The organism is Microbacterium hibisci (genome assembly GCF_015278255.1).
GTDB lineage: Bacteria > Actinomycetota > Actinomycetes > Actinomycetales > Microbacteriaceae > Microbacterium > Microbacterium hibisci.
The window spans coordinates 314,184-429,526 of the sequence record NZ_JADIJC010000002.1; the positions used below are offsets into that span (position 1 = coordinate 314,184).

A 115,343-nucleotide genomic window follows, 5' to 3' on the forward strand; every position below is an offset into this window, starting at 1 on the left:
GTAGTCGGCGCGGATCCGGTCACGCAGCTGGTGACTGCAGGCGGTCACGGCCGCGTGCCAGTCGGTGATCGCACCGTCCTGCGCGCGATCAGACACAGCCTTCAGCACGCGGATCGGCACGCCGAACTGCTGCGCCACCCAGATGTACGCGTAGGTCTCCATGTCGACGAGCCCCGCGCCGAGCGGTCGGATCACGGCGACGGCCTCGGCGTCGTCGACGAAGTGGTCGCCGGTCGCGATGACGACGCCCTCGGCCCCGAGCTCGACGCGCGGCGGCAACGAGACGTGCTGGCCGACGATGCCGTCGATGTCGGTGACGTCGTGCTGGAGGGCGCCCGAGATCTCGTAGACGGATGCCTCGAGCAGCGTGTCGATGGCCCCCGCGGTGCCGACCACCACGACCTCGTCGTAGGCGGTCGCGTCCAGCGCGCGCGTCAGCGCGTAGGTGGCCTGGAGCTTGCCCGGCCCGGTGACGAGACGTTCGAAGCCGGGCAGCGGGTCGGGGAAGGCGACGAGCTCGGAGGCGAGGGCGGCGACGAGGAGTCTCACCCCTCCATCATGTCCCGCTTCCCCTCCTGCATGTCCCGATTTCGTCCACTCCGGGCGGCGCGAACGGGCCAAAGTGGGACATTCGCCGGCCCGGGGCGAGGCCTTCCCCGAGTGCGCCGGCCCGGGACGGGCCCTGCCCCGAGAGGACGGCAGTAGCCTGGACGGGATGCCTGAGCCCGCGCCGAGACCGACGAAGACCTCGAGCACGGCCCGTGCCGTGCCGGCGACGACCGCGGTCATACCGATCTCCTCCGGCGCACGCTGGCGGGCGTTCTGGGTGTGCGTCTCGGTCGCGGCGATCACGATCCTCGACATGACCAAGGTCAACGTCGCGCTGCCGTCAATCGGCGAGGTGCTCGATGCCGGGTCCACCGAGCTGCAGCTGATCGTGTCGGGCTTCGTGCTGACCTTCGGCCTGGTGCTGGTGCCGATGGGGCGGCTCGGCGACCAGCGCTCGCGACGCACGCTGTTCGTCGTCGGCCTGTCGCTTTACACGGTGACGAGCGTCATCTGCGCGCTGGCGCCGACCGCAGAGGTGCTGCTCGTCGGGCGACTGCTGCAGGGCGTGGCGGCCGGCATCCAGATGCCGCAGGTGCTGGGCATGGCGCAGGAGCTCTTCCAGGGCAAGGAGCGCGCCCGCGCCTTCGGGCTCTTCGGCGCGACGATCGGCATCGCCACGGCCTTCGGCCCCACGCTCGGCGGGCTGCTCATCGCTCTCGGCGGCCCCACCGACGGCTGGCGCCTGATCTTCTGGATGAACGTGCCGCTGTGCCTCGCCGCCATCGGCCTCGCGCTGTGGCTGCTGCCAGACACCCGCACGCGATCGCAGCGACCGGTGCAGCTCGACCCGGTCGGCGTGCTGCTGTTCGGGGCGAGCATCGTCTCGCTGATGTGGCCCTTCCTCTTCACCACCGGCGCGCCGACCGACAACCCCGCGCGATGGTGGCTGCTCGTGGCCTTCGCGCTGTTCGTCTCGGCGTTCATCGCCTGGGAGCGCCGGTACGCCGCGCGCGGCCGCAACCCGCTCATCCCGCTCGGACTCTTCCGCATCTCGTCGTACCGCAACGGCACGCTGCTGCAGACGGCGTACTTCACCGCGGCGCCTGCGATGTTCCTCACGACGACCCTGTTCCTGCAGATCGGCCTGGGGCTCGAGCCGGTGTACGCGGGCATGGTGTCGATCGGATTCGCGCTGGCCAGCGCCGTCACCTCGTGGGTCGGGGGCAACCTCGTGAGCACGCACGGCCGTGCGGTCGTGGTGTGGGGCCTGGCGGGCGTCCTCGCCTGCGTGATCGGTCTCGTGCTCACGGCGCTGTACACCGACCCGGCGTGGACGCCCTACATCGCCGCCGCTTTCATGACGCTCGGAGGGGCCGGCGGCGGGCTGGTGATCGCGCCGAACCAGGCTCTGACGCTGGGCGACATCCCGGTCAAGCAGGGCGGTCTCGCGGGCTCGGTGGGCCAGCTCGGCCAGCGCATCGGCGCCGCGGTGGGCACCGCCGTCGCCCTCTCGCTCTTCTACGCGACCATCTACCGCGAGTCCGGCTCGCACGACAGTCTCGTCGTCTACCACGACGCGTACGCGTTCGGGATGCTGTCGGTCGGCGTCTTCCTCGCCCTCGCGTTCGTGGTGGGCATCGTCGATCTCACGGCCCGCCGCAGCAAGGCGACCCGCGAGGACGCCGGCGACCCCGTGCCCTGACCCCCACCCATGCCGGCTCCCGCCCGTTCACCTGGCGCAACACGCGGAATCGTTTCGTCGATTCCGCGTGTCGCGCCAAGTGAAGGGGGGTAGGGGAGGGAGCGCGGTCCGCCCGGGTCGCGCCGGCTGAAGGCGCCGGCGACTCAGCGGCGCAGCGCGACGGGGCCCATGACGGGCCGGCGGCGGTCGCGGACCCACCGCGCGCGCGAGGTGCGGAACTCCTCGCGGGTGCTAAAGCGGTAGCGGTACGACACCGCCCGCACCCAGCGCGGCCGCTGGCCGTCAAAGGGATCGTCGGCGAGCAGGCCCAGGGTCGGGGCATCCGCTTCCAGCAGCCTCACGAGGAATGCCGAGAACCAGTCCTCGAGCGACCGGCCCAGCGGCAGGAACCACATCAGCCAGTCGAGCCGCAGATGGTACGGCGCGAATTGGCGGGGCACTCGCCGCACGTCGCCCGGCTTGCCTTTGAAGGAGTACTCGCGCCAGGTCGCGGCATCCGGATCCTCGTCCATCGTGCCCTCGACGACGATCTCGATCCGCTCCTTCGTCACGGTGCCGAACGCGCCGTACGCGTTGGCGAGCTGCCACCGGTTGAACGCGGCGTTCATGAGCTGCCGGCGCGCGAAGAGGTTCTGCAGCGGCCACCAGCTCAGCACGAGGAAGAGCACACCGACGGCGCCCGTGACGACGGCCCAGTACAACGGGATCCCGTCGACGGTCCACGGGACATCGGATGCCGCAGCCCGCGGCTCTGCGCCGACACCCGGCACGCCGATCGCGGAGAACGCCAGGACGATCGTCATCCAGTTGAGCCACGCGAAGTTGCCGGTGACGACGAGCCAGGTCTGCGTCGCGATGACGATCACCGCGGCGACCGCGCCGACGATCGCCGGCATCGGACCCGGGACGAACAGCCCGAGCAGTGGGGCGAACAGGAACCAGGGCACCACGAGCTGGGCGAAGTGGTTGCCGATGACCTCGCCACGGTGGAACCAGCGGGGGAGCAGGTGCGCCTGGCGGCTCAGGGGGCCCGGCATCGGCTGCGTCTCGTGGTGGTACATCAGGGCGGTGAGGTGGCGCCACTCCCGGCCGCCGCGGATCTTGATCATCCCCGCGCCGAACTCGAGGCGGAAGACGAGCCACCAGAACAGCACGATCACGACGGTCGGCGGCGGCTGGTCGTCCGAGCCGAGGAACGCCGCGAGGAACCCGGCCTCGAGGAGCAGCATCTCCCAGCCGAAGCCGTAGAACGTCTGGCCGATGCTGGTGATCGACATGTAGCCGAGCCACAGCGCGAGGAAGCACAGCATCGGCACCCACGGGGGCGCCAGCTGCGGGATGCCGGCGACCAGCGCGGCACCCACCACGATGCCCCCCGCGCACAGCGCCACGAGCCGCCCGTCGGTGTACCGCACGTGGCGGAACACCGTCGGCCGGAGGAGTCGCCGCCCGCGCTTCGAGGAGCGCGCCCAGTCCAGGAGCTCGGGCGCCGGCAGCAGGCCGCGTTCGCCGAGCAGGGGCCGGAACTGGTTCAGCGTCGAGAGGAACGCGATGACGAACAGCGCCGCGATGCCCCGCTGCAGCACCTGCCGCGCGAACTCGAAGTCGACCGCGGCGAAGCCGTCCATCAGCCCGGCTCCCCGCCGTGTTCCGGGACGCGGTGAGCCGCAACGATTGCGTACCGCCGCCGCTCCGGTCTCATCTCGCCGTCCCGACAGCGCGGCACAGGATCCGTGAGGAGTCGCAGCCCGAGGCGCATGTCAGCTCCCGAAGAGGTCCTCGAGCTCCAGGCGCTCGCCGCCGCGGCGGTCGCGCAGCGCCTGGCGCGCGGCGAGCCAGCCTGGCATGCCGCTGACGCCGGGCCCGGGCGGCGTGGCGGCCGACGCGAGGTACACGCCGCGCAGCGGCGTGCGCCACGGGGTGCGCGAGACGACGGGCCGCCGGAACGCCTGCGCGAGCGTGAAGGCGCCGCCCAGGATGTCGCCGCCGATGTCGGCCGGGTTGTCGGCGGCGCGCTGCGCCGCGGTCGTGGCGTGGCTCGCGAGGATGTGACGCCGGAACCCCGGCGCGAAGCGCTCGATCTGCCGCACGATCACCTGGGTCGGATCGAACGTCGAGCCGGCCGGCACGTGGATGTACGTCCACAGCACGTGCTTGCCCTCGGGCGCGCGCGTGCCGTCGAGCACGCTCGGCTGCACGGTGAGCACGTAGGGCCGCTCGGTCATGCCGCCGCGCGCCACCGCGTTCTCGCCGGCCTCGATCTCTTCGCGGGTGCCGCCGACGTGCACGGTGGGGGCCAGGGCGACCTCGGGGTGCGCCCACGGCACGGGGCCGTCCAGCGCGAAGTCGACCTTCGCGACGGCCTGCCCGTACCGGTAGTGCCGGAGCGCCTGCGCGTAGCGCGCCGGCAGGTGCGGGTGCGTCAGCAGCAGCCGCGGCGTGGTGTCGAGCAGCAGCAGGTCTCCGGCATCCGGATCGCCCCACTCCAGCCCGTCCAGCGTCTCCACCCTCACACCGGTCTCGACGACGCCGCCGTGCGCGCGCAGATCGGCCACGAGCGCGTCGGCGATCGTTTGGGCGCCGCCGCGCGGAAAGGCCCAGCCATCGGCCGAGTGCGCGTGCGCGGCGAGGAAGAGCCCCGACGCGGCGGCACCGATCGAGGGCAACGGCGTGTTCGCGTGCGCGAGCACGCCTGCCAGCAGTGCGTTCGCCTCCTCGGTCTCGAAGGTGCCGCGTCCGAGCCGCGTGCCGAGCTGGAGGGTGCGCAGCCCGAAGCGGGCGGCGGTGATCGGATGCCGCGGCCACCGCAGCAGCTGCGATCCGGTGAAGTCGACCACTCCGCCCAGGCGGCTGCTGAGCGGCCGGAGCACCGCCCGCCACGTCCGGCCGTCACGGCCGAGGGCATCGGCCGTGCGCTCGAGGTCGCGCCATGCGATCGCCGCCCGGCCGCCGTCGAGCGGCTGGGCGTACGACGCGAGCGGATGGATCCAGCCCACTCGTTCGTGGATGCCGAACGCGCGGAAGAACGGCGACGAGAGCGCCGCCGGGTGCACCGCCGAACCGACGTCGTGGCGGAAGCCCGGCAGCGTGAGGTTCGCGGTGCGGACGCCGCCGCCGGCGGTCGAGGCGGCCTCGAGCACCCGCACCTCGTACCCGGCGCGCGCCAGCGCGACCGCGGCCGACAGCCCGTTCGGCCCGCTGCCGATCACCGTCGCACGCCTGGCCATGGGCTCATCCTCCCAGCGGGCCGCGCCCGCGGGAGGGGGTTGACGTGCTGGGCGGATTACCGCCCGAACTCGGAGATCTCCCGGAACTCGGATGCTCCGGACTTCGGCGCGCAGCCCGCGGTCGCGGACGGCGGTCAGACCAGCCGATACCCCACGCCGCGCACCGTCTCGATGCGGCCGGGGCCGAGCTTCTGGCGCAGGTAGCCGACATAGACGTCGGCGACGTTGGAGCCGGGGTCGAAGTCGTAGCCCCACACGCGGCTGAGCAGCTGCTCGCGGCTGAGGACCTGTCCGGCGTTGCGCACCAGCTCCTCCGCCAGCGCGAACTCGCGTGCCGACAGCTCGACGGCCATCGTTCCCAGGTGCGCGCGCCGGGTGCGGACGTCGAGGGTGAGATCGCGATGCGTGAGCTGCGTTCCGCCGACGGTCTCGTCGCGGCGCATGCGCAGGCGGATCCGCGCGAGCAGCTCGTCGAACCGGAACGGCTTGCCGAGGTAGTCGTCGGCCCCGCCCTCGAGGCCGGCGACGGTGTCGTGCAGCTCGACGCGAGCGGTGAGCATGATCACCGGCATCCGCGATCCGGATCCTCGGAGGCTCTCGAGCACCGCGAACCCGTCCATCCCGGGAAGGTTCACGTCGAGGACCAGCAGGTCGAACTCGCCGCTCAGTGCCAGGTCGAGCGCGTCCGGACCCGTGGTGGCGACGCGCGTGGCGAAGCCCGCAGAGCGCAGGCCCTTGTCGATGAACCCCGAGATGCGGGCCTCGTCATCGGCGATCAGGATGGATGCCACGTGTTCCCCTCAATCGGCTTCCAGGTCGGCGGTGGGCAACGGCGGACGGGGCGGGACGACGAGCCCCGCCGGCACGGACTGGCGTGCTGCGGTCAGCGGCAGCCACCCCGTGAAGACCGCGCCTCCGCCCGGGGCGTCCTCGACGCGCGCACCGCCCCCGTGCGCGCGAGCGATGACCTGCACGATGTTGAGGCCCAGGCCGCTGCCCGAGCGGCCTTCGGCATCCGCGCCGCGCACGAAGCGATCGAAGACGTGTGCCCGGGCGTCGGGTGGGACGCCCGGGCCGAAGTCGCGCACCGAGATCTCGAGGGCGTCGCCGGCGACGGCGCTGGAGATCACCATGCGCCCGCCGCCGTGCGTCACCGCGTTCTGCGCGAGCTGCAGCACGGCCTGCGTGACACGGCCCGGGTCGAGAGCCGTCACGACCTCGGCGATCGGGCCGGCCTCGATCGCCGCTCCTTCGATGCCGTGCGCCTTGCGCACGATCTGCTGCACGAGGTCGGCGGCGTCGACCGCGACCGGCTTCACCGGCGCGGGGCCGTGCAGCGCCGCCGCCGACGCGAGATCCTGCACCAGCTGTGCCATCCGGGCGAGCTCATCGACCGCGAGGTCGCGGGTCTCGCGCACGTCGCGCGGATCGTCGGGGTCGACGACGTCGAGGTAGCCGCTCACGATGGTGATGGGCGTCTTCAGCTCGTGGCCGACGTCGCTGAGCAGCCGGCGCTGCGAGTCGAGCGCCTCGTCGAGGCGGTCGAGCATGTCGTTCATGGTGGCCGCGAGCTCCGAGACGTCGTCGCGGCCGACGATCGGGAGACGCTCCGACAGCGACTGCGCCGACACCCGCTCGGCGGTCTCGCGCATCTGACGGAGCGGACGCAGCAGCCTGGTGGTCACGAGCGCTGCGACCGCCGCGATGACGACGAGCGTCACCGCCGAGGCGATCGCCCACACACGGGCGGCGGAGTCGATCTCGGCGAGCTCGGCCTCGACGTCGTACGCGATGATGAACAGGCCGGTGTCGTCCGGTTCGGCGCCGACCGAGATGGGGGCGCCGAGATAGCGCCACGTGACGCCTTCCTCCGCAAAGGTGCCGATCACGGGGTCGCCGCTCTCCGTCCCCGCGACGACGTGCGGCACGAAGCCGTCGACGGCGAGCAGGTCGACATCGAGCGGAACCCCGGGCACGAGTGCGGGAGTGCCGTCGATCACCCCGACCGTGCCGGTGTTGTCGTCCGGCGCCGCGCGCTGGACGACGACAGCGAGCGCCTGCGCGGTGGAGTCCCACGTGCCGGTGTCATCGTCGCCCCGCTCCACGAGGTACCCGGCGGACTCGAGGTTCGCCTCGAGCAGGCGATCGACCTGCTGCAGGATCCGTCCGCGCTCTTCGAGATAGACGACGAAGCCCACCGCGAGCATGCCGATCGCCGAGACGATCGTGATGACGGCGATCAGCCGCGTGCGCACCGAGAGCGCCGGAAGACGGCGTTTCGGGGCGTGCGCGGGATCGTCCACCCCTCCAGTATTCCTGCGTGCGGATGCCGCATCCCGCTCCCTAAGAGAGGTCTCATGCCGTGCGGCCCGCGGCCGTGCTGGGATCGAAGGATGCACCCGCACCCCGCCGCGCCCGAGGCCGACCTGCTCCGCGAGGCACTCGAGCTCGCGCCCGTGACCGACATCCGCCTGCTCAGCCGTGAGCCGCTGGGCTCCGGCACCGTGGCCGGATTCCTGGTCACCGAGGCGCCGGCCGGCGCGGACACCGCGGCGCCGGCCGCGGACGCCGAGGCTCCGGCGGCGGACGCCGACGCCCGTGCGACGGACACCGCGGGGGTGGGTGTCACGTACTTCGTCGACACGTCGCGCCGGCCGGTCGAGCGTGAGACCGGGCTCGCGACAGGGCCGGCCGAGGCGCCCGATGCGCGCATCTGGCTGCACCCGGCCGACCCTCATCTCCCGTCCCTGGCCCCGGTCGCCTTCGCCGATGCCGCGGCGGTGCTGCTGACCAGGCTCGGGCTCTCGCCGTCCGGTCCGCCGGTCTTCGTCGCGTACCGCCCGGGACGACGCGGCGTCGTGCGCGTGCCGACGACGACGGGCGACGCCTGGGTCAAGGTTCTCCCTCCCGCCCGCACCCGGCGGATCGTCGACATCCACACCGCGCTGGCGCGCGCGGGCGTCCCGGTGCCCGCCATCCACGGCTGGTCGGAGGAGGGCCTGCTCGTGCTCGCGCCCGCCGCGGGCAGGCCGGTCGCCGACGCCCTCGGCGATGCAGAGTGCCTCCTCGACGAGGTCGACGCCCTCCGGCGGCGCATCGCCGCCGTCCCGGTGACCCACGAGGCCCGCACCGGGCTGGAGCGGCGGCTCGACTGGTACGCGGGTCGGCTGAGGACGTACGACGGCGCGTTCGGCGCCCTGGAGTCCCGCGTCAGGAAGGCGTGGCGCGACGCGGCTCCCACGACGGTCATCCACGGCGATCTGCACTTCGGCCAGCTGTTCCAAGACGACGGCGGCCGGCTCACCGCCGTGATCGATGTCGACACCGCGGGCGTCGGTGTGCCGGCCGATGACAGCGCGGCCTTCCTCGCGCACGCGGTCGCGAGTGCCCTGATCACCCCTGCGCCGCGCGACGAGCTCGTGTGGACGCTGGCCCGCGCGGCTCTGCGCCGGTGGGACGACGACGCCGGCCGGGCGCAGGGCTTCCGCGCCCGCGCCGCGACGCACCTTCTCGGGCACGCCCTCGGTGCGGCCGAGATGCGGGAGGACGCCCGCGCCGCCGCGCTGCTGCGGGCCGCGGCATCCGTCGTCGACCAACCCGCCGACGCCCTCGGCCGAACCTAAGAGCCGTCTCATCCGCGACTTCGAAGCGGCTTAGCCGCCGTCGCCACGATGGAATCACCGCCGGGGCCCTCGTCCCCCCGGAGCCCCGGCGGTTTCGAGAGGAGAAAGACATGCTGAGCAAGAAGAAGTGGATCGGATTCGGGGTCGCCGGTGCCGTCGGGCTGACGCTCGTGGGCGGCGCGGCGGCGGCGACGGCCGCGACGATGAACCTGCAGACCTCGGACGGCACCGTCCTTCCGGGCGGTGCGATCGTGGGGCCGCAGGGCAAGACGATCGACCCCGCGGGCGTCACGCTGCGGGTCACCGACACATCGGCGTCCGTGGTCACCGCGGCCTCGCCCGCACCGTCTCCGGCGGTCCCGTCGCCCGCGACGGCGGCTTCACCGGACTCGCCGCTCAGCGCGGTGAGCGCCGCCACCCCGGTCGCCCCGTCCGCGCCCGCCCCGGCACCCGCGGCGCCGGCCCCCGCTCCGGTTGCGGACTCGCCCGCGGACTCGCCCGCGTCGGCGGGTTCGGTCGCCTCCGCCTGGTCGGACTGAGCCGGACGCGAAGGGCGGGGCCTGCGGGTCCCGCCCTTCGCACTGTCGACGGGACGAAACCGCCTCGTGGCCGAGGTGCCGGACGCCGCGTGCGGGACGCGACACGCCGGGCGGCGGCATCCGTCACCGGCGTGTCGTCGTCACCGGCCCGCCTTCGGTCCGCTGCGTGCAGCGCGGTGAGGGGCGTCGAACAGGCGTGGCGATCTTCCTCACCGTCCATCGCCGGGACAGGATGGAGGGGCGGACGGCCCGCGGAGATGAGGTGGATCATGCAATCGGTGCTTCTCGAGACTCCGGCGGGGATCACGGCACGGCTCGGCTGGGAGCCCAAGCTGTCGGACCACGACCGCAAGCGCGCCCTCGCGAAGGAGATCGTCGCGGGAAAGCTCGGCGTCGACGTCAAGGACGTCCGCGTCGAGCGTGAGGCGCCCCGCACCTTCGGGTTCCACACGCAGCTGATCGCCGAGGTCGCAGGGCAAGAGGTGCCGCTGAAGATCCGCAACGTCAGCTTCCGTGCCGCCACCGTCGTCGCGGTGACCGACCCCGAGATGTCGCTCGGACTCGACCTGCGCGATGCGCACCCGGATGACGCCGAGCTGCACATCATGCAGCGGCACTCGCACCTCTTCGACGAACACGACCTCGGCAAGCTCCTGGCGCACTGGACGCGCGTGCAGGCCATCCGCGACGCCGACGGCCGCGGCGCCCGCGTCGCCGCCGACCACGTGCGACTCGACAGTCCCCTGACCAAGGGCTGGATCCCCGACCGCAAGGTCTACTACCAGCTCGCCGATCTGTCGCGCGACAGCTGGATCATCACGCTGGCGTACACGCAGCCGCCCGCCTGACACGACACGGCGGTGATGACGGATGCCGCGACCCGCGGCATCCGTCTTCCTACTCTTCGATGAGCTCGGGGAGTGCGGCCTTCAGCTCCGCCAGCCACGCCCGCGCGTTGCCGTCGGACGGGGCGCGCCAGTCGCCGCGCGGCGAGAGCGACCCGGCAGGCGAGACCTTCGGGCCGTTCGGGATCGCGGAGCGCTTGAACTGCGCGAAGGCGAAGTACCGCTTGAGGAACACCTGCAGCCACTTCGCCACCGTCGGCAGATCGTAGGCGTAGCGGTCTTCGGCGGGGAACCCGGGAGGCCAGGCTCCGGCATCCGCGTCCTTCCAGGCCTCCGCCGCGAGGTACGCGATCTTCGAAGGCCGGAAGCCGAACCGCAGCACGTGGTAGAGCGCGAAGTCGTGCAGCGCGTACGGGCCGATGCGGTCCTCGGTCGACTGGATCTTGCCGTCCTGCCCGGCCGGCACCAGCTCGGGGGAGATCTCGGTGTCGAGCACGGACTGCAGCACCGCGCGGGCGTCGTCGGTGAGGTCGGTGGAGCCGCCCTCGTCGCCGCGGTGGGAGATCACCCAGCGGATCACGTGCTGGATGAGCGTCTTCGGAACGCCCGCATTGACGGCGTAGTGGCTCATGTGGTCGCCGACGCCGTATGTCGCCCAGCCGAGCGCGAGCTCCGACAGGTCGGAGGTGCCGATGACCATGCCGCCGTGATGATTCGCGAGGCGGAAGAGATAGTCGGTGCGAAGGCCCGCCTGCACGTTCTCGAAGGTGATGTCGTGCACCGGCTCGCCCCCCGCGAACGGGTGGCCCAGGCGCTCGAGCATCTCGATCGCGAGCGGGCGGATGTCGATCGTCTCGATCGAGGCGCCGATCGCCTCGGCGAGGGCGATCGCGTTCGACTTCGTGTGGTCGCTCGTCGCGAACCCCGGCATCGTGTAGGCGAGGATGTCGCTGCGCGGACGCCCCATGAGGTCCATGGCCCGCGCCACCACGAGCAGCGCGTGCGTCGAGTCGAGACCGCCGCTGACGCCGATGACGGGCTTCGGACCGCCGATCGAGCGCATGCGCTGGACGAGTCCCGACACCTGGATGTTGAACGCCTCGTAGCAGTCCTGTGCGAGCCGCTGCGGATCGTCGGGGACGAACGGGAACCGGTCGAGCGTGCGCCGCAGCCCCACGTCGGTCTGCGGCGGGTCGAGCCGGAAGTGCACGGTGCGGAAGGCGGCATCCGCCCCCGTCGCCCGGCGATTGTCGTCGAATGTGCCCTGCCGCAGCCGGTCCTGGCGCAGGCGGTCGAGATCGACGTCGGCGACCGAGCGTCGCGGCCCGTCGGGGAACCGCTCGGTCTCGGCGAGGAGGTTGCCGCCCTCGTAGATCATCGTCTGCCCGTCCCACGACAGGTCGTTCGTGGACTCGCCCTGACCTGCCGCCGCGTAGACGTAGGCGGCGAGGCAGCGCAGCGACTGCGACTTGCAGAGGTCCTTGCGGTCCTCGGCGCGCGCGATCGTGATCGGGCTGCCGCTGAGGTTGAGAAGGACGGTCGCCCCCGCGAGGGCTGCGGACGACGACGGCGGGATGGGCACCCACACGTCTTCGCAGACCTCCGCGTGCACGACGAGCCCCGGGATGTCGAGCGACTCGAAGAGCAGGTCGGGGCCGAACGGGGCCTCGAGCTCGCCGACGCGGATGTCCTGGTCGCCCTGGTCGTCGCCCGGTGCGAACCAGCGGCGCTCGTAGAACTCGCGGTAGTTCGGCAGATACGCCTTGGGCGCGACGCCCAGCAGCTCGCCGCGGTGGATGACGACGGCGCAGTTGTAGAGCCGGTTGCGGTGGCGCAGCGGCGCGCCCACGACGAGCACGGGGAGGAGATCGACGGATGCCTCGACCAGGCGCTCGACGGCCGCCACGACGCCGTCGAGCACGGGGTCCTGCAGGAAGAGGTCGTCGATCGCGTAGCCGGTCAGGCAGAGCTCCGGGAAGACGGCGACGGCGACGGCGTCGGCGTCGCACTCCCGCGCCGCCTCGAGGACGGCGTCGGCGTTCGCGGCCGGGTCGGCGATCGAGACCGGGATGGTGCAGGCCGCGACGCGGGCGAAGCCGTGCCGGTACGCGCTCTCGAAGGGGAGGCTCATGCGCTCCAGTCTGTCAGGTGGGTTGCCCGCCCGGTCGGGGGTTGCGTCGTGGTCGGTGCGCCGCGGGCTTTCGAATCGCGCACTTTGCAGATGTGCGACCCGATCGGCTGCGAAGTGCGCGACTCGAACTCACTGGACGGAGGTGTCGGATGCCGCGGCTATCGTCGATGGGGAAGGGCGGGGCATGCGATACATCGAGGACGAAGGCCGGATCGTCTGGAGCGCGAGCGATCTCAAGACGGCTGCGGAGTGCGAGTTCGCGTGGCTGCGCGCGATCGATGCGCGGCTCGGTCGCATCGCGGCGGTCGAAGAGCCCGAAGACCTCACCCTGGAGCGGGCCGGGCGGCTGGGAACGGTGCACGAGCGCCAGGTGCTCGCCGACTACGTCGCGCGCTTCGGCGACCGGGTGGCCGAGATCCCCGAGACGCGGTCGTCGGACGCCGCGGCCCTCGCCGATGCGGTCGCCCGCACGAACGCGGCCCTCGCCTCCGACGCCGAGGTCGTCTACCAGGCGGCGTTCGCCACGGCGGACTTCGTCGGCTTCGCGGACTTCCTGGTGCGCGACTCGTCGGCCGGCTCGGGCGCTGACCGGCCGTGGATTGTGCAGGACACCAAGCTCGCGCGGCACGCGCGCGTGACGGCGCTCATGCAGCTGGCGGCCTATGTCGATCAGCTCGATCGACTCGGGGTGGCGCGCTCCGGTCGAGTGCAGCTTCTGCTCGGCGACGGGAGCGTCAGCGAGCACGAGGTCGACGACCTGCTGCCGGTGTTCTCGCTGCGCCGCGAACGGCTGGGCGCGCTCATCGCCGACCGGCGGCTCGAGCTCGGCGACGAGGGCGAGCCGATCGCGTGGGGCGACCCGCGCGGTGAGCTCGGAGTCGTGGCGTGCGGACGCTGTGCGACGTGCGACGCCGAGGTCGTGGCATCCCGCGACCTCCTCCTCGTGGCGGGCATGCGTCCGGTGCAGCGCGAGCGGCTGCGCGCCGCCGGCATCGAGACGATCGAGCAGCTCGCCGCGGCCCCGGCAGGGCCGGCCGGAATGAATCCCGACGTCTTCGCCTCGCTGCGCACCCAGGCGCGGCTGCAGCTCGAAAGCCCCGCCGGCACGCCGCCGCTGATCGCGCCGAAGCCGCCGGCCGCCGTTGTCGCGGCGGCGGCCGTCACCGTCGGAGCGGCGGCGGCGGCGGTCGCGGAGTCGGACGCGGCGGAGCTCGGCATCTCGGCGCTCGTCGACGAGCCGGGCGCCGGCCCCGCCGAGGCGCCGCCGGTGCCGGTGTTCGAGGTCGTGGCGCCGAAGGCGCTGGGCGCGCTGCCTCGGCCGGATCACGGCGACCTGTTCTTCGACTTCGAGGGCGACCCGCTGCACACCGAGCCGCCGACACCGGGCGAGGCGACGCAGTGGGGCATCGACTACCTCTTCGGCTGGGTCGACACGCGCGAGCAGTACACCGCGCTGTGGGCGCACTCCTTCGCGGAGGAGAAGCGGGCGCTCGAGACGTTCCTCGACCTCGTGAACCTGCGCCGGCAGCAGTACCCCGGCATGCACATCTACCACTACGCGCCGTACGAGCCGACCCACCTCCTCGCGATGGCCGCGCGCCATGGCGTGCGAGAGGCCGACGTCGACCGACTGCTGCGCGACGGGGTGTTCGTCGACCTGTACCCGATCGTGCGGCGGGCGCTGCGCGTCGGGTCGCGCTCGTATTCGATCAAGAAGCTCGAGCCTCTGTACATGGGCGACGAGGTGCGCACCAGCGACGTGCAGAAGGGCGACGACTCGATCGTCCGCTACGTCGAGGCGCGTGCGCTGCACGCCGACGGCGCCGTCGCCGAGGCGGCGCTCGTGCTCGACGACCTCGCGGACTACAACCGGTACGACTGCGTCTCGACGCGGCGACTGCGCGATTGGCTCGTCGACCGGGCGCGCGAGGCGCGACTGGTGCCGTCGCCGAACCCGGAACCCGACGAGCGTGCCTACGAGCCGTCCGCCCGTGCGACGCTGCTCGACGCCCTCGCCCTGCACCACCCCGAGGAGTCGGTCGCGGGCCGGATGCTGCGGCTCGGCGCCGCCGCGATCGACTACTACCCCCGCGAGGCCAAGTCCTTCTGGGCGACGCACTTCCTGCGCCTGCGCGAGCCGGTGTCGCTGTGGGATGAGACCCGCGACGTCGTCACGATCGATCCCGCGCGCAGCCGTGTGCGCGAGGACTGGCATTTCTCCGAGAGCGGCAAGGGCGGCGAGCGGCGCACGATCGAGCTGCGCGGCGATCTCGCGCCCGGCACACGTCTCAGCGAGGGCATCAGCCCGTTCGCGCTCTACGAGCTGCCGGCGCCGTATCCCTTCGAGGCGTCGCCCCGATGGATCCACTCCTACCGCTCGGTGACCGTGGTCGAGGTCCTCGACGACGGCGCCGTCATCGAGGAGACGGCTGTCGACGGCGTGACGTGGAGCGCGCTCCCGCTCGCCCTGACGCCGGCCGCCCCGCCGCCGGCGGGCAACCAGCAGGCGGCGATCGACGCGTGGGCCGATGGCGTGATCGACGCGGCGCCCGCGCTTCCCGCAGACCCCGCCACCGACATCCTGTGCCGCCGCCCGCCGCGCACTCTGACCGGGGGGCTGCCCGCCGCGGGCGACGACGTCGTCGATGCGATCGCCCGCGCCGTGCGCGACCTCGACCGCAGCTATCTCGCCGTCCAGGGCCCTCCGGGCACCGGCAAGACCTACGTCGGCTCGCATGTCATCGCGCGGCTCGTGCGCGAGCAGGGCTACAAGGTCGGCGTCGTCGCGCAGGGCCACGCGACGATCGAGCAGCTCCTCGAACGCGTCATCGCGGCGGGCGTGCCCGCATCGCAGGTCGGCAAGGCGCCCAAGGATGCCGCCGCCGCACACGGATTCACCGTGCTCACGAAGAACGGCGTGGCCGCTTTCACGGCCGAGCACGAGGCATCCGGGTACGTCATCGGCGGCACCGCGTGGGACTTCAGCCATGAGGGCCGCGTGCCGCGCGGCAGCCTCGACCTGCTCGTCGTCGACGAGGCGGGGCAGTTCTCGCTCGCGTCGACGATCGCGGTGTCGCTCGCCGCGCCGAGACTTCTGCTCCTGGGCGACCCGCAGCAGCTGCCCCAGGTGAGCCAGGGCACCCATCCGGCGCCGGTCGACACGTCGGCGCTCGGCTGGGTCATGGACGGGGCCGACGTCATCCCGCCCGAGTACGGCTACTTCCTCGCGCAGACCCGTCGGATGCGGCCGGAGGTCGCCGCTCCCGTCTCGACGCTGTCCTACCGCGGCGCGCTCGCGGCGCATCCGTCCACGGCGCTGCGCCGCATCGACGGCGTCCGCCCCGGCCTGATCCCGATCGCGCTGCGCCACCACGGCAACGCGACGCAGTCGCTTCCCGAAGCGGCCGAAGTCGCCCGGCTCGTGACCGATCTCATCGGTCGCGAGTGGATCGACGCCGTCACCGACGACGGAGACGGCTCGTCGAAGACCCTGCCGCCCCGGCCGCTCGAGCCGCGCGACCTCATCGTCGTGACGCCGTACAACGCGCAGCAGGTCGCCGTCGAAGCGGCGCTCGCCGCGGCGGGATTCCCCGACGTCCCGGTCGGGACGGTCGACAAGTTCCAGGGCAAGGAGGCCGCCGTCGCGATCGTCTCGCTCGCGGCCTCGAGCGGGCGCGATGCACCGCGCGGCCTGGAGTTCCTGCTGCTGCGCAACCGGCTCAACGTCGCGATCTCGCGCGCAATGCACACTGCCTACCTGGTGTACTCGCCGGGGCTTCTCGACGACCTTCCGTACACCCCCGAGGGAGTGGCGCGGCTGAGCGGTTTCGCGCGGTTGGTCGGCCACGCCTGAGCGCCGCGTAGACTCGCGCTCACGTCGCACACGACCGCCCCGAGCGTCTCGCACCGGTGATCCCGAACGAGGTGCCCGCCCGAACAGGAGCCCGCATGGCCGACGACGCATCGCAGCAGTTCGAGATCGACCTTCCGCCCGAGCTCATCGGCGGCGCCTACGCCGACTTCGCGAACGTCTGGCACACGCCCACGGTGTTCGTGATGGACTTCCTCACTCTCGCGCAGCCGCCGCGCGAGCAGGTGGACGCCGAGACCGGGCAGCGCCACACGGTCGTGCCGGCGCGCGTGGTCAGCCGCATCCGCATTCCCCCCGACCAGGTGTTCGAGCTGGCCAAAGCGCTGACCCAGCAGCTGGAGTTCTGGGAGCGCGAGACGGGCCGCCGCAACCCGCAGGAGCCTCCGCTCGGCGACTAGCCCGCCGTCGCCGGCTGAGCCGCGCAGCGGCCGCGCGTTGCGAACTCGCCGCACGCCGCACGGCGCACGCCGCAGGCCCCACGCCGCGCGGCGGACTGGCGCGAGCGGGGCACGCACCGGCGTGTACGACCCCCATGGCCGATTCCCATCAGCGCGCCCGCGCCCCCGCCGCGCCGGCGCACGTCGAACCGACCGTGCCGGAGCCCGCACGACGGCGCGACGCGCGCTCGTGACTAAACTCCCGCCTCGGGCAATGTCAACCCCGTTGGGGGAGAATTTCGGGCCACGTACGCTGAACCAGCGCCCCCAGAGGCGCGTAGGCGCGGCATCCGTTCGGCGAGGGGCGGATGTCGCGCCGTTGTCTTGCCGGAGTCTCCCGGCGGCGACGCAAGCCGCCGCGCTGCCCCGCCGTACAACCCCGCGTCGCGCCGCCGTGCAACCCAGCGGCGGCCGGTCGTGCCGCCCCGCGGCGCCCCGTTGTCCTGCCCCGCGGCGCCCCGCGGCGCCACGCCGTTCAGCGGCGTCGTGCAACCCCGCGGCGCCCCGCCGTGCCGACGCGCAGGCCCGTCACACAGCGCCCGCCGCGGGTATCACCGCCGGTGGGATCTCCTCTGTCACACGGAGGAGGTCGAGATGACCACGATGGAGCCGTCGCTCGCCGCCCCGCCGACCGCCACGCCCGCTCCGGCCGCGTTCGCGGCGTCGGCGCCGGCCTCGCCCGCACCGACCTCGCCCGGACCGGCGGAGACCGCACCGGCCTCGCCTGCACCTGCGGAGACGGCGCCGGGTGAGGCGGCGGAGACCCGCCGTCGCGGCGTGGCCTTCTGGATCCGCCGCTACCTGCCCGCAGAGGTCGCGGGCACCGTTGCGATGGTGATCGCCGGGCTCCTTGCGACCGTGTGGACCGACGCGGCGCCGCTCATCGCGGTGGCGGCGCTCGTCGGCGAGATCCTCGGCTTCTACGCCGTGCTGGCGGTGACGATCTTCCTCGAGCAGGCGCGAGTGGCGCGCTCTCGGCGACATGCGGCCGCGCGCACGCTCGGGCTGCTCGTGGCGGAGTTCGGTGCCGCCGAGCTGCTCGACACCTTCCTCGTCCGTCCCGCCGCGCTGATGCTGGGCGTCTGGCTCATCCCCGACCCGCTGTGGGGGATGCTCGCGGGCAAGGTCGCCGCCGACATCGTGTTCTACGCGATCGCGGCGGGCGCCTTCACCATCACGATCAAAGCCGGCCTGCGCGACGGGCGTCGCGCCCGCACCCCCGAGGTGGCCCCATGAACCTCGCAGCGCTCCGTCGGGAGCCCCGCAGCACGCCGTCGTACGAGGACCGACGGCGGGCCGAGGCATCCGCTCTCCTGTCGTCCGTGGCGGCACGCGCGGCCGTCGCGCTGCACGGCACGCCGTTGCTGCTGCTCGATCCCGAGCGCGTGCGGCGCCAGTACCGGCACCTGCGCGACGCGCTGCCGTTCGTCGGGTTCCACTACGCCGTCAAAGCGCTCGCCCACGACGCCGTGCTCTACGTCCTCGACGACGCCGGCTGCGGCTTCGACGTGGCCACCGGCGAAGAGCTCGGGATGCTGACGCGTCGCGGCGTCGACGCGACGCGCATCATCCACACCCACCCGATCAAGAAGCCCGCCGAGATCGCCGAGGCGCTCGCCGCAGGTGTGCGCACCTTCGTGGTCGACAACGACGTCGAGATCGAGAAGTTCCGCGGCGCCCCGCCCGACACGCGACTGCTGGTGAGGCTGGCCTATCGCAGCCCGCAGGCGAAGAGCGACCTGTCGAGCAAGTTCGGCGTCGGACCGTTCGAGGCGGCCCACCTCGTCGAGCGCGCGCTCGCGGCCGGTGTGAGAGTGGCGGGTTTCAGCTACCACGTCGGCAGTCAGCTCGACGATCCGAACCGGTTCGCCGCGGCGGCCGCCGACACGCTCGAGCTGATGGGCATCCTGGAGCGCCGGCTGAACGTCCAGTTCGACACGCTCGACATCGGCGGCGGGTTCCCCGCCTCGTACGACGCCGAGTCGGCGGCGATCGACGACGTGGCCGCTGTGCTCCGGCCGGTCCTCGAGCCGCACGCGCGCCGCCTCGACATCATCGCCGAGCCGGGCCGCGTCATGGTCGCCGAGGCGATGGCGCTCGTGACGAGCGTCGTGGGCATCGCCGAGCGCGGCGACGGCCGGTGGTACTACCTCGACGACGGACTGTACGGCTCCTATTCCAACGTCCTCACCGAAGACGTCCACCCGCTGATCTTCGCCGAGCGCGACCTCACCGAGACCGACCCCTGGACCGGACGCGTCTCGGCCCGTGCGCGCACGGCGGACCACCGCTGGGCGACCCTCGCCGGTCCCACGTGCGACTCGTCCGACGTGATCGCGCGCGATGTGCTGCTGCCCGACCTCCACGTGGGCGACCTGCTGGTGAGCCCCACGATGGGCGCCTACACGACGGTCACGGCCACCCGCTTCAACGGGCGGCCCTTCACTCCGATCGCCGTCGTCGGACGCGGGCCGACGACCGCCGAGGGCGCGGTGGCGTCCGACGTCCGTCGCGTCCCGATCGTCTGACGACCGCGGCGGCGCGCGTCAGACCGTGCCGTACAGGCGGTCGCCGGCGTCGCCGAGGCCGGGCACGATGTAGCCCTTCTCGTTCAGCCGCTCGTCGAGTGCGCCCAGCACCAGCGTGACGTCACGACCGTCCACCTGCTTCTCGATCGCGGCGACGCCCTCGGGGGCGCCGAGGATGCAGATCGCGGTGACGTCCTGGGCCCCGCGGGCGAAGAGGAAGTCGATCGCCGCGCCGAGCGATCCGCCCGTCGCGAGCATCGGGTCGAGCACGAAGCACTGGCGGTCGCTCAGGTCGTCGGGAAGGCGCTCGGCATAGGTCGAGGGCGCCAGCGTCTCGTGGTCGCGCACCATTCCGAGGAAGCCGACCTCGGCCGTGGGGATGAGCTTGACCATGCCCTCGAGCATGCCGAGCCCGGCGCGGAGGATGGGCACGACGAGCGGGCGGGGGTCGTCGATCCGCACGCCGGTCGTCGTCGTGACGGGCGTCTGGATCTCGATCGGCGCCACACGCACGTTGCGCGTCGCCTCGTAGGCGAGCAGCGTGACGAGCTCCTCCGTGAGCTGACGGAACACCGGCGACGGCGTGCGCTGATCGCGCAGCACCGTGAGCTTGTGGGTGATGAGGGGGTGGTCGGCGACGTGCAGGCGCATAGAGACAGATTAGTGCCGCCCCCGTCCTTCGCCGTGGCCGAATACCCGGTCGGTCACCGCGACGCGCCGGTGACGGATGCCGCGCCCCGGGGTGTGGGACGACCGGCCCGGTTTTCGGCACCGCGGTAGCCTCGTGCTGTGAACCTCGCCCCCGCCGACCTCGCCGCGATGGACCGCGCGCTGGCGCTGGCTGCGGCAGCGGGGGAGGTGGGCGACGTGCCGGTGGGAGCGGTGGTGACGGATGCCGCGGGCTCGGTGATCGGTGAGGGCCGCAACCTCCGCGAGGTCGAGCACGACCCCACGGCGCACGCCGAGATCGTGGCGCTGCGCGCGGCAGCCGCTGCGACGGGCTCGTGGAACCTCGAGGGATGCACGCTCGTCGTCACGCTCGAGCCCTGCCTGATGTGCGCCGGCGCGGTGCTGCAGTCCCGCATCGGCCGGCTCGTCTTCGGCGCGTGGGACGACAAGGCCGGCGCGGCGGGATCGATGTACGACGTCGTGCGCGACCGGCGCCTGCCGTATCGTGCCGAGGTGGTCGCGGGCGTGCGCGAGGATGAGGCATCCGCTCTCCTGCGCGCGTTCTTCGACGCCCGCCGCTGAGCCGGCCACCGTCGCGCGCGCCGCGTTCGGGGGACAGCCGCGCGGGATCGGGGGGACAGCACCCTCCTGGCGCCTGCCGGCGCGGGCCTAGCGTGACGCTCGTGACCCGCCTCATCGAACCCGTCCGCACCGCTCCGGCCGTCGCGCGCCCCGGCGGGGTCCGCTCCCGCGTCGGCTGGACCTTCGTCCTGCTCACGGCGGTCGCCATCGTGGCGTACTCGGCCGTGCCGTACTTCACCGCGTCGCTCGCCGATCTCGCCGGCCAGGACGTGGGCCTCGCGCCGACCTACGCGGCGGCGTCGCCGTTCGTGCAGGGCGCGCTGTACGTCCACATCGTCGGCGGCGCCGTGGCGCTCGTCGCCGGACCGCTGCAGTTCTGGCGCGGGCTGCGCACGCGCGCGCCGCGCGTGCACCGCTGGATCGGCCGCGTCTACCTCGTCGCCGTCGCGGTGGGCGGAGTCGGCGGCCTTGTCATCGCTCCGTCCAGTCCGGCCGGCTACGTCGGGTTCTTCGGGTTCGGCGCCCTCGGGGTGCTGTGGCTTGTCACGGGCTGGCGGGCGTACCGGGCGATCCGGCGCGGCGACGTGCCGAGCCACCGGGCCTGGATGATCCGCAACTACGCCCTCACGTACTCCGGCGTGATGCTGCGCATCTGGCTGCCGCTGCTGCTGTTCGCGCCGTTCGTCCTCGGGCAGTCCTGGGAGATCGACACGGCCTTCCCGAATGCGTACGCGGCCGTGCCCTTCCTCTGCTGGCTGCCCAACCTCGTTTTCGCGGAGTGGCTGATCCGCCGCCGCGGCCTGCCGTCGTACCGTCTTCCCGTGTGAGGCGCGGAGAGACCGCGGTCTCGCCGAGCGACCCCGTATCCGGCGCAGACGCCGTGGTCGGTCGGCGCGGAACCGCGTTGTCGACGAACGACGAAGCCGCTGAAGCCCGCGGCGTCAGCGCGGCAGGCGGGGGAGCACCTCGGTGCCGAGGTACTCGACGTGCGCGACGTCCTGCAGGTCCATGAGCTGGAAGTACACGCGCTGCGCGCCGAGGGCGACCAGTCGCTCGACCTTGGCGACGATCTCGTCGCGGGCCCCGACGATGTTCACGTCGCCGCGCAGCTCGTCGACGGTGCGGCCGATGTTGGCCGCGCGCTGGTCCAGTTCGGAGACGGATGCCGCAGCCAGCGTCGGCAGCGCCACCGAGAGCTTGAGCGAGTCGGGGTCGCGCCCGATGCGCGCGCACGTCTCCCGCACGACGGCGAACTTCTCCGCCGACTCCTCCTCGGACCGGAAGCCGATGTTGAACTCGGTGGCGAAACGCGCCGCGAGCTCGGGCGTGCGCCGGGGGCCGCCACCGCCGACGATCACGGGGACGCGCTCCTGAACGGGCTTCGGCAGGGCCGGGGCATCCGTCAGCCGGTAGTGCGCGCCCTCGAAGCTGTAGGTCTCGCCCACGGGCGTGGACCAGAGACCGGTCACGAGCTCGAGCTGCTCCTCGAGGAGGTCGAACCGCTTGGCGGGGAACGGGATGCCGTACGCCTCGTGCTCGCGGCCGAACCACCCGGTGCCGAGGCCCAGCTCGGCACGGCCGCCCGACATCGCGTCGACCTGCGCGACCTGGATCGCCAGCAGTCCGGGCACGCGGTAGGTCACCGACGAGACGAGCGTGCCCAGCCGGATGCGCGAGGTCTCGCGTGCGAGCCCGGCGAGCGTCGTCCATGCGTCGGTGGGACCGGGCAGTCCGTCGCCGTCGCCCATGTGGAGGTAGTGGTCCGAGCGGAAAAACCCGTCGAACCCGAGACGCTCGGCCGTCTGAGCGAACGCCAGCTGGTCGTCGTAGCTCGCACCCTGCTGCGGCTCGGTGAAGATGCAGTACTCGATCGCCACGGCGCGCTCAGTCCGTGGACCTGATGACGAACTCCGACGTCGGCGGAGCGGGGTCGACCCCCGGTCGGTAGATGTCGGGCTCGAGATAGATCACCCGGGCCGCCGGCACCGCCGCGCGGATGCGGTCCTCCACCCGGTCGATGGCGCCTGCGATATCGACGAGCGGGGCGTCGGCCGCGAAGCCGAGCTTCGCGGCGACGAGGAACTCGTCGGGGCCGAGGTAGAGCGTCTTGATGTGGATGAGCTTCTCGACCTCGGGACCGTCGGCGATGGCGTCGACGATGCGCTGGCTGTCGGCATCCGTCGCCCCCTCGCCGACGAGGAGGCTCTTGGTCTCGATGCCGAGGATGATCGCGATCAGGATCAGCAGGGTGCCGATCATGAGCGTGCCGATGGCGTCGAAGACGGGATTGCCGGTGATCACCGTGAGGCCGACGCCGAACAGGGCGAACACGAGGCCGATCAGCGCGCCGACGTCCTCGAGCAGCACGACGGGGAGCTCCGGCGCCTTCGAGTGACGCACGAACGAGACCCACGACTGCCCCGTGGCGCGCACGTGGTTGCTCTCGCCGACCGCGGTGCGAAGGGAGAACGACTCGAGCACGATCGCGATGACGAGCACGACGATCGGCAGCCACCACCACCTCTCGTCGAGGGCGTGGGGATGGGTGAGCTTCTCGACGCCCTCGTAGATCGCGAAGAGGCCGCCGACCGAGAACAGGATGATCGACACCACGAACGCATAGACGTAGCGCTCGCGGCCATAGCCGAACGGATGCTCGCGGTCGGCCTCCTTCCGGGCCTTGCGGCCGCCGAGCAGGAGGAGCAGCTGGTTGCCCGAGTCGGCGACCGAGTGGATCGCCTCGGCGAGCATCGACGCCGAGCCCGAGAGGAACCAGGCGATGAACTTCGCCAGGGCGATGCCCATGTTCGCCAGGAAGGCGGCGATGATGGCCTTGCCGCCGCCGGAAGCACTCATGCGGACGAGTCTACGGATGCTGCGGGGCGCGCTCCGCACCCCTTGCGCGCCCGGGTGCGGAGTGTCAGTCCGACGAGCGCAGGATGATCGCCTCGGTCGGCGGCGCCGGGTCGTGCGGGTGCCCGACGTAGCCGATCGCCTCCAGCAGCGCGTGCCGGAACTCGGCCGGCCGTTCGAGGTGCGGGGCGTGGCCGACGCCCTCGAGCGCGACCTCCTTCACTTCGCCGCCCGCGGCCGCGTACCGCGCGAGGACGTCACGCGTCTGCGACACCATCTCCTGCGGCGGGGCGACCTCGTCGCCCGGCCAGTCCGGCACGAAGCCGAGCTTGCCGAGGTTGTTGTAGTCGTAGAGCGAGGCGTCCGACACGATCGGGTCGGCGGTGCCGCGGATCCACAGGATCGGCGGCTTCTCGGCGAGTGCCACGATGCCCGAGACGTCGAAGTTGCCGGGGGCCATCGTGTTCAGCACGCCGATCGTGCCGGCCGCGAAGCCCGGCCAGTTGTCGCTCGACACCGCGTCGCCCGGGTAGTTGCCGGTGGCGGTCGAGGTGGTGAGCATCGACTCGACCCACACGTCCTCGTGCTCGGTGCGATAGTCCGCGGTGACGTACTGCGAGCGGAACACCGACCGGGGGGACGTCGGGGCCTCGGTGGTCGTGTCGTGGTCGATCAGCCGCTGCACGAAGTCCTGGTTCACGGTGCCGCCGCCGCAGCCGGCGTCGTCGTCGGTGAGGCGCGACCCGTCGCGGCGCGTTCCCCCGAAGCCGTACGGCGAGATCGGCGCCTCGAGCGTCAGGCTCAGCACCGGGTGGTCGAGGGCGTACTGCATCGCGACCCCGGCGCCCATCGACCAGCCGACGAGGTGCGCCGTGGTGATGCCGAGCTCCTCGAGGGTCGCGTGGACGTCGTCGCTGAAGTCGCGCACGCCGCGGGTCGCGTCGATCGGCGCGTGCTCCGTGCCGCCGTACCCGCGGAGGTCGATCGCGATCACCCGGATGTCGGTCGGCAGATCCTGCATCGTCTCCTGCCAGAACAGCGCCGACGAGACATTGCCGTGGATCAGCACGACCGTGCGATCGGGCGGCGTCGCGGAGTCGTCGCCGACGCGCTCCAGCACGTTCACGGACAATCGGGGGATCTCCACGGTGCGCGCCGAGATTCCGTCGAAGAGCGTCATGCGAAGGCCTCCCACATCCTCCGGAGGCACCTGCGCCCCCGCACTCCCGAGGATAGACCGGCTCGCCGTGACGCGGACGACGTGGCGGGAACGGATGCCGGGGGCTCCGGCATCCGTTCCGCTCGCGTTCGAGCTTTCCCGCGGCCGCCGCGGCCGGCGTCAGGCCGAGGGCGTCTGGCCGGTGTAGAAGGCGTAGGTGTTTTCGGCGCCGCGGGCGGCCGCCTCCGCGTCGGCGCCGTCGGCCGCGTGCGCGGCGCCCCACGCGTCGGCCGCGCCACGGTAGAACGCCCGTCCCTCGTCGGTGAACGCCCAGGCCTCGGCCTGTTCGGGCGAGATGCCGTCGCCCGACCCGAGGTGAAGGGCGAGGCCCAGGAGGCCGCCGTCCCAGCCGACGCCCGTGGCGCCCGGCCCGTAGATGTCCCAGAACTCGGCGGGCACGTCGTCGACACGGGCGACGTGCTCGAGCTCGAACCGTGTGGCATCCTCGCCCTCGGCCGTGAGACGTACGGTCAGCCAGGTCACTCCGCCGCCGTACTCCCACGTCGCGCGGAAGTGCGCCGCGCCGTCGGCGGGCGGTGCGCACTCCTGGATCTCGCCGCCGGCGTTGCCCTCGATCTGGTAGCGGCCGCCGAGCACGAGGTCGCCCGAGATCGGCTGGAACCACCGTGCGATGCGCGCGGCGCTGGTGACGGCATCCCACACGTCGTCGATGGGAGAGGGGTAGGTCTGCGCGAGGGTCTGGACGCGCGCGGGGTGGCCGTCGACCTCCTCGCCGGTGATCTCGCGGCTCACGGCGCTGAGCTGCGCCTGTACGTCGACCATGTCAGTCCTCCTGGGGTTCGGTCGGATCGGATTCTTCTTGTGCGGCGTCGTCCTGTTCCGGGGCATCGTCGCGCTCGTGCTCCGCTGCCAGGCGGCGCTCGCGGCGCCCCCGCGCGAGCTCGGTGCCGAGCGCGTCGAGGTGCGGCTGCCAGAACCGCCGGAACGGGTCGAACCAGGCCGCCGCGTTCTCGAGGGGCTCCGGCGCGATGGCGTACAGCCGTCGCACGCCGTCGGGGCGCACCGTCGTGAACCCCGACTCTCGCAGCACCCGCAGGTGCTGCGAGACCGCCGGCTGCGAGATGCCGAACTCGCGCTGCACCGTCTCGCCGATGTCGCCCGCGCTGCGCTCGCCCTCCGCCAGGAGTTCGAGGATGCGCCGGCGCACCGGGTCGCCGAGGATGTCGAGTGCGTGCACGCTCCCATGATTGCGTGGTCTCTTATATAAGTCAACACTGAATCAGCCTTGCCCGCACGGCTCCGAGCCGGACCGCTCGTAGGATGACGCCATGCCTGCAGACGCCTCCGTTCTCCCTCCCATCGCGATCCTCGGCGCCGGTTCGATGGGGGGCGCGATCGCCCGCGGCCTCTCGCGGTCAGGCCTCGCGGCGGGTGGGGTGACGACCACCAACCGCTCGCGCGCGAAGGCCGCCGAGCTCGAGGGCCTCGACGGCGTCACCAGCGTCGCTCTCGAGGCCGACCCGACGGGGAACACGGATGCCGCGGCCGCCGCCGGCGTCGTGCTCGTCGGCGTCAAGCCGGCCATGGTGCCCGACCTGCTGCGCGAGATCGCACCCGTGCTGCGCCCGGGGACGATCGTGGTGAGCCTCGCGGCCGGCGTGACGATCGCCACCTTCGAAAGCCTCCTCAGCGCTGACGTCGCGGTGCTGCGCTCGATGCCGAACACGCCGGCGCTCGTCGGCCGCGGCGTCACCGGCCTCGCGGCCGGCACGCGCGCCGGCGACACCGACGTGGCCACCGTGCGGCGCCTGTTCGAGACGGTCGGCACGGTCGTCGAGGTTCCCGAGGAGCAGATCGACGCCCTGTCGACAATCTCGGGTTCGGGTCCCGCCTACTTCTTCCTGCTGGTGGAGGAGTTCACCAAGGCGGCCCTCGGCAAGGGCTTCACCGCGGCGGAGTCCCGGCTCATGGCCGAGCAGACCTTCATCGGCGCCGCGGCGCTGCTCGAGGCATCCGCTGACGACCCGGCGGAGCTCCGCCGTCGGGTCACGAGCCCCAAGGGCACGACCGAGCGCGCTGTCGCGGTGCTGCAGGACGCGCACCTGGACGCCGTGTTCGGCGAGGCGACCGACGCCGCGCTGGCGCGCGCCAAGGAGCTGGCGGCCGGAGCGTAGCGGGGTTCTGCGGGCTCAGCGCTCGAGCGAGGCGAAGCGCTCGATGTCGGAGTTGGTGCCCGAGACGATGATGAGGTCGTGGTTGGTCACGACCGTGTTGGCCTCCGCATAGCGGAACGGCTTGCCCGGGCTCTTCACGCCGACCACCGTCACGTTGTACTTCGTCCGCACGCCGGACTCGTTCAGTCCCACGCCGCGGATGAACTTCGGGGGATAGAGCTTGGCGAGGGCGAAGTCGTCGTCGAACCGGATGAAGTCGAGCATCCGTCCGCTGACGAGGTGCGCGACGCGCTCGCCGGCCTCGCGCTCGGGGTAGATGACGTGGTTGGCGCCGACGCGAGCGAGGATCTTGCCGTGCGACTGCGACACCGCCTTCGCCCAGATCTGCGGCACCTTGAGGTCGACGAGGTTGGCGGTGATGAGGACGGATGCCTCGATCGACGAGCCGACGGCGACCACGGCGACCTGGAAGTCCTGAGCGCCGATCTGCTTCAGCGCGTCGATGTTGCGCGCGTCGGCCTGCACCGTGTGCGTGACCCGCTCGGACCACTTCTGCACGAGCTCGAGATTGTCGTCGATCGCGAGGACCTCGCGATCGAGCCGGTCGAGCTCGCCCGCGCACGCGGCGCCGAAGCGCCCGAGTCCGATCACGAGAACGGGCGCATCGCCCCTCATCCGCTCAACCAACGATCGGCCTTTCCACCGGCAGCGAGTACAGCTGCGATCGTGACGACGCGGCCACAGCCGCGGCGAGAGTCACTGTACCAACGCGACCCATGACGATCGTGATCGCCAGCACATACACAGCCGGATCCGGGAGCGTCGCGGTGAGTCCCGTCGACAGCCCGACCGTCGCGAAGCCCGAGATCACGTCGAAGAGCACATCTCCGAGATCGGCCTTCGTGATCTGCGTGATGATGATCGTCGAGATCGCCACGATGGTCGCGCCCCAGGCGACGACCGACAGGGCGACCCGCAGGACGTCGCTGGGGATGCGCCGGCCGAACACCTGGTTCGACGCGCGGCCCTTCGCCTCGGAGACGACGGCGAGGGCGATCACGGCCAGCGTCGTGACCTTGATGCCGCCGGCTGTCGACGCCGAGCCGCCGCCGACGAACATCAGCATGCACCCGACGAGCAGGCTGGACTGGTTCAGTTCGCCGATGTCGAGGATGGCGAAGCCGCCGGATCTCGTCATCGCCGATAAGAAGAACGCCTGGAACGTGGTGTCCCACGCGTCCTCCGTGCCGAGGGTGAGCAGGTTGTCGTACTCGAGCACGAGGAAGACCGCGCCGCCGAGGAAGAACAGGGCGACCGTGGTGATGAGGGTGAGCTTCGCGTGCAGCGACCAGCGCCGCACATGCCACCTCTGCCGCAGCAGCGTGTAGATGACGGGGAAGCCGATCGAGCCGAGGAAGACGCCCGCCATCAGCACGGTGAGGAAGAAGTAGTCGTGCCGGAACGGCTCGAGCCCTTCGGCATTCGGCGTGAAGCCCGTGTTGGTGAACGCCATCGCCGCATAGAACGGCGCCTCCCACAGCGCCGCCTGCCACGGCACGCCCGCGATGATGAGGCCCGGATAGAGGAGGATCGCGATCATCGTCTCGATGGCCAGCGTCGACAGCGCGACCGTCGCGAGCAGGCTGCCGATCTGGCCCAGCTGCACCGTCTGGCCCTCGTTCACGGGACCGCCGTGCGTGCGGAGCGGGTTCGAGTCGCTGGCCGCGATCAGCTTCGCGCGCAGTCCGAGGCGCCGCGAGATCACGAGACCCAGGATCGACGCGAGCGTGAGCACGCCGAGTGCTCCGATCTGAACCCCGACGAACACGAGCACGTGGCCGAAGGGCGACCAGTGGGTCGCCATGTCGACCGTCGCGAGGCCCGTGACGCAGATCGTCGACACCGCCGTGAAGAACGCGTCGGCGAACGGCGTGGCCTGCCCGTCGGCCGCCGCGAGGGGCAGCGAGAACAGGCCCGTGAACACGAGGATGAGCGACAGGAAGATGAGGATCGCGAACCGGGCGGGGGAGCGCTGCGTCAGGTCGCGGAAGAACTCCATGACCTCGTGGCCCAGCGCGCGCAGGCGACTCGACGGTGAGACGGGGGCGGCGCGCCTGCCATCCGTCATACGGGGTTCCTCCTGATGCGAAACGTTCCTCGTGCGGGCGGCCCGGCGATCGTGCTCATGGTACTCCGCAGGGCTCCCGACTAATCTGAGCACATGGCGGACATCTTCGACGTGATCGCAGACGGAACGCGTCGCGACATCCTGCGACTGCTGCTCGATCGATCATCCGCCGGAGAGCGCGGCACCAGTGTGTCGCACATCGTGACCGAGCTCGGCGCGAGTCAGCCGACCGTGTCGAAGCACCTCAAGGTGCTGCGCGACGCGCACCTGGTGTCGGTGCGCGAAGAGGGGCAGCACCGCTACTACAGCCTCTCCGCCGCACCGCTCGACGAGGTCGACGACTGGCTCGTGCCCTTCCTCGACGACGGCGAGGCGGACTCCGACCTGGCCGCTGTGGCCCTGCCCGACTCCGCCGCGCACGCCGCCGAGGTCGTGGGCCGTGCCGCGGCATCGGCCAAGCACGCCCTCGAGAACGCGCTCAAGCGCCTCCCCGGCCGCTGACCCCGTCCTTCTTCTCCACCCACCCAGCAGTAGCGCGGCCGACCTTTCCGCCGACAGAGCGGAGCGGGGTCATCCGTAGAGCGTGCGGGCTCGGGACGGGCGCGCGCCGCCGGCGAAGCCGACGCCGCGGGTGAGCACGCCGGAGGATGACCCCGCGCAGCGGAGATCGAGCTCTTACCGCCGCCCCGCCTTGCGCCGGAACAGCCACGCCCCCCAGACGAACGACACCGCGAGGATGGCGAGGCACCAGCCCACGGCCCACCATGCCGCATCGCCCATCGGCGTGCCCATCAGGAGGCTCCGCAGCGCCTCGATGATCGGCGTCACCGGCTGGTTCTCGGCGACCCACTGCAGCCACTCCGGCATGGTCGAGACCGGGACGAAGGCGCTCGACAGGTACGGCAGGAACAGGATGATGAAGCCGTAGCCGTTGGCGGCCTCGGGGCTGCCCGAGGCGAGGCCGATCGCGGCGAACAGGTAGGTGATCGCGAGGATGTACAGCGCGATGAGCGCGATCGCGCCGAGCCACCCCCACACGTCGGCGGTCGGCCGGAACCCGACGAGCAGCGCGACGCCGATGACCACGCCCGTCGCGAGGAGGTTGCGCAGCAGGCTCGCGACGACATGGCCGGTGAGCACCGCTCCGGCCCGGAGCGGCATCGTGCGGAACCGGTCGATGATGCCGGTGCGCATGTCGTTGGCGACGTACACGGCGGTGGACGCGGCGCCGAAGCCGGCGCACAGCAGGATGATGCCGGGGACCACGTAGTTCACGTATCCGCCCGACGGGTCGATGGCCCCGCCGAAGACGTACGTGAAGAGGATCATCAGCATCACGGGGAGCATGATCGCCATGAGCAGCGACTCCCCGTCGCGCAGCGAGTGCAGCAGGCTCCGCCCGACGAAGACGCTCTCGGCGGTGAGGCCCGTGATGCGCGGGCGCAGCGCCGGGGCGGTGGAGGGGGCGAGGGCGGTCATGCGAGCTCCTTGAGGGTGTCGGCGGGCTCGCGCCGGCGCGAGCCCCGGTGCGCGCTGCCCTGGCCGTCGGGCGAGGTGAGCGCGAGGAAGACGTCGTCGAGGCTGGGGCGACGCAGCGTGACCACGCCCTCGGCCCCCGACTCGTCGAGGACGTCGAGGGCACGACGGAGGCCCGAGACCGAACCGTCGGTCGGCACCTCGCGAAGAAGGGTGCCGTGCACGTCGTGCAGCTCGACGGCGTCGCCGCCGACCCTGGCCTTCAGCTGCGGCGCGGTGCCGCTGGCGACGACCCGTCCGCCGTCGAGCACGGCGATGCGGTCGGCGAGCTGGTCGGCCTCCTCCAGGTACTGCGTCGTGAGGAAGACCGTCGTCCCGGCGTCGGCCAGTGAGCGGATCACGTCCCAGAGCTCTCGGCGGCTGCGGGTGTCGAGGCCCGTGGTCGGCTCGTCGAGGAACAGGATCGCGGGCGCGACGACGAAGCTCAGCGCGAGGTCGAGGCGTCGGCGCATGCCGCCGGAGTAGGTGCCGACGCGGCGGGCCGCGGCATCCGTCAGTCCGAAGCGATCGAGAAGCTCCGCCGCGCGGGCGCGCGCGCCGCGGCGCGTGAGGCCCGAGAGGCGTCCGAGCATCACGAGGTTCTCGATGCCGGTGAGCGCATCGTCGACGGCGGCGGACTGGCCCGTCAGGCTGATGCGTCGCTTGACCTGGTCGGGATCGCGCGCGACGTCGACGCCCGCGACGGTCGCGGTGCCGGCATCGGGGCGGACCAGGGTCGTCAGCACGTTGATCGTGGTGGTCTTGCCGGCGCCGTTGGGGCCCAGCAGGGCGAACACCTCGCCGCGGGCGACGGTGAAGTCGAGGCCGTCGAGCACCTGCTGGCGGCCGAAGGCCTTGCGCAGGTCGTCGACCACGATGACCGGTGGAGCGGTGCGGTCGAGCATGGGTCATCCTTCCGTGAATCGTGTACCGGGGAAACTGTTTACGTCCCGTACTGTTTATGACGGTAACACACTGTTTATGTAATAAACAGACGTAGACTGACGCCATGACCGATGCACCGGAGCCCGAGCTCCCGCGGGGTATCGCGCTGGCGTGGGGCGTGGCCGCCAATCCCCAGCGCGGGCCGAAGCGCGAGATGAGCGTGGAGCGCATCGTCGAGGCGGCGGTCGAGATCGCGGATGCCGAGGGCCTGGGTGCCGTGTCGATGGCGGCGGTCGCGTCGCGGCTGGGGTTCACGCCGATGTCGCTCTACCGCTACGTCAGCGCGAAGGACGACCTGATCCTGCTCATGCAAGAGGAGGCGACGGGCGCTCCTTCCGACGAGACCCGCACCGCGGGCGGCTGGCGCGAGCGCCTGGAGGCGCTCTTCCGCGAGCAGCTGCAGCACTACCTGCGACACCCGTGGGTGCTCGAGATCCCCATCACGGGCGTGCCCGCAACACCCAACAGCGCTGCCTGGATGGATGCCGGGCTGAGCGCGCTGGCCGAGACGCCGCTCACCTATGAGGAGCGGCTCGCCGTGATGCTCCTCGTCACCGGCACCGCGCACTGGGCGGGCACGATCGTGGCCGGCTACTCCCGAGTCGAGCGCGAGCAGGGCCTCGCACCGGACGCCATCTCGCGCAATGAAGATGCGCTCTTCCGCGCGCTCATCACCGAGGACGCCTACCCCGAGCTGCGGGCGGCGATCGAGTCGGGCGTCTTCCTCGACGACTCCGATCCCTTCTCCTTCGCGCTGGAGCGCGGGCTCGACGGCGTCGCCGCCTACATCGACGCCGCCTCCGAGGCCGCGGACGACCGGCGGCAGCGCCCCCGGTGGCTGGGGCTGGACGACGCCGACATCGCGGACGACAAGAGGTTCCGTGAGGCCCAGAAGGCCGTGCGTGCCGCCGAGAAGGTGCTCCGCGACGCGCGCAAGCTCGAGCGACAGGCCGCCCGCGAAGCGCACGAGCGTCGCGCGCGGCAGACCCCGAGCGCGTGAGCAGAATATTCCCACCGGCCTCACCGGTCACACCGGTTTACACGCGTACCCTCGTCGTTCTAAAGTGACTCCAGCACCACTGGGGAAGGGAATCGACATGGCGGAGCTGCCGGACGTGCGCTTCCTCACCGTCGCCGAGGTCGCCGAGCTCATGCGCGTCTCGAAGATGACGGTGTATCGCCTGGTGCACTCCGGCGAGCTGCCCGCGGTGCGCTTCGGACGCAGCTACCGGGTGCCCGAGTCGGCCGTCACCGAGGCCCTGCAACGGCCGATCGCCGACGTCGGCTAGACTGATCCGAGGCATTTTCCGTATCTGCCCGTTCCCGGGCGCCGCACACGCCGCGCCCAGACCCCGACATAGTGAGGTTTTCCGTGGGTTCTGTCATCAAGAAGCGCCGCAAGCGCATGGCGAAGAAGAAGCACCGCAAGTTGCTTCGCAAGACTCGCCACCAGCGCCGCAACAAGAAGTAAGCGGCATCCGCACCAAGCGCCCCCAGGGTTCTGCGCTCCGACGAGCGCAGCCCTCCGCAGGGGGCGCTTCGTGTATGCCCGTGCTGCACCCCCGAGCCCGCATCCCGAGAGGCATGCCATGAAGTCCATCACCGTCCAGCAGCTCCGCGACCGCGTCGAGACGCCGCTCATCGACGTCCGCGAGGTCGACGAGTTCGCCGCGGGCCACGTGCCGGGAGCGATCAACATCCCGATGTCGTCGATCGGCGGCCGGCTCGAGGAGCTCCCCGACGGGGCGTTCGACGTGATCTGCGCGGTCGGCGGCCGGTCGGGCCGCGTGGTCGAGGCCCTCGAAGCCCGCGGCTACGACGTCACCAACGTCGACGGCGGCACCAACGAGTGGGTCGCCGCGGGATACCCGGTCGAGGCCTGAGGCGCGGGCGGCGATGACGACCCTCACGCTCATCGGCAAGCCCGACTGCCACCTCTGCGACGTCGCGCGCGAAGTGGTCGAGACCGTCGTCGCCGATCTTCCCGACGACGCCGTCGAGGTCGAGGAGCTCTCGATCGCCGACGATCCGGCGCTCTACGCGCAGTGGTGGGAGAAGATCCCCGTCGTGCTCATCGACGGCGAGCTCCACGGCCACTGGCGCGTGTCGCCCGACCGCCTGCGTGCGGCGCTCAGCGCGGCACCCTGACGCCTCAGCCGGCGAGGCCTCCGGCGCGTCGCGCTCAGCCGGCCAGGCGTGCGCGGAGGGCCTGGAGCTCGGTGTCGGCGAGTCCGCCGGACTGCAGATAAGCCGCCGCGCCGCCGCGCGCATCGGTCCAGGCGAGCGCCTGCTCGATGGCCGATGCCGGCGTGCCCGTGATGAGGGCGTCCAGCTCGGGCGTCAGCGGCACGCCCATCGCCGTGATCGTCCCGCGCATGCGGTCGGCCCAGGGCCCTTCGAGGTGGGCCGACGACGAGGCGTAGTCCGCGACGACCGCGGCACGCTCCGCGCCTACCGCATCGAGCAGCAGCGCGACGGCGACACCCGTGCGGTCCTTGCCGGCGGTGCAGTGCACCAGTACGGCGGCAGGGGCCTCGGTCCCGGTCAAACTCGCAGACGCGGCCGTCCCGTTCGCGACCAGGCGCGCGAGCTCCGCGAACGACGCCGCGCCGTGCTCGAGCATCGAGACGTACAGGTCGCCCAGGCTGGGCAGCTGCGCCAGCGCGGCCGCGATCGCCGTCTTCGCGGCATCCGGATCCTTCGCCCGCAGCGCCGACTGCGCGAATCCCGTCATCGCGCCCTCGAGGAGCGGGAGGTCCACGACGTGGAAGGGCCGGGAGTCGGGCAGCACATCGGGCGCCATGCGCCGCTCGAAGTCGGTGCGGAAGTCCGCGATGACGCCGATGCCGCTCGCCGCCAGCGCCGCGACGCCCGCCGGTGTCAGCGTGCTGAGGGCCTCCGACCGGTACAGGACGCCCGGGCGGGTCTGCCCGCCCGCAGTGAGCGGAGTGCCGCCGGTGTCGCGGAAGTTCTGGAGGCCGTCGAGCGTCTCGGTCACGGCGCGAGGCGCGTCGGACCGCGGAACAGGTAGGTGACCTCGCGGATCGACGACTCGCCGAGCAGCAGCATCAGCACGCGCGCGAGGCCCATCCCGAACCCGCCGTGCGGCGGCGCGCCGTAACGGAAGAAGTCGAAGTAGAAGTCGAGGTGCTCGGCACCGAGACCCTTCTCCTTCGCCTGCTCGATCAGCACGTCGACGCGGTGCTCGCGTTGCGCGCCCGTGGTGATCTCGACGCCCTTGAAGAGGAGGTCGTACGACTTGGTCAGCCCGGTCTCCTCGTCGCGCATGTGGTAGAACGCGCGGATCTCGGGGTGGTAGTCCGTGATGAAGACGAACTGGTGGCCGTAGGTCTCCTCGACGTAGGCCGAGATCTGGCGCTCGCCCTCGGGGTCGAGGTCGCCGTCGGTGCGGGGGATCTCGTAGCCGCGGCTCTTGACGATCTCGCGCGCCTCGGCGAGCGGGATGCGCGGGAACGGGATGGCGGGAACCTGCACCTCGAGGCCGAAGAGCTCCTCGATCTCGGCGCCGTGCTTGTCCTTGACGGCCTGGAACGCCGTCTGCAGGAGCTCCTCCTGCATGCGCGCGACGTCCTCGTGCGAGTCGATCCAGCTGATCTCGGCGTCGACCGACGTGAACTCCGTCGCGTGGCGGGAGGTGAACGAGGGGTCGGCGCGGAAGGCGGGCGCGATCTCGAAGATCTTGCCGAAGCCCGCGACCTGCGCCATCTGCTTGAAGAACTGCGGCGACTGCGCGAGGTAGGCCGTCTTGTCTTCGAAGTACTCGACCGAGAACAGCTCCGCGTTGGACTCGGATGCCGAGGCCATGAGCTTCGGCGAGTGCACCTCGATGTAGTCGCGCTCGATCCAGTAGGAGCGGAACGCGTGCTCGAGCGTGGTCTGCACGCGGAAGATGAGGTTGTTGCGACGCTGACGGAGGTCGAGGAAGCGCCAGTCCATGCGCTTGTCGAGGCCCGAGTCCGCCGCGATCGGCGTCTCGGGGAGCGCGGCGGCCGCGATGTCGAGGGCGCCGATCTTGATCTCCACGCCGCCGAGCTTGACGCGCTCGTCGTGCTTGAGCTCGCCGGTCACCGTCAGGAACGTGCCCGTGGCGAGGTTCGAGATGAGGTCGGTGAGGGCGAGGGCCGCGGCATCCTGGGTTTCGGCAGGCTCAACCGCCGCAGAGGGGTCCGCGGGACGCGTCGCCGGGTTCACCAGCTGCACCGCACCAGACTCGTCGCGGAGGATGACGAACTGCACCTTCTTCTGATCGCGGACCGTCTCGACCCATCCGGAGACGGAGACGGGACCGTCGGCGAGGTCCTGAAGCTGCTTGACGAGGACGCGTTCACTCACGAGCGACAAGTCTACGTCGACGCGACGCGGGTACCTGCTCGAGAGCGGCGGCGCTGTGCGGCGCGCGCCGCACGGCCTGGGGCCGACCCCACCGGCATCCGGGGGTCTGCACCCGGGAATCGTTCATCTCCGGCCCGTAACGTGGAAAGCGTCGCGCCGGACGGTCGCGGCCGCCGCCAGGTGACGACGACGGACGGGACCCCGACGAATGACCGCTGCGACGACGACCGACGGATCGTGGCTGAGCGCCCTCGCGGACTGGGCCGTATCGCTGATGGACGTGATCGGCCCCGCAGGCGCCGGGATCGCGATCGCGATGGAGAACCTGTTCCCGCCGCTGCCGAGCGAGGTGATCCTGCCGATGGCGGGACTCGCGGCCAGCCGCGGTTCGTTCTCCGTCGTCGAGGCGCTGGTCTGGACGACGGTCGGCTCGGTCGTCGGCGCGCTGATGCTGTACGGCCTCGGCGCATGGCTCGGCGTCGCGAGGCTCCGGGCCATCGCGACGAAGGTGCCACTGCTGCACCCGGAAGACATCGATCGCACCGTCGCGTGGTTCGAGCGCCACGGTGGCAAGGCGGTCTTCTTCGGCCGGATGATCCCGATCTTCCGCAGTCTCATCTCGATCCCCGCCGGCATCACGCGCATGCCGGTGTGGCGGTTCACGCTGCTGACGGCGGCGGGGAGCATCATCTGGAACTCGATCTTCGTCTTCTCGGGCTTCTTCCTGGGGGAGTCGTGGCACATCGTGGAGCGCTACGCCGACATCCTCCAGTACGTCGTCATCGCGGCGGCCGTGATCGGGGTGGCCTGGTTCCTCTACGTGCGGGTGCGCGCGCTGCTCGAGTCGCGGTCGGGCGGGCCCGAGCCCGAGCTCGACTGACGCCGGGATCGACGGGCCTGGGGCTGGGGGAACGCTCAGCCGGTCCACAGAACCCGCGCACGTAGACTGGTCGGGTGCCCGCCGATCGCCTCCATCTCGTGCGCCATGGAGAGGTTCACAACCCCGCCCGCGTGCTCTACGGGCGACTGCCCGGTTACGGGCTGAGCGCCGATGGGCGCCGCATGGCCCGGCAGGCCGCCGAGTACGTGAAGTCGCTGGACCGTCCGGTCACCGCCCTCATCTGCTCACCCCTCCAGCGCACGCAGGAGTCGGCGGAGCCGTTCACTGAGCTCTTCGGCCTCGAGCCCGTCATCGACGACCGGGTCATCGAGCCGACGAACGTCTTCGAGGGCAAGCGCATGGCGATCGCCCTCGTGAACCCCTGGAACTGGCGGCACCTCAGCAAGCCCGCGCTGCCGAGCTGGGGCGAGCCCTACGCCGACGTCGTGGGTCGCATGAACAAGGCGATGACGGAGGCGTGGGATGCCGCGGACTCGGGCGACGTCGTCATCGTGGCGCATCAGCTCCCGATCTGGATCACCCACCTCGCCGTCGCCGGGCTTCCGCTCCGGCACGACCCCCGCGCGCGACGCTGCGCGCTGTCGAGCGTGACGAGCTTCGAGATGGTCGACGGCAAGTGGACCGAGACCGCCTACGCCGAGCCGGCGTCGACGGCCGGTGCGGTGGATGTGGGAGCGGTATGAGTCAGCCGGTCGTGGAGCGAGCCTGCGAGTCGAAACGTCCTGGGCGCGGCGCGCGCCTGCGGGCGGCGGCATCCGCTCTTCTCATCGTCGGACTGATCGGCGGCCTCGCCGCGTGCACGAGCGATCCGCTTGCCGAGCAGTACCGTTCCGGTGACAACAAGGGCTTCGTCGCCGCCGACGGGTTCCGCGTCGACCCCATCGACTCCGCGGAGCGCACCGATCCCGTGGAGTTCGACGCGGTGCTCGACACGGGCGACACGACCTCGAGCGCCGACTACGCCGGTGACGTGCTGGTCGTCAACTTCTGGTACGCCGGATGCGCCCCCTGCCGGGTCGAGGCCCCGGTGCTGGCGGCGGCCGACGCCGAGTTCGAGGGCGAGGACGTGTCGTTCCTCGGGGTGAACCTCTACGACGGCGCCGAGGCGTCGCTGGCGTTCGCCGACACCTACGGCGTCACCTACCCGAGCGCGCTGGCGACCGAGGACGGCTCGATCAAGCTGGCGTTCGCGGGCGAGACCCCGCTCAACGCGGTGCCCGTGACGCTCGTGCTCGACAAGGAGGGGCGCGTCGCCGCGCGCCTCATCGGCCAGATCAAGGCCGAAGACGCGTCGATCCTCGAGACGATCGTCCGCGACACCCTGGAGGAGCCGTGAACCTCGGCGCGCTCGTCGCCGACGGCTCGCTCCTGATCGCGATCCCGATCGCGGTGCTGGCCGGCGCCATCTCGTTCCTCTCGCCGTGCGTGCTGCCGCTCGTGCCCGGGTACCTGGGCTTCATCGGCGGGGCGGTGAGCCCGCGGCCGGCACAAGTTGCCGTCGGCACCGCCACCCGGTCGGCGCGCGAGCGAGGAACGGGCGAGACGGGACACGCCGCGCCGACGGCAGGCGCTGAACCCGCCCCCGCGCGCGGCCGCCTCGTGCTCGGCGTGCTCCTGTTCATCGCCGGGTTCACCGTCGTGTTCGTCAGCATGGCGATGCTCGGCGGCACCCTCGGCCGCTTCCTCCTCGAGTACGCGGACCTCATCACGCGGATCCTCGGCGTCGTGATCATCGCGATGGGTCTCGTCTTCATCGGCTGGTTCGGGCGCGCACAGCGGATCGCCCGCCCCCAGGTGCGCGGCAACCTCGGCCTCATCGGCGCCCCGCTCCTGGGCATCGCGCTCGGCATCGGCTGGGCCCCGTGCATCGGCCCCACCCTCGCCGTCATCCTCACGATGGCCTTCGACTCCGGTTCGGCCGCGCGTGCGGCGCTGCTCGGCGTCGCGTACTCGCTGGGGCTCGGCATCCCGTTCCTCCTCCTCACCCTCGGGTTCGGCTGGGCCACCCGCTCCGTCTCTTTCGTGCGGCGCCACATCCGCGTGGTCAACCTCGTGGGTGGGGCCCTGCTGATCGTGCTGGGGCTGCTCATGGTGACCGGCGTCTGGACCGCCGTCATGGCGCAGCTGCAGGGGGTGTTCGCCAGTGTCCCGGCCCCGCTCTGACTCTCCGGAAGCGGTGAGCGACCGCGCGACCGACCCGCTCCGCCCCTCCGACCACGCCGACGGCGAGGACGCCGGCATCACCCAGCCTGCGCTCGGCGTCGTCGGGTGGCTGCGCTGGGGCTGGCGTCAGCTCACCTCGATGCGCACGGCGCTGGTGCTCCTGCTCCTGCTGGCGATCGCGGCGGTTCCCGGATCGCTCGTGCCGCAGCGCAGCGCCGACCCCAACGGCGTGCGCCAGTACTTCGTCGACAACCCCGACCTCGCGCCGGTGCTCGACAACCTGAGCCTGTTCGACGTCTACACGTCGCCGTGGTTCTCGGCGATCTACATCCTGCTGTTCATCTCGCTCGTCGGCTGCGTCATCCCGCGTACGAAGCACCACTACAAGGCGATGCGCGCGCAGCCGCCGCGCACGCCCGCCCGGCTGTCGAGGCTGGACGTGCACCGGTCCGAGATCCTGGAGTACCAGGACGACACGGATGCCGCGGCCGCCGCGTCGACCGCGGTCGAGGCCGCTCGGCAGCAGCTCCGCAAGGCCGGGTACCGCGTGGCGCGGTACGACACCGCGAAGGCGCTCTCCGTCTCGGCGGAGCGCGGCTACCTGCGCGAGACGGGCAACCTCGTCTTCCACGCGTCGCTCGTGGGCGTGCTGCTCGCCGTGGGCATCGGCGGCGGCTTCACCTACACCGGGCAGACCGTGATCATCGAGGGTCGCACGTGGGTCAACACGATGCTCGACTACACGTCGTTCAACCCCGGCCGCTTCGTCGACGAGGAGGCGCTGCAGCCGTACGCGCTGACCCTCGACGACTTCTCGCTGTCGTACGTGACCCCCGGTCAGCAGGGCGCCGGACAGGCGGGCGACTTCGTCGCGCACCTCACCACGCAGTTCCCCGACGCCGACGCGACGGACGGCGAGGTGCGGGTCAACCACCCGCTCGAGATCGCCGGCGATCGCGTCTACCTGATGGGCAACGGCTACGCCCCGTCGATCACGATCCGCGACGCGCAGGGCGACGTCGTCTTCTCCGAGCCGGTGCCGTTCCTGCCCCAGGACAACAACATGACCTCGCAGGGCGTCGTGAAGGTGCCGGACGGCCTTCGCGAACAGGTCGGGCTGGTGGGCTTCTTCTATCCCACCGCGCAGGAACTCACCAACGGCGCCTTCACCTCGGTGTACGGCGACCTCGAGTACCCGATGCTGACGTTCTGGGTGTACTCCGGCGACCTCGGCATCAACGACGGCATCCCGCGGTCGGTCTACACGCTCGACCCGAGCGAGATGACCCAGCTGGCCGGCGGCGACTCCGGCGTCGAGTCGCTCGCCCTCAAGCCCGGCGAGACCGTCGACCTTCCCGACGGCCTCGGCACCGTCACGTTCGAGAACGAGGCCCCGGACGGCGCGAACGGCTTCCAGGACTCGGTCAAGCGCTACGTGTCGCTGTCGATCCACCGCGACGCCTCGGCCACGTGGGTGCTGGTGTTCGCGGTGCTGGCCCTGGCGGGCCTGCTCGCCGCCCTGTTCGTGCCGCGCCGCCGCCTGTGGGTCAAGGCGACGACGCAGGGGCACACGGTGCAGCTCGAATACGCCGGCCTCGCGCGGGGCGAGGACCCCTCGCTCGACGCCGCCGTCGCGCAGTTCGCGCAACGGCACCTCGCCTCACTCGCCGACCTCTCCGTTCTCGAATCGCGCACTTTGCAGGATCCGGCGCCGGAAAACCGCAAAGTGCGCGACTCGAATCCCGAATCGACCCCCGACGTAGACTGAGAGCCATGCCCGACGCCACCCCCCTCACCCTCGACGACGTCTCGGTGCTGCTGGTCTGGACGGCCATCGCGGTCTACGCACTCGCGTTCATCGCGTACGCGGTCGACCTGGCCCGGCGCGGCGCCGTCGCGGTGGATGAGAAGGATGCCGCGGTCGCGGCCCGCAGCGTGCGCGAGCGCGAGCTGGTGAACGCGGGCGGGGCCTCGTCGCGCACCGGCATCGTGGAGCAGCTGCGCGCGCAGGAGGCCGCTTCCGAGGAGGCGCTCAACGCCCCGGTGGGCCGCCGTGCGCGCCTGGTCTGGGCCCGCATCGGCACCTCGCTCACGGTCCTCGGATTCCTCTTCCACCTGGGCGCCGACGTGACGCGCGGCATCGCCGCGGGCCGCGTGCCGTGGTCGAACATGTACGAGTTCGCCCTCACCGGGACGCTCCTCATCGTCGCCGTCTACCTCGGCGTGCTTTTCCGTTACGACCTGCGGTTCCTCGGCACCTTCATCACGGGGCTCGTGGTCGTGCTGCTCGGCGGCACCGCGATCTGGTTCTACACCGACATCGTGCCGCTGATGGACCCGCTCAAGTCGGTCTGGCTCGTCATCCACGTGTTCGTGGCCTCGCTCGCGACCGCGCTGTTCGCCCTCGCGTTCGGCCTCTCGGTGCTGCAGCTCATGCAGGCGCGTCGGGAGCGGCGGGTGGCGATGGCGGCGGGTGCGCAGGGCGCCGCGAAGAATGCGGAGACGGATGCCGCGACCCCGGCTGCCGTGCCCGCCAAGACCGGTCCCGGCTTCCTGCGGACGCTGCCGAGCGCCGAGGCCCTCGAGTCGCTGGCGTACCGCTTCGCGATCCTCGGATTCATCTTCTGGACCTTCACGCTGATCGCCGGCTCGATCTGGGCGAACGACGCGTGGGGCCGCTACTGGGGCTTCGACACGAAGGAAGTCTGGACCTTCGTCATCTGGGTGCTCTACGCCGGCTACATCCACGCGCGCGCCACGCGCGGATGGCGCGGAGCGCGGTCGGCGTGGCTCTCGATCATCGGCTTCACCGCCGTGATCTTCAATTTCACCATCGTGAACATGTTCTTCAAGGGCCTCCACGCCTACTCCGGCCTGAGCTGAAACCCCTTCCCTCCGCTCTCATGCCGCACCCGGCATGAGGTGCGCGCGAAGGGAATATCCCAATCGCTCTTGACGCACGTCTCGCGGCGGGTCTAGCTTTGCCGCTGTCGGTCCGCCGTCGCGTCATCTTCGGGTAGGCGGCGCTCGGGGAACCGGCATTGGGGTTCGATGCATTGTCATCGCCGGGGTTCGGGGGAGCCGCGTAGCGGAACGAGTGCACCGGCGCGTTGTTGTCACTTTCGTCGATCGAGCGACAGGCGCGTCATGGTTTGGGGTGAGGGAAGGAAGCGCTCTCGGAGCGCGGCGTTCGGCATGCTCGCATATGCGACGGCGATCGCCGTCGCGGTGAGCCTGGCCGTCCCCTTCAGCGCGCCCGCCGTCGCGTCTCCCACGACCGTCGCCCCATCGCCTGCGGCTGCGGAGCGGGCACCCGAATCGGCGCCCGAGCCTTCCGTGAGCGGGCCTTCGGCCGCGAACGAGTCGTCCGGCACCGCCGAGATGGTGGGTTCGCCGGCGGCGCTGAACGTCCGGCCCTTCGAGGTCGTCGATGGAGTCGCTCCGGCCGAGCCCGCGCCGACGGAGCCTGCGCCGGCCGAGCCCGCGCCCGCGCCCGCCGCGCCGGTCGAACCTGCGCCGGTCCCCGAGCCTGCTCCGGTCGAGCCTGCTCCGGCCGAGCCCGCGCCAGCCGAGCCTGCTCCGGCCGAGCCGGCGCCCGCCGAACCCGCACCCGCAGCGCCTGCCGGGACTGCGCCGGCCGGCCCTGCGCCGGCAGCTCCCGTCGAGCAGGCTCCGGCCGCTCCGGTGGCACCGGCCCCTTGGCACCTCGCCATGTCGGGCACATTCGCGACGCTGGTGTTCCACGGTGACGGCACCGTCACCTTCGAAGGGGTGACCCGGTCGCTCGCGGAGATCTCCGAGATCCGCGTGACGGGCACCGGCGGCGACGACACGTTCACCATCCACTTCGGCGGCGCGCAGCCGGCCATCGTCGTCGGCTTCGACGGCGCTGCCGGGTTCGACACGCTCGCGATCGGCGGCGGAGGCGGCTTCGCGTCGAACCCCGTCGACGGGTCCAGCGGCGTCATGCAGTTCGGCGCGACGCGCGTCGAGTACGCCGGCATCGAGCCCATCGTCACCGACAACGACGCCGGCGCGGGCGTCGACTTCGCCCTGGCCGACGGCGCCGATCAGGCCGTCCTCGAGGAGGGCCCCGCCGCCGGGCAGCTGCAGCTGCGCAGCGCGAACGGCACGTTCGAGACCACGGTGTTCAACGCTCCGGTCGGAGCCGGCACGGTCCTCAAGATCTCGGGCGGCGGCGGGTACGACACGCTCACCGTGAACGGCATCATCGATCTGCTGAACGCGGCGTTCGAGGCGTACTTCGAGTCGATCGTCTTCCAGAACGCGCAGGTCACCGCGGCGTCGGTCACGGCGGTCGCCGAGGAGACCAACACCGCGGGCATCCCGTTCGACGTCGCCGACTGCACCGACTTCGACGACTTCTCGATCCTCGGCTGCCTCGACCAAGACGCGAACACGTCGGTGATCGTCGACGGCGGGTCCCTCACCACAGGCGATCTGATCATGACCGCCACCTCGACCGTCAATCCGGACACGAGTGCGGCCACCGCGTACGCGGTGATCGTGAACTCGAGTGCGAATGTCGAGGTCAAAGGCGGGGCGAGCATCGTCGCGAACGGCGACCTGACCGCCACCGCGACGTCGAACGTGGGCGCCTTCACGCTGAACAAGCAGTACGGCGATGCCGCTTTCGTGACCTCGAATGCCACCGTCACCATCGGCGGCACCTCGTCGGTCACCGTCGCAGGAGCCGCGACGATGAGCGCGACCTCGACCGTCACCGCATCCGCTGTGCCGCAGACCGACAGCTCGAAGCAGGAGTCGGCCGGCAGCTTCGACGCCGCCGTCGCCGTCCTGTGGACCACGGCGAACGTCGTCGCCAAGATCACAGGGGCCGCCCGGATCGCCGTGACGGGAGCCCTCGGCATCGCCGCGGCGAACACCGCGACGCTGACGGCGACCGGCGACGCGCACCAGGCGGCCAGCGGCGCGGGCGTGGCGGTCGTCCACCTGTCGCAGTCGACGGACGCCGCGATCGAGACGACCGACGCGACCGGGGTGTCTGCGGCATCCGTCGACGTCCTCGCCGAGCAGACCGCGAACGTGACGGCGACCGCCACCGCCAGCAAGGGCGGCGCGACCCAGTCGAACAAGAGCCAGAACAGCCCCAGTCGCGGAGCGGGGCAGTCCAACACCGGCAGCAGCGCGAGCGGCGGAGGCGACATCGACATCGCGGCGGCGTTCGGGCTCGCTCACGTCGAGACCGACACACGGGGCCGTGCCGTCGGCGCGAAGATCGTGACCACGGGCGCGCAGGCCTACCGGGCGCACGCCAAGAACACCATCGCCGTGACCGGGAACGGCGGCACCACCGACGGCTCGGGCGGAGCGAGCGGAGCAGGCGTCGGCATCGGCATCGGCCTGCTGATCCTCGACTTCGTGACGCGCGCCTATATCTCGGGCGGCGCGCTCGACGCGGCGGGTGGAACGACCGTGGAGGCCGCCGGACCCGACTCGGGCGACTCGTCGTTCACCGCGACGGCTGTCTCCGGAGCCAAGCCGGCGTCGGGATCCGTCGCCTTCGCCGGCTCGTTCGCCCTCGCGAAGATCGACACGCTGACGTCAGCGACGCTCGAGGGCGCGAGCTCGTTCGGCAACCGCGCCGTGACCGTGACGGCCCGAGGCAGCAGCAAGAGCACCGCGCAGGCCACTGCGAAGCAGGAGCTCGGCGGTGACAACGGCAGTGCTGTCGGCGCCGGCGCCTCCGTCGCTCTGACGCTGATCCGCGACGACATCACGGCGGCGATCGCTGCCGGCGCTGCGCCCACGGGCATCGCCGCGCTCACGCTCACCGCCAACGGCACCGACGACGCCACGACCAAGACGGTCGGTGGAGCCGACGGAGGCACCAGCGCGACGCTCACCGGCGTCGCGAGCATCGCGATCCACAATGTGCGGACGTTCGCGGGGATCCTGTCCGGCCCCGCTCTCGCACTCGCCTCCCTCGCCGCGACGGCGACGCAGACGGCCAAGGCCACGACGTCCGCGATCGGCGCCACGAAGGCCGGCAGCGGCTCGTCGCTCGCCCTCACGATCTCGTTCGCACTGGCGAGCGTCGACCATGAGTCGGAGGCATCCATCGCCCGCGCGATCACGGCGACCGGTCCCGTCTCGCTCGCCGCAGACGGCGTGTCGTCCACCACCACCACAGCTGAGGCCAGCGCGGCCGGTGCGCCCGGCGAAGGCGCCGGCGGCAACGCGACCAACGACAACGTCAAGACGAAGTCCGATGCGAAGCTGGGGGACGCCGGCAGCAAGACCAAGGGCGGCGCCGGCGGTGGAACCTCCACGCCCGACCAGAAGAACGAGGACGGCACGTCCGTGTCCGTCGCGGCGGCGATCGCCATCAACCTCGTCACCTCGGTCTCGCGGGCCATGCTGCTGGCCGGATCCTCGATCACCACGCCGGGTGCGGTCACCTTCGCCGCGACGAACAACACGGATGCCTCGACCACCGCCAAGGGCATCGCGACCAACTCCGACACGGTCGGCATCGGCGCGGCAGTCGCCGTCAACAAGGTGCGCCTCGTGAACGAGGCGGGTGTTGGGATCGGGGCCTCGCTGCACGCGGCGTCGCTGGCGGCAGCGGCCACCGTCAAGGCCGACGGCTCGGACGACACGCACACGTTCGAGGCCGTCGCGCAGGCCGGCGCGACCGGCACGGGTGGCACGCTCGGCGTCGCCGGTGCCTTCGCGATCAACCTCGTCGACGAGGACACGCGGGCCGTGGTAGACGCCGACGACGACCAGAACGCGCCCGACCCGGTCACGCCGCCCCCGGGCATCGTGCTCACGGGCGGCACCGCGAGCTTCACCGCCGGCTCGAAGAGCAACGACAAGGCGTCCGGCAAGGCGACCCAGTCCGGCGAGGGCACCGTCGGCATCGGCGCGGCGTTCGGTCTCAACCTCGTCACGCACGAGGTGTACGCGGGCATCGCACCCGCGGCCAACGCGACCCGTGGCCCTCCCGTCACCGGCGCAGGCGCACTGACCATCACCGCCACGCACGGCGTCACGCTCACCACCGAGGCAGAAGCAGGCGCGGCAGGCGGCGGGGTGTCCATCACTCCTTCGGTCGCCATCGTCATCGCGACCATCCACACCGCAGCATCCATCGGCACAGGCTCCGCTCCGCTCACCGCGTCGAGCATCACCGCCACCGCCACGCAGACCGTCACCGCCGACACCACGGCCAAGGGCTCGACCACCGCCGGCACCACCGCCGGGATCGGCGTCTCACTGGCCCTCGCGATCCTCGATGACATCACATCGACGTCGGGCAGCGACCGCAGCCTCACGACGGCAGGTGCGGCCTCGTTCACCGCCACGCAGCGCGTCGATGCGAACACGACCGCCAAGGCGTCCGCCCAGGGTGCCTCGCCTTCCGAGGGCAAGGGCGAAGGCGGAAAGGACGTCAACCAGAAGGCCGACGCCAACCTCGGTCAGGCGAGCTCCACGAAGCAGCAGAACGGCGGCGGGGCGACGTCGACCTCATCGACGCCGAAGGCCGCGACGAACGACAACAACGGCTCCTCGCTCTCCATCGCGGGTGCGATCGCCATCGCCGTCGTCTCGCCCACCGTGCGCGCCCGCTTCGCGAACGGCGTCGCCATCGTCGCGGGAGGGCTCGTCACCCTTCGCGCGCTCGCCGACATCGACTCGAAGGCCGACGCGCGCGGCGACACGTCGACCAAGGGCGACGTGGGCATCGGTGCCGGCGCTGCGGTGCAGGCGGTCGAGATCACCGTCGACGCGACCACCGGCGCCTCCACCATCACGGCGACGGGTCTCGTCGTCGAGGCGGGCATGCTCGACGGCGACACCGACGACGTGGTGCGGCGCTGGGATGCCGCCACGAAGACGTGGATCGTCGTGGACTCCGGCGAGCAGCTGCCCGGACCGTCGAAGAACGACACCGCGTACGTCAAGGAGTCCGGCCAGGAGGGCATCTACACGTTCGACGGCTCCAGCTGGTCGAACACGACCCCCGGCGCCATCACCGCCGGCGACAAGCTGCCGGCTTCCCCGTCGAATGGGGCACTGTTCCTGCTGCGGGCCGAGAAGGACGGGCACCCGGGCAACTCGGTCTGGAAGTTCAACGGGACGATCTGGGAGTTCCAGACGGCCGCGGTCTACGCCAAGAAGGACGACCTTCCCAAGGACGAGATCGAAGAAGGCGACTGGTTCCAGCTGACGAAGCAGGACGGCACGCACGCCGCAGGCTTCTACAAGCGCAACGGCAGCCATGAGTGGGTCCTGCAGGCTGCGACGGTGGGCTCCGGTGACCGGCTGCCCGCGTCGCCGTCCGACGATCAGCTGTTCCGCCTGTTCGAGCACGAGGTGACCTCCACCGCGCGGGCCGGCGCCAGCAAGTCCGACAGCGTCGGAGTCGCCGGCGCGATCGCGATCAACGTCCTCGGTAACCAGACCGAGGCCCTCGTCCCGGCCGGCGCGACGGTCACACTGTCGTCTGCGGCATCCGTCATCTCCGCAGAGAGCAACGAACGGGATGCCGCGACCGCGACCTCGCAGTCAGCGCAGGGCAAGGCGACCGGCGTCGGCGCGGTGTTCGTGCTGCAGGTCGTCGACGGCAGCGATGTCCTCGCCGAGATCCAGGACGGCGCCGCTCTCACCGGCGGCACCGGGCTGGCCATCACGGCCCACGGTCTCCGCGAGTTCATCACGAAGGCCGAAGGCGGCAGCAGCTCCACCGGTGCGGCCGCCATCGCACCCGTAGTCGCCTTGGTGATCAGCGTGGACGACGACGTCACCGCGCGTCTCGGAGCCGGAGCAGCCACCGATGTCCTCGGGACGCTGAGCGTCACCGCCACTCACCAGCTGCGGATCCGCACGGACGGCAACGCGAAGGCGGCCGGCAAGAGCGCCGCGGTCGGCGCGATCATCGCCGTGAACGCGGTCGTCGGGTGGGACACCCTCGCCGAGGTCGCGAGGGATGCCTCCGCGACGGCGGTCTCGGTCGTCGCCGACTCCCTGGCCTTCACCGAGGCGAAGGTGGAGGCATCGGCGGAGGGCGCCGAGGCGAGCGACACCAAGTCGGGCGACCAGAAGTCCACCGAGGCTGTCAACGGCGACAAGAACCCGAACACGGCGGGCACGCGCGACGACACCGCGGGCATGCCGACCTCCAACGGCGGCACCAACGGCCAGAACGGCGGCAACGGGGCGAACCAGCAGCAGTCCGCGCAGTCGGGACAGTCCGGCAGCGGCAGCAGCGACACCACGGCCGTCGCCGCAGCGGTGGGCGTCAACTGGCTCGTCGCGACCTCGGCAGCTCGCATTGCCCCGAACGTGACGGTCACCGCGACGACGGGCGAGCTCGTCGTGCGGTCGCTCCTGGCCCAGCGGGCCTACGTCTTCGCCATCGGCACCGCGATCGACGTCACCAACGGCGGCACGCGCGTGGGCGCCACGATCGGGCTCAACGTGCAGGACGCGACCAACCGCGCGACCATCGGCGCCGGGACGCACGCGACCGGCCAGACCGGGGTCACCGTCGTGGCCGCAGCTCCCGCCGAGACCCACAACGACTTCATCGTGTGGTCGTTCGCTGCCGCCGGCGGAAAGAACACGTCCGTGGCCGGCAGCGCGGCGGTGCAGATCCTGCTCCTCAGTTCGGAGGCATCCGTCGGCGCGGGAGCAGAGATCGACGCACCGGCCGGGGGAGTGACCGTGTCCGCCGCGCAGCCCATGCGGCTGCAGAACCTCGCCATCTCGGGTGCCCTCGGGACCGGGTCGGACGCCGCCGTGGGCGGCGCATTCCTCGTCAACTACCTCGAGGTCGACACCCGGGCCTGGGTCGACTCGACGGTCGGATCCGTCACGGAGGTCGACGCATCCGGCGCGATCTCGGTCACCGCGACGACGACCCTCGACCCGATCGCGCCCGACCTGCCGGACCCCTTGAAGGGCAAGGTCGACATCCCCGCCGTGAGCAACATCGCGATCGCCGGCGGCGCGACGCAGGGGACCGCGGTCGTGGGGGCGTTCATCGTCAACATCTTCAATCTGCAGACGCGCGCGTGGATCGGCAACGGTGCGCAGCTGAATCAGACGGGCGCCGTGGGCGGCGCCGGGCAGCACGTCGCCGTCTCGGCGAGCGACGCCGTCACGGTCGTCGATGCCTCCGGCGCGCTGGCCCTCAGCATGGACTCGTCGAGCGTCGGCATCACCGTCGCCGTCGAGATCTCCAACTCCGATGTCCGCGCCTGGATCGGCGACCAGGCCGCGGTGCGCGCCGGCGGGGACGTGAGGGTCGAGGCCACGTCGAGCGAGGACTGGTTCGTTCTCGCGGTGTCGGGTGGTGTGACGATCAGCGGCAGCGTCGCGGCGACCGGAGCGGTGCTGGTGATCGTGGCGAACCAGGGCGGCAGCGACCCGCAGACGCTCGCCCGCATCGGGCAGTCGACGGTGCGGGCCAACGGAGACCTCGCCGTGCACGCGAAGAAGACGGTCGTCGCGAAGCTGTCCAGCGGCAACATCGCCGTCTCGGGCAGCGGCACGGGCGTCGGCGCGTCGGTGACGGTGAACGTCCGCGACAACCACGTCACCGCCCAGATCGCGGGCGGTGCCGATGTCCAGGCCGCCGGGGACACTCTCGTCAAGGCGGAGCAGTCCGGCGACTTCCTCCTCTTCGCCGTCGGCGGCGCGGGCGGCAACTCGGTCGGCGTCGGCGGATCGGTCACTGTCAACGTCCTGACCGACACCACGAGCGCGAGCATCGGCGACGGGGCGAAGGTCAACTGCGTGGGGGCTTCGTGCGTCAACGCGAACCCCAGCCTCACGCAGGACGTCGTGGTGCAGGCGTCCGACGAAACCACGGTCCTCGCGCTCGCCGGCGTGCTGGCGGTCGGCGGGACAGCGGGCGTCGGCGTCGGCGTCGACGTCGAGGTCGTCCACAAGACCACGCAGGCGAACGTCGGCAGCGGCGCCGTCGTGAACGCCAACGGCGACGTCGTGGTGAGCGCGACCTCGTCCGAGCAGATCGACTCGATCTCGGCGGGCGGCTCGGTCGGCGGCACCGCCGCGGTCACCGTCAACGCTGCGGTCCCCGTCATCACCGTCACCACGAAGGCCTGGATCGGAGCCTCTGCCACCGTCGTCGCAGGCGGCAACGTGATCGTGGCCGCGGCCGACGACTTCACGCTCTTCACGATCGCGGGCAACATCTCCGTGGCAGGGACGGCGGCGGTGGGCGCCGGCGTCGCGGTGCCGGTCGTGACGAAGACGACGCACTCGTGGATCGGCGACGGCGCACGTGTGACGTCGCGGGCGCTGGCCGGGCACATGACGCACACGACGGTGTCGTCGGGGCCATTCAACCCCGCGGGCGCCGACACCCGCTTCGATCCGCGCGCCACCCTCGGCGGCTACCCGACGCCCTACCCGCACAGCCCCATCAACGGCACCGGTCTCCAAGCCGACGGCGCCACCATCAACCTCGGATACCAGCACGGGTTCAAGTCCGGGCAGCAGGTCGTGTACGACGCCGGCGGCGGCGCGCCGATCAACGGACTGACCGACGGCGGTACCTACTACGCCATCCCGGTCTCGAGTACCGCGATCAAGCTGTGCACCCAGCGTGGGCCTCCGCTGTCGCCGGGATCCAACGAATACTCCTGCGCGCCGGGCTCCCTCCTCGGCGGTCTGAGCCTCCCCGCCGGCGTCAAGATGGGCGAGAACCAGCGGTTCGTGCCCACCACCCAGCCCGGCCTCCCCTCCGACGTATCGCCGCGGTTCACCGCACAGTACGCGGTCGGGGCCGACTACCTCGTCCTTCCCTACGACCTGACGGTGAACGTCGGCGACCCGGTCATCTACAGCGCCGGCGGCGGCACTCCCATCGGCGGACTCGAAGACGGCGCGACCTACTACGTCGTCAACGCCGATCCCGACCACTTCCAGATCGCCCGCACCCAGTGCCAGGCCACCGGACTGGCAGACGACTGCAACGGCGTCGCCGGACCCGTCGTCCCCATCGTCTTCAACTCGACCGGCAACGGCCGCTCGCACAGCATCGTCGGCTCGGGCGAGCTTCCGGCGGCGGATGCCTCGGCCCTCGGTCACCAGTCGACCGGCGCACCCGTCAAGAGCGGCTTCGCGGGCGTCGCCGTCACGGCGACCGACAGCACCTACCTCGCCGGCATCGGCATCTCGGCGGGCGGTTCCGGCACCGCGGCCGTCACGCTCTCGGGCTCGGTGTCCGTCGCCACCGTCCACGTCGAATCGTGGATCGGCGCAGGCGCCCTCATCAACTGCGGCGACGTCGCGTGCAGCGGCAACGACCCCGCGTCGGCGGGAACCGGCCAGTCCGTCCTGGTGTCGGCATCCAGCTCGTTCGGCACGCTCGGCCTCGCCGCCGCACTCGCGATCGGCGGAACCGCCGGCGTCGGCGCCTCGGCTGCGGTGCGGGTCATCGACCTCACCACGACGGCCGAGATCCGCGACGGCGCCGTGGTGAACGCCCGCGACGACATCGTCGTCGTCGCCCACTCGTCGCTCCGCATCGTGTCGGTCAACGCCGCCGCCGGCGGCGGCACCGTCGGAGTCGCGGGCACGGTCGGCGTCACCGTCGTCACCACGTCCACCATCGCCCGCACCGGCGACGACGTCGTGCTGCGCGCCGTCGGCGACATCGGCGTGCTCGCCCGTTCCGACGACCGCCTGATCCTCGTGACCGCCTCGGTCGCCGCCGGCTACGTCGGCGTCGGCGTGGGCGTCGGCGTCGCGGTCATCGACAAGACGACCAGGGCCGTTGTCGGGCAGACCAACACCATCGTCGTCGGAGGCCATGGCTCGGGGCTCGGCGGTGTCAGCAACGGCCTCATCTCGGCGGGCGACTTCCCGTCGTTCGGCGAGTTCCACGGCCTGGCTGTCCAGGCGATCTCGCGCGAGAGCCTGTTCGGGCTCGTCGCGGGCGTCGGCGCCGGCTTCGTCGGCGTCACCGCGAACGTCGGGGTGAACATCTTCACCGTCGTCACGCAGGCTTACATCGACCTCGGCACGACCGTCAACGCGGCGGGCACGGTGTCGGCGGCTTCCAGCCAGCAGGGCGTCTCGGTCACCGCCGCCGATCGCTTCGACTCCGTCACGTTCGCCGGCGGTGCCGCGGGCGGCTTCGTGGGCGCGGCGGGCGGCGTCGACATCGGTGTCGCGAGCATCGGCGTGACCGCCTACCTCGCCACCGGAACGGATGTGTGGGCGAAGGGCGACGTCGCGGTCAACGCCCTGGGCGTCAAGCACGTGCAGTCGTATGCGATGAGCGTCGGCGCCGGCTTCGTCGGTGCCGCTGGAGCGGTCTCGGTGTGGTCGATCGGCACGCAGCCGACGGCGTCGTACTCCAGCGACGGCAGCGGGCCCGACCGGGGTGAGTGGGCCGGCGACGTCGAGTACCACACCGCCGATGTCGTCACCTTCGGCGGGCAGCGGTACACCGCCAAGCGTGTCAGCAAGGGCGCCCAGCCGAACAGCTCGCCGGCCGACTGGAGCGCGATCCAGGACACCGACCCGACGAACTACGGCGGCGGTCAGAGCTCGCAGACCGACGCCGACAAGGTGGTCGCCGGCGGCGGGAGCAGCGGCTGGAAGTCGATCCTCGGCGCTGCACCATCGGGCTCGGGCAGCACCCCGTACGCGACCACGGTGTACGGCACGATGGCGAGCACCGGCACCGCCGTCGGCAATTCGTCGAACCAGACGTCGCCGACCGCACAGCGCTTCACACAGCCGGCCCCGCCGTCCGGAACATCCGCGGGAATCTACGGCAGCGTTCACTCGCAGCTCGCCGGCATCAGCGTCGTCGCGACCGACGAGCTCGTCGTCTTCGCCCTCGCGGGTGCCGTCGCCGGAGGCGTCGGCGCGATCGGAGCCGGCGTCACGGTGCTCACGATCGGGCTCGACACGGACGCCGGCATCTACAGCGGGGCGCACGTCGACGCAGCCGGTCGCGTCGACGTCAAGGCGCTCGCGACCGAGCGCACCACCCAGATCGGCGTCGCGGGGGCCGGAGGCTTCATCGCGATCGCCGGACAGGTGGCGGTACTCAACGATCACGCCCAGCAGACCGCCCACGTCGACACCGGCGCGTCCGTCGATCGCGCCGACGGCGGGCTGTACGTGAACGCCCGGGCAGACCGCGAGGTGTCGGTCTACGCGATCGGCGTCACGGTCGGCGCCGGTGCCGCGGGCGTCTCGGTCGCGGTCATCACCATCGACGGCAACGCGCTGGCGAGCGTCGGAGCCGTCGCCCTCGACCACATCGCCGGCCTCGACGTCCGTGCGTCCGACCGCTTCGTCCCGACCGTGCTGTCGGTCGGCGTCGCGGGGGGCATCGCCGTCGGCCTCAGCGGAGTCGTCGCGGTCATCACCTACTCCGGCCTCACACGGGCCGAGTCCTTCGCGACCGGAACCGTGGACGGCGACGTCACGGTCGCCGCCTCCGCAGAACGCTCCACCATCGCGCCGCTGGCCGTCAACGTCTCGACCGGCCTGGTCGCCGTCGGCGTCACCGTGCTGGTCGCCACCAGCGACCGCGACACGGAGGCGGAGCTCGGCGGGAGCCTCAGCCTCGCGGCCGTCCCGACAGCCGACGTCAGCGTGACCGCATCCGCCGTCAACGCGGTGCAGGCTTACACACCTGGCGTCTCCGTCGGTGGCGCCGCCATCACCGCCATGGTGCCGATCGCCACGGTGTCGGGTCACACCACAGCGCGCCTGAGCGGCTCCGTGTCGGCCGACGACGTGACGGTGAGCGCCGCGGGTCGCCAGCAGGCGACCGCGCAGGTCGACGTCGTCGGTGTCGCCGGCGCGGCGTTCAACGCATCGGTCGCCATCGCCGTCGTGACCGACGGTGCGGAGATCGCGGCCCGCGTCACGGGACCGGCGGCCATCTCCGCCACCGGAGCCGTCGTCGTGACCGCGACGCAGCCGGGTCGCAACGAGGCGATCGCGCTGGTCAACAGCATCCAGGTCAGCATGGCGTTCTCAGGTGCGGTCGTCATCGCCGACGCGCGGGTCGGAAGCGCGCTCGTCGCCGCGCTCGACGGCGACGTCGTGTCGTCGGCCTCGGTGCAGGTGACCGCGAACGGACAGAACTTCGCTCAGGCGCGGGTGCTGCTCGTCGCCGGCTCGCTGGGCGCAGGCATCGGCGTCAACGTGCTGACCGCCGCCGTGACCGCCGCCGCCGTGGTCGCCGCCACCTCGGCGGACGCGAACAACGACCAGCTGATCGCCAGCACGGGCGCGGTCGCATTCACCGCGACGTCGGCCAACACCGCCGACGTGCACACCGACCTCGCCGCCGGCGGGCTGCTCGGCGGTGCCGCCGTCTCGGTGCCGACCGCAACGGTCTCGGGCGCAACGACCGTGTCGGTCGAGGGCGACGTCACCGGCAACGCGGGCGTCAGCGTGACGGCCACCAGCGCCAACCGCGCGACGAGCGAGGTCGCCATGGTCGGCATCGGCGGCATCGCCGGAGCGGCGGTGAACGTGTCGACCGCCCGGATCGCCGCCGCGGCGGCGACGACGGCCGAGGTGAAGGCCGGCTCGATCGTCAGCGCACCTGGTGACCCCGTCACGGTGCAGGCGACGTCGACGAACCGCGCCACCTCGAACACGCTCGCCGTGGGCGCCGGCATCGCCGCGGCCGTCACCGTGCAGGTCACGACCGCAGAGGTGGCCGGCGCGACGACCGCACGCTTCGACGGCGACATCCTGTCGACGCCGATCAAGACGGCCAGCCTGTTCGTACAGGCTCAGGCCGGCAACCAGGCGGTCGCCGACACGAAGACGGCCACGGTGTCGGCGGGGACCAGCGTCACCGGTGTCAGTTCGACCGCGATCGTGTCGGGTGAGACGCTCGCCGTCGTCGGATCCACCGCGTCGGTGAACGTCTCGGGCGCCGTCACCGTGAAGGCGCTGCTCTCCACGTTCTCGGGTGAGCAGAACCTCGCGCGCAGCACGCTGGCGGGCCTCGGCGGCGGTCTGATCTCCGCAGGGTTCGTCGTGATCGAGGCGACCGTCTCGGGGTCGGTGCGCGCCCTGCTCGACGGTGCCATCGCGGGATCGGGCTCGATCACGATCGACGCCGACGCGATCATGAAGGCCGACGCCGACAGCTTGTTCATCGCGGCGGGCCTCGGCGCCATGGCCGGGATCTCGACGACCGCGAAGGTTTCGGCCGACACGGTCGCCGGCGGCGACGACGCCTTCAGCACCGCGGCCACGTCGGGCGCCTTCATCGTCACGGCCGACTCGACCTACGACGCCACGTCCACCTCGAACGCGCCCACGGTGGGGGCTGTGGCGGTGACCGTGCAACTGCCGCTCGCGAAGGTGAGCGGTCGCACCGGCGCGACGTATGCCGGACAGGTCACCAGCGGACTGTCCGCCTCGGCCACCGCCAACTCGCACAACACCGCTCTCGCCGACGCATCGGAGATCATCTCCATCGGATTCGGTCTGAGCGTCGCCGTCGCCTATGCCCGCGCCGAGGTGGGCACGGCGACGGAGGCCGCGCTCGGCGGGGCCATCGTCTCGGGAGCCGTCACGATCTCCGCCATCTCGGATGACGACGCCACCGCGAACGTCGGCGGTGTCTCCGGCGGCACGCTCGCCGTGCAGCTGCTGCAGCCCGACGCCCGCTCGCAGGGTGACACGCGGGCCTACGTCGGCAACGGCAAGACGGTTTCGGCGAGCTCGCTCACGATCACCGCGACGGCGACCCCCGACGCCGTCACCGATGCGAAGATGGTGGGCCTCGCGGCACTCGCCAGCATCCTCGTCACCAATCCGGTGTCGCGCGTCGGCGGGACCACCGAGGTCTTCATCGGCGACAACGAGACGGTGACCCTGGGGTCGGGTGCGATCACGATGACCGCGAGCCGGACCGCCGTGTCGACCGCGACCGCCACGCGCATCACGGTCGCGCCGATCAGCATCTCGTTCGTTCATCTCGAGGCGTACACGGCCGGACTCATCGCCGCGCACATCGACGACCGGGCGGACGTCACGGCCGGATCTGTCACGATGACCGCGGGCGGCACCAGCAGCCCGAGCGTCTCCAGCGCTGCGGTGGGCGTGTCGCTCATCGGCGGAGCCGGCGTCGAACTGCACGCCGAGGACACGACCACGACCGCGGCGTACATCGGACCGAAGGCGGGCACCACCGCCGCCGACCCGGCAGACCCGACCAGCGTGACCACGACGGGGGCGGTCACGGTCACGGCCGCGCACACCTCTCAGCCGCTCGCCTCGTCCGCATCGCTCAGCGTCAGCCTCGGCCTCGACATCGCCGGCACGGACGCGACGGCGGTCTCGTCTCCGACCGTCCTGGCGTACCTCGGAGACCAGGCGCAGGTGAACGCGGGCAGCGCCGCGATCTCGTTCGTGGCCGCCGCGATCGCGGTGGCCGTCGCCGACGCGAAGGGCTTCGGCCTCTCGGCGGGCGCCGCAGCAGGGTGGACCACGTCGAACGCGACAGTGGCGCCGACCGTCAAGGCGTACACCGCCGGCGGCGGGTCGCTGTCGGGCGGCCTCGTGGAGCTGGTCGCGCGCGCCAACGTCGATGCGGCGGGCAACCCCCTCTCGCCGAGCTACATCTTCGGTGCTATCAACGACGACAACGGCGCCATGTCGGATGCCGCCCAGATCGTCGCGCCGGCGTTCGCGCGAGCGACGCTGGGAAGCATCGGTCTCGGCGCGGGCATCGGCGGCGCCGAGGCCAAGGCGACCAACTCGCCGGTGCTGGTCGCCGGCGTCGGCGGCGGCACTCAGATCAGCGCCTCGTCGCTCCTGCGCGTGCTCGCCCGGTCGTTCGGAGATGCCCAGGTCGACGCGCTCTCGCTCGCGGCAGGCCTTCTCGCGGGCATCGGCGTCGTGATCGGCACCGCGACGTCCGGTGGCAGCGTCGACGCGTACTTCGACGGAACGTCGGGCGCGATCCAGAGCGCCACCGTGACGGCGCGTGCCGACGCGCGTCCCCGCATCGAGGGGCGCTCGGCTGCAGGCTCGGTCGGGCTCGGGTTCACCAGTGCATCGCTCAAGGCGATCGCCTCGGCGGCCGTCACGACACGGGTGGGCGGTTCGCTGCAGACGGTTGCCGACGCGACCGTCCTCGCCGACGCACGGATCGCAGTGTCGGCGCTCTACAAGGCGATGGCGATCTCCGTGCTGGCCTCCGGTGTCGGCGGTTCGGTGACCGCGATCGATCAGACCGTCACCGCGTCCTCGATCTCGGGCACCGGGCTCGTCCGCAGCACGCTCGGGAACGCGTCGGTCCTGGCGTGGCACAACTTCGACGGCGCGAACGACATCGTCGGCAACGCCGTGAGCGCCTCCGCCGGTTCGGTGACGTTCTCGATCGGCCTCGCCATCAGCAGCGTCAGCATGCTGGCGCAGGCTCACGCCTCCACGACCGCGACCGTGGAGGCAGGTGCCACCCTGGCCGCGGCGTCGGCCAGCGCCACGCTCAGCGCCCGCTCGTACAACTCCGCGAGCGCGACGTACAAGCGCACCCAGGGTGCGTTCCTCGCGAACATCGCCCCCGACGCCGATCCGACGGCCGACGCCTCGGGTACGACGCGTGCCGACCTCCTCGGCCACGTGCGTGTCGGGGCGGGAAGCGGAGCGGCGACGCTCGTCGTGCTCGCGAAGGCCAAGGATCTGTCGTTCGCGGGCATGGCGAACGCCGGTGGCGGACTGCTGTCGATCAGCGACTCCTCGTCGACCGCGACCGGGACGCCCACCGTCGCCGTGACGCTCGGCGGGCCCACGTCGGTCATCATCGCCTCGGGTGACATCTCGGCGAAGGCCGAGAGCTTCAACGATGCCGACGCGGCCACGTCGAGCGGCACCGGCGGTCTGCTCAACATCAACCTGTTCGGCGCCTCGGCCTGGATGAACCCGACGGTGCGGGCGACGATCACCGGCGGAGCGTCGATCACGAGCACGACCGGCGGCATCACCCTCGACGCGACGAGCAACGTCAAGCCGGCGGATGCCTCGGACGGCACGTTCGACGGAGCGGCGGTGTCGTCGAACACGATCACGTTCAGCAAGGTGCACAACGCATACGACGGTCAGGCCGTCATCTACCGGTCGCAGGGCGGCACGATGATCGCGTCGAACCTGGAGGGACGCACCGTCAACGTGATCGTGACCGGCGCGACGACGCTGATGCTGGGCGTGACCTTCATCTTCGACGACCCCTCGACGCCGGAAACGGTCGAGGGCGCCACCATCGACCCGGCGACCGACATCATCGACTTCGGCGGGCGTGCGCACAACCTCAAGACCGGCGACGTGGTGGTCTATCAGCCCGGCGGCGGGGCCATCGGCGGTCTCGTCGCGGGTGGGGTCTACAAGGTCTACGTGATCGACGTCTTCCGCATCAAGCTCCAGTCCGCGTCTGTCGACGTCGTGCACCCGCCGCAGGTGATCACCGGAGGCGACATCGACGACACGGACGACCGGATCTCGGGCGGCTTCAGCAACGGGCAGTACGTCACCTACCACACGGCGCCGCCCGCGGGCCTGTTCTCGAGCGCGGCCGTCGCGGGCAACGTCATCAACGTGGGCATCGACCAGGACGGCAACCAGTCGATCGATGACACCGTGCCCACCAGCGGCACCCGGGTGTACTACACCGCCGCCGGCGGGAGCGCCATCGGCGGGCTGTCGAGCGGCACGTACTACTACGTGATCCGCAACGACGGCCAGCACCTGCGCCTGGCGACCACCTACTGCCGCGCCGTCGGGATCGACGAGCACGGGAACGGGTGCCAGTCGTCGCCGGCCGGCCTCGGCGGCAACGACACCCTCGGCGGCTCGGTCATCGCGATCGGCCTCACCGCCGACCAGACCGCGAACGGAAAGCTCACGCGCCACCGCCTGGACGCCGACGGCGACTTCGAGATCGGCAACCTCGACGACGGACGCGGCTACTACGTGGTCGGCGCGAACGGCTCCACCTTCCAGCTCTCGCTGACGCTCGGCGGCACTGCGATCAACCTGACGGACGGCGGCGGGTACCCGCACATCTTCCGCGTGGAGGGCCTGGACCTCACCGGCGCCGGCAGCGGCGAGCAGCGCCTGGTCCTGCAGCTGGCCGCCGGGACCGGCGTGCAGAAGCTCGACGGGATCGGCGGCCCCTCCGGCGCGGCGAGCTCGAGCGACGGCGTCGTCTCGGCCACCGCGGCGGGCGGCGGCGGCGGTGCGATCAACGTGTCGACGGCATCCTCCGACGCCACCACGACCCTCGTCATCTCGGCGACGGTCGAGGCGGGGGCCCACGTGAAGGGTGGCGACGTCAGCATCACCACGCACGGCACGGCGCTCGCCAAGGGCGTCGCGGGCAACGCCGGCGGCGGTGCGATCTCGATCGGCGACTCGGCCGCCCGGGCCAAGACCACGGTCACGAACACCGTCACCGTCGCGGCGGGCGCGGTGGTCGAGGCATCCGGTGACGTCCTCGTCGCCTCGCACAGCGACCTGCGCCCGCGGGTGTACGCCAACACGCAGCAGGGCGGATTCGTCGGCGGATCGTTCGGATCGACCACCGCCTGGGCGGCATACGACACCAAGACGGTGACCGCGGGGACTCTGCGCGGTGGCAACCGGGTCGCCGTGGAGTCGCACACCTACGTCGATGGCTTCGCGGACTCCATCGCCGACGTCGGCGGCCTGGGGGCCTCGGCCGAGACGGAGGCGAATGTGTACGTCGGCATCGGCGACGACAGCGCCGACACGACGACCGAGGCGGGCGGCGTCATCACCGCGCGCCACGTCCGCATCGGCGCGTTCGTCGACGCGATGAAGGCATACGCGCACACGAAGACGTACGCGATCGCGCTGGGTGCCGACTCCGATGCGGACTCCGAGATCGCGATCGAGGGCTACACCCGCACCTACCTCGTCGCGGGCCTGCAGCTGACCGGCCACGTCGACACGTCGATCCTCGCCGAATGGCTGGGCGTCGACCTGAACGCCGATGCGTTCGCCGAGTGCGATTGCGGGGGCGGCGCCACCGACTCCTACGCCCGCATCTTCGAGATCCGCAACCTCATCGGCCCCGCTGATTCGCCGGTCGAGCCCCAGGCGATGCAGGCGAAGGTGATCGGCCGGTCGGGCGCGACCATCACGACCTCGGACCTCACTGTTGCGGTCAACGACCAGATCGCGCAGCTCCGCCGCCACGCGACGACCTCGGACGGGCTCCTCGATTTCGGCAACGACGGCGACGACAACGGCACCAATGCGACACTGCGCCGCGACATCTTCTGGGAGAGCCGCGTCATCATGCTCGGCGAGCCCAACCCGGTGCTCGAGGTCGCCGCCGACGGCACGATCATCGCCATCTCGAACGTGCGCGTCTGCGACGACCAGGGCCACTGCTTCGAAGACAACCCGTTCACCGACACGCACACCACGGGCCAGCTCACCGGCACCACGATCACGGTCGACGACATCGTCTACGACCACGGCGCTCAGGCGCGGTTCCTGGCGAACAGTCTGGCCGGCGTGTGCGGGCCCCACGACTGCGGTCCGGTGGGTGTCATCTGGGGCGGCGTGGGCCGGTTCGAGTTCCAGCAGACGTGGGACTTCGTGCGGATCCTCAACGCGTCCAGCCTGAATCTGGTGACCAACATCATCGATGTCGTCAACACCCAGAACCCGCCGCGCATCGACATCCGCGTGGACGACATCCGCGACAACGGCGCCGCGGCGAACGTGTCGCTCGCAGAGGACTCGCCGAACACGACCTTCGACTTCGACATCGAGTACACCTTCCCGCCGACCGAGGTGAAGGTCCACAACACATGTGCATTCGTGTGCCCGGTACGTCAGCCGTTCATCCGCCTCGACGATTACATCGAGAACCCGCTGGGAAGGACGTGGATCCACAACGCGTCGGGGGACATCCTGTCGGGGTCCGGCCACGAGCTCATCCGCACGAACGTGCTGACGCTCGACGCACCGCACGGGAACATCGGCCACCAGAGCCCGACGCACGCCAACCCCGACCCGGAGCGGAACCCGATCGAGGTCGAGCTCGTGGACTACATCCACCCCGACGACGACTTCTGCGGCGGACCCGGCACCGGCCCCTGCCGCAAGCTGCCCGGCGTGACCATCGACGCCGGTCGCGACGCCGTGGTCGATCTGACCTACTTCCGGCGCATCGACCCGGCGCAGATCGCGCTCGGAACGCCCGGGACGATCGTCATCGACCGGGTCCGTGCCGGCGACGACGTCGACGTGGTGCTCAACGACTCGAAGAACGGCGACGGCCAGACCGGGCTCGTGCTCGTCGTCGTCGACCTCTACCACCCGTCGATCCTGTCGAGGTACTACCACTACGCGCTGGGCTCGGGTTACGCGCCGGCCGTCAACGACGGCAGCTCTTACGACCGGAACCTCTGTGCGGGACCGTATCCGGGCAACTGCGGCACGGGTTCAGGCTCGTACGAGACCCACTTCCGGCCCGACGTCTCCGACCCCGACCTCGCGCACATCCTGCGCGCGCTCGGCACAGACGTCGACGGCGAGATCGAGTCCACCTACGACTTCGCCGACCTCCGCGCGGGCGACGACATCGACGTGTGCCATGTCACGACCGGCGGCCAGGAGCCCAAGACCTGCTTCACCACCAGCATCGACAGCGCCACGCACGGCGTGATCGCCGACAGCCCTGACACGACGGTGCACATCGTCGCGCAGGTCGACTCCGCCTGGACCGGCGGCGCCGGCCACACCGGACCGGTCGACGACCCGGGCATGGTCTCCAACGTGTCGCAGATCTTCCTGCGCACGAACGGGAACATCACCGCCACCGAGATCGTGGGCGACATGCTGGTCGGCCACATCCACTCGACGGACGGCGACGTCGTGCTGCACTCGCCGGCGCGGATCCTGGATGCCGACGGCCGGCCCACGATCGACGTCACGGGCGTCAACATCACGCTGTACGCGGGCGAGGCCGGCGTCCTCGGCGGGATCGGCACTCCGAGCAACTGGCTCGAGATCAACACGGCGGTGAATCAGCCGAGCGGCGTCTCGGGTGGCGTGCTCAAGGCCTACGACACGGCGGCGGCGCTGGGCGGGGGATCGACCGAGGGCGTCTTCCTCGACGAGCTGACCGGCGACATGCCGATCTGGGAGATCTTCACCGGCGGCAGCTCATCCCTTGCGACCGGGAACGTGGGTCTGCGAACAACCGCCGGCAGCATCCTGAACGCGAAGGTCGACGACCAGCAGGACAACGTCCGCGGCGACTCGGTCGACATGGATGCCAACGGGGGGTCGATCGGCCTCGTGTCGAAGGACGTCATGGTGGACTCGGGCCGCGCGCCCCCGTTCGGCTGCACCTACGTCAACTGCGCCGACAACCCCGTCACCGGGGCATCCGATCCCGCCCTCGCCGCAGCCGGCGACGATGTCGGACTCGAGGCCACCGGCGGCATCCACTACACCGAGACCGACTCCTCCCTGCGGCTCGTGCTCGCGCACTCGCTCACCGGCAACGTGCGCCTGACGGTCCGCGAGACGGCCGACCTCGACGAGGACCTGTACCTCATCCACAGCGGCACCGCCCGCTTCGCCGAGTCGAACACCCGTGGTCCGAACAGCGATGCCGACGCTCCGCGCACCATCCCGAACGGCACCGTCTTCGCCGAGACCGGAAGCGTCGAGCTCCGTGTCGGCGACGATGTCACGCTCCACCAGAACAGCCAGATCCTCGCGAACCTGTCCATCGACATCCGCGGCGATTTCTTCCAGGCAATCGGTGCGAGCTTCGGCCTCGAGGGCGCACCGCTGAGCGAGTACGGCACCTCGATGATCCTCCGCGGGCGCGTCGTCGCCGACTGCAGCGTCGCCGCCGGCGGACCCGGCGACGAGCCCATGGGCGTCTGCAGCCCGTCGACCGCGAACCCCGTGGCGGGTCGGCAGACTCACGCCTGGGGCAACGGCGAGGTCGACGTCGTCCAGCTCGGCGACCGCTCCGGCCTCGACATCAGCCAGCCCGGCACGAAGACGACGTGGGGCAGCCAGGGTTACATCTACCTCGGCGCCAAGACCACGATCCATGGCAATGCGACAGCTGCCTCGAACACGTTCGACGGCGAGGACGAGATCACCGTCTGGTACCTGCAGTCGATGAACGTGGTGACGAGCCCGACCGGCCTGCAGTCCGGGACCGGCGCCGGTCACACGCTCAACCTCGACGGCCAGGGCGAGACCGACCACTACTCGATCTACACCAGCGGCAGCCACGGCAGCATCCGCAACTACGTCATCAATGTGCTCGACACGGGGCTGGCGAACCAGGGCGTCGACGAACTCGACGTCTACGGCTACGACAACGCCGCGCCGGGCTACAACGGCGCGAACGGGGCCACCGACGACATCTGGCTGCTGCGGGCCCTCACCTGCATCGACAACGAGTCGCCGTTCGCGCTCAACGCGGGCGTTCCTGCGACATGCGCGTCGCCCACCGAGGCCGCTGATCACCCCGCCTTCATCGCCCTGCTCGCCGGCAACGGCAACGCCGACGGGGGCATCGGGCTGTACCGCGATCGCACGGCCGGCAACGAGCCGAGCGCGTCCGTCCAGCGGATCAACTACGACCGGGCGCTCAACGGCCGCATCACGGTCTTCGGCATGGGCGGCAACGACGCCTTCTACGTCGACGACACGCAGGCGACCATGACGCTCGACGGCGGCGCCGGCAACGACGCGTTCCAGATCGGCCAGATCTTCGGCACGCAGCGCGACGGGCAGGCCGCGCCCGAAGGCGGCGCGCTGCTCCCGGCCGACACGTTCCCCGTGCTCGTGCCGACGACGCGCGGCTGGCTGAGCCCGGGCGCCCATGCACCGCTGCTGGCGACGGGCGGCACCGGGAACGACCGGTTCGTCGTGTACTCGAACCAGGCCGAGATCCAGCTCAACGGCGACGACGACAACGACCTGTTCATCGTCCGGGCCTTCGCGATCGCCGCCGTCTGCGACCTCAGCGCCGACAACGACGCGGACTGCGATCTCGCCGACGTCGACTTCCGCCCGGCCGGGGGAGTGTTCCCGCAGGTCAACGGCAGCGCGCTCCACCCCGTCACGGGCCTGCCGACGCCGAGCTGCACCGGCACCGGCTACCTCCGCTTCGACAACAACGGCGACGGCACGTGCAACAACGCCGACGCCCACGTCACCTACAACCACCACGACGGCTCCAACGTCGACCTGGATCACACGATGTGGCAGGACGACGTCATCCCGCTCGACCAGAACGGCGTCGCCGTCCCGGTCATCGGCCTCGGGTTCTCGACGAACCGGCCGCTCGATATCCGCGCCGGCGGCGGCGAGGACGAGGTGCAGTACAACGTCAACGCGCCCGTGAACGTCGACGGCGGCACCGGCTTCGACAAGCTGGTGGTCCTCGGCACCGAGTTCGCCGACGACTTCGCGATCACCGACAAGGCGATCTACGGCGCCGGCCTGAACGTCAGGTACACGACGATCGAGGTCCTCGAGGTCGATGGCCTCGAGGGCGACGACCAGTTCTTCGTGCTCTCGACGGCCTACGGAGTCGCGTACCGGGTCATCGGAGGGCTCGGCAGTGACCAGATCTCGGTGGCCGGCGATGTCACGAGCGACATCGTGACCCGCGAGCTGGAAGGCCTGTCGGGCGCCGTCGACCACATCGTGCGCTCGAACGACCCGCGCTACGACGGCATCGTCGTCGACGGCGTGCCGTACAACCTCGCCACCGGTGCCTCGGGCCTCGTCGTGATCCGTGAGGTCGGCACGTCCACGAGCGTGCGGGAGGCTGCGGCCGGCCCGATCGGGCAGACCGCCTACTACGAGGTCACCCTCAGCCGGGATCCCACCCTCAACGGCGTCAACAAGCATGTCTACGTGTCGGTCTCGGCCGCGGCATCCCCAGACGAGGAGGCGCGTGACACGTTCGACAACCCGACCGGCTTCGGCCTGACCGACGGAGCTGCCGACACGATCTGGCTGTGCGTCGACAGCGGGCCGGTGTACGGCGACCAGTGCAACAGCGAGGCCGACTTCCAGCGCCACTACATCCGCAACGGGCAGATCGTCGACGAGGCCGGCCGTGCGGTCGTCCTCACATTCGACGGGACGAACTGGAACTCGCCGCAGCGCGTGTACGTCCGCGCCTACGACGACGAGCGCTCCGAGGGCGATCGCACCGTCGTCGTACAGCACTCGGTGATCAGCGACAACCCGCTCTTCCACGGCACCGCCGTACGCCAGGTCAACGTCCGCGTCTACGACGACGACACCCCGGGCGTCTACGTCACCCACGTCGAGCCGGGGACGAACGTCCTCGACGACCGCGGCGTCGTGATCGAAGGCGACACGAACACGACGCGCCGGACCGACGACGTGCTCGTGCAGCTCGCCAAGGACCCGTGCCCGAAGGACAACCCCGCGTGCGGACTCGTCATCACCGTGAAGATCACGATGGATGCCGACAGTCAGAGGCTCCTGCAGATCGACGACGACGCGGCCGAGGCGCTGCTCGGCACACGCTGGACCAAGTTCACCGACCCCGACGGCGGCACGCACTACGAGCTGACCTTCGACCACTCGAACTGGAACGTCGCGGTGCGGCTCACGCTCATCGCCCGGCCCAACCCGGACGCCGGCGACCCGACGACGGCGGTCATCACGTGGGGCCAGGCGAACGCGACGAACGCGTACCGGTTCCCGAACCTGCGCAGCGGCACCCAGCGCACCGACGTGCTGGTGTACGACGACGAGTCCGCCCAGGTGGTCACGATCCCGACCGGCACCGACAGCGTGGTGGTGCAGGGCGGCGCGAACGACGAGTACCTCATCCGGCTCACCACTTCTCCCACCGCCGACGTCAACGTCGCGATCACGCCGGACGGCCTCGTCGACGTGGTGAAGATCGGGGGAGTGGCTGTCACGCCGCTGGACTACGTCGAGATCGGCGGCGACATCCCGTCGCGCCTCTTCCTCGGCTTCCTCACCTTCGCCGGCAACACCGTCAGCCGTGCCAACGGCAGCGACACCGGCAGCTTCATCGACGACGGCATCGTCGCCGGCATGCGCCTCACCTTCGGCGCGTGCACCGGCGTCTACACCGTCAACGCCGGCTCGGTGACGGCGGGGTCGTTCACGGTCACCCCGGCCCTCGCCTGCGGTGCCGTGCCCGTGGGCGGCACCACGATCAACGCGCTGACCTACCGCGGCAAGTGGAGCGGCGCGCTCGCCGCCTCGCCGACCCAGGTCGCCGGTGACGACAGCGTGCTGCGCTGGCGGATCACCCGCGCCGGCGGCGGCTGGCTCGCCGACGGGTTCCTGGAGGGCCAGTGGGTCAAGGTGTGCGACGGCTTCGGACACTGCGCGATCGGAAAGATCCAGAACATCCGCGGCACGAACGCGGCTCGCGACGAGCAGCTCGAGTTCGGCCTGTCGCTCTGGGGTGATTCGTTCGGCAGTCTCGTCGGCCCGGTCACCGTGACGCGGATCGCCGCGCAGGCCGTCTTCACGACGTCGAACTGGATGACCGACCAGCGCGTCGAGCTGCAGGGCGATGCCGGCTACTACCAGCCGCTCATCCGCCAGGGCGTCAAGACCTTCCCGGCGTCCCAGCACCTCTTGACGCGGCTGCGCGGTCCGCTCGCGGTCGAGGGCGGCGTGACCGGCGCCGACCGCTCGCTCGAGCTCGGGCTGAAGCTGCCGGGCGAGCAGGATGGTCCGCTGTTCGCCATCGCCGCGCAGGCCCCCGAGTCCAAGCAGATCGACGTCCTCAACATCTACGGCGACTCCAGTGTGGCGAACAACTGGGGTGTCATGACCTCGACGACGCTCCGTGGGCTGGGCATGGCCAGGGACCTCGACTTCGGCGCCTCGTACGGCGGCGCTCAGGGCGAGACCTTCGGCGAGCCGCAGATCTTCCCCGGCGGCATCAGCTTCGGCTCGGTCTCCTTCGATGGGACGAACTACTCGACGGATGCCGGCAAGTCCTCGATCGAGGTCATCAACCTGTTCCTCGGCTCTGGCAACGACCGGCTCGACGTGCAGGGCACGCTCCAGCCCGACGTTCCGGTCAAGGCGGTCGGCGCGGTCATCGTGACGGCGCAGGGCGGGGGGATCGGCATCCCGAGCGGAACGACCCACCGTCTCTCGCGTTCCGTGCCGTTCGACTTCAAGGCGCAGGGCTTCCTGGTCGGCCAGACGATCACCGTCAGCCAGGGCGGCCACGTCACCCGCTACCTCGTCAAGGGCTTCGGCGACGACGACCCGGGCGACACGACCGACAACACCGTGATGTACCTCGCGTTCGTCGACGACGTCCTGGCGTCCACACCGGTCGCGATGGTCACGGCATCCGACGTGCCGGTCACCGTCACCGTGCCGGTCACGATCGCGGGCGGCGCGGCGGGCGGCAGCGTCACCCGGACCTCGGGCAGCTTCGTCGCCGACGGGTTCGTCGCCGGCCAGCTGGTGCGCATCGCCGGCATCGACGGGCAGTGGCGCCTCATCGGCATCTCTGCCGACGGCCGAACCCTGACCCTCGACCGCGGCGACGTGCTCCCGAGCCGGGCGCTCGCGCCGCAGAACCTCTTCGTCCCGGGTCCGCACGGCGGTCTCACCACCATCCACGGCGGCGGCAACTCGGCGATCCAGACCGTGTTCAGCATGACGCGATCCGCGGTGGCAGGCGGCGGCCTCCGCCTGACCCGGCTGGACGGCGGCAGCTGGACGTTCAATGGCCGGTTCGCCGGCAGCGGCTACTTCGCCGGGGACCCGTACCTCCACGCCTTCCAGCACGTCCAGCTCGCGGGCGAGACCTTCACCCGGATGATCCTCGGCTTCGAGGACGCCGACTGCCTGGCGCTCGGCATCACCGACCCGTACCCCGGCTGCGGGAAGAGCGCGATCATGATCCTGAGTGCGCCGCTCGTCCCGACCGGCGCGCCGGCGGGGACGGTGCTGCCGACCGGCACCGCGAACACCGATGTGAGCGTCGTCGCCCCGCTCAAGATCGAGACCGCCACTTCCGTCGAGGTGCACACATCGAGCCTCGTGCGGTCCTCGGGCAGCTGGAAGGCCGACGGTTTCCGTGCCGGCATGCAGGTGCGCATCAGCGGGTTCGCAGGCCCGTTCACGATCTCCGCCATCAGCGACGACGGGCGCACCCTCACCCTCGCGAACACGGCGTTCGCGCCGAGCGCGCACCTCAACGCCGCGGGCATCGCGATCTGGCACTCGGTGCTCCTGACCGTCACCGGTTTCGACGCCTCGCGCAGCGGCGGCCTGCTCATCGGCGGCGATCTCATCACGGTGTGCAACCGCGCCGCCGACGCGCTGCTGTTCAAGATCGCCAAGGATGCCGACGGTATCGAGAACGACCCGGTGCGCTGCGACGAGACACGCACCGCCGGCCCGGGATCGCCGCTCGTCGTCTACGGCGACACCTCGCAGGACGGCGTCTGGTATTCGGGCAACCCCGGCGACACCCTCGGCATGGAGTTCGGGCCGAAGCCGTTCGACCCCTTCACCCACATCCCGGACGCCGAGAACGAGGACGACGAGTGGGTGTTCGGCCTTGCGAACCCCTACGACTACGCGGGCAACGACATCATCGATGCCTCCGGCCTGTTCGCCGAACTGCCGCAGAACCTTCTGCCGACCGTGGGGCTGACGATCTACGGCGGCCTCGGCGACGATCTCGTCATCGGCAGCCAGGCGGGCGACCACCTCGCAGGCGGCTCGGGCGACGATGAGATCCGGGGTCAGCGCGGAGTCGACCACATCTACGGCGACTCCGGCATCAACGTCGACGTGCTCACGCGTGCGCTGCAGATCGCCACGGTGAACACCAGTCCGCGGCCGTCGGTGACCGGCGCCGGCGTCATCTCCAACGGCACCACGATCATCCCGGCTCCGGGCGGAGTCACCGGCATCGTCGACGACCTGCAGGTGCCCGGCCGCGATCTGATCCACGGTGAGGGGGCGCCGGGCCTCGGCCTCGGCAGCTTCGTGGTCAACGCCGGCGGTGCACCCGAGTACGCCTACGCCGACATCATCTTCGGCGACCACGGCGCGGTCGACCAGGATGTCGCCGACCCCAACCAGCCCGATCCGCGCCTGCAGAAGATCCAGACGACGACGCTGGCGTCGGTACTGCGGATCCGCAGCGTCCGCCTCGACAAGGGCGACGACGACACGGTGTTCGGAGGGCTCGGCCAGGACGTCGTCGTCGGCGGCGCAGGGGACGACATGGCCGACGGCGACGAAGCCGACGACCTCGTGTTCGGCGACGCGGTCGACCTCCTGCGCACCGTCGGCGACTGGACGAGCCTGCGGTTCCAGACGCTGTGCGGCACGCTCCTGTACAGCCGCAGCGACATCACCGATGCCGCCACCCTCTGCAACGGGCTTCACCCGGTGCCCACCGAGAACAACTCGGGCGTCCTGCTCGTCGACGGCACGCCGCGTGCCTACCGCGACCCCGACGGCGCACCGTGGTGGGCCGAGTACGACGTGAAGAACCTGTATCACGACCTCGCGTCCGACAAGGGCGACAAGTGGGCCGGCACGTGGGGCAACGACTACCTCGCCGGCGGGCAGGCGCACGACATGCTGTTCGGCGGCCTCGGCGACGACGTGATGCAGGGCGACGGCGGCATCGACGACGCGCACCGCCGCATGATCGACGACGCCCGCGTCGCGTGGCACGTCGGCGCCAGCCGCACGCCGCTCGGCTGCGTGGGTCCGGCGGGAGCGATGGTGTGCGACTACACCGGCGTGCTCGTCGTGGTGCCCTCGTTCGAGGCGACCACCGACGGCGAGGACTATCTCGAGGGCAACGCCGGCAACGACGTGATCTTCGGCGGCCTCGGCCAGGACGACATCGTCGGCGGCTCGAGCGACTTCTTCAGCCTCGTGACCCCCGACCTGCGCCCCGACGGGCTGCCGAACCCGGCTCTCAACTACCAGCCGGGCCACGATCGCGGCGCCGACATCCTGTTCGGCGGGGCCGGCTCGCGGATCGGCATCAACGAGCAGACGACGGGTGGCGGCGCGATCGCGAGCACGCCGGTCACGGGCGGGTCGCTCGCCGACAGCACCGTGGCCGCCGACATGGATGCGCGCGACGCCGACACGATCGTCGGCGACAACGGCCGCATCATCCGCATCGTCGGGGTCAACCGGCAGGACGGCATCGCCGGCATCGGCATCGGGCAGACCACCGCGGCCCAGGCGCCCGGCAACTACGTGAAGTTCCAGTACGACCTGAACACCGGCCCGCAGCGCCTCATCGTCCGTGGCGTCCACCTGCTCGACTACACCGTCGGCGGCCCGGACTACAAGCCCGAGAACTTCGGCCTCGGCGTCGGCTCCGACTGCAACGGCTCGCCGACCCAGCCCACGTGCTCGCTCGTGCTCGACACGGCGACCGGCGCCTGGAAGGCGCCGTGGTCGAACGGCCAGGGCCAGCCGATGCCCGCGCAGATCGGCGGCCGCGACGAGGTCCACGGCGAGACCGGTGACGACACGGTCTACGGCGGCGCCGACCACGATGCGATCTACGGCGACGCGCAGAACGACGACCTCATCGGTGGCTGGGGCAACGACTGGATCTCGGGCGGCACGGGCTCCGACGGCATCCTCGGCGACGACGGCCGCATCTTCACCAGCCGCAACCAGGGTTGCTCTGTCGCCTCGACCGCAGTGTGCGTCGAGTACGCCGAGCCGCTGTACGGCGTCCTCCGCCTGCGGACGGTCGACCCCGACACCAAGACGAGTCAGGGCGATGTGCTGGGCGAGTTCATCTACACGCCGGGCCAGGTCCAGACCGCCACGATCAACGTCGCAGGCGAGCTGGTGAAGTCCGTCGACCTCACGGTCTACAACCTGGGTCCCGACACGAACCAGAGCCAGAACCACGTGGCGAACCAGCCCACCTTCGACGCCAACAACTCCGACGACATCATCTTCGGCGGCTGGGGCGGCGACTGGATCCACGGCGGCGCCGGAGACGACGCGATCAGCGGCGCCGAGGCCATCGGGGTCGGCGGCACGAGCGGCTACGCGCAGCACTTCGACGCCGATGGCGACCCGATCGGCCTGGAGTACATCGACTTCGCCCACCCGTGGAACCCCGGCGACGTGCTGCACTTCGGGGCCGACACCAACCCGTGGCACGCCAACAACCACAACGAGTTGCGGCTGGGCGAGTTCTACCTCTACAACGAGTACGACCCGCGCCGCGCGATCCGCTTCGGCGCGGCGGGTCAGGTGTGGGGCTGCACCTCGTACTCGCCGAGCGGCCACACGTGCACGGGCAGCGCGCCCATCGCGCAGTTCCCGAACCAGTTCTTCCTCAACAACGAGGACCTGTTCGGCAACCACGTCACGGCCTGCATCGCCGTCGACAACCAGGGCAACTGCACGCAGACCACGACCACGCAGCGCTCCGACGGCAACGACGTCGTCTTCGGCGACCTCGGCAACGACTGGCTCGTCGGCGGAACCGGGCAGGACACGCTGTGGGGCGGCTGGGGCAACGACCTGCACAACGCCGACGACGACCTCCACTCCGGCTGTGTCACCTCGCAGCCGAACGGCACCTGCACGCAGACCGGTGACACGTGGCTGAACGACACCCCGGACGGCGTCAACTCGAGCTTCCAGGACCGCGCGTTCGGCGGTGCCGGTCTCGACATCCTCATCGGCAACACCGGCGGCGACCGCCTCATCGACTGGGTAGGCGAGTTCAACAGCTACATCGTGCCGTTCTCGCCGTTCGGCATCGCGACGGTGAGCCGCCAGGTCGAGCCGCAGCTGCCCCAGTTCCTCTACGCACTCAGCCGCAGCCAGGGCGTCGACCTGACCCGCTGGAGCGACGAGGGCACCGAACGCATCCGCAACGGCGAGCCTTACGGCGAGCTCGGGCTCATCACGCAGCACGACCACGGGCAGTGGCAGACGCAGACGGGCGGTCCGACCGACCCGCAGGCGGGCAACATCCCGGGCGGACGGCGCGACACCCTGCGCGGCGCGGACTTCAACGACAACACGATGCAGGGCTTCGCGACAGACTCCGGCGTCTTCACCGTCCAGCAGGGTCTGCTCAAGGTGACCGCCGCCGACAGCAGCGGCGACGCCGTGGCCGTGTGGTACGCCGACGCCTACAAGAGCATCTACTTCGAGCTGTCGGCGAAGATCTCGATGGACAAGCCGACGGCCGGGTGGAAGGCCAATGCGTTCGTCGTGTTCGACTACTTCGGTCCGATGGACTTCAAGTTCGCCGGGATCGACCAGTCCACCAACAAGGTCGTCATCGGGCAGCGTGCCGCCTGGGGCTGGGCGCCTCTCGCCCAGGGCACGGTGCCCGGTGGTGTGAAGGCCGGCACGTTCTACGACCTCAACGTCGTCATCAACGGCCTCATCGTGACCGTCACGATCAACGGCAAGAATGCCCTGTCGTACACGTTCGCGCCGCGGATCCTGGGCGGCGACCAGGTCGCCCTCAACAAGGGGCTCGTCGGCTTCGGCTCCGACCAGGCGCGCGGACTGTTCGACAACATCGCGCTCACGGTCATCGCCCCGGCCATCACCGTCGACCGCATCGAGCACTTCGACATCACCCCGCAGACCGAGACCTCTGCGCAGGTCGGCTCGTGGGCGCGGACGGCCGACGGCCGGTATCAGGGGACGGCGGATGCCTCCGGCCGCGCGATCGCGCTGGTCGGGGTCGTCCCGCCCGGCGAGACGACCGTGAAGCAGTTCGATGCTTCGAGCTACGTCGAGCTCGAGGCCCGTCTGCGCGCGATCGGCGTCACGGGTTTCGTGTTCGACTGGTACTCGGCATCCGATCACAAGTTCGTTGCCATCGATGTCGCCGGCCAGCGTGTGATCATCGGCCACGTCGTGCGCGGTGTGCGCACCAACGACCTGGTGATCAGCCGGGCGATCGCGGCCGGCGCCGATCACACGCTCAACGTCGTCCTGAAGGCCACGGTGGTGACCGTGACCCTCAACGGTCAGGTGCTCGCGTCGTTCGCGTACAACTCGCCGCTCGGTGACGGCCGGCAGGGCGTGTTCGGACTCGGTACGGGTGTCGTCGCCTCGGTCGACGAGTACCGGCTGAAGACCGACGACGACCTCTACATCAGCTCGGCGCCGCCCCTGCAGACCGTCTCGATGAACGACGTCGCCGTGACCGAGGGGGCGGCCGGCACGACCAAGACCGTCACGATGACCGTCACGCGCTCCTCCGGCGAGGGTTCGCTTTCGCTCGCCTGGATCGCGCAGCCGGCCGCCACCGGCGACACCGCGGTGATCGGCACGGCCGCGGGCCCGGGCAGGGACGTCATCGGCGCCGCCTCCGGCCTGGTGACCTTTGCGCCGGGTCAGACCACGGCGACGATCACCTTCACGGTGATCGGCGACGCCGTCTCCGAGAGGAACGAATCCTTCGTCATCGCGTTGCAGCCGACCAGCGCTGCCAACGTCAAGCGCTCGCGCGGCGTGGTGACGATACTGACCGACGACGGGTGACCGTCGCCGGCGCCGGCGGGTCGGGTCCCACTCTCCCCCGAGGGGTCCGACCCGCCGGACATGGCGCCTACCGCGCCGGGGCCAGCACGACGACCGGCGTCTCGCGCGTGCGCAGCGCGGCGTGGGCGTCGAGATCCGCGCCGCCCTCGAGGGTGCGCCAGGCCGCCCACAGCCGCTCGCGCTCGCGCCCCTTCGCCTCGCGGGCGATCACCTCGCGCGAGCCGTCGGGGAGGTCGACGGACGCCGCGGGTTGCGCCTGCAGGTTCAGCCACCACGCCGGCGGCGGGTCGCCCCAGCCGTTCATCGCGAGCGTCACGAGGTTCTCCCCGTCTTCGAGATACGCGACGATCGCGACGCGCGGGCTGCCGGAGCGCCGCCCGACCGTGTGCAGGCGCATCATCCCGTAGACGGCGGACGACGGATGCCGCAGCCCGACGCGTCCGCCGGTCACCCGGTACAGCGCACGGTGCACGACCCACGCCGTCCGGATGAACCAGCGCGGCGGGATCCGCGCCGCCGAGCGCGGCGCAGGGGTCTGGTCCGGGGCCTGGCGTGGGGTCACCGGCGCCGGCGAGCGCGGCGCCGGGGTCTGGTTCGGTGCCTCGCGCGGGGAATCCGGCGCCGGGGCTGGGCCGGGGGTGGGCTCGGTGGCGTTCACGACTCCGATCCTGAACCCCGGGCCCGCGCCCGGCAATCGGTCGATCGGCCCGAGTCGGTCGTCCGATCGGACGAGGCGCGGCATCGGCCTTCACCTGGCGCAACACGCGGGATCGCGCACGGCATCCCGCGTGTCGTGACAGCCGAAGCCGCGCCATGCGGCCGGCACGACGGAGCCCCGGGCGCTCGAGGCGTCCGGGGCTCCGTCGTGCCGCGGTCAGGCCGCGACGGGGGTCGCCTTCAGCAGGGCGCGTGCCGTGGTGGTGCGGCGCTGTGCGACGGCGAGCATCGTGGCGGCCAGCGCCAGCAGCGTCCACACCACGAGTCCGGCGATGGCCGCGCCGAGGCCGGACGCCGACGTGAGGGCCGCGACCATGCCGTTGTAGGCAGGGGTCGTGGGCATGAGGCCGGCGAGGCCCGAGAGCACGCCCGGAACCGTCGAGACGATGCCGGTGGCGACCGCGAACACGCCGATCAGGGCGGCGATCCACCGACCGGCGCCGCTGAAGACCGCCACGAGCGCCTGGTTGACGGCTGCGAACGCGATGCCGGCGACCACGCAGACCACCGCGAACACCGACCATTCGCTCCACGAGTACGATGCGGCCAGTTGCACGACGCCCGCGACGAGCAGCCCCTGCAGGGCGCCCAGTGCCGCCGCCGGCGCGTACGAGCGCAGGGCGAGCAGCGCGGACGGCTGACGCGAGGTGAGCGCGCGGCGCGACACCGCCTGGAGTGCGATGAACGTGCCGAGCGCGCCGAACCACAGCGCCAGCGTCGCCAGCAGCGGCACGGCCGACGCGCCGAACAGCGAGGTTCCGACGCCCTGGGCGGCGACCGGGTCGGACACCACCGACGCGAGATCGGTCGCCTCCTCGTCGGTGTACGAGGGGATGGAATCGGATGCCGTCGCCAGCCCGCTCGCGAGCTCACCGGTGCCGTCGGCGAGCTGGGCCACGCCGTCGGCGAGACTCGTCGCGCCGTCGGCCGCCTGCGTCGCACCGGAGGCGAGCTGCGACGCGCCGTCGGCGATCCCGCTGGCGCCGCTCTGCAGGCCGGTCACACCGGTCGCCAGCTGGCCGGCACCCGCCGCGGACTGGTCGATGCCACCCGCGAGCTGGCCGATGCCGCCGGCGAGGGTGCCGACGCCGGCGCCGAGCTGGCGGAACTGCGCAGCGAACTCGGCCGTGGCGCCGGCGTTCAGCTGGGCGATGCCGTCCGCGGTGTACTCGGTCAGCGCCACCGCGCCGGGATTCTGCACCGGGTCGGTGCCGTTGAGGATCGCGGACGTCTTGCCCGCGGAGGCGACAGCGGCTCCCAGCTTCGCGCAGAAGTCGCCGGGCTGGGCGCAGGAGGCTGCGAGGGTCTGGAGGGCCTCGAAGTTCGCCTTCGCCTCCGCCGCTGCGGCAGCGGTCGCGGCGTTCGCGCCGCCCGCGACCTGCGTGAGTTCGCTGGGCACGATCCCGCTCTGCTCCAGCGCCGCCGCGCCGGCGTTCGCGCCGTCCGCGATCTGCTGGGCTCCGGCGGCCGCCTCACGCGTCTTGTCGGCGAGGGTCGTGAGGCCCGACTGCAGCGCGGTCGCACCGCCCGCGACCTGGCCCGCGCCGCTCGCCAGCTGCGACGCGCCGCTCGAGAGCTGCGAGCTGCCGTCGGCGAGCTGCGAGATGCCGCCGGGCAGCTGCGAGGCGCCGTCGGCGGCCTGGGTCGCGCCGTCGGCGAGCTGAGACGCGCCGTCGGCGGCGGTGCCCAGCTGTTCGCCGAGCGTCGTGAAGCCCAGGAAGACGTTCTCGAGGTAGACGGTCGACAGCTCGGTGCCCATGGTCGACGCGGCCGCCGAGGCCACCTGCGCCGTGATGGCGTCGTCGACGATCAGGCTGTCGGGGGGAGTCGTGACCTCGATCGTCGCCTGCTCCGGCACCTCGCCCGGCTGGGTCGACGTCGCGGCGGCCGAGAAGTTCTCGGGGATCGTGATGACGGCGGCGTAGGTGCCGTCGGCGAGGCCGGCCTCGGCATCCTCCGCGTTCGACAGCGTCCAGCTGAGGTTGCTGTCGAGGTCGTCCGAGCCCTCGACCAGACCCGCCGTGAGCTGGCGGCCGAGCGGCACCATCTGTCCGTCGATCGTCACCGGCTCGTCGTCGTTCACGATGGCGGCGGTGAGGTTGTCGAGGCGTTCGACCGGGTTGTAGAGCGCGGCGACGAGGATGCCGCCGATCACGACCGGGAGCAGCAGCACGCCGATGAGCGTGAGCCAGGTGATGGGCCGGCGCGAGCGCGAGCGCTCGAGGGCGGTGGTCCAGTGGGCGGTCATGCGTTCACCTCTGCGGTGGTGGTGGTCTGAGTGGTCGCCGAGCGCAGCGCGATCGACGTCACGTCGGTGCGGTGGGCGTCCGCGAGCAGCGCGAGCGACGCGCTCTCGGTGCGGGAGGTCACGATCAGCGTCAGCCGGGCGGTGTCGTCCACCCCGCGCAGCGCGCTCGCCGCGTCGCGCAGCACCGCGGCCGCCTGATCGCGCTCGGCCGCGTCGAGCGCGTCGACGCCTTCGATGACGACGAGCGTCGCCTTGCCGGCGAGCGCCCGTCGCAGCGCGGCCACGCGATCGTCGCCGTCGCCGAGGAGGGCGACGCCGACATGAGCCCGCACCCAGGCGGCGCGCTCGGGCAGCAGGTGCCCGGCGACGCGCAGCCGGCCGTCGGTCGGCGCGACGCGGGCGGCCATCGTGAGCGCGAAGGCACGCGTCGCGCGAGGGTCGCCCGTGGCGATGAGCGTGCCACCGGGCTCCACCCGGAAGCTTGCGTCCTCGAAGAGCACGACCTCCCCCACCGAGCCGCCGCCGTCGGCCCGCACCGCGACGCCCTGGCCGACGACCGCGGCGGTCGTGTTCGGCTCGGGCCAGTCGGCGAGCGACAGTTCGCGCTCGACCGCCTCGCCCTCGATGTCGAAGTGGGGGAGGATCCGCTCGAGCCAGCGCGGCATCCACCACGCCTTGTCGCCGAGCAGCGCCATGACCGCGGGCACGAGGGTCATGCGCACGAGGAACGCATCGACGGCGATGCCGACGGCGAGTCCCAGCGCGATGGGCTTGATGGACGAGTCGCCCTCGGGCACGAACGCGGCGAAGACGGCGAACATGATGATCGCGGCGGCCGTGACCACGCGAGCCGAGGCGGTGAAGCCCGAGCGGACGGCACCGATCGCGATGTCGCGGCGGCTGCGCGTCGCGTGGGCGCCGGCCGCGCGGCGCGCGTGGACGTAGTCCTCGCGCATGCGGCTGACGAGGAACACCTGGTAGTCCATCGCGAGGCCGAAGAGCACGCCCATGAGGATGATGGGCATGAAGCTGATGACGGGTCCGGTCTTGTCGACGTGGAGGAGTTCTGCGCCCCAGCCCCACTCGAACACCGCGGCGACCACGCCGAACGACGCGGCCACCGAGAGCAGGTAGCCGAGCGCGGCCTTGATCGGCACCCACACGGATCGGAACACGATCATCAGCAGCACGAGCGACAGGCCGACGACGAACACGCCGAAGGGCAGGAGCGCCGCACCCAGCCGGTCGGAGATGTCGATGCCGACGGCGGTGAATCCGGTCACCACGAGGTCGACGCCGTACTCGTCCTTCAGCTCGGGCGCCAGCGCGCGCAGGTCGCGCACCAGCTGCGCGGTCGCCGGGTCGTCCGGCGCGGTCTCGGGAACGATCTGGACGAGTCCCGTGTCGGCGGTCTCGTTCGGCGTCGCGAGGGCGACCTCCTTCACGCCCGGGACCTGCTCGATCTCGTCGGCCAGGTCGGCCATGAGGCCGAGCGGGTCGGTCGACGTCACGATCGTGCCCGTCATGATGAGCGGGCCGTTCGCGCCGGGGCCGAAGTGCTCCGCGGTGAGGTCGTACGCCTGGCGTGCCTGGCTCGACTCGGGCTGCTGGCCCGCGTTCGGGAGGGCGAGGGCGAGGCTCGCCGCGGGGATCGCCATCACCCCGAGCGTCAGCACGACCGCGATTGTCGTGATCCAGGGGTGGCGGGTGACGAGCAGGACCCAGCGATTGGTCCGCTTCGTGGTCTGGTGAGGCTGGCCGGCGGTTTCGAGATCGCCTTGGTTGCTTGGCAGTTCGCGCGCTTTCGCGACCTCGGTCGGCGCTCCCGCGCGCCCGTCGGTGTGCGTGGCGTCGGGTCCGTCCAGGGGGGAGGAGGCGGCCAGGTTGCTCGACGTGGCGGCTTTCGAGGAGGTCGAGGCAGCTGCGGCTGCGGCAGCGCGGCGGGGAGAGGCGAGGGGGAGGCCGCGGGCCTTGCGGCCGTGGCCCCAGCCGGCGACGCGGTGCTTCGCGAAGCCCAGGAGGGCGGGGGTCAGGGTGAGGGCCACGACGACGGCGATCGCCACCGCGACGGCCGCCGCGATGCCCATCGTGGTGAGGAACGGGATGCCGGCGAAGCCGAGGCCGATGAGGGCGATGAGCACCGTGATGCCGGCGAACACGACGGCCGAGCCGGCCGTGCCCGTGGCGCGTGCTGCGGACTCCTCGGGTTCGACGCCGGTGCGCACCTGGTCCTGATGTCGGGCGACGATGAAGAGGGCGTAGTCGATGCCTACCGCGAGCCCCAGCATGATCGCGAGCATGGGGGTCGTCGACGACACCGACACGAACGCGGTGGCGACGAAGATCAGGGCGATCGCGAGACCGACGCCGATCAGCGCGGACACGAGCGGGAACCACGCCACCGCGAACGAGCGGAACGTGACGATCAGCACGAAGAGGGCGATGAGCACGCCGACCGCCTCGATGATCGAGAGCGCGGGGACCGACGTCGAGAAGAGGTCGCCGCCCATGGCGACCTGCGAGCCCTCGGGAAGGGTCTCGCGGAGGTCGTCGGCGACGTCTTCGAGCCCGGTCTTGGTCGCGTCCGAGACGTCGGTCGCCTGTCCGTCGAACTGCAGGCGGATGATCGCGGCGGAGTCGTCGTCCGACACCATGCCGGTGACCATCTCGTTGAACGGGTCGGTCACGGCGATGACGCCGTCGAGGTCCTCGAGGTGCGCGACGGTGTCGCCGATCGCGCCGGCGTAGGGATCCTCGTCGATCTGCTCGCCGTCGGCCGCGACGATCACCAGCTGCGCGCTGGTGCCGCTGGCCTGCGGGAAGCTGCGGTCGAGCAGCTCGATTCCCTCTTGCGCCTCGGTGCCGGGGATCGAGAACGAGTTGTCGGTGCCGCCCAGGTGGGGGATCGCGAAGCCGAGGGCGACGCCCAGCAGCAGCAGCCACGAGACCAGGACTCGCCAGGGGTGGCGGTAGGTCCAGCGGCCGAGCGCATACAGAAGGGTCGACACAGCGCCTCCGGATTACGGGTGAGTGGTTCGGGTTCTTTCGATACAGCGCTGTATCGGATACATGAGTGTATCGTATGGCGGGGTGCGGTCCCGAAACTGAGTAGTGCGTGTGAGACTGGCGAAGGAGGAAGCGTTGACCGACACGACCGTGACATCGCCCCGGCGCGAGGCGACCCGGCAGAAGCTGCTGGACGCCGCCGCGCTGGTGTTCGCCGAGGTCGGCCTGGACGCGGCATCCGTCGAAGCGATCTGCGAGCGCGCAGGGTTCACGCGCGGCGCGTTCTACTCGAACTTCGAGACCAAGGACGAGCTCATGCTTGCCCTCACCGAACGGGTCGCGGGCGAGAAGATCGACGAGGTCGCCGAGCGGGTCGCCCTGCTGCAGGCTCGTGGCGAGGACGTCGAGCCGGGCGCCCTCGTGCGACAGCTGCTCGACGTCGCCTTCGAGAAGAAGCAGGGGATCCTGCTGACCAGCGAGATCCGCACGCGCGCGATGCGCGACCCGCGGCTCGCCCAGACCTACCTCGCGTGGCAGGCCGGCATGGTCGAGCGCGTCGGCTCGTTCATCGAGGAGCTCGCCCACACGTACGGCTTCCGGCTGCGCGTTCCCGCGGCGGACTTCGCCGGGCTCATCCTCCAGACGTGGGAGGACGCCTCCGCCTTCGCCATCATGTCGGGCCTCGGCGCCACCGAGACGCACCGGCTCGTCAACGAGCGCACCGCGCGCCTCGCCACCGCGCTCGTCGACCCGATCGCCGACTGACGGCGTCGCACCCGCGCACACCACCGAAGATTTGTGAACGACGGTTCACAAGCTGCGCTAAGGTGCGTTCATGACCACGGGCGACGAAGCCGGAGGCTCGACGACGAAGGCGCAGCGGCGACAGCAGCTGGACGCGATGGAGAACGACGCACTGCGGCAGGCGGTGAACTGGTTCATCCTGACCGCGGGCACATCGAATGTGATCATGCAGCTCTCGCGGCCGGCCGTCGCCTACGGCGTCATGGAGAGCAAGGTCGACGAGGGCAACCTCTTCAAGAACCCGAAGCGGCGCGCGCGCACCACGATGGCCTACATCGCGGTCACGATGCTCGGCGGCGCCGAGGAGCGCGCCGCGATGCGCCGGGCGACCAACGCCTCGCACGCGCACGTGCGCTCCGAGCCCGGGCATCCGGTCGGCTACGACGCGTTCGACCCCGCCCTGCAGCTCTGGGTGGCGGCGTGCCTGTACCTCGGCGCCGAGCACGCGTACGAACGGGTGCACGGTCCGTTGCGGGGCGAGTTCCGCGAGCGCTTCTACCGCCAGGGCGGCGTGTTCGGCACGACGCTGCAGCTGCCGCCCGAGTCGTGGCCGGCGACGCGCGACGACTTCGAGACGTATTGGAGCACGGAGGTCGCCGGTCTGACCATGGACGAGCGCACCCGCGACTACCTCTCGCGCATCGTGCGGCTCGAGTACCTGGGTCGCCGCATCCCCGCGCCCGTTCTGCGGCTGCGGCAGCGCCTGGTCGCGGGGTACCTCGGACCGGCGTTCCGCACGCTGATGAAGCTGTCGTGGACGGATGCCGACGCCCGCGCTTTCGACCGGTTCAACAGGCGGCTGGCGCGGTTCATGCGCTTCGCGCCCATCGCCGTGCGCGAGGCGCCGGTGCGCCGTCAGCTGCGCGACGTGCGCCGCCGCCTGGACGAGGGCCGCTCGCTCTTCTGAGGCAGCTCGAGCGACTCGCTCCGCAACGCGACGTCACTGTCCGCAATGCGAGGCAACGGCGGCCGGCGTCGCGCGGACATGCGGCTACTCTCCCCGGCATGACCGTCACCGTCGCGCCCACTGCCCGTGCCTCTGTCCTCATCAGCCCGCAGGACGCCGTGCGCGCCCTCGACAGCGTGTTCCTCGAGGCGTCGCGGGAGCCTCTCGAACCGTCCGCCGCGCGCATCGAGGGCGCCCACGTCGCGGTGCTCACGCCGGACCTCGCGGGGGATCCCTCGCCCGACGGCGGACGCTTCCCGCTTCCCGACCCCGACCGGCTCGCCGCGACGTTGACGCGCTGGGGGATCCGGCGCGGCACCAGCGTCATCGTCGCGGCGAGGACCCCCGCCGACAGCACGATCGCCACGCGCGCGTGGTTCGTGCTCCGCTGGGCGGGGATCGACGACGTGCGGGTCCTGGACGGCGGGCGGGGCGCATGGGTCGCGGCGGGTGGGAGCCTCGGCTCCGGACCTGCGTCGTCCGCAGCAGCGCGGGGAGTGCCGTCCGGTGTCGTCGGTGCGAAGCCCTCGCTGTCGGCGGTCCCGCCGCTCGATGCGGACGGCGCCCGTGACGTCGCGTCGGAGGGGGTCCTCATCGACGCGCGCCCCGAATCCGCCTTCGAGCGCGGCCGCATCCCCGGTGCGGTGAATGCGCCGGGAGGGGCCCTCTTCCGCGACGGACGCCTTCTTCCCGACGAGGAGCTGCGCCGGTGGGCGGAAGCGCTGGGCGCCGCGCCCGACGCGCCCGTCGCCGCCTACTGCGGCGGAGGCGTGGCGGCCTCCGCGACCGTGTTCGCCCTGCACTCGCTGGGGATCCCCGCGGGACTGTACGTCGGATCCTGGTCGGCGTGGAGCGCCGACTCCGGGCGCCCCGTCGAACGCTGAGGCGTCACACGTCGGCCGCGGCGAGCGGTCCCGCGTCGAGGTCGCGAAGCGCGTCGTAGATCTCGGCCTCGCGCGACAGCAGGCCCGGCTCGCCCCGGCGTCGCGGCCGCGGCTCGGCGATGTCGAACTCGCGGAAGACGCGCCCCGGGCGAGGCGAGAGGAGGACGACTCTGTCGCCGAGGAAGACCGCCTCGCCGACGTCGTGGGTGACGAAGACCACCGTGCGGCGATCCTCGCTCCAGAGCTGGAGCAGGTCCTGCTGCAGCTGCACCCGCGTGAGGTGGTCGACCGCTCCGAACGGCTCGTCCATCAGCAGGACCCGCGGGTCGCCCGCGAGAGCGCGCGCGATGCCGGCTCGTTGCCTCATGCCGCCCGAGAGCTGGTGCGGGTAGTGGTCGCCGAACGCGGCGAGGCCGACGCGGTCGAGCTCGGCGAGCACACGCGCGCGGCGCTCGCTCCGCCCGCCGCGGCGCAGTTCCAGACCGAGACCGACGTTGCGCGCGACGGTACGCCACGGATAGAGCGCGGGATCCTGGAAGACCACGCCGAGCTCCGCGCTGGGTCCCGCGAGCGGCGCGCCACGATACCGGATGGTGCCCGCATCCGCAGACTGGAGACCGGCGAGCAGCTCGAGGAGCGTGCTCTTGCCGCATCCGCTCGGGCCGAGCAGCACGAGGAACTCGCCGTCGCGAACCTCGAGGTCGATGTCGTCGAGTGCGAGCGTGGGGGGCGTGCCCGGGTACACCCGGGACACGCCCGCCACGTCGAAGACGGGAGACGCCGTCACTCGCCGGCCTCCGCGTCGGCCGTCTTGGGGTCGGGATACACGAAGTCGTACACGTACTCCTCCGGGACGTGGCTCAGATCGATGTACTTCTCGGCGTCGTAGTAGTCGTCCTGATGCCCGACCTCGATCTCGATGCGCTGACTCTCCTCGATCGCCTCGAGGTCGATCGCGGCGTTGCCCTCCCAGATCACGTCCTCGAGCTCGATCGCCTGGCGCACCGCCTCCGGATCGATCGTCGACAGCTTCTCCTGGAGCCAGGGGATGTAGTCGTCGTAGTTCGCCTTGGCGTACTCGTACGCGCGGTAATAGACGCGCAGTCCGGCTTCGAGCACTTCAGGCTCGTTCGCGATCGTCACGTCCCCGGCGATCAGATCACCGGTCTGATAGGTCGGCAGGTACTCCCATCCGCGCGCGAGCGTCACCGACTTGCCCTCGAGTTCGCCGAGCGCCGCGAACGGCTGGTGGATGATCGTGGCGTCGACCTGCCCCGTGCTGAGGGCGCCGTAGGCGGTCTCCTGCACACCCGACTCGACCAGGGTGACGTCGTCCGCCGAGATGCCGTGCGCGTCCAGGATCTTGATCGCGTAGGTCTCCAGACCCGACCCGGCGACGCCGATGCCGACAGTCTTCCCCTCCAGTTCCTCGACCGTCTCGATGCCTTCGCGGGCGATGAGCCAGAACGGGCCCTTGCTGCGGAAGCCCGCTCCGACGATCTTGATGGGCGCCCCGTTCGCCGCAGCACGCAGGTGCGACGTCGTCGGACCGAACGCGAAGGTGATGTCGCCCGCGCCCGCCGAGACCACCGCGTCGCTGGTCTGGACCCATTCGACCTGCAGCCCCTCCTCCTCGAAGAAGCCGTTCTCCTCGGCGTAGACGAGGGGGAGCTGGGTGTAGCTCGTGGAGTCCGGCAGCCGGATCGTGGTCAGCTCGGACGCGGTCCCGGCGGGATCTTGGGCTTCAGCCGCCGGGGCGGCGCAGCCGCTGAGCGCGAGCAGTGCGACCAGCGCGGCGAGTGGCGCGGCCGTGCCCGTGCGAAGGGTCGGGCGGTGCAGGGTGTTCATGAGGTCTCCTTGGTGTGTGGGTGTGTGGGTCTCACGCGTACTTCCACCGCAGCAGCACCTTGCGCTCGAGGAGGTTCACGAGCCCGATGATGGCGACGGCGAAGACCGTGACGTAGAGGACGAGGGCGAACAGGCTCGGGGTGTCGTAGAGCCCGGTCGCCCGGTTGAAGAGGTAGCCGAGCCCGCCCGTCGAAGCGACGATCTCCGCGAACAGCGTTCCGACGAGGATCCCCGCACCCTCGAGCCGCACGGCAGTGAAGATCGACGTGGACGCCGAGGGCAGGATCACCTTGAACACGATCTGCCGTCGAGACGCCCCGTTGGCCTGCGCGACCTTGACATGGCGCGGGTCGACCTGCTTGATCCCGGCGATCGTCGAGAACATCGGCAGGAAGACCGAGAAGAGGAAGACGACCGCGATCTTGTGGTCGACGCCGATGCCCAGGTAGAGCGTGAGCAGGGGGATGATCGTCACCTTGGGGATGGCATAGAGTGCGCTGACGTACGGGCTGAAGAAGCGGCCGGCGATGCTCGACAGGCCGAACCAGACTCCGAGCGCGATGCCGACGACGATGCCGAGCGTCGTGCCGACGACGCCCGCGTACAGCGTCAGCCCGGTATGGAAGAACAGGTCCTGCTCGGTCACGAGCACCGGGAACTGCTGGATGATCTGCGACGGCGACGCGAGGTAGATCGGCGCCACGATCCCGGCATCCACCACGTACTGAGCGGTCAGGACGATCCCGGCGAGAAGAGCCACCTGGCAGGTGAGGATCGCGGCGGCGACCCGCCGCTCGCGAGGGGCCCGGCGACGCCGGACTCGTCGTCGGGGCGATGGCGCGGCCAGCACGTCGGACGCCACGGGCAGGGTCACCCCGGCGACGCCCGACGGCTGTCCCGGCCGTTCGAGGACGCTGGTCATGGGACGCCGCTCAGCCGCCGACGCGCTCGGCGGCGGCGTCCGCTGCCGTGAGACGCGGATCCACGTCGTCGGGCGTCGTGCCGAGATTGCCCTCGAGCGTGGTCGACTCGTACTCGGTGCGGAAGATGCCTCGCCGCTGCAGCTCGGGGATCACGAGGTCGACGAAGGCATCGGCCGGGCCTCGGTGATACGGCGGGAAGAGCTGCACGCCGTCGAGTGCCTCCGCCTCGAGGTGGGTCTCGAGCCAGTTCGAGATCTTCTGCGCGTCTCCCACGAGTGCGCCCTGCGCGTACCGATGGTTGAGGGTGAACCGGTACAGCTCGCCGAGAGTCAGGTCTTCGTCACCCAGGGTGTCGAAGACGACCTCCCGCAGCCACGTCCGGTCGTCGCCGTTCTGACGGGGCTGGCCCTCGCGGTGCCGGCCGCGCGCATCTTCCTCGACGAGCTGCGTGAGGCTGTCGGGACCCACGTCGTCGATGCTGAGGACGTTCAGCACCTTCTCGTCCTCGCTCACGCCGGCGAGGTCGACCCCGAAGGCTCGCGAGTACGCGGCCGGAATCTGGGTCGTCACCTGGAACCGCTCGATCTCGCGGAACTTCTCGCGCGCCTCCCGCAGGGTGCCGCCCACGTAGAACGTCACGCCGGGGATGATCTTGAACGTCTCGGGATCGCGTCCTCGGGCGGCGACGAGCGACTTGAGGCGCCGATACTCTTCTCGGCCCTCCTCGAGCCCGAAGTACGGGGAGAAGCGGACCTGAGCGAGGTCGGCGCCGTAGGCGAGCGACGCGTCGGAGGTGCCCACGTGCACGTTGGGTATCTGCTTCTGCACGGGCGGCGGGGCGTTGAGGGGTCCGCGCACCTCGAAGAACTCGCCGGAGAAGTCGATGCGACGCCACGAGTCCGGTCGCACCAGCACCCCGTTCGCCTTGTCATCCAGCACGAAGTCCCGGTCCCAGCTGTGCAGCAGCTGGTTGAGCACCACCGTGAACTCGCGTGCTCGCGCGTACTTGGTGTCGTCGTCCGGAACCAGCGTCTTTCCGAAGTTGAGGTCCGGACGGCCGGCGCGGTCGATGCCGAAGACGACGTTGAGCGCAGCGCGCCCCTGCGAGAAGTTGTCCAGCGTGGCGATCTGCCGCGCGACGAGGTAGGGGTGCTCGAAGGACGAGTTGACCGAGACCAGGAATCCGACGTTGCGGGTGATCGCGGCGGCGTACCCCGCGAAGACCGCGCTGTCCCAGCGGTGGATCCGCTGGAGCGCATCGGGCTCCGCGCTCAGAGCGGAGCCGGCGAAGATGTAGTCCAGCTTCCCGCGCTCGGCGATGCGTGCGATGTCGATGATGACGCTCGGATCGATGAGCCCCTGACTGTTCGCCTCGGGCAGTCTCCACGCGCGCAGGTCCCAGCCCGTGCCGTATGCGGCCAGACCGATGCGGAGCTTCTTCTTGTGTGCCATGTCGCCGTCCCTTCCGGTGCTTGATCCGGCGGATGGGCCGGATGCAGCGACCGTACGAGGACGCCCCGAGGCGGTGAGCGTGTGCGTGTCACCCTGGGCAACGGCATGTCACAGGGCGACATGTCGCGTCATGCGGGTTGACGCCGTCGCGTGGTCAGCGCTGAGAATCCAGCACGGCGTGGCACCGCGCGAGGCGGTCGAGCCACCACTGGCGGCGGTCGGCGGGTGCCGCGTGCGCGTCGAGCAGCCCCGGGTCGGGGGTCACGCGCCCCGTCGGCAGGGCGCCCGTCCGCGGCGCGAGCGGCGGATCCACGACGTCGGCGGTGAACAGCGAGGCGGTGCCGAGGCCGCAGTCGTAGTCGAGCTCGGGGAGCGCGGCGGCCAGTGCCACGCCCATCGACAGGCCCACCGAGGTGTCGAGCGCGCTCGACACGACCGCCGGCAGGCCGGCCGCGGCGACGATCTCGAGGGCCCGGCGCACGCCGCCGAGCGGCTGCGCCTTGATGACGAGCAGGTCGGCGGCGCCCGCGCGCGCGACCGCGAGCGGGTCGGTCGCCTTGCGCACGCTCTCGTCGGCGGCGATCGGGATGCCCATGTACTTCACGCGACGGCGCAGCTCGGCGAGCTCGTCGACGCTCGCGCACGGCTGCTCGGCGTACTCGAGGTCGAACTCCGCGAGCGCGTGCAGCGCGCGCTCGGCCTCGTCGACGTTCCACGCGCCGTTGGCGTCGATCCGCACGCGCCCCTCCGGCCCCATCGCCTCGCGTACCGCGCGCACCCGCGCCACGTCGTCGGCGAGCACCTGGCCCGGCTCCGCCACCTTGACCTTCGCGGTGCGGCAGCCGTCGAAGCGGGCGAGGACTCCGGAAACGGATGCCGCAGCCACCGCGGGCACCGTCGCGTTGACGCCGACGCGTTCACGCAGGGCCGCGGGTCGCGGCATCCGTGCATCCTCGATCGCCGCCGCCAGCCACGTCGATGCCTCCTCGTCGCCGTATTCCGTGAACGGCGAGAACTCGGCCCAGCCCTCCGGGCCCTCGAAGAGGAGGGCCTCACGGACGTCGACGCCCCGGAACCGCGTGGCCAACGGCAGTGCCACCACGCGCGCGGTCGCGAGGATCTCATCGAGCGGGGGGAGCGGGCTGCTGATCACGTCCTCCATCCTGGCCCGTCACATCGCCTGGGCGCGATCCTCAGAGAACATTGTGTTCTTGACGATGGTGTGTGGCACACAGTATGGTGTGAGACATGACAGAGACCGAGATCCTCGAGACGCACCTGCAGGAGCTGCGCCGCGGCACCGTGGTGCTCGCCTGCCTGCGGCTGCTCGAGACGCCGGGGTACGGCTACGGGCTCCTCGAAGAGCTGGGGGAGCGCGGCTTCCCCACCGACGCCAACACCCTCTACCCGCTGCTGCGCCGCTTGGAGAAGCAGGGGTACCTCACGAGCGAGTGGAACACCGACGAGTCCCGTCCGCGCAAGTTCTACCGCACCAGCGCCGCCGGCTCGCGCCTGGCGTCCGCTCTCACCGACGACTTCCGCGCGATCGCGTCGGCGATCGACGACCTTCCTCAGGAGAACTGACATGCACACCACGACCCCCGCCACCCTCACCGACCGCTACGTCGACGCCGCGACCCGGAGTATCCCCGAGAACCAGCGGCCCGACCTCGCCGCCGAGCTGCGCGGCTCCATCGACGATCAGATCGAGGCGCGCATCGCCGAAGGCGAAGACCCCGCCTCGGCGGAGCGCGCGGTGCTCACCGACCTCGGCGACCCCGACAAGCTCGCCGCGCAGTACGCCGATCGCCCGCTGTGGCTGGTCGGGCCGAAGTACTTCCTCGACTGGTGGCGGCTGCTGAAGCTGCTTCTCTCCATCGTCCCCGCCTGCGTCGCCTGCGGCCTGTCGCTCGCGCTGGTGCTCGACGGCCAGTCGTTCGGCGAGATCGTCGGCACCGTGGTGCCGGTCCTGCTGTCGGTCGTGGTGCACCTGGCGTTCTGGACGACGCTCGTGTTCGTGGTCCTCGAGCGCAGCGGACAGGACACTCTCAACGGCTCTCGCTGGTCGCCCGACCAGCTGCCCGAGCCGCGTCAGCGCGGAGCCGGCCTCGGCGACATGATCACGTCGCTGGCGTTCCTCGCGATCATGGTGGGCGTCGTGCTGTGGGACCTGTTCGTCGGCTTCGTGCCGACCGACCCGGGTCTGTCGTTCCTCGACCCGGCGCTGTGGCCGGGGTGGATTCTCGCGCTCTTCGCGGTGATGGCGCTCGAGGCGGTGCTCGCGATCGTGGTCTACGCGGTCGGTCGGTGGACGATCGGTCTCGCCGTGGCCAACGGCATCCTGAACCTCGTCATCGCGGTGCCGGCGCTGTGGCTGCTGTTCGAGGGACGCCTGATCAACCCCGCGTTCTTCCCGACGATCATCCCCGACGGCGGCGCGGAGGTCGGCGCGATCGTCTCGGTGGTCCTCGGGTTCGTGTTCGCGGGCGTCGCGATCTGGGACACGGTGGATGCCTCGCTCAAGGCGGTGCGCGCGCGTCGGCTGTGACGCGCGTCCTCAATCGAGGGCCAGCGCCGAGATGCGGACCGGAACGGGCTTTCCGGTCCGCATCTCGGCTCATTGCCTCGAACGAGGACCACCCCCTCGCGGCGGCCCTAGTCTTTCCCCATGCCCCTCCTCGATACTCCTGTGCGCCTCGGCGTGCAGCTGCAGCCCCAGCACGCCCCCTACGCCTCGTTCCGCGACGCGGTGCTTCGCCTCGAGGAGATGGGCGTCGACGTCCTGTTCAACTGGGACCACTTCTTCCCGCTCACGGGCGACCCCGAGGGCCTGCACTTCGAGTCGTGGACGATGCTCGCCGCGTGGGCCGAGCAGACCGAGCGCGTCGAGTTCGGGGCGCTCGTCAACTGCAACAGCTACCGCAACCCCGACCTGCAGGCCGACATGGCCCGCACCATCGACCACATCTCGGCGAAGGACGGCGTCGGCCGCTTCATCTTCGCCACCGGCTCGGGCTGGTTCGCCCGCGACTACGAGGAGTACGGCTACGAGTTCGGCACCGCCGGCTCGCGACTGGACGACCTCGCCGCCGGCCTCGAGCGCATCGAGGCGCGCTGGCAGAAGCTCAATCCGGCGCCGACGCGTGACATCCCGGTGATGATCGGCGGCTCGGGCGAGCAGAAGACGCTGCGCCTCGTCGCGCGGCACGCCGACATGTGGCACAGCTTCGTCCGCCCCGACCAGCTGCCGCACAAGCTCGAGGTCATCGAGCGCTGGGCCGACCGCGAGCAGCGCGACACCTCGAACCTCGTGATCTCCAACGAGCTGCACGGCCGCGACGAAGGCTTCGCCGACGAGCTGCATGCCGCGGGCGTGCGCCTCTTCACCCTCGGCTTCCACGGCCCCGACTGGGACTACGACCTCATCCGGTCGTGGCTGCGCTGGCGCGACGCCAAGAACGCCTGACCCACCCGCCGCGCATCGGCCGACGCCGGCTGCCGGCCGGGCGACAGGAGGGGACGGATGCCGGGGGCCGGGGCGCGCGCCGGGTCGCGGCATCCGTCACGAAAGGGAACACCGCCCGCCCGCGAACTAAAATCACAGGGTGACCGCAGCACCGCCCGCACCCCGGTTCGCCCTCGACATCGACGGCGTACCGCGCCCGGAGCGCTCGCAGCAGCTGCTCGACGGCCTCCGGGAGCGCGTGATCATCGCCGACGGCGCGATGGGCACGATGCTGCAGCGCTACGACCTGTCGATCGACGGCGACTTCCAGGGTCTCGAGGGCTGCAACGAGATCCTCAACGTGTCGCGACCGGACGTCGTCGGAGAGATCCACGACGCCTACCTCGCGGTCGGCGTCGACGCCGTCGAGACGAACACCTTCGGCGCGAACTGGTCGAACCTCGACGACTACGGCATCGTCGACCGCATCGCCGAGCTCGCCGAGAAGGGTGCCCGCATCGCGCGTGAGCGCGTCGAGGCCGCCGAAGCCGCAGACGGCCGGGTGCGCTGGGTACTCGGGTCGATGGGACCCGGCACGAAGCTCCCGAGTCTCGGCCACACCACCTACGACAACCTCAAGCAGACCTTCGCGCTCCAGGCCGAGGGGCTGATCGACGGCGGCGCCGACGCGTTCCTGGTCGAGACGAGCCAGGACCTGCTCCAGACCAAGGCCGCGATCAACGGCTGCCGTCAGGCGATCGTGAGCCGCGGCATCCGTCTGCCGATCTTCGTCGAGGTGACCGTCGAGACCACCGGCACCATGCTCATGGGGTCCGAGATCGGCGCGGCGCTCACCGCGATCGAACCGCTCGGAGTCGACGCGATCGGCCTCAACTGCGCCACCGGCCCCGCCGAGATGAGCGAGCATCTGCGTCACCTCTCGAAGCATGCGAGCGTGCCGATCGCGTGCATGCCCAACGCCGGCCTGCCCGTGCTGGGTGCGAACGGCGCGCACTACCCGCTCACACCGGTCGAGCTGGCGACCGCGCACGAGCAGTTCGTGCGCGAGTTCGGCCTGGGGCTGGTGGGCGGATGCTGCGGCACGACGCCCGAGCACCTCGCCGCGGTCGTCGAGCGCCTGACCGATGTCCGGTCGTCGAGCGAGCGAAGCGAGACCAAACGCGCTGAGGCTCTCTCGGACGTCCGGGGCGTCTCGTCTCGCTCGTTTCTCGCTCGCTCAACGACCGAGGATCCGGGTGTCGCCTCGCTCTACCAGCACGTGTCGTTCCGCCAGGATGCCTCGCACCTGGCGATCGGCGAGCGCACCAACGCGAACGGCTCGAAGGCGTTCCGCGAGGCGATGCTCGAGGAGCGCTGGGACGACTGCGTCGAGATCGCCCGCGACCAGATCCGCGTCGGCGCGCACCTGCTCGACGTGTGCGTCGACTACGTCGGCCGCGACGGCGTCGCCGACATCCGCGAGGTCGTCTCGCGCTTCGCCAGCGCCTCGACGCTGCCGCTCGTGGTCGACTCGACCGAGCCCGCCGTCATCGCCGCCGGGCTCGAGCTCATCGGCGGACGCCCCGTCGTGAACTCGGTCAACTACGAGGACGGCGACGGCCCGACCTCGCGCTTCGGCCGCATCATGCCGCTCGTGAAGGAGCACGGCACCGCGGTCGTCGCCCTCACGATCGACGAGCACGGCCAGGCGCGCACCACCGAGGGCAAGGTCGCCATCGCCTCGCGCCTCATCGACGAGCTCGTCGGCGAGTGGGGCCTGCGGGTGAGCGACATCATCGTCGACTGCCTGACGTTCCCGATCGCCACCGGTCAGGAGGAGACCCGCCGCGACGCCATCGAGACCATCGAGGCGATCAGGCAGATCAACGCCAAGTATCCCGGCGTCAACACGACCCTCGGCGTCTCGAACGTGTCGTTCGGCCTCAACCCGGCCGCCCGCAGCGTGCTCAACTCGGCGTTCATGCACGAGGCCGTGGAGGCGGGCCTCACCTCGGGCATCATCGACGCAGCGAAGATCGTGCCGCTGGCGTCGATCTCCGAGGAGCAGCGCAAGGTCGCCCTCGACCTCGTGTGGGACCGCCGCGAGTACGACGGCGACGGCAACGTCACCTACGATCCGCTCGCTCGCATGCTCGACCTCTTCGCCGGCGTCGACACGGCGGCTCTGCGCAATCAGCGCGCCGCCGAGCTCGCGGCGCTCCCCGTCGGCCAGCGGCTCGAGCGTCGCATCATCGACGGCGAGGGCAAGGGTCTCGAGGCCGACCTGGATCTCGCGCGCGAGGGCGGGCTCGCGCCGCTGCAGATCATCAACGACCACCTGCTCGAGGGAATGAAGATCGTCGGCGAGCGTTTCGGCGCCGGCGAGATGCAGCTGCCGTTCGTGCTGCAGTCGGCCGAGGTCATGAAGAACGCGGTCGCCCTGCTCGAGCCTCACATGGAGAAGTCGGATGCCTCGGGCAAGGGCCGCATCGTGCTCGCGACGGTCCGTGGAGACGTGCACGACATCGGCAAGAACCTCGTCGACATCATCCTGACCAACAACGGGTACGACGTCATCAACCTCGGCATCAAGCAGCCCATCGCCGACATCATCGCCGCCGCCGAGGAGCACGACGCCGACGTGATCGGCATGTCGGGCCTGCTGGTGAAGTCGACGGTCGTGATGAAGGAGAACCTCGAGGAGCTCACCTCGCGCGGCCTCGGGACGAGGTGGCCGGTGATCCTCGGCGGTGCGGCGCTCACGCGCGCCTACGTCGAGGACGACCTCGCCTCGCTGTTCGACGGCGAGGTGCGCTATGCGCGCGACGCGTTCGAGGGTCTGGCGCTCATGGACCCGCTGGTGAAGATCGCCCGCGGCGCCGACCCGGCCTCCGTCGGCCTGCCCGCCCTGAAGAAGCGCCGGCACGCGGCAGGCTCCAAGCTCACGCTGACCGAGCCCGAAGCCATGCCGGCACGCTCTGACGTGGCATCCGACAATGCCGTCCCCGCCCCGCCGTTCTGGGGCACGCGCATCGTCCGCGGCATCGCGCTGCACGACTACGCCGCGTTCCTCGACGAGCGGGCGACATTCATGGGGCAGTGGGGGCTCAAGCCCGGCCGCGGCGATGACGGCGCCACATACGAGCAGCTGGTCGACACCGAGGGGCGCCCGCGCCTGCGGTACTGGCTCGACCGCATCCTCGGCGAGGGCATGCTCGACGCGTCGGTCGCCTACGGCTACTTCCCGGTCGTGTCCGAGGGTGACGACGTCGTGGTGCTCCACCACGGCGACGACCCTGCCGGCGTGCTCGGCGCCGCGGGGCTCCTCGCTCCGGACGGCGGCTCGGGCGGCACACTCGGCGCCGACCGTCTGCGCTTCCACTTCCCGCGGCAGCGGCGCGACCGCCATCTGTGCCTGGCCGACTTCGTCCGCTCCAGCGAGTCCGGCGCGGTCGATGTGCTGCCCGTGCAGCTCGTGACCGCGGGTGCTCATATCGACAGCGTCACCGCGAAGCTCTTCGCGGAGGACCGGTATCGCGACTACTACGAGCTCAACGGCCTCGTGATGCAGCTGACCGAGGCGCTCGCCGAGTTCTGGCACGCGCGCATCCGCTCGGAGCTCGGATTTTCGGCCGAGGACCCGAGCGACACCGCGGGCCTGTTCAAGCTCGAGTACCGCGGCGCGCGCTTCTCGCTCGGCTACCCCGCGTGCCCCGACATGGAGGACCGCCGCAAGGTCGTCGAGCTGCTCCGCCCCGAGCGGATGGGCGTCGAGCTCAGCGATGAGCTGCAGCTGCACCCCGAGCAGTCCACCGACGCGTTCGTGTTCCACCACCCCGAGGCGAAGTACTTCTCCGTCTGAGCCCTCGCTCGCCCCCGCGCGCGGGCGGCGTGGGAACGCCGGTGTGACCTTTCGCCCGGCTCCGGACACTATGAAGTGTGGAGGACGTGACCGACCAGGCGATCTGGGCGCGGGTGCTGGCCGGAGAGGCGCGGGCCTTCGGCTCGGTGTGGGATCGCCACCGCGACCGCGTGTTCCGTCATCTGCTCGGCGCGGGGACACCGCCGACCGAGTCCGAAGACCTCACGGCCGTCGTGTTCCTCGAGCTGTGGCGCAAGCGCGACCGCGTGCGGTTCGTCGACGGCTCCGTGCTGCCGTGGCTGCTCGTGACGGCGCAGAACGTCCGGCGCAACGCCGTCCGCGCGCGGCGCCGCTACCGCGCGCTGCTCGACCGGCTGCCGCTGCCGGAGGCCGCGCCCGACCCCGCCGACCTCGTCGCCGAGCGGGACTCCACCCGCACCCGGCTCGTCCGCGACGTGATGGCGGCCACCCGCCCGGCCGACCGCGACCTCGCGATGCTCACCGCCGTCGAGGGGTTCACGATCCGCGAAGCCGCGCAGGCCGTCGGCATCAGCGAGTCCGCCGCGAAGATGCGGCTCTCGCGGCTGCGCACCAGACTCGATCAGGCCGCCAACGTGGCCGCCCTCACCGAAGGAGGCACGCCATGACCGCGTCCTTCACCCCCGAGCGCTCCCGCGCGATCCGCGAGCTGCTGGTCGAGCGCGCAACGACCCGTCCCACGCGGCGTCGACGGATGCTGACCCTCACCGCCCTCGTGCTCGCCGGCGCGGTCGGCGGCGCGGGCCTGTCGACCGCGGCGTTCGCGGCGACCGGGGCGTTCACCGCCGAGGCACCTGCGACGCCGGCGGGCCGGCCGGTCCCCGACCTCGGTGAGGCGATCGCCGCTCCGCCCGGGACGACGCCGGGCAGCCCGGTCATCTCGAGCCTCGGGTCTCCGCAGGCGTACGAGATCTCGTCGCCCGGAACCATCCCGCTCGACGACCGGCCGAAGGCCGCCACCCACGTCCGCGTGACGATCGCCGCGCTCGCCGCCGGCCAGCTGAGCCTGGGGACGGATGCCGGCGGCAACAACCCGCTGTGGTCGGTGGGGGCGTCCGATCTCGACGGGCCGGCCGCGGTGTCGTGGTTCGATCACCCGCTCGACGCGACCATCGATGCCCTCCACGTCACGCCGACGGGGGGCTTCGCCGCGACCGTGACGCTGCAGTATGTGACCCACGTGCCCACGCACCTCGGGGTGAACGACCGCGGCGCGACGTTCGGCGCGGAGGGCGGCCCCGACGGACTCCCTGATCTCGTCCGCGTCGCAGGCACCGCCCCGGACGGTTCCGTCGTCGAGGGCTACGTGCGGGCCAGTGAGCTGCACGCGTTCAGCCCCGACCATCCTGACGACCCACGTACGCCCGAGGAGGCGCTCGAACTCCAGGCGCAGCGCGACGAGGCCTACCTCGACGGCTGGGACATCCCGGTCTACGAATCCGACGGCGTCACGCAGATCGGCACGTTCCACGTCGGGAGTTGAGGGGAGCGGATGCCGGGGGCCGCGGCATCCGTCATCCCGTCGTGATCTCGACCGAGATGTGCGGCGGCGGCGTGCCGTGCAGCCACGCGTCGGGCGCGGCCGTGAGGAAGGTCGCGATGCCGAGCACCGCGGCGAGCAGAGGGATCACCCACATCGCCGCGGCGGCGCGGGAGAGGATGCGCGTGATGGCGGCCGCGGTGGTCGCCTTCGCGGCGCGGCCGACCGACACGACGAAGACGATGCTCATGGCGAGCCACACGACGGAGGACGGATGCAGGGTGGCGTTGTAGCACGTCGTCGCCGCCTCGGCCGTCGTGGTGCAGCCGCCCCGCGATGCGTGCGTGAAGGCGCCGTAGAGCGCCGCCCACAGCAGCCCGCGCCGGGCAAGCGAGAGGATCTCGGGCACGAAGTGGCCGACGAGCGGAACGGTCGCGGCCGGCAGCACGGTGGGGGAGGTCATGGCGCCCTTCGCGTCGGATCGCTCGTCACTGTACGGCGTGCGCGGGCTGACGCGCCACCGCCGCGGGCGCGGGAGCAGGCGAGGTGAGGGGCTTTGTGCGCCGCAGCGCCGCGAGGATGGGTCGTCCGACGACCACCAGCCCGATGACGGTCGTGATGGCGCGCAGGGTGTCCCAGCTGAGGGTCGAGGTCACGAGCGAGTAGACCACGAAGCTCGAGAGGTTGACGCCGAAGGGTGCGCCGCCGTCGTACGAGATCCCGGTGCCGTAGCCCACGGCGAAGGGCCAGTACCAGAGGTTCATCAGCAACCCGAAGAGGTACGACGCGACGACGCCGTAGGTGCAGAGCATCGCGATCTCGCCGAGACGTGACATGCGCCGGGGGAGGACGCCAGCGACCGCGCCCACCCACGCGCACGCGAACATCTGGAACGGCGTCCAGGGGCCGAACGTGCCTGTGACGACCGTCGACAGCGCGATCGTGGCCATGCCGAGCAGCATGCCGAACCGTGCGCCGTACGCGCGCCCCGCCAGGATCAGCAGGATGAAGACCGCCTCGACTCCGCCCACGCCGGTGCCGGCGATGCGCACCGCGGCGCCGATGGCGGCGAGCGTGCCGAGGAGCGCGAGCAGGTGCGCCGACCGCACCGTGCCGTCGAGGGTCGCCACAACCACGAGCGCCGCCAAGGGGATCAGCGCGAACGCGGCGACCGGCACGGCGGCATGGGCCTGCTCGGGCACGGCGGTCGCGACGAGCGGCCAGCAGAACGCACCGAGCGCGACCAGATTCGCCGCCGCCAGGGCGAGCGAGCCGAGCCCGGGTCGGCGACGCGGTGGCGGTGTTCGGGATCCAGTCTGGGCGGCGACGGCGGCGTTCGGCGCCGCGGACTCCCGGGGTCGGGCCGCGGTCGCCGCGTGTGCAGACGGAATCCCGAGCGCCGAGGTCGTGGGAGGGGCGGACGTGTGCGCCGGGACTCCGCCGGGCTTCGGCGGGTGAACGGGCGCCAGCGACCCGGAGCGCATCGCGAGCTCGCGGTCGGCGCGACCCGTGAAGGCCGGCTCGTGCGAGGCGATGAGCACCGCCGTCCCAGCGTCGGCAAGCGAGGCGAGCGCCGCCCACACGAGTTCGCGCGCCGCCGGGTCGAGCCCGCGCGTGGGCTCGTCGACGAGCAGCGCGCGCGGCGCACCCGCCAGCTGGATCGCGATCGCCAGGCAGCGCCGCTCTCCGGCGGAGAGGTCGCGAGGATGCCGAGCCAGACGGGCCGCGAACGCCGGGCCGTCAGGGTCCAGACCCAGGAAGCCGGCGAGCACGCGCGCGGTCGCCGCGGAGCCCTCGGGCCGGCCGATGCGAGGAGATCTGCGTAACAGCGGAGCGCTGCGGCCCCGAGGGTCCGCTGTTCTGCGGATCTCCTCGGGGAGGCCGCCGCCACTGCGGGGCGCGCGGCCGGCTCGGGCCGCGCGCCGGTCGGCGCGTCGGCACTCGGCCGCGACCGTGTCGGACGTGAAGAGGTCGTCGGACGCATCGGGAACGAGCGCGACCCGCCCGGCAGCCGTCACGTCCGCGCTGCGCGCGGGCAGCGCGAGGGCCGCCAGCAAGCTCGACTTGCCGGCGCCGTTCGCCCCCGTCAGGGCGACGACCTCGCCCGCCGCGAGCTCGAGGTCGACGCCCGCCACCGCGACCGTGTCGCCGTGCGCGACGGTGATGCCGCGGGCGGTCAGAACGACATCGGACGAGCGTCCGGCGCCGCGGCGTCCCAGCCCGGTTGTCGCGTCGTCCGGTTCGGAGCGCGTCCCCGGCCAACCCGGCGCGCACGGTCTGCCCCGCGGCTGTGCGGCGCTCCTCGAAGCCGGAAGCGACCCCGGTTCGACCACCGCGACCGCGCCGTCGTCGAGGCGGAGCACGCTGTCGGCGACCGCGGCCAGCGCCTCGACCCGGTGCTCGGCGACGACGACGCACATGCCCGCCTCGTGCGCGAGCGCGTCGAGCAGACGAGCGATCCGCACGCGGGCGGCCGCATCGAGGTCGGCCAGAGGCTCGTCGACCAGGAGCAGGATCGGGTGCTCGACGATCGCAGCGGCGATCGCCACCAGCGTCGCCTCACCGGCCGACAGCCCGCGCGTCGGGCGGTCGAGCAGCCCGATCACCCCGACGCGCTTCGCCACTTCGGCCACGCGGTCTGCGACGATCACCGGTGCGACGCCTCGCAGCTCCAGCGCGAGGCCGATCTCATCGCGGACGCGTTCCGTGGCGAACGCCTCGCGCGGATGCTGCAGCACGACGCCGACCCGTCGGGCGAGGTCGCGCGGGGGCACGGCGGCGCGCTCGTGGCCGACCACCCGCAGGATTCCGGCGATCCAGCCGCCGTCGGCGTGCGAGTGAAGTCCCGAGACGCCGCGGAGGAGGGTGGACTTGCCCGAACCGGTGGGGCCGGCCACGAGCGTCAGCGTGCCGGCCGCCAGGGTGAGAGACGGGGGAAGGCTTAGGCGCCCGACCGCCTGGTCGTCGGCGCCCGCCGCGAGCGCGGCATCCGCAGCGGCACCCCCCGGTCGCCGGCCGTGGCCGATCGACACGTCGCGTGCCTCGACGGGTGCGAGGCAGTCGCCGTCGAGGCCGCGGCCGGCGAAGCCGCGCAGCTCGAGCGCCGCCGCCACGTTTCCGGCGCGCTCGAGCGTGCGCTCCAGCAGCGGCAGCAGCATCCGTGCGCCGCCGCGCTCCCCGCGCAGCCGCTGCGCGAACCGCACCGCCCGCGCGCCCTCGGCGAGCGAGGGAAGCGTCGCCCACGCGATGGCCAGCGCGCGTGCGATGCCGCGCAGCGGCCCGCGCCGAGAGGTGCGCGCGAACACCCGATGCAGGTCGACGAGGGCGTTCGCCACCCCGAAGGCGAGGATCGTCAGCGCGATCGGCAGGGCGCTGGCCGCGGCATCCGTCAGTCCATCCGTCGTCACGGGGCCCAGCAGCACGACGTGCGCGAACGGCGCCGGCAGGCGCACCGCCGGGAGGTCCAGCAGCACAGGGCCGTCGCCGTCCGCGCCGTGGAAAAGCGCGCGGTACACGACCCGAGCCGCCACGAAGCCGGCGGCGAGGATCGCCGCGGCGCGCAGGGGACCGGGTCGGAACGTCATGTCACGTGGTCGGCGCCGCCGGCTCTCCGTTCAGGGTGAAGAGCAGCTCGACCGAGTCGCCGGGCTCGAGCTCCTGGGTCGCGGCGCCTTCCTGCGCGTAGCCCCACTCGCCGTCCGCGGGCTTGACCCACAGCGACCAGTAGGCGAACGCAGCCGGCATCGCCTCGCAGGTCTCGAAGTAGTCCGATCCGTCCTCGGCCGGGATCGCCTGGTCTTCGGCCGGCAGCCCGTTGACGCGGCAGACGACCTGGTCGCCGTACTCCTCCGTGCCCTCGGTCTGCACCGCGGCGATCGAGAACGCGTCGGCGGCGAGGATGGCTTCGTCGGTGGTGACGCACCACTCGTCGAGGCTGCCGTTGTCGAGGGCCGAGCCGTCGACGATCACGGTGACGCCGGAGTCGCCCTCGCAGGCGCCGGTCTTGATCTCCGAGGTCGCGGCGTCCTCCGTGGGAGAGGGGGTCGACGTCGTCGCGGGTCCGCTCGCACAGCCGGCGAGGGAGAGGAGCAGGGCGGCGGCTGTCGCCGCGGTCAGGGCGCGAAGCTTCGAAGTCACCTGTCAAGGCTAGAGCGGTCGGCGCTCGGGCACCGGCCGTGTGACGCCCGGCGGCGCCCGGCATAGGCTGGCCGGGTGAGCGTTTCGGAACTGTTCGATGAAACCGAGTGGCGCCCTGCGCCCGGTCAGCCGGACGGCGGCTACACCGACATCACCGCCCACGTCTCGCACGACGGCCGCATCGCGCGCATCGCGTTCCATCGTCCCGAGGTGCGCAACGCCTTCCGTCCCCACACCGTCGACGAGCTGTACCGCGCGCTCGACATCGCCCGGCAGGATCCCCGCATCGGCGTCGTGCTGCTCACCGGCAACGGACCCAGCGCGAAGGACGGCGGCTGGGCGTTCTGCTCGGGTGGCGACCAGCGCATCCGCGGGCGCGACGGGTACAAGTACTCCGACGACGAAGTCGCGGTGGCGGATCCGGCCCGCGCCGGGCGGCTCCACATCCTCGAGGTGCAGCGGCTCATCCGGTTCATGCCGAAAGTCGTCATCGCCGTGATCCCCGGCTGGGCGGCGGGCGGAGGTCACTCGCTCCACGTCGTGTGCGACCTGTCGATCGCGTCGGCCGAGCACGGGCGCTTCAAGCAGACCGACGCCGACGTCGGCTCGTTCGACGCCGGTTACGGCTCGGCGTATTTCGCACGGCAGATCGGGCAGAAGTTCGCGCGCGAGGTGTTCTTCCTCGCCGAGGAGTACTCCGCACAGCGGGCCTACGAGATGGGCGCCGTCAACCGCGTGGTGCCGCACGCCGACCTCGAGCGCGAGGCCGTCGCGATGGCGCGGACGATCCTGACGAAGTCGCCCACCGCGATCCGCATGCTGAAGTTCGCGTTCAACGCCGTCGACGACGGGCTTGTCGGGCAGCAGGTGTTCGCCGGCGAGGTCACGCGCCTGGCGTACGGCACCGACGAGGCCGTCGAGGGCCGCGACTCGTTCCTCGAGAAGCGCGACCCGGACTGGTCGCCCTACCCCTGGCACTTCTGATGTCGCCCGCCCGTGCGGAGATCTGCCGTTTCGCGGCTCCGGAACCGCGACAGGGCAAGTCGCCGCACGTCCTGAGAGGGGAGAGGCGGCATGAAGCTCGAACCGGTCGTCGGCGATGATCCGCGCGAGATCCTCCGGGCGCTCCGCGGTGCCCTCCACGGCGCCGGTCCGGCGCTCGGCCTCGGGCTGGTCAGCGGTCTTCCCGATGAGGTGCGCGCCGGCACGGCGGTCGTCGTGACGACGTCGGGCTCGACCGGGGTGCCGAAGAGTGTCGCGCTCAGCCGCGACGCCCTCACCGCGAGTGCTCTGGCGACCGCAGACCGCATCGGCGACGGCGCGTGGCTGCTCGCGCTGCCGGCGAGCTACGTCGCCGGGCTGCAGGTTCTCGTCCGCTCGCTCGTCGCCGACCGCGAGCCCGCGATCCTCGCGGGCGCCTTCACGCCGCAGGCCTTCGCGGCCGCCGCGCTCACGATGGCGTCTACCGAGGGTGGCGAGCGCGTGCCCTCCTTCACCTCGCTCGTGCCCGCGCAGCTGTCGCGGCTGCTCGACGCCGCCGACCACGATCCCGCCGTGCTGGCCGCGCTGCGCTCGTTCGAGACGATCCTCGTCGGCGGGCAGGCGCTGCCGGCGGCCACCCTCGAGCGCGCCGAGGCCGCGGGCGCGCGCATCGCCCGCACCTACGGCTCCACCGAGACGTGCGGCGGCTGCGTCTACGACGGCGTGCCGCTGCGCGGCGTGCGGGTGCGCATCGAGCGCGGCGAGGTGCAGGTGTCGGGCCCCGTCCTCGCCGACGGGTACCTCGGTGATCGGGAGCGGACGGATGCCTCGTTCCTCCGCGATCCCGACGGCACGCGGTGGTATCGCACCGGTGATGCGGGGCTGTTCGAAGACGGTGTGCTGCGCGTCCGAGGCCGCCTCGACAACGTCATCGTGTCGGGCGGCATCAACGTCTCGCTCGACCGTGTGGAGCGGATCGTCCGGGGCATTCCGGGGCTCGCGCTCGCCGTCGTCGTCGGCGTTCCCGACGAGCGGTGGGGCGAGGCATCCGTCATCGTCGCTTCACGTGGAGAGGCACTGCGCCGCAGCGAGTCCGTCCAGCTCGAAGAGGCGCGGGCCGCGGTGCAGACCGAGATCGGCGCGCACGCCCGTCCCTCGCGACTCGTGCTGGTCGACGAGCTGGTCACGCTGCCGTCGGGCAAACCCGACCGCGAGGCGATCCGCCGCGCGGTGATCGCGCTGCACTGACCCGCCCGACCGAGGCGCCCCGACGCAGCCTGGCCGACGCGGCCTGGCCGACGCGGCCCCGGCGACCCGCCGGGACCGGCGCGGCCTCAGCAACCCGCCGGGACCGACGCGCCCGCCTTCGGCCGCCGTCAGGCTCGGTCGGGGTCGTCCGAACGCGCCGGACCGGTGTCGACGACGCAGAAGCGGTTGCCCTCCGTGTCTTCGAGCACCACCCAGTCGGCATCGTCGGGGTAGTCGTCCCAGTCGACCTCACGCGCGCCGAGCTCGAGCAGGCGAGCGATCTCGGCCTGCTGGTCCTCGGCGTAGAGGTCGAGGTGGATGCGGGGCGGATAGTGCTGCGGGTACCCCGTGACCGAGAGCGCGAGGCTCGCGCCCGGCCGGCTCCAGTGCTTCTTGTCGGGCGGGTCGAGGATCACCCAGTCGTCGCTCGGCTCGCTGCGGTTCACGTAGCCCAGCGCGGCGCGCCAGAAGTCGCCGGCTCGCTCGATGTCTTCGACGGTGAGGACGGTGGATCCGATGCTCAGCATGCGCCCCATCCTGCGCCTCATCGCTGTCGCCCGCCACGGGGTTGCGCATGTCCCGATTTCGGTCGCACGGCGGCCGGGAAAGCGCTGACATCGGGACATGGCGGAGCGAAATCGGGACATGCGCGGGCGCTGCACAGGACGCGGAGCGCGGCGAGCACGCGCCCAGGGACAGACCCCATATGATGTGCATTCGTGGCAGGAACCCCCAGCAAGAAGCGCAAGACGGCGGGCCCGAAGAAGCAGGCTCCCCGCGGAAACCCGCAGAAGGCGCACGTCTCGCGCGCACCGCAGCACGTCGAGAAGGCGACCGCCCGCGACTGGATCGGCGCGGCGCGTCTGCGCACCCTTCCGCTCGCGATCACGCCGGTGCTGGTCGGAACCGGCGCCGCGATCCTCGTCGCCGACCTCTTCCACTGGGTCATCGCGCTGTTCTGCCTGATCGTGTCGGTATCGCTGCAGATCGGCGTCAACTACGCCAACGACTACAGCGACGGCATCCGCGGCACCGACGACCATCGCGTCGGTCCCGCGCGCCTGACGGCCAGCCGCAGGGCGAAGCCGCGCACCGTCCTGCTCGTGGCGCTCGCGTTCTTCGCCATCGCCGCGCTCGCGGGACTCGCCATCATCATCCGCACCCAGCAATGGTGGCTCCTCGCCGTCGGCGTCGTCTGCCTTCTCGCAGCGTGGTTCTACACCGGCGGCAAGCGCCCGTACGGCTACTACGGACTGGGCGAGCTCTTCGTCTTCGTGTTCTTCGGCCTGGTCGCGACACTCGGCACCACGTGGGTGCAGGCGTTCGCGCTTCCGCAGGAGGCGTGGTTCGGCGCCGTGGGCGTCGGCCTCATCGCGTGCGCGGTGCTGCTCGCGAACAACCTCCGCGACATCGATCAGGACCGCGTGGCCGGCAAGAAGACCCTGACCGTTCTCATCGGGCGCACCGCGACGCGCTGGCTCTTCACCGTCTTCCTGCTCGCGGCGTTCGCCATCGCGGTCTTCCTGGCGTGGATCGGCTACCCGATCGCGTGGCTCACCCTGCTGGCGCTGCTGGCGGGCCTGCCGGCGATGCTCATCGTCTGGACCTACCGCGATCCGCGCGAGCTGGTCGTGGCCCTCGGGCTCACCTCCCTCACGTCGGTCGCGTACGGCGCGTTCCTCATGTGGGCCTTCATCGGCTGAGAACGGATGCCGCGACCCCGCGTCGCTCGCCGGTTCGGGGCGTTTCGTCTCGCTCGTTCCTCGCTCGCTCAACGGGCGGGATACGGTGACCACCGGTCGTTGAGCGGAGGGCGCTCTGGCGTCCGCAGACGAAACGCCTCGAGCCTTGTGTTGCTCGCCGGTTCGGGGCGTTTCGTCTCGCTCGTTCCTCGCTCGCTCAACGGCCGGGATACCGGTGGCCACCGGTCGTTGAGCGGAGGGCGCTCTGGCGCCCGCAGACGAAACGCCACGGGCGTTCGGTCATCGTCGAGTTCGCTCAACGGCCGGGGATACGGTGGCCACCCGTCGTTGAGCGGAGGGCGCTCTGGCGCCCGCAGACGAAACGCCACGGGCGTTCGGTCATCGTCGAGTTCGCTCAACGGCCGGGATACGGTGACCACCGGTCGTTGAGCGGAGGGCGCTCTGGCGCCCGCAGACGAAACGCCTCGAGCCTTGTGTCGTCGCCGGTTCGGGGCGTTTCGTCTCGCTCGTTCCTCGCTCGCTCAACGGCCGGAGACCAGCCCGGGTTCGGGGCGTGTCGCGCACGGTGACCACCGGTCGCTGAGCGGCGGCGGGCCGGGACGGTCAGGGGCGGGGGCCGGGCGCCTCGGTGTCGGGGGCGGCGGGAGCGGCGGCGTCGGCCGCGGCATCCTCGGCGTCCTCGTCCGAGACGGGGCGCGCCTGCGCGCGGCGCTCGCCGAGACCGGCGGTGGCGTCGGCGAGGGGCTTGCGCAGGAAGAGGACCGACAGGCTCAAGCCGATGAGTGCGGCGAAGATCGCGGCGAGCCAGTAGTACTCGCGCAGGATCGGGAACAGCATCATGATGCCGAACGGCACGAGGAAGGCCAGCAGCCGCAGCACCGAGTAGACGATGGCAGAGCGCGCTTTCACCTGTCCATCCTACGTTCGCCCGCCGGGCGTGCCAGGCGACGGTTGCGTCACGGAGCGCGCCGGGACCGCCCACGCCGGGCCTCGCCCGCCTAGGATGGGAAGATGCCTCGGGTGCTGTTGATTCTGGCCCTGGTGGCGACCGCGTTCTGGGTCTTCACCATCGTCGATTGCGCGGTCCAGCACCCGTCCCGTCACCGCGGCGTGAGCAAGCCGGTCTGGATCCTCATCGTCGTCCTCATCCCCGTCCTCGGCGGCATCCTCTGGCTTCTGGTCGGTCGTGCGCGCAAGTCGACAGCAGCCACTCGGCGCGCGCCGGACGACGACCCGGAGTTCCTCGGGCGCATCGGCACGCTGAGCGACCAGGACGAGCGCATCCGGCGCCTCGAGGAGGAGCTCGCCCAGCTCGACTCCGAGGACGACGACCCGCGCTGGCACCCCCCGGCGGGACCTGCGGCATCCGACGACACCACCGCCCCCGGCGCCCCCACACCGGGCAGCGCGGCAGCCGGCGGCACCGTCACGCCCGGAACCCCGCCGCCCGCGAAGCCGCCGGTCCGCCCCGCAGAGGGCGACGACGACGCTCGCGGCCAGCGCGGAGCCCTCGGCTGACGTGAGCGACGCCCCTCGCGCCGGCGGCGCGGCCGAGTCCGACGCCGCGCCGGCGACCGACGCCGCCGCGGCGCTGCTGTGCCGGCTCGTCGAGCTGGGAGTGCGGCACGTCGTCCTCAGCCCGGGATCGCGCTCGCAATCCCTGGCCCTCGTCGCCGCCGAGCTCGAGCGCCGCGGTGCCCTCCGTCTGCACGTGCGGATCGACGAGCGCGTCGCGGGCTTCACCGCTCTCGGCATCGGCCGGGAGACACGGATGCCGGCGGCCGTGGTCTGCACGTCGGGCACGGCGGTCGCGAACCTCCTGCCGGCCGCTCTCGAAGCCCACCACGCCGGCGTCCCGCTGCTGCTCCTCACCGCCGACCGGCCGCCGGAGCTGCGCGGAGTCGGCGCCAACCAGACGACACGCCAGCCGGGGATGTTCGCCCCTACGGTGCGCCTCGAGGCCGATGTGCCGGTGCCGGAGGCCGTCGATCCCGACGGCACGCGCGAGCAGAGCGCGATGCTGCGGCTGCTCGCCGACGACGCCGTGGCCGCCGCGCTCGGCGCCGGCACGAGATCGCCCGGACCGGTCCACCTCAACCTCCCGTACCGCGAGCCGCTCTCGGGGGTGCTGCCCGCGTGGATGGGCGTGCCCGCCGCCGAGCTCGACACCGCGATCGACGACGACCCCGACGGTCCGCCGGTCGAGCCGGAGGCGGAGGACGAGGCATCCGGCGCCCTCTATCAGGGCGGGGGCGGGATCGGCGAGTCCGACGTTCCGACGGAGCCGGAGGACGCACCACACGTGCTCGAGCGCGGGCCGCGCACCGTCGTGCTCGCGGGCGCCGACGCCGGCGCGGATGCCGAGGAGCTCGCCCACGTCGGCGGCTGGCCGCTGATCGCCGAGATCGTCAGCGGCGCCCGCTACGGGCGCCAGGTCGTGCACGGCTACCGGACACTGCTGCGCGACGAGAGCCTCGGCGGCCGCATCGAACGCGTCGTCGTGCTCGGCCACCCGACGCTGAGCCGCGAGGCCGCCGCGCTGCTGTCGGATCCCGCGGTCGAGGTCATCGCCGTGCGCGGCCCGGGCGAGCCGCTCAACCTCAACGGCGCGACCGTCGCCGCCGACCGGATCGCGGTGGCCACCGGCGACCCCGACCGCGTGTGGCTCGGTGAATGGATGCAGGCGTCGCGCGCGGCATCCGTCGATCTCACGCCGCCCGCTCCCGACGCCGACGGCCTCGCGTCGGCGGTGCCGGGGGAGCGGCTCGGCGCGATCGCAGCCGAACTCGGCGTCATCCGTGCGCCACTCGATCGCGCCGGTCTCGTGGACGCCGTGTGGCGGGCGACGTGGCCGCACGACCGGCTCGTGTTCGGCTCGTCCCGGCTCGTGCGCGTGGCCGACCTGCTGCTGCCCGGCAAGAAGGTGCCGGTGCACTCGAACCGGGGTCTCGCCGGCATCGACGGCACCATCGCGACGGCCACCGGCATCGCGCTGGCGAGCCAGGCCGCGGGCGGCCCGGGCGTGACGCGCGTCGTGCTCGGCGACCTCGCGGTGCTGCACGACGTGGGCGCGCTGCTGCTGCCGCCGCACGAGGACGAGCCGCGACTGCAGCTCATCGTCGGCAACGACGGCGGCGGCACGATCTTCGACGGGCTCGAGGTCGCCGCCGTGGCGGGCTCGGACGTCATGGACCGCGTGCTCTACACGCCCCACGCTGTGCGCCTCGAGCAGCTGGCGACGGCGTACGGCTGGGAGTATCGCCGTGTCACGACCCGGTCGGCGCTGGATCAGGCGCTCACGTCTCCGGTGGGCGGGCGGCAGCTGATCGAGGTTCCGCTCGAGCGCTGAGCCGCGGCATCCGTTGTGCGAAATCCGTGCGCGCGGGCGCGGCTCGCTGCGCGGATCTTCCGCCATGATTGCTCCATGATCGCCTCGAGTCAGAAGCATTGGAGCGGCGACGTCGCCGACCTCCTCCGAGTGGGCGAGGGCTTCGTCCTCGCCGATGTCGACACCCGTTCGACGCCGGGATACGAGAAAGACAAGGCGCACGCCGCCTCCGACCTGGAGGCGGGCGCGGCGCAGCTCGACGAGTACCAGGAGCGCCTGTACGCACGCAGCCGCGTGGATGCGACCGATGCCTCCGTGCTGCTGGTGCTGCAGGCGATGGACTCGGCGGGCAAGGGCGGCATCATCCGCCACGTCGTCGGCTCGGTGGATCCCCAGGGCATCGCCCTGTCGGCGTTCAAGAAGCCGACCGACGAAGAGCTCGAGCACGACTTCCTGTGGCGGATCAAGCAGAGGCTTCCCGCCTCGGGCATGATCGGCGTCTTCGACCGCTCGCACTACGAGGACGTGCTCATCGGCCGGGTGCGGCAGCTCGCCTCGGAGCAGGAGATCGAGCGCCGCTACGCCGCGATCAACGACTTCGAGCGCCAGCTGACCGATTCCGGCACGCGGGTCGTGAAGGTCATGCTGCACATCTCTCCCGACGAGCAGAAGAAGCGCCTGATGCGCCGTCTGAACCGCCTCGACAAGCACTGGAAGTACAACCCGACCGACGTCGACGAGCGTGAGCTGTGGCCGGCGTACATGGCGGCGTACCAGACCGTCTTCGAGCGGACGTCGACCGCGCACGCCCCGTGGTTCGTCGTGCCCGCCGACCACAAGTGGTACGCCCGGCTCGCGGTGCAGAACCTGCTGCTCGAGGCGCTCGAGGAGATCAACCCGCAGTGGCCGAAGGCGACGTTCGACGTCGAGGCCGAGAAGCAGCGGCTCGCCGCGACCTGACCGGGCCGGGCCGCTGACCACATCGGGCCGCTGACCACATCGCGCCGCCGGCGCCGTCGCCGTTCCGGCGCCCTGGGGCGGGGCGGCTGCGGGCACCCTCCTGCGCGCCGCGTAGCCTGGACCGGTGAGCGATACCGACCTCGTCCGCGCCATCGCCGACGCCTACGTGCGAGAACTCGCCGACCATGAGCCCGATTCCGCCGCGGCGATCGGCGTCGACGGGCCGCCGCTCCCCGATCTCGGCCCCGAGTGGCTCCAGCGCAAGTACGAGCTGCAGGGCGAGACCATCCAGGCGCTCGACGCAGCCCCGGCCGGTGACCCAGTGCTGCGGGCGGCGCTGCGCGAACGGCTCGAGCGCGAGCGCCTGCTCTTCGACACCGGCTTCACGCCACGCCTGGTCGCCGGCCTCGCCACACCGGTGCACCTCGTGCGGTACGCGCTCGAAGGACTGACGGTGACGGCGGATGCCGCGGGCGAGGCGCTGCTGCGCCGCCTCGAGGCGGCCCCTGCCGCCGTGCGCCAGTACGCCGCCGCGCTGCGGTGGTCGCGCGACAACGCGGACCGCTTCACCGGGACGGGTGTCGCCCCCGTCCGTCAGCTCGACACCCTCGCCGGTCAGGTGCAGGCGTGGATCGACCGGGACTGGTTCGGGTCGATCCCGCTGGCGCCGGGCACCACGGCCACCGCCCGAGCGCGGGTGCGAACCGCAGCGGACGAGACGGCCGTCGCCCTCGGCGAGCTGGTCGTGCTCCTTCGCGACGAGCTCCGGCCGGTCGCCCCCAGGGCGGACGGCGTCGGCGCCGACCAGTACCCCGCCCTGTGCGCCGGCATGCTCGGGGCGCGGATCGACGTCGGCGAGACCTACGCCTACGGCTGGTCGGAGCTGGAGCGCCTCGTGGGCGAGGCCCGGGCGCTCGCCCGGGAGCTCGGCGGCAGCGGCGACGACCCGGTGCGGGCCGCGGCATCCGTCCTCGACGGCGACCCGCGCTACCGCCTGGACGGCGTCGCCGCGATCCAGTCGTGGCTGACCCGCCGGGTCGGCGAGACGATCGACGCGGTGGAGCCGGCGTTCGAGCTTCCCGACGGCGTGCGGCAGGTCGAATGCCTCGTGTCGGAGGCCGCGTCGGGGGTCGTCTACTACACGCCCGGCGCACCCGACGGGTCGACGCCGGGCCGCGTGGTCTGGACGATCCCGAGCGGCGTGCCGGTGGCGGCGAGATGGCAGGAGGTGACGAGCGTCCACCACGAGGGCGTGCCCGGTCACCACCTGCAGTTCGTGCTCACCGCGTCGTACCCCGGCCTGCACGCGTGGCAGCGATACCTGTGCCACGTCCACGGCTACGCCGAGGGCTGGGCCCACTACGCCGAGCAGCTGTCGGACGAGCTCGGGCTCATCCGCGATCCCGCGGAGCGGCTCGGGCTGCTGCTCGGGCAGATCTGGCGATCGGTGCGCATCGTCGCCGACATCGGGCTGCACACGGGCCTGCCGATCCCCGCGAACCCGCTCGTCGGCGAAGGGGAGTGGACGCCCGAGGTGGCACGCCGCCTGCTCGTCGACCTCGCCCTGGTCGAGCCGACGCTCGCCGGGTTCGAGGTCGACCGGTACCTCGGCTGGCCGGGACAGGCTCTCGCGTTCAAGGTCGGGGCGCGACTCTGGGCCGACGTGCGCGCAGCGCAGCAGTCCGCCCTCGGCGACGACTTCTCGCTCCGCGACTTCCATCGCGACGCCCTCGCGCTGGGACCCATGGGACTCGACCCGCTCCGCGAACTGCTCGAGGCGTCGGTCCCGTCCCGCTGACACGGCGGCCCGCGCGCGCCTGCTGACGAACGACTACCCCGCGCACCTGCCGACGAAGGACTACGGGGAGGCGACGCTCCGCCTGCGGTCGTCGCGCACCACGACGCCGCTCCGCATGACGAAGTCGAGGCCGCGCAGGGCGCTGATGCCCGCCGTCGGATCGTCGGGCATCGCGATCAGATCCGCGGCGTGGCCGGGCCGCAGCATCCCGAACCGTCCTTCTTCGCCGAGCCACACCGCCGGTGCCGAGGTGGCGGCCCGGATCACGTCGGAGGGCGCAAGCCCGCCGCTCTCCATGTGCTCGAGCTCGCGCACGACGGCCGTCGTCCCCTCGAACGCCCAGTAGGGCGGCATGTCGCTGCCGAGCAGGATCTCGACGCCGGCATCGAGCGCGTGACGGTAGGACTCGAGATGACGGATGCCGGCACCCAGTGAGCGCTCCTGCATCCACGGCGGCACCCCGAGGTCGTCGAAGAACGCCTGCGCGCGGGTGACGACGAGCGTCGGCACGAGCGCCGCGCCGCGTTCGGCCATCAGCGCGGCGACCTCGGGCGTGAGCTCGTAGCCGTGCTCCACGCAGTCCAGCCCGAGCTTGACCGCCTCCGCGATCACCTCTGCGGGGCCGGCGTGAGCGGTCACCTTGCGCCCCCACGCGTGGGCCGTCGAGATCGCGGCGGCCATCTCGTCGCGGGTGAGCTGAGCCGTGGTGATCTGCTCGTGCTCGCCGGCGATGCCGCCCGAGATCATGAGCTTGATGAGATCGGCGCCCAGGGCCACCTGGCTGCGCACGCCGCGCGCGAAGGCGTCCGCCCCGTCGCACTCGAGCGTGTCGTCGCCGTCGTGCCCGTGTCCGCCCGTGCAGCAGAGCGCGCGCCCGGCGGTGCGGATCCGGGGTCCGAGCACGTAGCCCGCCTCGATCGCGCGCCGCAGCGCGAAGTCCGCACCGGCCTTCTCGGCGACGGAGCGCACGGTGGTCACCCCCGCGACCAGCGTGCGGCGTGCGGCATCCGCCATGTACAGCGCCAGGTCGTGCGCACCCAGCGCGCTCACCGCGTCGCCGCCGGGGCCGGGGAGCGACAGCGAAAAGTGGTTGTGCATGTTCACGAGCCCGGGCATCACGAACGCGCCGCCGAGATCGATCGCTCCGGGGGAGCGGACGACGGATGCCTGCGACACGACGTCCGCGATGATCCCGCCGTCGATCACGAGCGCGACGCCGTCCTGTGGCCGCGAGCCGTCGCCGTCGACGAGCCGCAGGTTGGTGAGGAGGGCGCTGCCGCTCACCGCGAGCGGGGTGGGCGCGCTCATGCGAGGGCGTCCACGATGGGGCGGAACTTGACTCGCGTCTCGAGCAGCTCCTTGTCGGGGTTGCTCTGCGCGACGATCCCGGCGCCGGCGTGCGCCACGACGGGGATCGTGTCGCCGTCGCCCGCGCGGGCTCCTGGGGCTGCGGTGCCGATCTGGGCGCAGCGCAGGGCGATCGCCCACTCGCCGTTGCCGTCGCCGTCGATCCAGCCGACAGGACCGGCGTACCGGCCGCGGTCGAAGGGTTCGAGCCGGCGGATGAGGTCAAGCGCGGCATCCGTCGGCGTCCCCGCCACCGCGGCGGTCGGATGCAGCGCCGCGACGAGGTCGAGGGCCGACGCGTGGTCGGCGAGGTCGCCGGCGACGTCGGTCGCCAGATGCCAGAGATTCGGCAGCTTGAGCGTGAAGGGCTCGGGATCGGCGCGCAGGTGGCGCACGTGCGGCCCGAGCGTGGCCAGCACGCTCTGCACCGCGTAGCGATGCTCGTCGAGGTCTTTGACGCTGTGCGCGAGCGACGACGACGCGCCGGCGTCGTCGTGGGCGTCCGTGCCGCGCGGGATCGTGCCGGCGAGCACGCGCGCCGTCACCACACCCCGCGAGGCGGTCACGAGGGTCTCGGGGCTCGCCCCGATGAGGCCGTCGACGGCGAAGGTCCACGTGTCGGGGTAGTCGTCGGCGAGGGCGCGGACGAGGCGCCGCAGGTCCGCGCCGGCGGGGATCGTGCCGACCAGGTCCCGTGCGAGCACGACCTTCTCGAGGTCGCCCGCGAGGATCGCGTCGACGGCGCGCCGCACCGCGGCCTGATACCCGGCGGGGTTCAGCGTGCCCGGGCCGAGGGTCGCCGACCAGTACGGTCCGTACGGTGCCGGGGCGATGTCCTGTGCCGCGGCGTCGGCGGCACGGGCTTCGGCCGATGCGTCGCCGGCCATCAGCCGGATGCGGGTGATCCATGAACGCCCGCGATGGCGCCCGATGACGGCCCGGGGCACGACGAGACGGCTGGTACCGGCCGACCGCGGGTCGAACACCAGGGTGCCGAATCCGACCAGGCCGGTGCCGGGAAGCCGCAGCGGGTCGTCGACCTCCGCCGTCTCGGCGATCCGGCGCCACGCGGCGCCGGGCGCGGCGGCATCAATCGCTCCGGGAGCGGCGGTCCCGCGCGCGGCAGAGTCGGCGTCGGGGGAGCCGGGGTCGGCCGGGTCGGAACCCGGCGCGCCCTGCGGGCCGCGCTCGTAGCCGGCGACCGACCCGATGCCGACGATCCCGTCGCCGCGGCGCAGCCAGGCGAGCGGCTCGCCGGGCGAGGCGTACGCGAGGAGGTCGTCGACGTGCTCGATCTCGCGGGTCTCGACCACCAGCCGAGGCGGGCGGTGCGAAAGTGTCACCCCTCCAGCCTAGACTCGCGACGTGACCGACGCCGCCGACGCACAGTTCCACCCGAACCGTCCCGACCGGCCCGTGGTCGGCGCCGCGCTGCAGTTCCGGTGGCGCAAGTGGGACGGCGGCGCCCACTGGGTCAACGACTGCATCTACCTCGGCAGCGACCGCTGGGGCGACTGGGTCGGGCAGCCCGACGGCTGGCGCAACGTGCGCCCGGGACTGGAGTTCCTGGCGGACGGCCCGAACGTCACGCTCGTGCCGCCCAGCGGCGACTACGCGATGACCGTCCACGGCTCGCCGCGGCGCGTGCGCATCTACATCGACGTCGCGTGGGACGTCCGCTGGGTCGACCGCGAGCCGCGCGGCATCGACATGGACCTCGACGTGGTCAAGGCGATCGACGGGCGAGGCCTCTTCATCGACGACCGCGACGAGTGGGACGATCATCGCGTCGCGTACGGCTATCCCGCCGATGTCGTCGAAACGCTCGAGGCGCTCGCCCTCGATCTCGAACAGCGGGTCGCGGCAGGCCATGCGCCGTTCGACGACGCCACGCCCGACGCGTGGCTGACGCGCCTGGCCGAGTACGACGCGGTCGCCCCGCCCCCGCCCGTGTTCTTCCCGGCCGCCGTAGACGCTGCCGGCCTCGGCGGACCCGGGACCGCCGCCTAGACTCGAGCCGTGGCATCCCACCCCTCCGATCACGAGCCCAACCGCGCCGACCTGCACAAGGACCCCTCGCGTGTCAGCGGCATGTTCGACCAGGTCGCGGCGGGGTACGACCGCACCAACACCGTGCTCAGCCTCGGCAACGACCGGTTCTGGCGCGCCGCGACGACGCGCGCGGTGAATCCGCGACGCGGCCAGCGCATCCTCGACCTCGCCGCCGGCACCGGAGCGTCGAGCGTCGCGCTCGCCGGGCGCGGCGCGGAGGTGGTCGCGGCCGACTTCTCGCCCGGCATGATCGCGGAGGGCGAGCGCCGCTACGGGCCCAAGGCGCCGGGTGGCGGCATCCGGAATCTCGCCTTCGTGCAGGCAGACGCGTCCGCGCTGCCGTTCGGCGACGACGAGTTCGACGCCGTCACGATGTCGTTCGGACTGCGCAACGTCAACGAGCCGAAGAAGGCGCTGAGCGAGCTGCTGCGCGTCACCAAGCCGGGCGGCCGGCTCGTGATCTGCGAGTTCTCGCACCCGCCGTCGAAGGCGTTCAACGGCCTCTACCGCTTCTACAACGACCGCGTCCTGCCCGTGGTCGCCAAGACCGTGAGCTCGAACGCCGAGGCGTACGACTACCTCAACGAGTCGATCCGCGACTGGCCCGACCAGCGCACGCTGTCGTCGTGGATCCGTCAGGCCGGCTGGACCGACGTCGCGTACCGCAACCTGTCGATGGGGATCGTGGCGCTGCACCGCGCGACGAAACCCCAGGTCTGATGCGCATCGGCGTGCGGCCGGGCCGAGACGAAACGCGCCCCCGGTAGGCTGGGTGTGTGACACCGACAGCGCCGGGCTCGCATATCGCGGGCAAGCTGGGCCTCACCGACCGCATCTTCGCGGGTGCGCGATCGCGCAGCCTGCTCAAGACCGTCGAGGCGGGCCTGAAGCGCGTCGACAGCGCCCTCGAGCGCGAACTGCGGGTGGCCGACCAGCTCGCCGACGCGACCAGCCGCTACCTCTACGACGCCGGCGGCAAGCGCATCCGGCCCATGCTCGCCCTGCTGACCGCCCAGCTCGGCGACGGCGCGACCGACGAGGTCATCGACGCCGCCACGGCCCTCGAGATGACCCACCTCGGATCGCTGTACCACGACGACGTGATGGATGCCGCAGACAAGCGCCGCGGCGTGCCCAGCGCCCACGCGGTGTGGGGCAACAGCATCGCGATCCTCACCGGCGACCTGCTGTTCTCGCGTGCGAGCCAGATCATGGCCCGCCACGGCGACCAGGCGATCCAGCTGCAGGCCGACACCTTCGAGCGGCTGGTGCTCGGGCAGATGCACGAGACCGTCGGCCCCTCCGACAGCGACGACCGCGTCGCGTTCTACCTGCAGGTGCTCTCCGACAAGACCGGCTCGCTCATCGCCGCCGCCGCTCAGTCCGGCGTGATCTTCTCGAACGGCCCGAAGGAGTTCGAGGCGCCGATGGTCACGTTCGGCGAGAAGGCCGGGGTGGCCTTCCAGCTGCTCGACGACGTCATCGACCTGTCGGCCGATCCCGACGAGACGGGCAAGGTGCCCGGCACCGACCTGCGCGCCGGCGTGCCGACGATGCCGTACCTCGTGCTCGGGCAGCGGACGGATGCCGCGTCCCGCGCTCTGCGCGAGCGCATCGACGAGGGCGTCGACCGCATCGCCGACGGCGCCGATCCCGCGATCCTCGACCAGCCCCTGGCGCAGCTGCGCGACCACGAGGCCACCCAGGCGACCCTCGACCTCGCCAACGCGTGGTCGACCGAGGCGATCGACGCGCTCGCGCCGATTCCCGACGGACCGGTGCGCGAGGCGCTGACGCGCTTCGCGCAGGCGGTCGCCGACCGCTCCAGTTAGACGCGCTCGCTCCCCATCGCTCTCGCCTCCGGCAGCACGGTTGTCGAGCGAGCGAGGAACGAGCGAGACGAAACGCCTGAAAGGACCACCATGACCAAGCTCCGGCTGGCGATCGTCGGCGCAGGACCGGCGGGCATCTACGCCGCCGACATCCTGCTCAAGGCCGAGCGCAAGTTCGACGTGTCGATCGACCTGTTCGAGCAGCTGCCGGCGCCGTACGGCCTGGTCCGCTACGGCGTCGCGCCCGACCACCCGCGCATCAAGGGCATCATCACCGCCCTCCGCGAGGTGCTCGACCGCGGCGACATCCGGATCTTCGGCAACGTCCGCTTCGGCGAGGACATCACCCTCGACGACCTCAAGCACCACTACAACGCCGTCATCTTCGCCACCGGCGCCATCCGCGACACCGACCTCGACATCCCCGGCATCGACGCCGCCGGATCGTACGGCGCCGCCGACTTCGTGAGCTGGTTCGACGGCCACCCCGATGTGCCGCGCGAGTGGCCGCTGGACGCCGCATCCGTCGCCGTCATCGGCAACGGCAACGTCGCGCTCGACGTGTCGCGCATGCTGGCCAAGCACGCCGAGGACCTGCTGCCCACCGAGATCCCCGACAACGTGCACGCCGGCCTCGCCGCCTCGAACGTCACCGATGTGCACGTGTTCGGCCGCCGCGGGCCCGCGAACGTCAAGTTCACCCCGCTCGAGCTGCGCGAGCTCGGCGAGCTGCGCGACGTCGACATGGTCGTCTACGACGAGGACTTCGACTACGACGACGCC

At 71.6% G+C, this 115,343-nt stretch carries 77 protein-coding genes (2 of these 77 cut by a window edge); 44 read left to right on the forward strand and 33 right to left on the reverse strand.

Annotated features, from left to right (window positions below):
* A protein-coding gene (locus IM770_RS05595; protein WP_203580149.1) for a phosphorylase family protein crosses the window boundary here: on the reverse strand, positions 1 to 549 show its 5' portion. 9 nt of this gene lie to the left of the window's left edge; only the first 549 of its 558 coding nucleotides appear in the window; its start codon is at positions 547 to 549; its stop codon lies off the left edge, out of view.
* A 166-nt stretch (positions 550 to 715) separates the two neighbouring features.
* Here IM770_RS05595 and IM770_RS05600 point away from each other — a divergent pair, with 166 nt between their 5' ends.
* Complete coding sequence (locus tag IM770_RS05600) at positions 716 to 2,251, forward strand: MFS transporter (RefSeq protein ID WP_203580150.1); 1,536 nt, start codon at positions 716 to 718, stop codon at positions 2,249 to 2,251.
* Between the two features lie 143 nt (positions 2,252 to 2,394).
* Here IM770_RS05600 and IM770_RS05605 read toward each other — a convergent pair whose 3' ends face one another.
* The 4 genes from IM770_RS05605 to IM770_RS18030 all read right to left on the reverse strand — a co-directional run bounded on the left by IM770_RS05605 (position 2,395) and on the right by IM770_RS18030 (position 7,781).
* Positions 2,395 to 3,879 carry a lipase maturation factor family protein gene (locus IM770_RS05605; protein ID WP_203580151.1) on the reverse strand — a complete coding sequence of 495 codons (1,485 nt, stop codon included), beginning with the start codon at positions 3,877 to 3,879 and terminating at the stop codon, positions 2,395 to 2,397.
* Positions 3,880 to 4,011: 132 nt separating this feature from the next.
* Positions 4,012 to 5,478 (reverse strand): phytoene desaturase family protein, encoded by a 1,467-nt coding sequence (locus IM770_RS05610; protein ID WP_203580152.1) that lies wholly within the window; start codon positions 5,476 to 5,478, stop codon positions 4,012 to 4,014.
* Between the two features lie 134 nt (positions 5,479 to 5,612).
* Positions 5,613 to 6,269: a response regulator transcription factor gene (locus IM770_RS05615; RefSeq protein WP_203580153.1), complete on the reverse strand. Its 657-nt coding sequence runs from the start codon at positions 6,267 to 6,269 to the stop codon at positions 5,613 to 5,615.
* A gap of 9 nt (positions 6,270 to 6,278) precedes the next feature.
* Positions 6,279 to 7,781, reverse strand: a complete 1,503-nt coding sequence (locus tag IM770_RS18030) for a sensor histidine kinase (protein WP_203580154.1) — start codon at positions 7,779 to 7,781, stop codon at positions 6,279 to 6,281.
* A 90-nt stretch (positions 7,782 to 7,871) separates the two neighbouring features.
* Between IM770_RS18030 and IM770_RS05625 the strand changes: the two genes are divergently transcribed.
* From IM770_RS05625 to IM770_RS05635, 3 genes are all read left to right on the forward strand, one after another.
* Positions 7,872 to 9,101 carry a phosphotransferase family protein gene (locus IM770_RS05625; RefSeq protein ID WP_203580155.1) on the forward strand — a complete coding sequence of 410 codons (1,230 nt, stop codon included), beginning with the start codon at positions 7,872 to 7,874 and terminating at the stop codon, positions 9,099 to 9,101.
* Between the two features lie 110 nt (positions 9,102 to 9,211).
* A complete protein-coding gene (locus tag IM770_RS05630; protein ID WP_203580156.1) occupies positions 9,212 to 9,640 on the forward strand; it encodes a hypothetical protein in 429 nt (142 codons plus the stop codon).
* Positions 9,641 to 9,909: 269 nt separating this feature from the next.
* Entirely contained in the window at positions 9,910 to 10,488 is a 579-nt protein-coding gene (locus tag IM770_RS05635) for a hypothetical protein (RefSeq protein ID WP_203580157.1), read from the forward strand.
* A 49-nt stretch (positions 10,489 to 10,537) separates the two neighbouring features.
* Here IM770_RS05635 and IM770_RS05640 read toward each other — a convergent pair whose 3' ends face one another.
* Positions 10,538 to 12,616, reverse strand: coding sequence for an NAD(+) synthase (locus IM770_RS05640; protein ID WP_203580158.1), 2,079 nt, complete (start codon positions 12,614 to 12,616; stop codon positions 10,538 to 10,540).
* 184 nt (positions 12,617 to 12,800) lie between these two features.
* Here IM770_RS05640 and IM770_RS05645 point away from each other — a divergent pair, with 184 nt between their 5' ends.
* From IM770_RS05645 to IM770_RS05660, 4 genes are all read left to right on the forward strand, one after another.
* Positions 12,801 to 16,469, forward strand: a complete 3,669-nt coding sequence (locus tag IM770_RS05645) for a TM0106 family RecB-like putative nuclease (protein WP_203580159.1) — start codon at positions 12,801 to 12,803, stop codon at positions 16,467 to 16,469.
* 95 nt (positions 16,470 to 16,564) lie between these two features.
* Positions 16,565 to 16,885, forward strand: coding sequence for a DUF3467 domain-containing protein (locus IM770_RS05650; protein WP_109211411.1), 321 nt, complete (start codon positions 16,565 to 16,567; stop codon positions 16,883 to 16,885).
* Between the two features lie 633 nt (positions 16,886 to 17,518).
* On the forward strand, positions 17,519 to 18,160 hold the full coding sequence (locus IM770_RS05655; RefSeq protein WP_203580160.1) for a hypothetical protein: 642 nt from the start codon (positions 17,519 to 17,521) through the stop codon (positions 18,158 to 18,160).
* Positions 18,157 to 19,452 carry a type III PLP-dependent enzyme gene (locus tag IM770_RS05660; RefSeq protein ID WP_203580161.1) on the forward strand — a complete coding sequence of 432 codons (1,296 nt, stop codon included), beginning with the start codon at positions 18,157 to 18,159 and terminating at the stop codon, positions 19,450 to 19,452. Before IM770_RS05655 ends, IM770_RS05660 begins: the two co-directional genes overlap by 4 nt.
* 18 nt (positions 19,453 to 19,470) lie before the next feature.
* Here the strand turns inward: IM770_RS05660 and upp are convergent, their stop codons facing one another.
* A complete protein-coding gene (upp, locus tag IM770_RS05665) occupies positions 19,471 to 20,103 on the reverse strand; it encodes a uracil phosphoribosyltransferase (RefSeq protein ID WP_203580162.1) in 633 nt (210 codons plus the stop codon).
* Between the two features lie 168 nt (positions 20,104 to 20,271).
* On the opposite strand from upp, the gene IM770_RS05670 reads away from it, so the two are divergent.
* Together IM770_RS05670 and IM770_RS17880 are read left to right on the forward strand one after the other, a co-directional pair.
* On the forward strand, positions 20,272 to 20,703 hold the full coding sequence (locus IM770_RS05670) for a nucleoside deaminase (protein ID WP_203580392.1): 432 nt from the start codon (positions 20,272 to 20,274) through the stop codon (positions 20,701 to 20,703).
* 101 nt (positions 20,704 to 20,804) lie between these two features.
* Positions 20,805 to 21,530: a DUF2306 domain-containing protein gene (locus IM770_RS17880; protein ID WP_203580163.1), complete on the forward strand. Its 726-nt coding sequence runs from the start codon at positions 20,805 to 20,807 to the stop codon at positions 21,528 to 21,530.
* A 114-nt stretch (positions 21,531 to 21,644) separates the two neighbouring features.
* Here the strand turns inward: IM770_RS17880 and IM770_RS05680 are convergent, their stop codons facing one another.
* From IM770_RS05680 to IM770_RS05700, 5 genes are all read right to left on the reverse strand, one after another.
* Positions 21,645 to 22,574 carry an LLM class F420-dependent oxidoreductase gene (locus tag IM770_RS05680; RefSeq protein WP_203580393.1) on the reverse strand — a complete coding sequence of 310 codons (930 nt, stop codon included), beginning with the start codon at positions 22,572 to 22,574 and terminating at the stop codon, positions 21,645 to 21,647.
* A 13-nt stretch (positions 22,575 to 22,587) separates the two neighbouring features.
* Positions 22,588 to 23,559 carry a cation diffusion facilitator family transporter gene (locus tag IM770_RS05685; protein ID WP_203580164.1) on the reverse strand — a complete coding sequence of 324 codons (972 nt, stop codon included), beginning with the start codon at positions 23,557 to 23,559 and terminating at the stop codon, positions 22,588 to 22,590.
* Between the two features lie 64 nt (positions 23,560 to 23,623).
* Positions 23,624 to 24,736 carry an alpha/beta fold hydrolase gene (locus IM770_RS05690; RefSeq protein ID WP_203580165.1) on the reverse strand — a complete coding sequence of 371 codons (1,113 nt, stop codon included), beginning with the start codon at positions 24,734 to 24,736 and terminating at the stop codon, positions 23,624 to 23,626.
* 159 nt (positions 24,737 to 24,895) lie between these two features.
* Positions 24,896 to 25,558 carry an SRPBCC domain-containing protein gene (locus IM770_RS05695; protein ID WP_203580166.1) on the reverse strand — a complete coding sequence of 221 codons (663 nt, stop codon included), beginning with the start codon at positions 25,556 to 25,558 and terminating at the stop codon, positions 24,896 to 24,898.
* A 1-nt stretch (position 25,559) separates the two neighbouring features.
* Positions 25,560 to 25,973, reverse strand: a complete 414-nt coding sequence (locus IM770_RS05700) for an ArsR/SmtB family transcription factor (RefSeq protein ID WP_203580167.1) — start codon at positions 25,971 to 25,973, stop codon at positions 25,560 to 25,562.
* A gap of 91 nt (positions 25,974 to 26,064) precedes the next feature.
* Here IM770_RS05700 and proC point away from each other — a divergent pair, with 91 nt between their 5' ends.
* The gene (gene proC, locus IM770_RS05705; protein WP_203580168.1) at positions 26,065 to 26,910 is read left to right on the forward strand and encodes a pyrroline-5-carboxylate reductase; all 846 of its coding nucleotides are present in this window, start codon (positions 26,065 to 26,067) and stop codon (positions 26,908 to 26,910) included.
* Positions 26,911 to 26,925: 15 nt separating this feature from the next.
* On the opposite strand, the gene IM770_RS05710 is transcribed toward proC, so the two are convergent.
* Together IM770_RS05710 and IM770_RS05715 are read right to left on the reverse strand one after the other, a co-directional pair.
* Positions 26,926 to 27,585: a potassium channel family protein gene (locus IM770_RS05710; RefSeq protein ID WP_372430644.1), complete on the reverse strand. Its 660-nt coding sequence runs from the start codon at positions 27,583 to 27,585 to the stop codon at positions 26,926 to 26,928.
* A gap of 4 nt (positions 27,586 to 27,589) precedes the next feature.
* Positions 27,590 to 28,969 (reverse strand): TrkH family potassium uptake protein, encoded by a 1,380-nt coding sequence (locus IM770_RS05715; protein WP_239065857.1) that lies wholly within the window; start codon positions 28,967 to 28,969, stop codon positions 27,590 to 27,592.
* Positions 28,970 to 29,131: 162 nt separating this feature from the next.
* Between IM770_RS05715 and IM770_RS05720 the strand changes: the two genes are divergently transcribed.
* Positions 29,132 to 29,539, forward strand: a complete 408-nt coding sequence (locus IM770_RS05720; protein WP_203580171.1) for an ArsR/SmtB family transcription factor — start codon at positions 29,132 to 29,134, stop codon at positions 29,537 to 29,539.
* Between the two features lie 174 nt (positions 29,540 to 29,713).
* On the opposite strand, the gene IM770_RS05725 is transcribed toward IM770_RS05720, so the two are convergent.
* Together IM770_RS05725 and IM770_RS05730 are read right to left on the reverse strand one after the other, a co-directional pair.
* Positions 29,714 to 30,517, reverse strand: a complete 804-nt coding sequence (locus IM770_RS05725; RefSeq protein WP_203580172.1) for an ABC transporter permease — start codon at positions 30,515 to 30,517, stop codon at positions 29,714 to 29,716.
* Complete coding sequence (locus IM770_RS05730) at positions 30,514 to 31,458, reverse strand: ATP-binding cassette domain-containing protein (protein WP_203580173.1); 945 nt, start codon at positions 31,456 to 31,458, stop codon at positions 30,514 to 30,516. Before IM770_RS05730 ends, IM770_RS05725 begins: the two co-directional genes overlap by 4 nt.
* A 104-nt stretch (positions 31,459 to 31,562) precedes the next feature.
* Here IM770_RS05730 and IM770_RS05735 point away from each other — a divergent pair, with 104 nt between their 5' ends.
* From IM770_RS05735 to IM770_RS05755, 5 genes are all read left to right on the forward strand, one after another.
* Positions 31,563 to 32,498 (forward strand): TetR/AcrR family transcriptional regulator, encoded by a 936-nt coding sequence (locus IM770_RS05735; protein WP_203580174.1) that lies wholly within the window; start codon positions 31,563 to 31,565, stop codon positions 32,496 to 32,498.
* Between the two features lie 97 nt (positions 32,499 to 32,595).
* Positions 32,596 to 32,787 (forward strand): helix-turn-helix domain-containing protein, encoded by a 192-nt coding sequence (locus tag IM770_RS05740; protein WP_019182077.1) that lies wholly within the window; start codon positions 32,596 to 32,598, stop codon positions 32,785 to 32,787.
* An 83-nt stretch (positions 32,788 to 32,870) separates the two neighbouring features.
* Positions 32,871 to 32,969, forward strand: coding sequence for a 30S ribosomal protein bS22 (locus IM770_RS05745; protein WP_003792170.1), 99 nt, complete (start codon positions 32,871 to 32,873; stop codon positions 32,967 to 32,969).
* A 118-nt stretch (positions 32,970 to 33,087) separates the two neighbouring features.
* The gene (locus tag IM770_RS05750; protein WP_203580175.1) at positions 33,088 to 33,381 is read left to right on the forward strand and encodes a rhodanese-like domain-containing protein; all 294 of its coding nucleotides are present in this window, start codon (positions 33,088 to 33,090) and stop codon (positions 33,379 to 33,381) included.
* 13 nt (positions 33,382 to 33,394) lie between these two features.
* On the forward strand, positions 33,395 to 33,646 hold the full coding sequence (locus IM770_RS05755; RefSeq protein ID WP_203580176.1) for a glutaredoxin family protein: 252 nt from the start codon (positions 33,395 to 33,397) through the stop codon (positions 33,644 to 33,646).
* 34 nt (positions 33,647 to 33,680) lie between these two features.
* Here the strand turns inward: IM770_RS05755 and IM770_RS05760 are convergent, their stop codons facing one another.
* Together IM770_RS05760 and aspS are read right to left on the reverse strand one after the other, a co-directional pair.
* Positions 33,681 to 34,496, reverse strand: coding sequence for a tyrosine-protein phosphatase (locus IM770_RS05760; RefSeq protein WP_203580177.1), 816 nt, complete (start codon positions 34,494 to 34,496; stop codon positions 33,681 to 33,683).
* Positions 34,493 to 35,851, reverse strand: coding sequence for an aspartate--tRNA(Asn) ligase (gene aspS / locus IM770_RS05765; protein WP_203580178.1), 1,359 nt, complete (start codon positions 35,849 to 35,851; stop codon positions 34,493 to 34,495). Before aspS ends, IM770_RS05760 begins: the two co-directional genes overlap by 4 nt.
* A 208-nt stretch (positions 35,852 to 36,059) precedes the next feature.
* On the opposite strand from aspS, the gene IM770_RS05770 reads away from it, so the two are divergent.
* The 7 genes from IM770_RS05770 to IM770_RS05800 all read left to right on the forward strand — a co-directional run bounded on the left by IM770_RS05770 (position 36,060) and on the right by IM770_RS05800 (position 73,520).
* Positions 36,060 to 36,731, forward strand: coding sequence for a DedA family protein (locus IM770_RS05770; RefSeq protein WP_203580179.1), 672 nt, complete (start codon positions 36,060 to 36,062; stop codon positions 36,729 to 36,731).
* Between the two features lie 74 nt (positions 36,732 to 36,805).
* A complete protein-coding gene (locus IM770_RS05775) occupies positions 36,806 to 37,435 on the forward strand; it encodes a histidine phosphatase family protein (RefSeq protein ID WP_203580180.1) in 630 nt (209 codons plus the stop codon).
* Positions 37,432 to 38,088, forward strand: a complete 657-nt coding sequence (locus IM770_RS05780) for a TlpA family protein disulfide reductase (protein WP_203580181.1) — start codon at positions 37,432 to 37,434, stop codon at positions 38,086 to 38,088. Before IM770_RS05775 ends, IM770_RS05780 begins: the two co-directional genes overlap by 4 nt.
* Positions 38,085 to 38,915 (forward strand): cytochrome c biogenesis CcdA family protein, encoded by an 831-nt coding sequence (locus IM770_RS05785; protein ID WP_203580182.1) that lies wholly within the window; start codon positions 38,085 to 38,087, stop codon positions 38,913 to 38,915. The genes IM770_RS05780 and IM770_RS05785 overlap by 4 nt, the downstream gene beginning before the upstream one ends.
* Positions 38,896 to 40,683, forward strand: a complete 1,788-nt coding sequence (gene resB / locus IM770_RS05790; protein WP_372430646.1) for a cytochrome c biogenesis protein ResB — start codon at positions 38,896 to 38,898, stop codon at positions 40,681 to 40,683. The genes IM770_RS05785 and resB overlap by 20 nt, the downstream gene beginning before the upstream one ends.
* A 5-nt stretch (positions 40,684 to 40,688) precedes the next feature.
* Positions 40,689 to 41,798, forward strand: coding sequence for a c-type cytochrome biogenesis protein CcsB (gene ccsB, locus IM770_RS05795; RefSeq protein WP_203580184.1), 1,110 nt, complete (start codon positions 40,689 to 40,691; stop codon positions 41,796 to 41,798).
* Positions 41,799 to 42,251: 453 nt separating this feature from the next.
* On the forward strand, positions 42,252 to 73,520 hold the full coding sequence (locus tag IM770_RS05800; protein WP_203580185.1) for a hypothetical protein: 31,269 nt from the start codon (positions 42,252 to 42,254) through the stop codon (positions 73,518 to 73,520).
* A gap of 67 nt (positions 73,521 to 73,587) precedes the next feature.
* Here the strand turns inward: IM770_RS05800 and IM770_RS05805 are convergent, their stop codons facing one another.
* From IM770_RS05805 to IM770_RS05815, 3 genes are all read right to left on the reverse strand, one after another.
* Positions 73,588 to 74,082, reverse strand: a complete 495-nt coding sequence (locus IM770_RS05805; RefSeq protein ID WP_203580186.1) for a nitroreductase/quinone reductase family protein — start codon at positions 74,080 to 74,082, stop codon at positions 73,588 to 73,590.
* 312 nt (positions 74,083 to 74,394) lie between these two features.
* Positions 74,395 to 76,485: a YhgE/Pip domain-containing protein gene (locus IM770_RS05810; protein ID WP_203580187.1), complete on the reverse strand. Its 2,091-nt coding sequence runs from the start codon at positions 76,483 to 76,485 to the stop codon at positions 74,395 to 74,397.
* A complete protein-coding gene (locus IM770_RS05815) occupies positions 76,482 to 79,493 on the reverse strand; it encodes an MMPL family transporter (RefSeq protein ID WP_203580188.1) in 3,012 nt (1,003 codons plus the stop codon). The genes IM770_RS05810 and IM770_RS05815 overlap by 4 nt, the downstream gene beginning before the upstream one ends.
* Before the next feature lie 133 nt (positions 79,494 to 79,626).
* On the opposite strand from IM770_RS05815, the gene IM770_RS05820 reads away from it, so the two are divergent.
* The 3 genes from IM770_RS05820 (at position 79,627) to IM770_RS05830 (ending at position 82,125) form a co-directional block, all read left to right on the forward strand.
* Positions 79,627 to 80,256 (forward strand): TetR/AcrR family transcriptional regulator, encoded by a 630-nt coding sequence (locus IM770_RS05820; RefSeq protein ID WP_203580189.1) that lies wholly within the window; start codon positions 79,627 to 79,629, stop codon positions 80,254 to 80,256.
* Between the two features lie 70 nt (positions 80,257 to 80,326).
* The gene (locus tag IM770_RS05825) at positions 80,327 to 81,202 is read left to right on the forward strand and encodes an oxygenase MpaB family protein (RefSeq protein WP_203580190.1); all 876 of its coding nucleotides are present in this window, start codon (positions 80,327 to 80,329) and stop codon (positions 81,200 to 81,202) included.
* 98 nt (positions 81,203 to 81,300) lie between these two features.
* Positions 81,301 to 82,125: a sulfurtransferase gene (locus tag IM770_RS05830; protein ID WP_203580191.1), complete on the forward strand. Its 825-nt coding sequence runs from the start codon at positions 81,301 to 81,303 to the stop codon at positions 82,123 to 82,125.
* Between the two features lie 4 nt (positions 82,126 to 82,129).
* Here the strand turns inward: IM770_RS05830 and IM770_RS05835 are convergent, their stop codons facing one another.
* The 5 genes from IM770_RS05835 to IM770_RS05855 all read right to left on the reverse strand — a co-directional run bounded on the left by IM770_RS05835 (position 82,130) and on the right by IM770_RS05855 (position 87,501).
* Complete coding sequence (locus IM770_RS05835; protein ID WP_203580192.1) at positions 82,130 to 82,912, reverse strand: ABC transporter ATP-binding protein; 783 nt, start codon at positions 82,910 to 82,912, stop codon at positions 82,130 to 82,132.
* On the reverse strand, positions 82,909 to 83,973 hold the full coding sequence (locus IM770_RS05840; protein WP_203580193.1) for an ABC transporter substrate-binding protein: 1,065 nt from the start codon (positions 83,971 to 83,973) through the stop codon (positions 82,909 to 82,911). The genes IM770_RS05835 and IM770_RS05840 overlap by 4 nt, the downstream gene beginning before the upstream one ends.
* A gap of 31 nt (positions 83,974 to 84,004) precedes the next feature.
* Entirely contained in the window at positions 84,005 to 84,895 is an 891-nt protein-coding gene (locus tag IM770_RS05845; protein ID WP_203580194.1) for an ABC transporter permease, read from the reverse strand.
* A 10-nt stretch (positions 84,896 to 84,905) separates the two neighbouring features.
* Positions 84,906 to 86,348 (reverse strand): LLM class flavin-dependent oxidoreductase, encoded by a 1,443-nt coding sequence (locus tag IM770_RS05850; RefSeq protein ID WP_203580195.1) that lies wholly within the window; start codon positions 86,346 to 86,348, stop codon positions 84,906 to 84,908.
* A 154-nt stretch (positions 86,349 to 86,502) separates the two neighbouring features.
* Positions 86,503 to 87,501: an o-succinylbenzoate synthase gene (locus IM770_RS05855; RefSeq protein ID WP_307785382.1), complete on the reverse strand. Its 999-nt coding sequence runs from the start codon at positions 87,499 to 87,501 to the stop codon at positions 86,503 to 86,505.
* A gap of 95 nt (positions 87,502 to 87,596) precedes the next feature.
* Between IM770_RS05855 and IM770_RS05860 the strand changes: the two genes are divergently transcribed.
* The 6 genes from IM770_RS05860 to IM770_RS05885 all read left to right on the forward strand — a co-directional run bounded on the left by IM770_RS05860 (position 87,597) and on the right by IM770_RS05885 (position 95,177).
* Positions 87,597 to 87,932, forward strand: coding sequence for a PadR family transcriptional regulator (locus tag IM770_RS05860; protein WP_203580197.1), 336 nt, complete (start codon positions 87,597 to 87,599; stop codon positions 87,930 to 87,932).
* Position 87,933: 1 nt separating this feature from the next.
* Positions 87,934 to 88,896, forward strand: a complete 963-nt coding sequence (locus tag IM770_RS05865) for a permease prefix domain 1-containing protein (protein ID WP_203580198.1) — start codon at positions 87,934 to 87,936, stop codon at positions 88,894 to 88,896.
* A 120-nt stretch (positions 88,897 to 89,016) separates the two neighbouring features.
* The gene (locus IM770_RS05870; RefSeq protein ID WP_203580199.1) at positions 89,017 to 89,814 is read left to right on the forward strand and encodes an LLM class F420-dependent oxidoreductase; all 798 of its coding nucleotides are present in this window, start codon (positions 89,017 to 89,019) and stop codon (positions 89,812 to 89,814) included.
* Positions 89,815 to 89,953: 139 nt separating this feature from the next.
* Entirely contained in the window at positions 89,954 to 93,655 is a 3,702-nt protein-coding gene (gene metH / locus IM770_RS05875; RefSeq protein ID WP_203580200.1) for a methionine synthase, read from the forward strand.
* 86 nt (positions 93,656 to 93,741) lie between these two features.
* Positions 93,742 to 94,302 carry an RNA polymerase sigma factor gene (locus IM770_RS05880; protein WP_203580201.1) on the forward strand — a complete coding sequence of 187 codons (561 nt, stop codon included), beginning with the start codon at positions 93,742 to 93,744 and terminating at the stop codon, positions 94,300 to 94,302.
* Positions 94,299 to 95,177 carry a hypothetical protein gene (locus tag IM770_RS05885; protein WP_203580202.1) on the forward strand — a complete coding sequence of 293 codons (879 nt, stop codon included), beginning with the start codon at positions 94,299 to 94,301 and terminating at the stop codon, positions 95,175 to 95,177. The genes IM770_RS05880 and IM770_RS05885 overlap by 4 nt, the downstream gene beginning before the upstream one ends.
* 31 nt (positions 95,178 to 95,208) lie before the next feature.
* On the opposite strand, the gene IM770_RS05890 is transcribed toward IM770_RS05885, so the two are convergent.
* From IM770_RS05890 to IM770_RS05900, 3 genes are read right to left on the reverse strand one after another with little or no spacing between them, the layout of a single operon-like run.
* Positions 95,209 to 95,637: a hypothetical protein gene (locus IM770_RS05890; RefSeq protein ID WP_203580203.1), complete on the reverse strand. Its 429-nt coding sequence runs from the start codon at positions 95,635 to 95,637 to the stop codon at positions 95,209 to 95,211.
* 25 nt (positions 95,638 to 95,662) lie between these two features.
* The gene (locus IM770_RS05895) at positions 95,663 to 98,758 is read right to left on the reverse strand and encodes an ATP-binding cassette domain-containing protein (RefSeq protein ID WP_203580204.1); all 3,096 of its coding nucleotides are present in this window, start codon (positions 98,756 to 98,758) and stop codon (positions 95,663 to 95,665) included.
* Between the two features lies 1 nt (position 98,759).
* Positions 98,760 to 99,311 carry a hypothetical protein gene (locus IM770_RS05900; protein WP_203580205.1) on the reverse strand — a complete coding sequence of 184 codons (552 nt, stop codon included), beginning with the start codon at positions 99,309 to 99,311 and terminating at the stop codon, positions 98,760 to 98,762.
* 75 nt (positions 99,312 to 99,386) lie between these two features.
* On the opposite strand from IM770_RS05900, the gene IM770_RS05905 reads away from it, so the two are divergent.
* Together IM770_RS05905 and IM770_RS05910 are read left to right on the forward strand one after the other, a co-directional pair.
* Positions 99,387 to 100,295, forward strand: coding sequence for a 1,4-dihydroxy-2-naphthoyl-CoA synthase (locus tag IM770_RS05905; RefSeq protein ID WP_203580206.1), 909 nt, complete (start codon positions 99,387 to 99,389; stop codon positions 100,293 to 100,295).
* 90 nt (positions 100,296 to 100,385) lie between these two features.
* Positions 100,386 to 101,540: an AMP-binding protein gene (locus tag IM770_RS05910; RefSeq protein ID WP_203580207.1), complete on the forward strand. Its 1,155-nt coding sequence runs from the start codon at positions 100,386 to 100,388 to the stop codon at positions 101,538 to 101,540.
* Between the two features lie 128 nt (positions 101,541 to 101,668).
* Here the strand turns inward: IM770_RS05910 and IM770_RS05915 are convergent, their stop codons facing one another.
* The gene (locus IM770_RS05915) at positions 101,669 to 102,067 is read right to left on the reverse strand and encodes a VOC family protein (protein WP_203580208.1); all 399 of its coding nucleotides are present in this window, start codon (positions 102,065 to 102,067) and stop codon (positions 101,669 to 101,671) included.
* 192 nt (positions 102,068 to 102,259) lie between these two features.
* Between IM770_RS05915 and IM770_RS05920 the strand changes: the two genes are divergently transcribed.
* Positions 102,260 to 103,243 carry a 1,4-dihydroxy-2-naphthoate polyprenyltransferase gene (locus tag IM770_RS05920; RefSeq protein WP_203580209.1) on the forward strand — a complete coding sequence of 328 codons (984 nt, stop codon included), beginning with the start codon at positions 102,260 to 102,262 and terminating at the stop codon, positions 103,241 to 103,243.
* A 603-nt stretch (positions 103,244 to 103,846) separates the two neighbouring features.
* On the opposite strand, the gene IM770_RS05925 is transcribed toward IM770_RS05920, so the two are convergent.
* Positions 103,847 to 104,152, reverse strand: a complete 306-nt coding sequence (locus IM770_RS05925; protein ID WP_203580210.1) for a DUF4229 domain-containing protein — start codon at positions 104,150 to 104,152, stop codon at positions 103,847 to 103,849.
* Positions 104,153 to 104,254: 102 nt separating this feature from the next.
* Here IM770_RS05925 and IM770_RS05930 point away from each other — a divergent pair, with 102 nt between their 5' ends.
* The 4 genes from IM770_RS05930 to IM770_RS05945 all read left to right on the forward strand — a co-directional run bounded on the left by IM770_RS05930 (position 104,255) and on the right by IM770_RS05945 (position 109,329).
* Complete coding sequence (locus IM770_RS05930; RefSeq protein ID WP_203580211.1) at positions 104,255 to 104,761, forward strand: PLD nuclease N-terminal domain-containing protein; 507 nt, start codon at positions 104,255 to 104,257, stop codon at positions 104,759 to 104,761.
* A 1-nt stretch (position 104,762) separates the two neighbouring features.
* Entirely contained in the window at positions 104,763 to 106,592 is a 1,830-nt protein-coding gene (gene menD, locus IM770_RS05935; protein ID WP_203580212.1) for a 2-succinyl-5-enolpyruvyl-6-hydroxy-3-cyclohexene-1-carboxylic-acid synthase, read from the forward strand.
* A gap of 75 nt (positions 106,593 to 106,667) precedes the next feature.
* On the forward strand, positions 106,668 to 107,531 hold the full coding sequence (locus IM770_RS05940; protein ID WP_203580213.1) for a polyphosphate kinase 2 family protein: 864 nt from the start codon (positions 106,668 to 106,670) through the stop codon (positions 107,529 to 107,531).
* A gap of 124 nt (positions 107,532 to 107,655) precedes the next feature.
* Complete coding sequence (locus tag IM770_RS05945; RefSeq protein ID WP_203580214.1) at positions 107,656 to 109,329, forward strand: DUF885 domain-containing protein; 1,674 nt, start codon at positions 107,656 to 107,658, stop codon at positions 109,327 to 109,329.
* A gap of 60 nt (positions 109,330 to 109,389) precedes the next feature.
* Here IM770_RS05945 and IM770_RS05950 read toward each other — a convergent pair whose 3' ends face one another.
* Positions 109,390 to 110,637 carry an amidohydrolase family protein gene (locus tag IM770_RS05950; RefSeq protein ID WP_203580215.1) on the reverse strand — a complete coding sequence of 416 codons (1,248 nt, stop codon included), beginning with the start codon at positions 110,635 to 110,637 and terminating at the stop codon, positions 109,390 to 109,392.
* Positions 110,634 to 112,019, reverse strand: coding sequence for an isochorismate synthase (locus IM770_RS05955; RefSeq protein ID WP_307785383.1), 1,386 nt, complete (start codon positions 112,017 to 112,019; stop codon positions 110,634 to 110,636). Before IM770_RS05955 ends, IM770_RS05950 begins: the two co-directional genes overlap by 4 nt.
* 22 nt (positions 112,020 to 112,041) lie before the next feature.
* On the opposite strand from IM770_RS05955, the gene IM770_RS05960 reads away from it, so the two are divergent.
* The 4 genes from IM770_RS05960 to IM770_RS05975 all read left to right on the forward strand — a co-directional run.
* On the forward strand, positions 112,042 to 112,686 hold the full coding sequence (locus IM770_RS05960) for a DUF402 domain-containing protein (RefSeq protein WP_203580216.1): 645 nt from the start codon (positions 112,042 to 112,044) through the stop codon (positions 112,684 to 112,686).
* A gap of 9 nt (positions 112,687 to 112,695) precedes the next feature.
* Positions 112,696 to 113,448 carry a bifunctional demethylmenaquinone methyltransferase/2-methoxy-6-polyprenyl-1,4-benzoquinol methylase UbiE gene (gene ubiE, locus IM770_RS05965; protein ID WP_203580217.1) on the forward strand — a complete coding sequence of 251 codons (753 nt, stop codon included), beginning with the start codon at positions 112,696 to 112,698 and terminating at the stop codon, positions 113,446 to 113,448.
* Positions 113,449 to 113,504: 56 nt separating this feature from the next.
* On the forward strand, positions 113,505 to 114,560 hold the full coding sequence (locus tag IM770_RS05970) for a polyprenyl synthetase family protein (RefSeq protein WP_203580218.1): 1,056 nt from the start codon (positions 113,505 to 113,507) through the stop codon (positions 114,558 to 114,560).
* A gap of 90 nt (positions 114,561 to 114,650) precedes the next feature.
* A protein-coding gene (locus tag IM770_RS05975; protein ID WP_203580219.1) for an FAD-dependent oxidoreductase crosses the window boundary here: on the forward strand, positions 114,651 to 115,343 show its 5' portion. 681 nt of this gene lie beyond the right edge of the window; 693 of the gene's 1,374 nt are visible here — the first part of the coding sequence; it begins with the start codon at positions 114,651 to 114,653; the stop codon falls past the right edge of the window.

Coding starts and splice junctions, on each gene's coding strand:
- IM770_RS05600 (WP_203580150.1), top strand. CDS start 716: ATGCCTGAGCCCGCGCCGAGACCGACGAAGACCTCGAGCACGGCCCGT.
- IM770_RS05605 (WP_203580151.1), bottom strand. CDS start 3,879: ATGGACGGCTTCGCCGCGGTCGACTTCGAGTTCGCGCGGCAGGTGCTG.
- IM770_RS05610 (WP_203580152.1), bottom strand. CDS start 5,478: ATGGCCAGGCGTGCGACGGTGATCGGCAGCGGGCCGAACGGGCTGTCG.
- IM770_RS05625 (WP_203580155.1), top strand. CDS start 7,872: ATGCACCCGCACCCCGCCGCGCCCGAGGCCGACCTGCTCCGCGAGGCA.
- IM770_RS05630 (WP_203580156.1), top strand. CDS start 9,212: ATGCTGAGCAAGAAGAAGTGGATCGGATTCGGGGTCGCCGGTGCCGTC.
- IM770_RS05635 (WP_203580157.1), top strand. CDS start 9,910: ATGCAATCGGTGCTTCTCGAGACTCCGGCGGGGATCACGGCACGGCTC.
- IM770_RS05640 (WP_203580158.1), bottom strand. CDS start 12,616: ATGAGCCTCCCCTTCGAGAGCGCGTACCGGCACGGCTTCGCCCGCGTC.
- IM770_RS05645 (WP_203580159.1), top strand. CDS start 12,801: ATGCGATACATCGAGGACGAAGGCCGGATCGTCTGGAGCGCGAGCGAT.
- IM770_RS05650 (WP_109211411.1), top strand. CDS start 16,565: ATGGCCGACGACGCATCGCAGCAGTTCGAGATCGACCTTCCGCCCGAG.
- IM770_RS05655 (WP_203580160.1), top strand. CDS start 17,519: ATGACCACGATGGAGCCGTCGCTCGCCGCCCCGCCGACCGCCACGCCC.
- IM770_RS05660 (WP_203580161.1), top strand. CDS start 18,157: ATGAACCTCGCAGCGCTCCGTCGGGAGCCCCGCAGCACGCCGTCGTAC.
- upp (WP_203580162.1), bottom strand. CDS start 20,103: ATGCGCCTGCACGTCGCCGACCACCCCCTCATCACCCACAAGCTCACG.
- IM770_RS05670 (WP_203580392.1), top strand. CDS start 20,272: ATGGACCGCGCGCTGGCGCTGGCTGCGGCAGCGGGGGAGGTGGGCGAC.
- IM770_RS05685 (WP_203580164.1), bottom strand. CDS start 23,559: ATGAGTGCTTCCGGCGGCGGCAAGGCCATCATCGCCGCCTTCCTGGCG.
- IM770_RS05690 (WP_203580165.1), bottom strand. CDS start 24,736: ATGACGCTCTTCGACGGAATCTCGGCGCGCACCGTGGAGATCCCCCGA.
- IM770_RS05695 (WP_203580166.1), bottom strand. CDS start 25,558: ATGGTCGACGTACAGGCGCAGCTCAGCGCCGTGAGCCGCGAGATCACC.
- proC (WP_203580168.1), top strand. CDS start 26,065: ATGCCTGCAGACGCCTCCGTTCTCCCTCCCATCGCGATCCTCGGCGCC.
- IM770_RS05710 (WP_372430644.1), bottom strand. CDS start 27,585: ATGAGGGGCGATGCGCCCGTTCTCGTGATCGGACTCGGGCGCTTCGGC.
- IM770_RS05715 (WP_239065857.1), bottom strand. CDS start 28,969: ATGGAGTTCTTCCGCGACCTGACGCAGCGCTCCCCCGCCCGGTTCGCG.
- IM770_RS05720 (WP_203580171.1), top strand. CDS start 29,132: ATGGCGGACATCTTCGACGTGATCGCAGACGGAACGCGTCGCGACATC.
- IM770_RS05725 (WP_203580172.1), bottom strand. CDS start 30,517: ATGACCGCCCTCGCCCCCTCCACCGCCCCGGCGCTGCGCCCGCGCATC.
- IM770_RS05730 (WP_203580173.1), bottom strand. CDS start 31,458: ATGCTCGACCGCACCGCTCCACCGGTCATCGTGGTCGACGACCTGCGC.
- IM770_RS05735 (WP_203580174.1), top strand. CDS start 31,563: ATGACCGATGCACCGGAGCCCGAGCTCCCGCGGGGTATCGCGCTGGCG.
- IM770_RS05740 (WP_019182077.1), top strand. CDS start 32,596: ATGGCGGAGCTGCCGGACGTGCGCTTCCTCACCGTCGCCGAGGTCGCC.
- IM770_RS05750 (WP_203580175.1), top strand. CDS start 33,088: ATGAAGTCCATCACCGTCCAGCAGCTCCGCGACCGCGTCGAGACGCCG.
- IM770_RS05755 (WP_203580176.1), top strand. CDS start 33,395: ATGACGACCCTCACGCTCATCGGCAAGCCCGACTGCCACCTCTGCGAC.
- IM770_RS05770 (WP_203580179.1), top strand. CDS start 36,060: ATGACCGCTGCGACGACGACCGACGGATCGTGGCTGAGCGCCCTCGCG.
- IM770_RS05780 (WP_203580181.1), top strand. CDS start 37,432: ATGAGTCAGCCGGTCGTGGAGCGAGCCTGCGAGTCGAAACGTCCTGGG.
- ccsB (WP_203580184.1), top strand. CDS start 40,689: ATGCCCGACGCCACCCCCCTCACCCTCGACGACGTCTCGGTGCTGCTG.
- IM770_RS05810 (WP_203580187.1), bottom strand. CDS start 76,485: ATGACCGCCCACTGGACCACCGCCCTCGAGCGCTCGCGCTCGCGCCGG.
- IM770_RS05825 (WP_203580190.1), top strand. CDS start 80,327: ATGACCACGGGCGACGAAGCCGGAGGCTCGACGACGAAGGCGCAGCGG.
- IM770_RS05830 (WP_203580191.1), top strand. CDS start 81,301: ATGACCGTCACCGTCGCGCCCACTGCCCGTGCCTCTGTCCTCATCAGC.
- IM770_RS05840 (WP_203580193.1), bottom strand. CDS start 83,973: ATGAACACCCTGCACCGCCCGACCCTTCGCACGGGCACGGCCGCGCCA.
- IM770_RS05845 (WP_203580194.1), bottom strand. CDS start 84,895: ATGACCAGCGTCCTCGAACGGCCGGGACAGCCGTCGGGCGTCGCCGGG.
- IM770_RS05850 (WP_203580195.1), bottom strand. CDS start 86,348: ATGGCACACAAGAAGAAGCTCCGCATCGGTCTGGCCGCATACGGCACG.
- IM770_RS05860 (WP_203580197.1), top strand. CDS start 87,597: ATGACAGAGACCGAGATCCTCGAGACGCACCTGCAGGAGCTGCGCCGC.
- IM770_RS05865 (WP_203580198.1), top strand. CDS start 87,934: ATGCACACCACGACCCCCGCCACCCTCACCGACCGCTACGTCGACGCC.
- IM770_RS05870 (WP_203580199.1), top strand. CDS start 89,017: ATGCCCCTCCTCGATACTCCTGTGCGCCTCGGCGTGCAGCTGCAGCCC.
- IM770_RS05885 (WP_203580202.1), top strand. CDS start 94,299: ATGACCGCGTCCTTCACCCCCGAGCGCTCCCGCGCGATCCGCGAGCTG.
- IM770_RS05890 (WP_203580203.1), bottom strand. CDS start 95,637: ATGACCTCCCCCACCGTGCTGCCGGCCGCGACCGTTCCGCTCGTCGGC.
- IM770_RS05895 (WP_203580204.1), bottom strand. CDS start 98,758: ATGACGTTCCGACCCGGTCCCCTGCGCGCCGCGGCGATCCTCGCCGCC.
- IM770_RS05910 (WP_203580207.1), top strand. CDS start 100,386: ATGAAGCTCGAACCGGTCGTCGGCGATGATCCGCGCGAGATCCTCCGG.
- IM770_RS05915 (WP_203580208.1), bottom strand. CDS start 102,067: ATGCTGAGCATCGGATCCACCGTCCTCACCGTCGAAGACATCGAGCGA.
- IM770_RS05930 (WP_203580211.1), top strand. CDS start 104,255: ATGCCTCGGGTGCTGTTGATTCTGGCCCTGGTGGCGACCGCGTTCTGG.
- IM770_RS05940 (WP_203580213.1), top strand. CDS start 106,668: ATGATCGCCTCGAGTCAGAAGCATTGGAGCGGCGACGTCGCCGACCTC.
- IM770_RS05950 (WP_203580215.1), bottom strand. CDS start 110,637: ATGAGCGCGCCCACCCCGCTCGCGGTGAGCGGCAGCGCCCTCCTCACC.